The sequence below is a fragment of the Chryseobacterium sp. TB1-D10 genome, assembly GCF_059803555.1.
Map to the genome: position 1 here is coordinate 57,672 of NZ_JAPFHB010000006.1, position 115,343 is coordinate 173,014.

Here is a 115,343-nt window from a genome sequence, read left to right on the forward strand (position 1 = left end):
AATTCTGGTGAATATGGCGGTGAAAAGTAGGATCAATAAGGGAATTAAAGTAAAATAAAAAATTTTAGAGAACATCTTGACCCAAGATTTGGCTGAGTTTTCTTTCAAAGGGTGAACGAGCAATATTGCTAAAATCCCAACAATAGAGTAGGCGAGGACGAGATACGAAACCCAACCTCTCGGCAATTCCCAATTGATCAGTATTTTCGCAGAGTAGAAATATAAAATTACAACGTATATAATAAGGAGTGGAATCAGAATGTATTGTGTAAAGAATTTCAGGACCACTGGATAATTGCCTTCTTTTTCAAGGTATTCCAAACCTTTTTCATTGAACAAAAGAAAGATAAAACTACTTCCAAATATTGCCAAAAGATAAAAAACGCGAAGGTAAATTTTATCATTAAAATTAAAATCGAAAAGCTTGTCAACCGCCACAATAGCCAATTCTACACCGCCGGTCAAAACGCCTGTGAAAATGGCAGTCAGAAAAATATTGATGAAGAGATTCTTGTTGTATAGCCAAAAATCCATCTCTGTCTTCTTCCTAAAAAATGCAGCAAATGAGACAAAAAGATGCGACAAAACGAAAGTAGGAACAATCAAAAATGCGTAAACTTCTGTGAAGTCTTTTTCCAATTTTGGCAAAAGAAAATAGAATCCAACTAAGAATAGAATGCCGCCAAGTTCCAGCAAAATCTGTTTCCCGATCCTCTGCGAAAGGACTTTTAAACCAAACATTAATGAAATTCCTAAACCGAAAACTAAGGTCAATTTGGTCAAAGTAAAAACTTTTTCGCTGGAGCGGAAATTTTCTTCAGCGATGAACATCAGACAGACAGAAGCGGAAAAAGCCATCAATAAAACCAAAGGAAACTGCCGAATGGCAAAACCCGCTTTCCCGAATATTTCGTTTATTTTTTGATTCATAATGGTTGTGTTTGGCTTGTCAATGGAGATATAAAGTTATTTCTTTTTACCTTTCTTCTTTTCCTTTTTTTCTTTTTTCTTAGATTTTTTCTCGCCTGTAATCTCTTTAATAAACTCCTGAATATGATTGTTTTCCATTTTTTCCTTCAATGTAATTTTTCTGGTTTTTCCTACAGAAAACTGTTCAAAGTCTTGTGCTGAAAGATATTTTTCATCCACCAAAACTTTCAGCAACTCATTTCCGGAGTTATCAAAATAGTTTTCCAAGAATCGTTTCAATACAAATTTTTTATAGTCATCAAAACTAATCGACGGCGAGTAAAGATAGATTCTGCCTTGCTTTTCTGTCGTCAGATAATGTTTTTCAACCAAGATTTTCAGGAAAGTTGAAACGGTATTTTGATGAGGTTTTGGTTCAGGATAAATGTCCATCAATTCTCGAAAGTAGATTTTACCTTTTTGCCAGATCAGTTGCATTATTTCTTCTTCAGAAGGCGTTAACGTTTGTAATATCATAAAAAAAATATTTTTAGAAAATAATGGCGTTAACCATTGTCAGATAAATTAAAGATACAAATACGGCGATTGCGCCACCGGACAAAACTTCTTTTGGCGTGTGTCTTTTCAGAATAACTCTTGTAATTCCAATTAATATTGATAAGAAAAACCAGAAAATTCCAATCACTGGTTCTATCGTAAAAAACAATGCTGAAACGTAAATGTTAAGACTTGTATGCATCGAACTTTTTATGAAAAAATTACTTATCTGCATTAATATTAATAAAATACAAAGCATAAAGATTGCCCAGTCCATTTCCTTGTGAAGGTAAAAATCCACGGCTAAAAAGATGACCGTTGCAATAATGATAAATATATAAAGTGAATATCGCTGCTTGCGATTCGAGACATCCATATTGGTGTAGTTTCCATTCTTCACGTTTCTGTAGATCCAAAGTGCAACAGGAATTATCAGTAAAAGTAAAATTGGCAAAAACTTTTTAGACGCTTCTTCCCAAGTGTAATTCTTATAACTATAATAAAAGAAGTAAATCACCAGAGAAACCAACGGATTGAAAAAGTTCGAAATGACTTTCGACAGATTGAGAATAAGAGGGTTTTTGATTTCCATTCAGAATAATTTCGAGTTCAATATACAACATTTATCATTTTCTGCAAACCCGCTAATTTGAATTGGATTCAGTGATAATGCAATCGATTGCGCAATTTTGAATATTGATTTAGAGTAAAGGATTCTATTCCACAAAAAAATATGATAATATGCATACAATAAAGAAAGATTTTTTTCTTATTTTTGCTACATATTTCGAAATTACAATGAAAGAATTTTCTAAAGAAGTCTACCTTAAATGGTATGAAGAAATGACGATGTGGAGAAGGTTTGAAGACAAATGCCGCTCTCTTTATCTTAAACAAAAAATCAGAGGTTTTTTACATCTTTATAATGGTCAGGAGGCTATTCCTGCAGGTTTTACCCACGCAATGGATCTTTCCAAAGACAGTATGATCACAGCATACAGATGTCACATCCACCCAATGGCGATGGGCGTTGACCCAAAAAGAATTATGGCAGAACTTTGTGGAAAAGCTACAGGAACATCTCAGGGAATGGGAGGTTCTATGCACATTTTCAGCAAGGAGCACCGTTTTTATGGTGGTCACGGTATTGTTGGAGGTCAGATTCCTTTAGGAGCTGGTATTGCTTTCGGTGACAAATATTTTGACAGAAAAGCGGTAAACATCTGTTTTATGGGAGATGGTGCTGTACGTCAGGGTGCACTTCACGAGACTTTCAATATGGCGATGAACTGGAAACTTCCTGTGGTATTCGTTTGTGAAAACAACGGTTACGCAATGGGAACTTCTGTGAAAAGAACTGCCAACCACGAAGATATTTATAAATTAGGATTAGGATATGAGATGCCTTGTCTTCCTATAGATGCGATGGATCCTGAGAAAGTGGCTGAAGCTGCTTACGAAGCGATCGAAAGAGCAAGAAGAGGAGACGGACCAACTTTCATCGAGGCCAGAACTTACCGTTACAGAGGTCACTCTATGTCAGATGCTGAACCATACAGATCCAAGGACGAAGTAGCACAATACAAATTGGAAGATCCAATCGAAATTGTGAAACACAGACTTTTGGAAAACAAATGGGCAACTCAGGAAGAGTTGGACGCTTTGGAAGAAAAATCAAGAACTTTCGTAGAAGAGTGTGTTGAGTTTATGGAGGAATCTCCATATCCGGATGCTTCTAAACTTTACGATTATGTATATTCCACTCCGGATTATCCATTCATCAACAAATTAGAAAATAATTAATTTTATAAAAAAAATTATGGCAGAAGTAATTACGATGCCCCGCTTGTCGGATACGATGACGGAAGGCAAAGTTTCAAAATGGCACAAAAAAGTTGGTGACACTGTAAAAGAAGGTGATATTCTTGCAGAGATCGAAACAGATAAAGCAGTTCAGGATTTTGAATCCGAAATCAACGGTACACTTTTATTCGTGGGCGTAGAGGAAGGTTCTGCTGCACCGGTAGATTCTATTTTGGCAATCATCGGTAAAGAAGGAGAAGATATTTCTTCACTAACTAATGGCGGTGGTGCAAAACCAAAAGCGGCTGCTGAAAGCAAATCTGAAGAAGAATCCAAAACTCAGGGCGAATCTACAGATGTAGAACCTGCTGATGAAGGTTCATCTTCTGCAGATATTCCAGAAGGTGTAGAGGTGATCACAATGCCTCGTCTTTCTGATACAATGACCGAAGGGAAAGTTGCCAAATGGCAAAAGAACGTTGGTGACACTGTAAAAGAAGGTGATATCCTTGCAGAAATTGAAACTGACAAAGCTGTTCAGGATTTCGAATCTGAAGTGAACGGAACATTATTATACCAAGGTGTTGCTGAAGGTGACGCTGCGGAAGTGGATAAAATATTAGCAATCATTGGCCCTGCAGGAACAAATGTTTCCAGCGTGGTTTCCGGTGGCGGTAAAAAAGCAGCTGCTCCAAAAGCAGAAGCAAAATCCGAAACCAAAACTGAAGATAAAAAAGAAGAGGCTCCAGTAGCTGCATCTTCTACAGGTGAAAGAATCGCAATCTCTCCTTTGGCTAAAAAAATTGCTGAAGATAAAGGTGTAGATTTCTCAGGCATCAAAGGTTCTGGTGAGAACGGAAGAATCGTGAAGAAAGATGTTGAAAATTATCAGCCGTCTGCTCAACCGGCAGCAGCTTCAGCTCCGAAAGCGGTTTCTGCTCAGCCAAGTGTAGCATTCACGCCAGGAGAAGATTCTGAAACGGTTAATTCTCAAATGAGAAACATCATCGCTAAGAGATTGGGTGAGAGTAAATTCACTGCGCCTCATTATTATCTGACTGTTGAGATCAACATGGATAAGGCGATTGAAGCGAGAAAAGAAATGAATGCTGTACCAGACACCAAAGTATCTTTCAACGATATGGTAATCAAAGCGGTTGCAGTGGCACTTAGAAAACATCCACAAGTGAACTCCTCTTGGGCAGGTGACAAGATCATCCACCACGGGAATATCAACGTTGGGGTAGCAGTAGCTGTTCCGGACGGATTGGTAGTTCCGGTACTGAAGAATACAGACTTTATGTCTTACAATGACATCTCTGCATCTGTAAAAGATATGGCTGGAAGAGCGAAAACAAAAGCTCTGAAAGCTAACGAAATGGAAGGTTCCACTTTCTCTGTTTCAAATCTTGGAATGTTCGGGATCGAGACGTTTACATCGATCATCAATCAACCGAATTCTGCAATTTTATCTGTAGGAGCAATTGTTGAGAAACCAATCGTGAAAAACGGACAGATTGTTGTTGGAAATACAATGAAATTGTCTCTAGCTTGTGACCACAGAGTAATTGATGGTGCAACAGGAGCTCAGTTCTTGCAAACATTAAGAACTTACCTGGAAAGCCCATTGACGCTTTTACTAGGATAAAATTTTATTCGAAATATTTTATAAAAACCTTTCAATTCTGTTGAAAGGTTTTTTATTTTGTTACGGAAATTGAGTTTTTGGGAAGTAATATTAGTCTATATTTTGATCTAATGTTTTGAATTAAATTAAAACTTGTTTTGGTTAAAACAGGTTGTTTAGACAAAAACACAATTTGTATTTGGTTTAACTGGTTTGTTTAGAGAAAAACACAACTTGTATTTGGTTTAATTGGGTTGTTTAGAGAAAAAAACAATTTGTATTTGGTTTAATTGGGTTGCTTAGAGAAAAACACAACTTGTATTTGGTTTAAATGGGTTGTTTGGAGAAAAACACAATTTTGTATTTTCTTTAAATATAAATATCTGAAAGAAAATATAATTTATGTTGACAGTTTCTACTGAAAACCCAAGATGCGTAAGGGATGGAAGTGGTTATCCTTTTTGTCTTGGACTTAATGTCAATTTGGAAGGCAAATGTTCCGGACAAAAAGATAGTAACGGACAGCCCGGCCCGCTTGTTTTTTGCTGAACTGAAACTTTAATTAAAAGATCAAAACGTCTGAGCAAAAACAAAGGGATACGCCCAAATAATTATCATTTGAATTTGAGATTTGATTATATTTGTGCCGTGAAAAAGCTTGTGTTTTTATTCGTTTTTGCAGGGAGTTTTGTCTTTGCACAAGATCATCTTTCTGGATTCAATATGATGTCTTTTACGTACAAGGCAAGTCCAAAATTGATGGCTTATGTAGAACTGCAAACCAGAGCCAGACGGGATTATACGATCATCGACTATTACGAAACGAAAGGTGGAGTTGGTTATAATATTACCAAAAACAATCAGGTTTTTGTTGGTCTCGGCCGTTATGGAACTTACGAAAAAATGAAAATCTCTCAGGAAGAATTCCGGATGTGGCTTCAATATACTTTCACGCAGCGACTTGGAAAATTGAAACTGGATCACAGGGGTAGGGCAGAGCAGCGCTATTTCTACGCCAGCCAAACGGGCGAACATACCAAAGCGAACCGTTTCCGATACCGACTGAGTGCGACTTTGCCAATTAATAAAGATAAAGTGCAGGAAGAGACATTCTTTGTGAATGCTTTTGAGGAAATTTTTCTTGGACCTGTGGATCCAAACTTTAAGCGAAACAGAACTTTTGCCGGTTTTGGATATCAGTTTAATAACAGCTTATCCGTGACTTCGGGTTATATGTTCCAAAGAGAGTTTGCTGCGAAAGGGAATGATAATTTTCACTTCCTGTATTTCGCTCTCAATTTCACCATTGATGGAACAGATGAGGAGAAAGATATTGTGATTCCGATGGTGGATTAATTCAATAAAAAATAATTAAAAAGGTCAAATAGAACATCATCTATTTGACCTTTTTAATTTCTAATATTTTTCTATCAAATAAAGATAAGCTTTCAGATATTTATTGAAACGTTTCAGATCTTTTTCTTCCAGCAATGTTGTGCATCTTGTGAGATCCATATTGTCTCTCAGATCATTTAGTTTTACGGCAACTGCTAAAGGGCTTTTTTCGATTCTTGCAACGAAAGCATCATAATCGATGTGTTCTTCTTCGCGTTTTGTGAGACATTCCACCGCTTCCAGGATATGTTCGGGGAAACCTTTTTCTCGCAGAAATTCTAATGGAAATTCAGGATTATCTTCCACCACATCGTGCAGAACACCGACAATCTTTTCATCGATGGTTTTTCCGGCGTTCATCACTCGGAAAACGTGTCCCAGATATGGTGCATCGTATTTGTCGGTTTGTTTTTTGTGTGCTTTGGTAGCTATTTTTATGGCTTTGTAGAGTAGTTCGTGTGTGGACATTTATTTGTTCTTTTCTTTTTTATTGAGGTCGGTCGAATCTTTATTTTGAGGTAATTCCGAATATTGCTGGCTTGGTTTTTTGTTCAGCATCCTGTATTGGGAAGCTTTCGCAGAGTCTACATTTTTGTAAAATGCAGCACTGTTGTTCTCTCTTTTGATTTCATTAGTTTTTGTAGAATCCGCTTTATTATAAGGATTTGCTGGAATCTTATTCTCGCGTTTTTCGCTTGGTTTTTGTTCTTTTAATTTTTGTGAAAATACCAATCCGAATGATAGCGTAGTTAGGAGTAAAATTACTTTTTTCATCGTTTTAAATTTTAGATGAATTTATAAAAAAAACCTTAACTAATTGTGTTAAGGTTTTATTAAAGTATAGTCTAATTTACCTCCCTTTCAATTCATCAAACAACCGTTCCAAAGACCCAAGATCCGAGATCAAAACCTCTCTTGCCTTCGCACCGTTGAAACCGCCAACTACGCCTGCCGCCTCCAACTGATCCATAATTCTTCCGGCTCTGTTGTATCCCAATTTAAGTTGTCTTTGAAGCATTGATGTCGATCCTTGTTGCGTAGAAATGACGATTCTAGCTGCATCTTCAAAAAGCTGATCTTTCTCGTTCGGATCAAAGGCACCAACTGTAGAACTTCCTTCCTCGCTCGAGTATTCTGGCAGAAGATAAGCGTCCGGATAACCTTTTTGCTCGCCTACAAATTCCGCAATTCTCTCTACTTCCGGCGTATCTACAAATGCACATTGCAAACGTGTCAGATCATTTCCGTTGAAGTAAAGCATATCACCTCGTCCTACCAATTGCTCCGCTCCAGGCGAATCCAAAATAGTTTTGGAATCAACTCCCGAAATTACACGGAACGCAATTCTCGCAGGGAAATTCGCTTTGATCATACCGGTAATTACGTTTACGGATGGTCTTTGTGTCGCAACAATCAAGTGAATTCCAATCGCTCTTGCCAGCTGAGCCAGCCGTGCAATTGGATGTTCAACTTCTTTTCCGGCAGTCATAATCAAGTCTGCAAACTCGTCAACTACCAAAACGATGTATGGTAAATATCGGTGCCCGTTTTCCGGATTCAGTTTTCTTTGGGCAAATTTGGCATTGTATTCCTTGATGTTTTTACAGAATGCATTTTTCAAAAGGTCATAACGCTGATCCATTTCGATACAAAGTGAATTCAAAGTATTGATTACTTTCGCATTGTCTGTGATGATCGCATCTTCCGTATCAGGCAGTTTTGCGAGATAATGTCTTTCAATTTTTGAATATAAAGAAAGCTCAACTTTCTTAGGATCAACCATGACGAATTTCAGTTCGCTCGGGTGTTTCTTATATATTAAAGAAGTAAGGATGGCATTAATCCCAACAGATTTTCCTTGTCCCGTTGCTCCGGCCATCAAAAGGTGAGGCATTTTTGCAAGATCGGCAACGAAAACTTCATTAGAAATAGTCTTTCCAAAAACGATTGGAAGATCCATATCAGCCGTTTGGAATTTCGGCGATGCGATCACAGATTTCATAGAAACCATGGTCGGGTTTTTTCTTGGAACTTCGATTCCGATGGTTCCTTTTCCTGGCATAGGCGCGATGATACGGATTCCTAATGCGGAAAGATTTAATGCAATATCGTCTTGTAATTTTTTGATTGCAGAAACTCGAATTCCTGCTTCCGGTACGATTTCGTAAAGTGTAACAGTCGGTCCTATCGTCGCTTTAATCTCAGAAATTCCGACATTAAAGGTTTTTAATAAACCAACAATTCTGTTTTTATTTTCTTCGAGTTCGTCGTGGTTGATTGTGATCTCTTCGTTGCCGTAATCTTTCAACAGATCTACTGAAGGCATTTGGAATTTGGCAAGATCCAGTTTATGATCATACAATCCGTGTTTGCTTACGAGGTCGTCAGATTTTTGCTGCTCGGCATTTGGAACATATACTTCCTCTTTTTTAACTTCAATGTTTAATGTGATATCATCAGCAGGTTTAGTAACTGGAATATCTGTAATCGGCTTTTCAACAACTGGTTTGTGAACAGGAGTTTCAGTAGATAAAACAATTTGTTCTGGCTGAGTTTCTTTAATATCTTCAACAAAAGTCGTTTTATTTGGCGTTTTGATTGGTTCAAAATCCTGAGTCACTTTGATATTACTGAAATCATTGTCTGTCTTCGAAACTGATTCGTTGATAGACAATTTTTCAGTTTTAATGTCGTTTTCCAACTCTTCATCCGCTTCAAATTCCTCATCAGAATCCGGCATCAGACCTTTCAGTTTTCCGAAAGTATTATCATTAATATCATTCAGTTTGTTTTTAATAGAACTTGGTCTCAGATTGAATTCCAAAACAAAATACAAAGCAAAACTTACCAAAAGTACCATCCAAAGACCAACTGAACCGATATAAGATTTCAGGTAATCCATAATCTGATAACCGTAAACACCACCCAAAACGCCTTCACCATTGGTAACGGCTCCAAAGAAAATCGGAACCCAGCAAATGAAAAATAAACTGTGAGAAATCGTCTTCCAGGGCTTGAAATAAGTCTTTTTGAAGATCAAAGTTCCAAAGACTAAAAGCAAAAATGCTACGATAAAAGCCGCAACACCAATACTTTCGAAGATGAAAAGATTGCCAAGCCAATCGCCGATTTTTCCGAATAGATTGGAAGATACAACCGTTTTGTCAGCCATAGTACCTGCCTGGCTCTGGTCGGACTTCCAGTTCATCAGATAGGAAACAAAAGAAAGCGTAAGAACAACCGATAATATGATAAATGTAATACCGGAAATGATTCGTGGCTTTGATATGATTTTGCTTGCAGCAGTGGGATTATTTAGTTCTTTACTCATTTTGAAAATCGACAATAGTTGCAAATTTAATGTTTTTTATCAGTCATATAAATTGTTAAGAGATATTTTTAAATTATTTAAAATGATAAAGATTTTACCCATCTAATTTCCAATGAAAAAAGCCTTATTAAGAATGTTTAAAAATAAGCTTAACACCTTTTAAAATGACAAAAAACAGTTTTTTTTGATGCCGTTATAGTTTATCATCCTTATTTTTGTAAACTTATAAATTTCAGAATGAAAGCGCTAGAAATTAAGCTGACAATAAATATTGATGAGCATTTGGCGACGACATCTGACAAACAAAAACAATAGATATCTAACTATGAAAAAGATTCAGGATATTCTTATTTCTACGCGGACAATGGCGCTTCTCTTGCTGGTTTTCGCAATTTCTATGGCTGTTGCCACTTTTATTGAAAACGATTACGGAACACCAACTGCAAAAGCTCTTATTTATGAAGCAAAATGGTTTGAAGCCGTTATGTTTTTATTAATATTAAATTTCATTGGCAACATCGGACGTTACAGACTTTTCCGAAGAGAGAAGTGGCCGATTTTGGTTTTTCACTTGGCTTTTATTTTAATATTCATTGGTGGAGCCATCACACGTTACATCAGTTTCGAAGGGACAATGCACATCCGTGAAGGCGAAACCAATAACGAAATCGTAACCGACAAACATTTCTTCAAAATAAAAATCGAGGAAAAAGGAGAACAGCAGAATTACCACGATGTCCCCTATCTGATGTCACCACTTCACCATGATTTTCAGGCGACGTATGATTTCTTAGGAAAAGAAAAAATCGTTGTGAAAGCTTTGGATTATATTCAGAGAAAAAAAGACAGTCTGGTTGTTGGATCTGGTAAAGAATATCTGCATCTGGTTTCTACAAGTGATATGGGTGGTCGTCAGAATATTTATCTTGGCGAAGGCGATGTTCAGAATATCAACGGAACTTTGGTAAGTTACAATAGAACGGCAATCGACGGTGCGGTTGAATTCCAAAAGAAAGACGGACAACTTTACATCAAAACACCTGTGGACGCAGCTTTTATGACGATGGCAACTCAGGCAACCGGAACTACTAAGAAAGATGAATTCCAGCCTTTGGTTTTAAGAAGTCTTTACACCATCGATCAATTGAAATTGGTAATTCCGGAGGGTACTAAACGAGGAAAATTGGTGTCTTATGAAGGCGACAAACAAAAAGACAAAGACGTTCCGGATCTATTGAGAGTAGAAGTGGCAGGACCGAAAACAAAACAATTGGTTGATTTGGTAGTAGAAAAAGGAAATCCAAATAATTACAAACAGATCAAAGTGGATGGACTAGACATTATGCTTGGATTCGGACCAAAGATTTATTTTACGCAGCCTTTTGCACTTAAATTGGAAAAATTCGTGATGGAAACATATCCGGGAAGTTCTTCACCGTCTGCTTACGAATCTCATGTAAAAATTGTGGACGAAGGCAAGGAAACGCCTTACAATATTTATATGAATCACGTTCTTGATTACAAAGGTTACAAATTTTTCCAGGCCAGTTTTGATCCGGACAGAAAGGGAACTGTTCTTTCTGTAAACCACGATTTCTGGGGAACTCTCATCAGTTATATTGGTTATGCATTCTTATTTACCGGGATGTTTGTGACGATGTTCTGGAAAGGTTCCAGATTCTGGAGTCTTAATCAAATGTTGAAGACCATCAGCAAGAAAAAAGCAACAGCTGTTCTTTTACTATTATTAAGTTTCGGGCTCAATGCTCAGAAAATTGATATGCACGGAACAGACGGTAGCCACGAAGGTCATTCCCATTCAACTGAAGCAAAACCAACGTCTCCAAACAAAAATCCGGCAGTCATTGATGCGGATGCAATGGTCAAAAATATCGAAATCAGTAAAGAACACGCGGACAAGTTTGCTTACTTATTGGTTCAGAATTACGAAGGTCGTATTGTCCCGTCAAACACGCAAGCCATTGATATTCTTCATAAATTGACAAGCAGAGACAAGTTTCAGAATTTAGATGCCAATCAGTGGTTCCTGGCTGCGACAATAGACCCAATGTTCTGGGCACAGGTAAACATCATCAAAATTGAGACTGCAGGTAAAGTTGGAAAAGACCTTAAAGCAAAAACAAAAGCTACAGAAGAAGGTTTTACAAGTTTGATCAAATTATTCCCAGCCGATAAAAACGGAAATCTTCGTTTCGTATTAGAAGATGATTTTAATGAAGCATTCCGCAAAAAATCGTCTGAAAGAACAAGATATGACGAAGCTGTAATCAAACTGAACGACAAAGTTCAGGTTCTAAATGGGATTATGTCTTATCAATATTTCCGAACAGTTCCGGTTAAAAACGACTCAAATCACACCTGGAGTTCTGTAATGACGCCGAATTTTGAACCGGATGAAAATGCACAGGCAGTTTTAGGTCCATATCTGTCAAGTGTCCTTTTGGCAACACAAGGTGGAAGTTGGGCAAAAGCGGATGCTGAACTATTGAAAGTAGAAGCGTATCAGCAGAAATGGGGCAAAAATGTAGTGCCTTCCGAAAATAAAGTAAAGCTTGAAGTCCTAATCAATAAACTGGATATCAACTTCAAATTGTTGATTTTCTATACAATCATTGGAAGCATATTATTGGTTTTAGGTTTTATTGAATTATTTAAAACCAGCAAAATAATTAATAAAGTAATTAAAGTTTTTATTTATATTGGAGTAGTTGGCTATATTTTCCATTTCCTAGGATTGGCTGCAAGATGGTATATATCCGGTCACGCACCTTGGAGCAATGGTTACGAGGCGATTATCTTCATCTCATGGGTAGGTATTTCGGCGGGATTAATGTTCTACTTTGGAGTTGGAAAACCTTCCTTAGCACAAAGAGCTGCAACAGCTACAATGAAATTAGTTGGGAACAATGCTAATGCTTTGATTCCTGCAGCCGGCTTTATGGTAGCAGTTATTATGATGGGATTTGCGCATGGTGGTTCTGCACTAGATCCGCAAATCACACCATTGGTTCCGGTTCTGAAATCTTACTGGCTGGTGGTCCACGTGGCGATCATTACATCCAGCTACGGATTCTTCTCTTTATCAATGCTGATTGCAATGATTTCATTGATTTTCTACATCATCGCCAACAAAGAAACTTTCAAAAGACACAACGATACAACGCTTAAAGAATTGGCCATCGTCAGCGAAATGTCTCTTAATATTGGACTATTAGCTTTAACTATCGGAAACTTCTTAGGAGGAATCTGGGCAAACGAATCCTGGGGACGTTACTGGAGCTGGGACCCGAAAGAAACCTGGGCTTTCATCTCGATTATGATTTACTCTTTTGTAATTCACATGAGATTAGTTCCGGGATTGAGAGGAAGATACACATTCCACGTCGTAACGATGTTTGCATTCTGCTCAATGGTAATGACGTATTTCGGCGTGAATTATTATCTATCCGGACTGCATTCCTACGCCAAAGGAGATCCTATTCCGCTTCCGCTGTGGGTTTACATCGGTATCGGATATATGATTGCACTTTCTGTTGCCGCTTGGTTTAAATACAAAAAACTGCACAACGATCTTCATATCAAAGGTGATGAAAGAACGCAGGTTGAACCTTAATTTGTAAGATAATTTGCCGAACTATAAATTCTCCTCCATTGGAGGTGCATTTCAAAATTTATTTCGAAATACGGGGTGGCACATAAGCAAAATCATAAAAATAAATTTATAATTTAATCAAAAAGATCAGTCTGACTATCAGTCTGATCTTTTTGATTCATATTCTCCTTCTAATCCCAGTATCATCATAAATCTTACTTTATAATAAAACATTATCAAAACCGCAGAGCGGTAACCTAATAATAGAAAACAACAAACATTAAAAGCCTAGCTCCATAGGAGCGACCTGTAATTTACCTTAATTACTGACAAAACTACCAATGTAGGTTATACTTTTAGCATTGGCGGTTTCAAAACTACCGATGGCGTTTATACTTTTGCCGTTGGCGTTGACAAAACTACCAATGGCGGTTATACTTTTACCGTTGGCGTTGACAAAACTACCGATGGCGGTTATACTTTTAGCATTGTCTTTGACAAAACTACCGATGGCGGACATACTTTTAGCATCGGCGGTTTCAAAGTTACCAGTGTCATTTGTATAGTAACAGATGTCGAAAATAATTTAAAAAACATATAATTAGCAATTTCTGAAAGCTAAAGCTATTTCAAAAACTTCTTAATGTAAGCTTCCCGCTGCAATTCAGAAATTCCCAAAGCCTGATGAATATAATTATAGAATGATCCATACTTTTTATCAATCTCATCAAAAGCAGCCTGCAGATAATCTCGCTCTATCCAGCTTGTCTTTTCGATGACGCCAATGTCCAGTTTAGGAAACACGAAATGCAGATTATCAGCGAGATTCAATCGTTTATTGATGACGTTTTTTCGAAGATCATTCGAAACCAGATATTCCTCAAAAATAACATCATTATCGAATTTCAGGATCTTCAAAATCAAAGCCGTGATCATTCCCGTTCTGTCTTTTCCTGCAGTACAATGGTAGAGTATAGGCTGATCAAAATTCAGGATTTCTGTGATGATTGTCTTAATAACCTCAGGATTTTCCGAAACATAATCTGTATAAAATTTCAGCATTCTTTTTTCAGCATCAGCTTTTCTTATTTTTCCCTTTAACGCCAATTTTTTCGCATCCTTCATTTCATCATTTTTATCTTCAAAGGCCGGATAGTTTTTATAAATAATCTTGCTGGGAAGATTGTCAGTTTCTTTAGCGATTTCCTGTTTGGTGCGAAGATCAATCACTTTATTAATTCTAAGCTTTTCGAAGTCATCAAAAGAATTTGATCTTAATTGATGAAGATTTCCGCCTCTGTAAATCAGACTATCTTTCAAAATTTTCCCTTCCTGATTCTTAATTCCGCCCAGAAACCTGAAATTATTCACTTTCTTAATTTCGATTTGATTCTTATCAGCAAGATCAGAAAATTCGGGTTGAGACGCAATGTGAGCTTTGCAAGAGAATACAATAAAGCCAATCACTAAAAATCCAAAATACTTCATTACATCAAAACGTTTATTCATAAGGCATGTTTTCCGGGAACAAAAATTCCCGCTTATTTCTAAGCAGGAATTTAGTTATTATTAATGATAAACTTACTGTTTCACAATTTTCTGTGTCGATGATTTTCCATCAGCAAAGTCAATCTTCATCAGGTAAACTCCGGCTGGCAGTTTGGAAATATTGATTTTAGAAGTAGAATCTTCCAACAATTGTTTTCCGTCTGTCCCGAAAACTGTGACTTTGGACACTTTAGAACTGGTGTTGATATTCACAAAGTCTCTCGTAGGATTTGGAAAAACTGATACTTTTGAAATAGAAGTTTCTTCCGTTCCTAATGCTTTGATTATTGTTGAAAAAACTGGTCCATGCCAAACGCTGTTAGTTCCATTTGTGCATTTAGATTTTACAAATATTTCGTAAGTCCAGTTTAATGTAAGATCGTTACGTGAATCTACCGGTTCATTTTCTATTTGACGATATACTTCAAAAGTTGAAGGATAAGTAGCTCTTCTGCCCCAAAGTGCTTCCCATTGAGTTGCGTTCCCATTTTCTTTCCAGTCGATATCGATTTTTGGTCCGTTTTGACTTACAATTCTAAGATCCGTAGGAGTTGCGCAGATTAATTGTCCACTTTTTTGATTCTGAATATACATCGATATTGGGAAATAACCTTGCCCGTCTTTGAAAACTGCATCCGGAACATTTAGTTTGATCGTATGTTCGCCCGCAGAGAGATTTCCGAGCTTTACCTCTCTATTAGGGATTGCATCTCCCGGACACCAATTGTTCCAGGACATCCAGTTTCTCAAGGGTTTTGCAACTGTTCCGTAGATGCCGTTGCTTTGCGTATTAAACTGTCTGTAATCTTCGCAGGTTTTACCGCCCGGTTTGTATTGATGAACCAACTGATTGTCCAGATAAACATAATGTTCTCTTCTGATGTATTCTTCACCACCAGAATTGGATCCATGATTAGAAGTTGTGAGATACAAAACAGCATTTTGAATCGGTTGATCCAATGTGAAAGTTACCAATCTGGTTGTTTGTCCCGGAACATCCGTTGCGTTATAATTGTTCAGGTCTTTACGATAGGAAAGTGGTAAAAGGAAATTTTGAGAGGGCGTTGCTGTGCCGCTTGTGATAAATTCCAGATTTCCGCGGAAAACATCTGTTCTGTCTGCGCAGCCGACAACCTGTGTGTTTGCCGCCGCAGAATAACCGTCTGCACGGAACTCAATCCAGAAATCATAACTCGCAGATAAAGCTGTGTCGTGAAGAATATTAGAAATATTATCAACCTGATAAGTGTAAGGAACTTCTGTCGGAGAAACGTTCTTATTCATGAAAGGCGTGATGAAACGTCCTATTTCGATACGTTTGATATTGGCTTGATTAAAAGTGTAAGTCGTACTTCCTTTCGGGACAAGAACCAGATTGACTCCAGCAATCCTGTCGTAGTTATCACAGGCAGCTTTCAAAGTAATTTTCATCGTCACACTGCTTCCCATGGATGCAATTTCAGTATCTGTCAATTTTCTTGAAATAATATCCTGCTCATAAGCGTGCAGTCTGATGGCTCCGGCTGGGATTTGAGAGAAGGCTTCCGGCGGCATCGTTTGACCTTCGCCCAGATAATGATACATACTGTAAAACGGAACATCATTGAAAACTGTCACATTCTGAGCCAGGAAAATGGAGTTTGTAAAAATTCCGGCAATTGCAAAAAATAGTTTTTTCTTCATATTAGATTTATTATTCTCACAAATTTATCAAAATGTTTATTAATAATGGTATTTAAATAAGTTATATGTAAGATTTTGTTTTATCAAATAATGATTCTTTAATATTGATTTTGAGTTGCTAGAGTTCGATAAAAAGGCTATCTTTAAGAAAAATAACAAATTATGTATTTAGTAGGAATATTAATCTTTTTTGGACTTATTGTCCTTTTTGCTTCTTTTTTCACCGTTAAGCAGGAAACAGCAGCTCTTGTGGAGCGTTTGGGAAAATTCCATTCTGCGAGACATGCTGGTTTACACCTAAAAATTCCGTTCATCGATCAGATTTCCAAAAGAATGAATCTTCGTATTCAACAATTGGATGTGATGATTGATACCAAAACGCTTGATAACGTTTTTGTTAAGATGAAAATTTCTGTACAGTTTCAAGTGATTAGAAATCAAGTGGCAGATGCTTTTTATAGATTGGAAAGTCCGCACGATCAGATCACTTCTTACGTTTTTGATGTTGTAAGAGCAGAAGTTCCAAAACTGAAATTAGATGATGTTTTCCTTAAAAAAGATGATATTGCAGTTGCAGTAAAAGCTGAACTTCAGGAAGCGATGCAAAGTTATGGTTATGATATCATCAAAGCTTTGGTAACAGACATTGATCCCGATGATCAGGTAAAACATGCAATGAACAGAATCAACGCTGCCGAACGTGAAAAAACCGCAGCCGAATATGAATCTGAAGCACAAAGAATCAGAATTGTAGCCGTTGCAAAAGCAGAAGCTGAATCCAAAAAATTACAAGGGCAGGGTATTGCAGACCAGAGACGAGAAATTGCAAAAGGTCTGGAAGAATCAGTAAAAATGCTGAATGCAGCTGGAATTAGCGCTCACGAAGCTTCAGCCCTGATTGTTGTGACGCAACATTATGATACTTTACATTCCATCGGTGCAAATAATAGATCCAACTTAGTTTTGTTGCCTAATTCGCCAACAGCGGCGAGTTCACTACTGAATGATTTGGTAACATCTATGGCAGTGTCCAAAAAAATTGAGGATACAAATTAAAATTTAAGATCAAATAATTTTTATAAATCAAAGCCTGAAAATTTTTCAGGCTTTTTTTATTCACCGTTGGTATGAAATCCAATTGTTCTGACAGGATCTTCTTTCGCTTTGTAGGTTTCTAGTTCGTGTTTCAGATCATTTATTCTTACGATAAAACGATCATAAGAATTGTTTTCTGCTTCGGATAAAAATTCCAGAACATTGTTAAGGTATTCGCCAGTTAACTTGGATGCAGATTCCTTCAAAGATGCTTCTATAATGCCGTCTGCAATCTTTATATTTTCTGTTTTGTTTTTCAAGTACAGGCTTCTGATTCGTTTTTTAAGACTCTGAGTGAAATCCGTAATCATGGTATTGGAGAAAACTTTCATTTTTTCTGCCGTTTCCTGCCAGAAGGGGAGTTGGTCTGCATTGTTGTGTTTTAATATTTTAAGCAGAGTTGCATTTTTATTCAGATTTTTTGTCATATTAAAAAGAAGCATTTCCGCTCGTTCCTGTTTATTGGCAGGAAAAATCGGAATCAGAACATCGAATCTTCCCGGAGCAAGAATTTCAGATTCTATTCCTCGTAATTCTTTCGCAGAACCGATCATCAGAATGTTTTCTTTTTCGAATTTCTCGATGTAATGGAGTGTACTTTCTTTTACTTCCTCATAATCCGTATTTGAGACTTGATTCTCCGTTCTTTGCATCATTATTTCATCAAAATTTTCAACAAATAAAATGATCTTATCTCTTTTAAGCATTTGAGAAAGATATTCATCAAAATTTGCTTTTTTATCATTAATTAAAATCGATTTTAACTGAGATTGTCTTACTTCAAAAAAATCGAAATTAATCATTTCAGAAATTTTCTTCGCCCAGAAAAATTTACCACTTCCAGGCGGACCATAAATAATAATTCCAGCTGCTTTCTGGATGCCCCAATTCTCGGACTGTTCAGGATTCACAAATGGTTCCAGCATATCAGAAATATAGAAAAATAAGTCTCTGTAACCAATAAAATCTCTTTGCTTGAGTTCTGTTTTGTCCCCGAAATAATTATAAATAAACTTATAATTCCCACCAAGTTGATGATCTATTCCGAAAGTTGAAATAGATGATTTGAAAAGGCCGTTATCATAAATATTCGGTAATTTATTTTGTATAACCTGTTCAACTTTTTCTTTTGGCTGATGGATTTTTTTTGCGATTTCGTCGGCGGTTTTTTCTTCATTCAGATCCTTTTCATAGTTTTTTAAAAATTTCTGATTTTCTACTGCGAATTTTTCGAAATTTTGGGTAATATTGAGAGTTGGAGAGAGGCAATCCGAAATTTCAAGATCAAAATCCTGAATAAACTGTTTGATGCTTTCTTCAGAAACATCCAGTTTTTTGGAAAATTCTGTTATATTTTGAATCATTTTTTAAATCTTTTCAGGAAATTAACAAAAACTATACAAACGGTGTAACGTTTCTATCAAAAATAAGACTTTTAAATAAATATTTTATGGAGAAAATTCTGGAAGTCAAAAACCTGACCAAGAAATTTAAACAAATCGCCGTCAATAACATTTCCTTCGATGTAGAAAAAGGGAATGTTTATGGCCTTTTGGGACCAAACGGAAGCGGAAAATCCACGACATTCGGAATGTTGCTTTCTACAATCAATCCAACTTCCGGAAACTGGAAATGGTTTGGAAAAGAAGGAACAGATACAGATACGCTCAAAAAGATTGGTGCAATCATCGAACAACCGAATTTTTATCCTTATTTAAGTGCCGAAAAAAATCTGGAGATTGTCGCAACAATCAAAGGTGTTCCGTATCAAAGAATCGATCAGGTCTTGGAAACGGTCAATCTTTTGGCAAGGAAAAAAGATGCTTTCTCCACTTATTCTTTAGGGATGAAACAACGTCTGGCAATTGCTTCAGCATTGTTAGCCAATCCGGAAGTTTTGATCCTGGATGAGCCTACAAACGGTCTGGATCCTGAAGGAATTATTCAGATCAGAGATATTATCAATGCAATTGCGAAGTCCGGAACTACTATTATAGTTGCAAGTCACCTTTTGGACGAGATCGAGAAAATCTGTAGTCACGTAATCGTTTTGAAACACGGGACAGCGATCTATTCCGGTTCTGTAGATGCAATGAGCAATACAAAAGGCTTTTTCGAATTGAAATCTGATGATGCAAATGCGTTGGTTTCTGCATTAAACAGTTTGAATATTTTCTCAAGTGTAAAAGAAAAAGAGAACCTGATAATTGCTCAGATTTCAGAAGATATTTCGGCATCAGAACTTAATAAAAAACTGTTTGAAAAAGGAATTTTCCTATCTCATTTAATGAAGAAAAAAGAAAGTCTCGAAACTCAATTCCTAGAACTTGTAAAACAATCCAACTCATGATAAGATTATTAAAATTAGAATATCTCAAAAATCTGAATTACAAACCTTTCAAGATTTTTGCAGGATTGTACTTCATCGTTTTGGTGGCATTGTTATTTATTGGATTGGTTGATTTCGATCTCTTTGGAAATAAAATAAACCTGAAAGAGCAGGGAATGTATAATTTCCCGGGCGTTTGGAACTTTACAACTTACATTGTCGGGTTACTGAAAATTTTTCTTGGTTGCATCATTGTTTTTTCGATTTGTCAGGAGTTTAGCAACAGGATGTTCAAGCAAAATTTAATTGACGGATTGAGCAGGGAAGAGTTTATATTTTCAAAACTTTTGACGATTTTGCTTTTGACAGGATTTTCAACTTTATTTGTTTTTATTGTGGCATTTATCTTAGGTAAAAGTTATTCTACGACACAAGACAGTGATTTGATTTTTAAGGAGATCTATTTCATTTTCAATTATTTCCTGAAGCTGTTTACATTCTTTTCATTTTTGATGTTTTTATCAATTCTTTTCAGAAAATCGATTTTTGTATTTCTTGGGTTTTTTATGTTTTGGTTTGTTGAGAAAATCCTGATTGGCGTAGAATCATTTGGTGTTATGCGAAATATCAACGAGTTACAACGAGCTAAAATTTTGAATACAAAGGTTTTCTACACAGATTATTTGCCTTTGGAAAGTATGTCCAACCTGATTCCCAATCCATTGGTAAGAACCAATATGGCACAACTTTTAGGAATGCAGTTCAAGTTTGAATATCCAGTAGGAAGTGTCATAGCCTGTTTGATTTGGGCAACTGTTTTTATAACTGGAAGTTATTACATTCTTAAGAGAAAAGATTGGTAAATAACCTAATATAAGCATGTTTATTTACTTAATTAGAATGTTTAGTATTTTATTACTTAAAGTTAAACTGATATAAAATCAACAGCGTAAATTTTAAATTTAAACCATTGAAATTATTTTCAATGGTTTTTATTATGTTAAATAGGTTTCGAAACTGTTAAAAAATGCTTTATTTAAAGGGTTTTTCTGACCTGCTTTTTTAACCCAACTTTAACTTTTAAACTGTTGATTTTAACATTAAAACAGATAATTTTGTATCAATGAATTTTAAGTTTACTTTAGTCCTGATTTGTATGATAATTTCCTCGCAATTCCTTATTGCGCAGAAGAGTTATAATGCATTGGTTTACGAAGGTAATAAGAAATTTGATGCCAAGGAATACGATGCTTCATCCAGCAAATATCTCGAAGCTATTGCCGAAAAGAACAGCAATTATACAGCCCATTACAATCTTGGGAATGCGCTTTATAAAAGCAAAAAATATGAAGAGGCAACCGATGAATACGAGAAAGCTTCAAAATATACCAAAAGCAAGTACGAGAAAGCTGCTGCGCTTTACAATATTGGCAACGTCTCAATCCAATCCAATAATCCTGAAAAAGCTGCTGAATATTACAAACAGGCTTTGAAACAAGATCCTTACAATGAAGCTATCCGTAAAAATTATGAGATTGCAATGCTGAAAGACAAGGAGAAAAAAGAAAAGCAAAAGCAGAATAAAGGAAAAGGCGGCGATAAAGATCAGAAAGGAAAAGATGATTCTGATAAAGGCGATCAAAAAAAGAATCAGAAAGACGGCAAAGGTGACAATCAAAATGGGAATGACCAAGGAAAGCCAAACCAGCCTAAGAAAGAAGAAAATAAAATACCGGAAGAAGCAGAAAGACAAATCCTGAAGGATATAGAAAATCGGGAAAAAGAAACTGCAAGAAGAATTTTAAACAAAAAATCCAACTCCATGCCGCAAAGCAACGAGAAGGATTGGTAAATGATAAGAAAAAATTTATACATATTATTCCTTTTAGCATCGGGTTTTTCCCTTGCTCAGGTTAATCTTTATTCAGAGGTTAACACGCAGGATTCCCGTGTCAATACGCCTATTACATTCACAGTTGTACTGGAGATTTTTGGTGAGGATCTTGTGCAGGAAACACCTGTGAAACTACCGGATCTTACAAAGTTTGATTATGCTATTTCTTCGGAACAGAATACGGTAATTGATCCTGTCAAAAAGATTAGAATCAACCAGATGGTTTATCAGTTTTTGCTCAACCCGAAACAGACCGGAAATATCAAAATAGGATCTGCTCTTGTGAAGATCAATGGGAAAATGTACAAGACAGAGCCTATTGACATTTTCGTAAAAGAGGCGGAGAAAAAACCTTTGGCAACTACCAATCCTGCAAAAAATATGTATCTCAATATGCAGCTGGAGGAGAGAGAAGTCTATAAGGATGAGCCTGCAGTGGTAGTTTTGAAAGCGTTTTCCCGGAACATTTCCAATTTCCGACATCTGGAGCCGGCTAAGTTTGAATCTGCCAGAAACCTCTCCATACGTTCTATTGCAAACTTTGATGAGTCAATAGAAGATTCGGAAAATAATTATTCTGCACAGATTATCGGAATGTTTGTGATTGTGCCAAAAGTAGCTGGTGTAATGGATGTTCCGGCGATGGAAGTCCCGTTTACAAATCACAAAAATGTTTTGGTTTCTAATAAAGCAAGGCTTAATGTAAAGAGATTACCTGAAGGCGCGCCAGAAAATTTCAAGAATGCAGTCGGAAAATATGATGTAAAAATCGAAATGATCGATAAAGGCAAAGAAAATTTTGAGATCAACAAGGCTTTTAATATTTCTGTAAAAGTTACCGGAAACGGAAATCTTTCGCCATCAATCGTTCCAAAAATATTGCCTTCTCCAGATTATGAGGTTTTTGAACCAAAGATCATCAATAATTCCATAGCGACGTTCAAAGGCATAGAAGGTGAAGTGGAAGCGCAATATGTCATTATTCCTAAGAAAAGGGGCGATCTGAAAATCACGACAGAAGATTTTTCTTACTTTGATCCTAAAGAAGAGAAATATGTGGAAGTCGGATCTAAATTTCTGGCTCTAAATGCGGTAAACGCGCAAGATATTGCCAACGCCAAAACGACTTTGCAAAAAGTAAATGAGTACACCAACAATGTTCTGGAAAAGGTAGATTCGCCTGTAATGAGTACCCAGAAGCTGAAAGTAAAAGAACATAAAACTATAAATTGGTTTGTAATCTTCGGAAATCTTTTCATTGTGGGAATTGGTGCTTTAATTTTTCTTTATTTTAATAAAAAATTCAAAGACAGAAAAAAAGAAAATCTCGAAAAGAAAAAGATTGAATCACAACCAATTATTACGATTGCTGATACAGAAGCAATGTTGAAAAATAATGTTTCATTTGATGCAGATTCTCATTTCAATTATCTTAGAAAAAGGATTGATCAAGGAGAAACTGCACAGTTTTTTAAAGGTTTTGAAGATCTGAAATCAGATGCTGATCAATATTGCAGAACGAAATATTCATCAGATTTTAAAGATTATTTGAAGCATAATTTTGGGCAACTTGAATCTGAAAATTACAATCAGTTGATTACCAAAATCAATATCGAAAAATATTCTCCATACTCAACCAAAGAGAATCAAACTGAAATTTTAAAAGAAATAGAAGAAGTCTATAATAAGCTTTAAGAAATTGTCAAAAATAATTCATATTTTTGCGAAATCTTTAAAATCAAAGTTATGGAGTTTTTAGGAGAATTTTCTATTAAAGAAACAATGACCACTTTTATGGTTTTGTTTGCAGTAATCGATATTTTGGGTTCTGTACCCATCATCGTTTCATTACGCCAAAAATTCGGAAAAATCGAGTCTGAGAAGGCGGCGATTGTTGCAGGATTACTGATGATTTCATTTCTGTTTATCGGGAATAACATTCTGAAATTCATTGGAGTAGATGTCAATTCTTTTGCGATTGCCGGAGCTTTTGTCATCTTCATTATTGCTATAGAAATGATCTTAGGAATTGAAATTCATAAAACCAATCAACCGCAAGCTGCATCCATTGTTCCGATTGCATTTCCATTGATTGCCGGAGCCGGAACTTTGACTACAACACTTTCATTACGAGCGGAATACCACGATATTAATATCATTTGTGGAATTGTATTAAATACGATTTTGGTCTATGTTGTTTTGAGATTGGCGCCTTGGATTGAGAAAAAATTAGGTGAAGGATCTTTGCAGGTTCTGCAAAAAGTTTTCGGAATTATACTTTTAGCCATCTCTATTAAATTATTTACTGCTAACTTTGCACAGTTATTTCAGAACTATATTCATTTTTAAATTTCATCAGAATGAAAACATTTTATAAAATATTCCTGGGCGTTTTTATCTTCTCAATTGCAGTTAGTTTTTACGCGCTGGATTGGCAAGCAGGATTTATGGACGATGAGAATACGAAATTCATATTTTCTATTGCATCCGGGATCTTAGGCATCATTGTCGTTTACATTCTCCATTTGTGGAGTAAACTGGCAGAGAAAAAATAAATCAAAAACGTCCCAAGTATTATTTGGGACGTTTTTTATCAATCAATTTTCAAAAGGTTGTCTCTCAAAAATTCAATACTCCTTTTATTTATTTTATGTTGCGTATGCACATTGTCCCATTGAGAAAGGATTTCTTCCACAATTTCGTTCTCACATTCATATTTATCCTCATCATCAAACATTACTGAAGTTGCAAAATGGATCATTTCCTCTTTGCTGATTTTATCTTCAAGAAATCTGTCGCAGATTTTTATTAATTCTTGTCGGGTTATATTCATATTTTAGATTCAAAAACGGATTCAAAGGTAAAGGTTTTAAATTTTAATCAAACTTCAACAAATATTTCAGCTTCAAATCATAATCAAATAAAATTTCGATATACTTAACGTTTTCATTTTCAATCTTATAAAAGAATATGTAATCAATGCCTTTCATTTCAAACGGAATATATTCCTGCTTATCAAATGCTTTTTGATTGAAGATTCTTTCTCCCTTTTTATTAGTAAAATAGAATTTAGGATTACGCTTCAAATTGGTATTGATTTGAAGCTTTTTAATTCCCTTCGAATATGTGAACTTGAAAACAATAGAATCATTTAACTTTGCTTTAATGATACCTTCTTTTGGACTTTCTAACTCTATATAAGGTATAATGATGTTTTCTATGTAAGGTTGGTTTTTATAATCGTCTTTGCGAATATCAAAATTTAAAACTTTCTCAGGATTTTTCGGGAAATGGTCGATTGTAAATTTTTCAGTTGGCGTAATCCAGTAGAAATCATTTTTCTTCTTAATAAAATTTATGAGCTTTTTATTCTTATCACTTTCACAATATCCTGATGCCCAGGTAGGATCAATAAAATAAGTTTGACCACCAATGATAACTGCATTCCAAGCGTGATCCAGAATTCCCGTATTTCCTACGTGACTGGATTTGGTCTTTACGTAACCATCGATATTTAAACAAGTTATTTTTGCAATGTCGCACATTCTTTTGAAAAGCGTAGAGTAGCCAGAACAAACGCCTTTTTTCTTTCGTAAAACTTTTTCAACAAGTTTAGTTTCGAATTCTTTCCGTTTTATGGCGCAATCATCTTTGCTTTTACATTTGAAATTAACTTTCTTTTTTCCCTTATTGAATAATTTGTAATCGTAACTAATATTTTCTGTAATCCAGGAATAAATGGCTCTCGTTTTATCAAGATCATTTTTCTGATTATTTGTTAAATCAAAAACTAAGTGATTTAAATCGCCCTTGTATTTTGTTTTAATTGCAATGCTATCAATTATTTGAAAACTGTTCTGTCCAAATGAGATTGCGAAAAAGAATAATAATATTAATTGGAAGATTTTCTTACCTGTCATAAAGCTTCTCATACAACTCATTAAAACGCTCTTTCACAACTTTCCTTTTCAATTTCAAAGTTGGAGTCAGTAATCCGTTATTTTCCGTCCATATTTCCGGCGTCAGTTCAATTTTTTTGACTTGTTCCCATTTGCCAAGATGGGCATTTATTTTTTCAATTTCTTTTTGGATTTCATCTTTCAGTTCTTTGGAATTGGCAATTTCTTCAGGTGATGTTCCGATGTTGATTTTGTTTTTCGAAGCCCAGCTTTTTGCAAATTCAAAATCGGGCTGAACAAGAGCTGTAGGCATTTTTTCGCCGTCGCCAACCACCATTATTTGCTCAATGAATTGTGAAGCTTTCGCCAGATTTTCAATCACTTGAGGCGCAACATATTTTCCTCCCGAAGTTTTGAAAATTTCCTTCTTTCTGTCTGTAATGAAAAGGAAATTATCTTTATCCAACATCCCAATATCACCCGTTTTGAAATAACCATCGTCGGTAAAAGCTTCTTTGGTTTTTTCTTCGTCTTTATAATAACCTTGCGTCACAGTCGGACCTTTAACGGTAATTTCTCCATCTTCCTGGATCTTAACATCAATGTTTTCAATTGGTCTTCCAACCGAACCAATTTTTGTATGTCCAAAGCTGTTAACTGCAATCACTGGTGAAGTTTCCGTCAAACCATAACCTTCCAGAATCGGAATTCCTGCAGCGTGAAACATCGTGTTCAATCGTTTGGACAAAGCAGCAGAACCTGAAACCAAAGTAATCAGATTACCGCCCAGACCTTCTCTCCATTTGCTAAAAACCAATTTGTCCGCAATGATATGTGAAAGCGATTTTGAAGTTCCTAATTTATATTTTTCAGCTACTTTAAGTGACCAAAGAAATATTTTAGATTTGATTCCGCCGGATTCTGTTCCTTTTTTATTGATCGCATCAAAAACTTTTTCAACCATTCTCGGAACAACGGTCATATATTGAGGTTGCACTTCCTTCAGATTTTCGCTTAGCTTATCATTGCTTTCCGCAAAATAGATGGAAATTCCGTTGGTTGTAAAAAGATAAAGAATCATTCTTTCGTAAACGTGACAAAGCGGAAGGAAACTCAAAGCCCGGTTTTTGGAGTCTTTGTGTGGAACTCTGTCTTCACAACCAAGAACGTCAGAAACGATATTTTTGTGCGTCAACATCACGCCTTTTGGTCTGCCAGTCGTTCCGGAAGTATAAATGATGGAAGCTAATTCATCATCAGAAATCGAGTTTTTAATGTCATCAACTTCATTTTGATTGTCATTTTCTTTCCCAAGATCAAAGAGTTCTTTCCAGTTTTTGGCATTTGAAACTTTATCAAACGTAAATATTTCCTTTAGATCCGGAAGCTGATCTTTAATAGAATTGATTTTTTCAAACAATTTTTCATCAGAAACAATACAAATTTTAGAATCAGAATTTTCAAGATTATAAACACAATCTTCACTTGAAATGGATGGATAAATCGGCACTGTAACCAGTCCAATTTGCAAAGCAGCCTGGTCAAAAAAGCACCATTCTACTCGGTTGGTAGAAGTAATGAGCGCAATTTTGTCACCTTTTTTAAGTCCGTATTTCAGAAGCGCTCGGGAAAGCTGATTTGTGATGTCGATATATTGATCTGTTGAGACTTTTTCCCATTTCCCATTTCTCTTGTCACATAGATAGTCATCCTTCGTGTATTTTGCTTTCGAATAATAAATAATGTCGAAAATTCTTTTTACTTCCATTAATAATTGTTTTAAACTATCGTCTAAAGCAAATATAAATAAATAAGAATCTATCGACTGTTAATAATTGTATAAAAAAAGCTATCCGTTGGATAGCTTTCAATTATTGGTACATTCTGTCGTAAAGATCCTGGAATTCTGCCTTGATTGCTTTTCTTTTCAGTTTAAGCGTTGGTGTCAGAAGTCCGTCGTCTATTGTCCAGACTTTCGGCGTCAGTTCAATTTTTTTGATTTGTTCCCATTTACCCAGATGTTGGTTCATTTTTTCAATTTCCTGTTCTATTCTGGATTTTATGGCAGGATCTGCAGCAATCGCTTTATGAGATTCAGCCACTTTTACATTGTGAAGTTCTGCCCAGTTTTTGGCAAAAACAAAATCAGGCTGTACCAATGCGCAGGCCATTTTTTCCCCATCACCAACTACCATAATCTGTTCAATAAATTTGGAAGCTTTGGCCAGATTTTCAATCACCTGAGGTGCAATGAATTTTCCACCGGAAGTTTTGAACATTTCTTTTTTTCTGTCAGTAATGAACAGGAAATTATCCTCATCCAAAATACCAATGTCACCGGTTTTGAAGTAACCATCATCTGTAAAAGCTTCTTTGGTTTTTTCTTCGTCTTTGTAATAACCTTCGAAGACAGATGGTCCTTTTACCACGATTTCGCCGTCAGATTCTATTCTCACTTTTACATTTTCTAGTGGAATCCCAACAGATCCTGCTTTCACTTTCCCGAAGCTGTTTACTGAAATCACGGGAGAAGTTTCCGTTAATCCATAACCTTCCAAAATCGGAATTCCGGCGGCGTGGAACATCACGTTCAATCGTTTTGACAAAGCCGCAGATCCTGAAACTAAAGTTATTAAATTTCCGCCCAAACCTTCTCTCCACTTTTTGAAGACCAATTTGTCGGCGATGGTGTGCATAAAAGTTTTTGGTTTTTCAATCTCATATTTTTCAGCAATACCTAATGACCAAAGGAAAATTTTAGACTTCAGTCCACCGGCAGCTGTTCCTTTATTATAAATAGAATCGTAAACTTTTTCTACTAATCTTGGAACAACAGTCATATAATGCGGTTTCACTTCTTTTACATTTTCCCCGATCTTTTCGATGCTTTCTGCAAAATACAATGATATTCCATTACTCATATAAATATAAAAAATCATCCTTTCGAAAACGTGACAGATTGGAAGAAAACTTAATGCTCTTAATTCTTTATAATCAAGGCTTTTATCTTTCGGAACTCTGGGATTGCTTGCTATAACATTTGAAACCAAATTATTGTGTGTCAAAGGAACGCCTTTCGGTTTTCCTGTAGTTCCGGATGTGTAGATGATAGTTGCAATATCTTCAGGATTAATAGCTTTTGCAAGATCATCCACTTCGTCCTGTGTCAAATCGTTTTCGCCAAGATCCAGGATCTCTTTCCAATTCGGAGCGCCATCAATATCATCAAATGTAAAAACGCCTACTAATGATGGAATCTGAGGTTTTGCATTCGTGAGTTTTTTATAGAGGTCTTTATCAGAAACAAAACAATATTTGATCTCAGAATTATTAAAAATATAAATATAGTCTTCTTCAGAAATCGTCGGGTAAACCGGAACAGTCACAACACCAATCTGTGAAATTCCCAAATCCATAATCGCCCATTCTGTTCTGTTGTTAGAAGTTACAAGTCCGATTTTGTCGCCAGGTTTTATGCCCAATTTCAAAAGTCCGCGAGAGATTTTGTTCCCTTGATTGACAAATTCCAAAGTGGAAGTTTTCATCCAGTTTCCGTTCTTTTTCGTCACGAAACAATCATCTTTGTGGAATTTTTCTAACGCCAGCGCAGAAAAATCAAATATTCTTTTAACGTTCATAGGATATGTTTGTTAATATATTATTAAAATTGAGTTTACATTATCGTAAATATAATTTTTTTTTCTCAAACAACAAAATGCAGCATTTTCCTTTGATTTTTTGTCAAAAAGTTTATATTTACGAACGAAAAATATAATAAAAAGACTTATGGATTTCAATCTTACAGAAGAGCAACAAATGATTCAACAGGCCGCAAGAGATTTTGCTCACGCAGAACTTTTGCAAGGCGTTATCGAAAGAGATAATGAACAGAAGTTTCCTTACGATGCCGTGAAAAAGATGGGCGAAATGGGATTTTTGGGGATGATGGTGGATCCGAAATACGGTGGTGCCGGCCTGGATAGTATCTCTTACGTTCTGGCAATGGAAGAAATTGCAAAAATTGATGCGTCGGCAGCTGTTGTCATGTCAGTTAATAATTCTTTGGTTTGTGCAGGAATAGAAAAATTTGCCAGCGAGGAACAAAAAATGAAATACCTGAAACCGCTTGCAAGTGGAGAAGTAATTGGTGCCTTTGCATTGTCTGAACCGGAAGCTGGTTCTGATGCAACATCTCAATCTACAACAGCAGAAGACAAAGGTGATTATTATCTATTAAACGGCACCAAAAACTGGATCACAAACGGTGGAAATGCGACTTACTATGTTGTCATTGCACAAACGCATCCAGATAAAAAACATAAAGGAATCAACGCATTTATTGTAGAAAGAAGTTGGGAAGGTTTCCAGGTTGGTAAGAAAGAAGATAAATTAGGAATCCGAGGAAGTGATACACATTCATTGATGTTTACTGATGTGAAAGTTCCGAAAGAAAACAGAATTGGAGAAGACGGTTTCGGATTTGCATTTGCGATGGCTGTTCTGAATGGCGGTAGAATCGGGATTGCTTCTCAGGCACTGGGAATTGCTTCCGGAGCTTATGAACTGTCTTTGAAATATGCTAAAGAAAGAAAATCTTTCGGGACAGAAATCATTAATCATCAGGCAATTGCTTTCAAATTGGCGGATATGCACGTCAATATTATGGCTGCCAGAATGCTAATTTACAAAGCAGCTGCTGAAAAAGACGAAGGAAAAGACATCTCAGAAAGTGGTGCAATGGCGAAATTGTATGCATCTCAAGTGGCAATGGACACGACGATAGAAGCTGTTCAGATCCATGGTGGTTATGGTTATGTGAAAGAATATCACGTGGAAAGGATGATGCGTGATGCCAAAATCACCCAGATTTACGAGGGAACTTCTGAGATTCAAAAGATTGTAATTTCGAGAGCTATCTCAAAAAAATAACTAACTTTGATCAACTAAAACGCAGTATATGAAATATCTTTGGATCACTTTAGGCGTAATTTTCTTATTTCTTGGCGTTTTCGTCTGGTGGAAATGTTACTTTGTATTTGGAGAAGGCGTGAAATCCGGATATCTCAATTATGCTGTAAACAAAGGAAATGTTTTCAAAACTTACGAAGGAAAATTGATTCAGGAAGGATTTGGAGCCGCGAAACCTGGCGCACCAATTGGCAGCAACCAGTTCGAATTTTCTATCGAAAATGAAGCAGTCTTCAAACAATTGGAAATGAACAGCGGAAAATATTTCGATTTGCATTACAAAGAATATTACGGCACTTTGCCTTGGCGCGGAAACACTGTTTATGTTGTTGATAAAGTTCTCAATATGAAATAAATAATTAAACCTTTCTTTTTAGAGAGGTTTTTTTATAATTAATAAAATGAAATATTAAATTTGCTTTTGTTTATTTTTATAGATGTCAGAATTAAAAAAAATCAGAGAAGAGCGGAATTTAACTCAGGAAGAATTGGCAGAAAAGTCAGGTCTTTCCGTACGAACCATCCAACGCATCGAAGCCGGAACAGAGCCGAAAGGGTACACACTGAAAACCTTAGCTTCAACACTTGAAATTCCTGAAAGAGAGATATTAATTCCTAAAATTGTAGCTGATAAAACCGAAATTGAAGAACCAATTTTGACAACGGAAAAAGAAGTAATTTTCAACTCAAGATTAATCAAAATCATTAATCTTTCTTCACTTCCTTTTGCGTGGTTTCCGATCGCTAATTTTTTACCGCCTTTGTTGATTATGCTTTTCACAAAAGAAAAATCAGCTGTTGTAAAACAGATTATTTCTCTTCAAGTATTTTTAGCGATTATCTTCCCCATTATTTTTCTGATTGTTGCTTTATTAAAACTTGGCTCCGCAGTAGTCATGATCACAATGGTTGGTTTGACACTCGCAAATATTTTCATTATTCTGAGAAACGCTTACGAAATAGACAAAAAACAAAAACTTCATTATAGGTTGAATTTCAATATTATATAAATCTGTCAGGGAATTGTCGGGTTTTTGTCAGGTGTTTTTTTTGAATCAAAATTGAGAAATCTGAATCTTTGTCAAAAATTAATCAATGACAAATAAACTCAGCTTAGGTATTTTTATTCTCTTCCTTTTCATCGGAAACTTACAAGCACAAATCGATAAAACTTCTCCGTTATTTTTAGAACTAAAGAAACAGGACAGTCTATTTTTTGACCGTGGTTTTAATAATTGCGACTTCGCTTATCTTGAAAAAACGATGGACGATAATCTGAAATTCTATCACGACAATGGCGGTTTTCAGGACAAAAAATTGTTCATGGAAAGAACGAAACAAAACATCTGCGGAAACCCAAACCAAAAACCAATTCGCAAAGTGATTGAAAACAGTCTGGAAGTTTTTCCTTTGTACAATAATGGCGAATTGTACGGAGCTATTCAAACCGGAGAACATCAGTTTTTTATTCGCGAAAAAAATAAAGAAGATGTTTTGGGCGGACAGGCAAAATTCACCTCAGTTTGGACAAAAAGAGACGGAAATTGGTTGATGAGCGATGTCCTTAGCTACGATCACGGCGACCCAGGCAAAACGAAAATAACAGATAATTTAGAAAAATTATTGAAAGACAACAATATTCCGACTTTAGGATTAGGTACTATCGAAGATGGGAAATTGACACAGATAAAGGTTTATGGAACACTTAATGGCAAAACAACCGCTCCGTATAACAGTCTTTTCAATGTGGCTTCTTTAACCAAACCAGTGACTGCAATGACAGTTTTACGTTTGGTAAGTCTTGGGAAATGGAATCTCGACGAGCCTCTTTACAAATACTTCACAGATCCTGATATTGCAAATGATCCCCGAAATAAAAAATTAACCACAAGATTGGTTTTGAGCCATCAAACTGGTTTACCAAATTGGCGTTGGATGAATAGGGACAACAAACTCAAGTTTGAATTTGATCCTGGAACCAAATATCAATATTCTGGTGAAGGCTTTGAATATTTAAGGAAAGCGATTGAGAAAAAATTTAATAAAAACTTAGAACAATTAGCCAAAGAATATGTATTTCAACCTTTGAATATGAACGATACGAGCTACATTTGGAATGAGAAGAAACAAGCTGACAGAATCGTGGTGGGTTATGATAAATACGGAAATCCGTACGATATTGTGAAAAATAAAACAGCCAGCTCAGCAGATGATTTGATGACGTCGGTAGAAGATTATAGTAAATTTTTGATTGGCTTGATGAACAAAGAATTGCTTTCACCCGAAGTTTTTGAGGCGATGAAAACCAAACAAGTTGAAACCAAAAAGAACAAATATTTCGGACTCGGTTTTGAGATCTATGACTTGGGAAATAACGAGATAGCCTTATCTCATGGCGGTTCGGATAAAGGTGTCAACACGATTGCTTTTATTTTACCCAAAACAAAACAAGGTCTTGTTATCTTTACCAATGTGGATGATGGTTATAAAATCTATGAACCGATCATCAATCTATACTTTGGTGAGATAGGGAAGAAGATTGTTGAAATTGAAACGAAATAGTTATAAATCTAAAATTAACAACGACGCATAATGTTAAGAAAAATTCTTTCTGCAACGATATATTTATTGGTCATTCAATTAGGATTTGTACAATCATTTGATAAAACTAAGCTTAACGATTATTTGAATGAATTAGCGGAAAACAATAAGTTTATGGGAAGTGTAGCAATTGTACATAATGATAAAATCACCTATGCTAATTCTACAGGATTTTCAAATGTGGAAAAACAGCAAAAACCTAACAAGAGAACAACCTATGGAATTGGTTCGATATCCAAAGTTTTTACAAGTGTTTTGATTTTAAAAGCTGTTGAGGAAAACAAATTGACCTTGTCAAAAAAGCTTAGTGAGTTTTTCCCTTCTGTCAAAAATTCGGATAAAATAACAATTGGTAATTTATTGAATCATAGAAGCGGTATCCATAATTTCACCACTGACAAAACTTTTCTTGAATGGAATACTCAAAAAAAATCTGAATCAGAGATGATTCAAATTATTACAAAAGGAGGTAGTGATTTTGAACCTGACAGTAAAGCCGAGTATAGTAATTCCAATTATATTTTACTGAGTTATATTTTGGAAAAAATTTATAAAGAATCTTATTCTGATATTTTGCAGGGAAAAATTGTAAAGAAACTCGGTTTAAGAAATACCTATTTCGGAAATAAAATGAATGAAGATAATGTGAGTTATTCTTACAAATTTAATGGAAATTGGGTAAAACAATCGCAAACAAATCCGTCTATACCCTTAGGAGCGGGAGCAATTTTTTCAACGCCAACAGATTTAACAAAATTTGTAAGCAGATTATTCAGCGGGAAAATCATTTCAAAAGAGAGCTTAAAATCGATGATTATAATGAATGATAATTTTGGATACGGAATCTTTGAAATACCTTATAAAGAAAAGATTGGCTATGGTCATAGAGGAGGAATAGATGGATTTAATTCAGTTGTTACTTATTTTACTAAGGACAAAGTTTCAATTGCCATATTATCTAATGGTAATAATTATGATATTGATAAAGTGTTATTTGCTGTTGAAAATTTTGTTTTCGAATAATCTCTTATTTCTAACTAAAAACAAAAATTTCATTATAAAATAATTACGGTTAAGAAAAATTTAACTGTAATTATTTTTGTTACATTTGAAATTATTTATAAATTTGCACCATTATGAGCAATACAAGATTTGCAACCGCGATTCATATCATGACACTTCTGGCGAAAGATCCGCAGGAATGGTTGACATCTGATTGGCTGGCAGGAAGCATTAATGTAAATCCGGTGATTGTTCGGAAAGAATTGGGGAATTTGAAAAAATCTGGTCTTGTAGAAAGCCGGCAGGGGAAAGATGGAGGCGTGAAAATTGGTAAAAATCCTGAGGAAATAAATGTTGCTGAGATTTACGAAGCGATAAAAAATTCAGAAGTTCTCGGAAAGAAAAATCAAAATCCGAATCCACTTTGCAGTATTGGAAGAGATATTAATAAAAATCTGAATCTGTTATTTACAGAGACTGACGATTTGGTTTTTCAATTTTTGAAGAACAAAAAGTTATCAGATTTTACCAATCAATTCGATTAAAAAATTTTAATACAAAATGTAACAAAAAATATTACAATTAACATAAAAAATTATGAGCAAAAAAGTAGCAGTAATCGGAGCAACTGGCTTCGTAGGAAAACAAGTCGTAAACGAATTGGCGAACAGAGGTTATGAAGTGAATGCCATTGCAAGAGACAGTTCGAAAGTAGAGGAGAAAGACAACGTAAATGCCATCAGCGCAGATGTGAACAATGTAGAAGAATTTGCAAAAGTTCTGAAAGGCAATGATGCGGTAATCAACACATTCAATCCGGGATGGACGAATCCCAATCTTTATGATGATTTTTTAAATGGTTCTAAAAATATAGAACAGGCAGTTGAAAAATCTGGCATTAAAAGATTTATTACCGTTGGAGGTGCAGGAAGTTTGTTCATCGATGGAAAACAATTGGTGGATGGACCGGATTTCCCTGCAGATATTAAACCTGGTGCGACTGCAGCAAGAGATTATCTGAATGAAATTAAGAAAAACGAGACATTGGATTGGACATTTTTTTCTCCTGCTATCGAGATGCATCCGGGAACCGCTGGCGTGAGAAAGGGAACTTACAGAACGGCTTTGGAGAATCCAGTTTTTGATGCTGACGGAAGAAGTATTCTTTCTGTGGAAGATGTTGCTGTAGCTTTGGTAGACGAGCTAGAGCAGAATAACTTTGTGAAACAGCGTTTTACAGCGGCATATTAAGTTTATTAAAAGAAAAAATCCGTTTTCACTTTAGAAAATAAAAGTAAAAACGGATTTTGTTATATAAGGACTTTTAGTTTTAGTTAAGGTTTATAACCATCCTTCAAAGTCACAGTTCTATTGAAAACCAGAGTATTATCGGAAGAATCTCTGTCTTTTTTATAATAACCGATTCTTTGGAACTGGAAATGATCGTCCAATGTTGCATCTTTCAGGCTTGGCTCAGCAAATCCGTGCGTTACATTTAAAGATTCCGGATTAATAAATTCGATGAAATCAACCTCTTTCTCTGCATCGGGTTGTTCTGTTGTGAAAAGTCTTTCATAAGTTCTGATCTCAATCGGCAATGCATGTTTTGCAGAAACCCAATGTAGCGTTCCTTTCACTTTTCTCAGGCTTGCCTCGGTTCCGCTTCCAGATTTAGAATCTTCATCGTAAGTTGCAAAAATAGTGGTGATTTCGCCATTAGCATCTTTCTCCACACGATTAGCTTTGATGATGTATCCGGCTTTCAGGCGCACTTCTCCATCCAGCTTCAAACGGAAAAATTTCTTGTCGGCTTCTTCCTTGAAATCCTCTCTTTCAATGTAGATTTCTCTGGAGAAAGGCACTTGTCTTGTTCCCGCATTTTCATCTTCAGGATTATTTTCCGTCTCCAGCCATTCTTCCTTATCCTCAGGATAGTTCTCGATGATCAGTTTTACTGGATTTACAACCGCCATTACACGAGTTGCCACTTTGTTAAGATCTTCTCTCACACAAAATTCAAGCAATTGAATATCAATTAGGTTTTCACGTTTTGCAACGCCTACTTTTTCAATGAAATTTTTGATGGCGGTTGGTGTGTAACCTTTTCTTCTCAATCCGGAAATAGTGGGCATTCTAGGATCGTCCCAACCTGTTGTGATGCCCTCTTCAACCAATCTTTGAAGTTTTCTTTTGGATGTTACCATATAAGAAACATTCATCCTGGCGAATTCTCTCTGTTTTGGAGCAACACTTTGGTTATCATAGACTTGGTCAAGATACCATTCGTAAAGTGGACGGTGATTTTCGAATTCTAATGAACATAAAGAGTGCGAAATCTGTTCTATATAGTCAGATTCTCCGTGCGCCCAATCGTACATCGGATAGATTTTCCATTTTTCACCTGTTCTGTGATGCGGTTTTTTCAGGATTCTGTACATCACAGGATCACGCATATTCATGTTCGGAGAAGTCATATCTATTTTGGCACGCAGACTCATTGCGCCTTCTTCGAATTCACCGTTCTTCATTTTCTCGAAAAGCTCAAGACTTTCCTCTGTTGGACGGTTTCTAAAAGGTGAATCTATGCCAGCTTCGAATGGTGTTTTTCTTTGAGCTGTGATATCTTCCGAAGATTGTTCATCTACATAAGCTTTGCCTTGTTTAATCAATTCTACAGCCCAATTATATAGCTGTTCAAAATAATCTGAAGTATATAATTCCTGATCATATTTGAAACCCAACCAATCGATGTCTGCTTTAATGGAATCTACAAATTCCTGCTCTTCTTTGGCAGGATTGGTATCATCAAAACGAAGGTTGACAGGCGCGCTATATTTCTGTCCCAAACCGAAGTTGATACAGATTGCTTTTGTATGACCAATGTGAAGATAACCGTTTGGTTCCGGCGGAAATCTAAAACGCAGCTTAGATGCATCCAGACCTGCTTCCAGATCATCTTCTATAATTTGTTCTATAAAATTGAGTGATTTTTTTTCTTCTTCTTCCATAATCTGAAACGTGAGGTGCAAATTTAACTTAATTTCCGCTAAAAATAAAATGAATAGAGTTTATAAATACCATCAATTTCTGATATAAAAAAACCTTCTGTAAAGCGACTTTATTGGCATTTAAATGTTAAATTTGTGTGAACTTTAAACATTTGGTCATATAGAGTTCAAATTTTTTTAATTTTGACATATTAATAAATCGAAATGAATCGTAAAAAAATCCTATTAATTGATGATGAACAGGACATTCTGGAAATCATCTCTTATAATTTGGAAAAAGAAGGCTATCAGGTTTTCACAGCCGCAAACGGAAATGAGGGAATCGCAAAAGCAAAAGAGATTTTGCCTGATTTAATTTTATTAGACGTAATGATGCCGGAGAAAGACGGCATAGAAACCTGTCAGGACCTCAGAAAGATTAAAGAACTGCAAAAAACATTAATCGTATTCTTGTCTGCAAGAAGCGAAGAGTTTTCTCAGTTGGCTGGTTATCAGGCTGGTGCAAATGATTACATCGTAAAACTAATCAAGCCAAAAGTTTTGATTTCCAAAGTGGCGGCACTTTTACAATTAGGCGCCAACTCCAATGAAAATTCTAATTATATCGAAATTGGTGATCTAATCATTGATAAAGATAACTTTAAAGTGACGAAGGCGAAAGAAGAATTTCTACTTCCGAAAAAGGAATTTGATTTGCTTTATCTTTTGGCTTCAAACACGGAAAAAGTTTTCAAAAGAGAAGAAATATTGGAGAGAGTTTGGGGCAATGATGTCATAGTTGGCGAAAGAACAATTGATGTCCACATCCGTAGATTACGAGAAAAGCTGGGCATCAACACAATCCAGACACTCAAAGGTATAGGTTATAAATTAGTAGTTTAAGATTTTCTAAAAAAGAAAATCTTTTTTTTGAAATGAGATTGAGAAATTCGGTGAAAATAAATTGGATATCTGTCGCAGCATCATTTTTATTGGTGTCTGTTGTCGGCGTTGTGGTTTTACTTTTTGAGTTTTATACGGATGATATCTATTTTAAAACCAGAGATTTCAATCTTTTTCTGGCTTTTACACTTTGGTTTCTGTTTGTTCTCAATTATTTTGTGCTGGAATTTCTTTTCAGTTTTTACAGTAGGAATCAGATCCGAAGAATTACGAATATTCTTCCGGAAGATATCATCCACGATTACGACACAGATCTTGGCTTCAAAGAATTGGGAGAGAAGATGCATGAGATGAATCAGAGAAATGCTGAAATGGATCTGATGAAGGAAATGGAAGATTACCGAAAAGAATATATCGGAAATGTTTCCCACGAACTCAAAACGCCTTTATTTTCCATTCAGGGTTATATAGAAACACTACGTGATGGCGGTGTGGAAGACCTCAGCATCCGCGATAAATATCTTCAAAGAATTGATAGTTCCGTAGAACGTTTACTCAATATCGTGAAAGATCTGGATATGATCAACCGTTTCGAATCCGGACAGATCAATTTGAAATTCAGCACATTTGATATCAATCATTTGATTCAGGAGATTTTTGATCTTCTGGAAATGGAAGCCGAACGGCAGTCGATGACGATGCAATTGCAAACGACTCAATCTCAGTTATTTGTTTTTGCAGATAAGCAGAAAATATCGCAGGTTTTGATTAATTTAATTTCAAATGCTGTCAAATACGCTAACCGTGAGGAAGCGCAGATCATCGTTTCTACAAGAGAAGGTACCAAAAGTATTCATATCTCTGTAGAAGATAACGGAATGGGGATCAAGCCGGAAAATCTACCAAGAATCTTTGAGCGTTTCTATCGTGTGGAAAGCAGCCGAAACAGAAAAGAAGGTGGCTCCGGTCTTGGGCTTGCCATCGTAAAGCACATCCTCGAGGCTCATAAACAGACAATAATAGTGGAAAGTGTCTATCTATCCGGGACTAAGTTCAAATTCAAACTCGCGAAATCTTCTCTGGAAAAAATCAGAAAACCGAAACCAGTCTTATAGATTTTTTTTCAAATCCAAAACCGCTGAATTTATAAAAATATTTTTTGAAAAAAAATTTACCAGAAATTTTTATGGGATTTCAATTGTTTTATATTTGCATCATTAATCAAGCTAATAAAAGTTAAAGTAAAAACAACAATGGTTTATAAGATAAGAGTAATTCTAGACGCCAAGGATACGATCTTCCGGGACGTAGAAGTCAAAGCGAAACAGACACTTTGGAATCTGCATCTGGGAATCAAGAGTGCGTTCAGCTTACCAGGTGAAGAGTTGTCTTCTTTTTATTTTTCTGATGATGAATGGAATGAAGGTCGCGCTGTTCCTTTGGAAGATCTGAGTGATGATGGTGATGGCGAGATAATGTCGGATGTCTATCTGCCGGAAGGTTTCCCTGCGGTGGGTGAGAAAATGAGATTCCAGTATGGTTTTATAGATCTTTGGGATTTCTATTGCGAGCTTTTGGAAATTATTGATGAAAAGCCGGCGGTCAACTATCCGATTACGGTTTACAGATTCGGAAATGTGCCTTTGAAAGCGCCGAGCAAATCTGGTCTTTCCAATGGAAAAAGCAAGAATGGCGCAATGCCTTTAATTGATGATTTTGATGATTTCGAGTCAGAGTTCAAGGCGACAAGTTTTGAAGATGAAGATGATGACTTCAATGATGATGAAGAGGAAGAAGGGTACAACGACGTTTTCGAGGAAGACGATGAGGATTAATAATCTTTTCTAAAAATATATTTAAAAGCCTGAGTTTTCTCAGGCTTTTTTTTTTGCTGTCAAAACTCGGGACAGTTAACATCAGCTTTTTTATATTTATTTTTTATCAGCAAATCAAAGCTCTTTTGTAACTCTGCAATCGAACAATTCTTCATCTTTTTATTCGGAATATTTTCAGATTTTGAATTATTGGTTGAATTGGATTTTATAGTATATTTTTTCTCAAGACATTGGACAGATTTATTTTTAATAATGTAAAAACGCTGTTCCGTCACATCGTCTTTTGTAATAGGTTTTTCCGGTGTTCCGCCATCAAAACTCCATAACGTTTCGTTTTTGAAAATAAAATAAGGCTTACCGTCATTCACAAAATAACTCTCTGTCGATGAAAAATGACTGTCTGCCTGAAAGTGCTTAATCATTTTCAAATTACCATTTTCGGAATAATAAATCACATTTCCAGTTCTCTCCTCACATTCGTATCCAAAACGTACAGAGTCCAATTTCTTGGCAACCAATTGAGAATTGACTAGGTTATATTCTTTTCTGATTTTATCAACGGAATTTAGATTATTCTTCAAATTGATAGAATCTTTGGCTTCTGGAATTTTATTAATAACATAATTATCAGGATTTGTTTTATCATTGTCCTTCTTGCATGAAGCGATAAAAAATAAGGTTAAAAGGAAAAATACTTTTTGCATAAAGCGGTTTTTTTAGGTTTTATAATAAACAAGAATAATGCTAAAGCGTCCGCTTTATACTCTGATTAAATGTCTTTTACGTATTTTTAATATAGGTAATAATAATTTAAGATGATTGACTTTTTTAAAATTTTAAAACGATAATATTATTTGAATTATTTTTAATAAATAAATAATATTATTTTATATTTTATATTAAAATAACTAAATTTATTATTGATAAAATAATGATAATTAATTTATGGTATGGTTTTAGTAAGAACGTATTAATATAAAATTATTAAAATTCATTATTTAAATTTGTTTTTATGAAAAAACTTTTACACATGGTAGTTATGTCTACCTCGATTTTATTTTCATCCCACGCATTAGCCCAAGCTCCGGTTTTGGGAACCACTGCGAATTTTGCGCTATTCTCCTCCAATGGAGCAGTCAGTAACACAGGATTGTCGCAGATTACAGGTAATGTAGGTACAAATGTTGGCGCAAGTACAAACTTTGGAAACGTAGACGGCGTGATGACTGACTCAAATGCCTCTAGCGCAACTGCTGCAGCCGATTTGATTATTGCTTACAATCAGCTAAACGCTGCGACTCCTAATTTTTTCCCTGCACCACTTTTGGGTAATGGTCAAACACTTACCGCAGGAACTTATTCTATCGGACAAAGTGCAACGCTAGACAACACTTTGACACTTGATGGCGGCGGAAACCCGAATGCAGTCTTTATTTTTAAAATACAAGGCGCTTTCTCTTCTACTTCCGGATCAAAAGTAGTACTTACAAATGGTGCTGTAGCTTGTAATGTTTTCTGGAAAATTGAAGGTCTTGTAGATCTTGCAACAAACACAGAAATGAAAGGAACCGTGGTTGCCAACAACGCAGCTATCGTTTTGAACAGTGGCGCTTCTATTGAAGGACGTGCACTTTCTACAACTGGCGCCATTACAGTATCAGGCGTTACAGTAAGAAAACCAGTAGGTTGTGGATCTCCAGTTTTAACTGGTCCAGCAGCACCAGTTCTAAGATCTGTCGCTTGTTTTTCGATTTTCACAGGTAGTGGAACAGTTACCAACACAGGCATTTCTAAGGTTGTGGGTGATATTGGTTCTAATGTAGGATTGACTACTGGCTATAATGCTCTAGACGTAACTGGAACCATCCATAGTAATCCGGACAATGCAACCGCTATTTGTGCATTAGATCTTGGAAACGTTTACACTTACCTAAACACTTTACCAGTAGATATCGAATTGCTTTATCCAGCAGCTTTTGGTCAAAACTTGGTACTTACGCCGCACACTTACCTCTTGAATGCAGCTACAGTTTTGAACGGAACCGTAACTCTAAATGCACAAGGAAATCCTGACGCCGTATTCGTAATCAAAATCGTTGGTGCATTGTCTACAAGCACTTATGCTAATGTTGTATTGGTAAATCAAGCACAAGCTAAGAATGTTTTCTGGAAAGTTGACGGTGCAGTAAGTCTTAATGATTATGCAAACTTCAAAGGAACTGTAATTGGCAATAACGGTGCAATTAATTTGAATACAGGTGTTGTAATAGAAGGACGTGTTCTTAGTACGACTGGCGCTGTTGCTACTGCAAGTGTCAATGTTACATCCACTGGAGGTTGCGATCCGGCAACCTTAGCAACTGGTGCTACTAAGACTAAGCCAGCAAGCTTCTATCCAAATCCGTTCTCTTCTGTTCTTAATATAACTCTGGATGACTCAGATAAAGGATCTAATCTTACGATTTTCACCGCAGCTGGATCTAAAGTTCTTGACAAAAATTTGTCTGATAAAAATACCAAATTGCAGATGAAACTTCCGGTAGGAACTTATTTCTATCAGTTGAAAAACAAAGATGGTAAGCAACAAAGTGGTAAACTTATCTCGAAACCATAGGAAACTATATAGATAATAAATCATGATAGTTCAAATATTAGCTGTAGATTTTATATTATTTATCACTGCAATAATTTTTATATTTTATTATGGGTACAAAATAAATAAAACCAAATAATTGAACGGCTTCTAAAAACTATTAATAGGTCACAGATTTTTATCTGTGGCCTTTTTATTTTTATAATTTCTAATAATCACTTACAGAAATGAATCTGTTACATCCGCCATATTATATGATTATCAATCTCACCAAACTATTTTTATAAAAACATTAACAAGTACACATTTTTCGGGCTTTCTTATTTTTATTACATTTACAGAATAGACAAAAAATTCGCAAGCTCAACAGAAATTATTGTTAGAATGAAATGCTCGCAAGAAAGTGTTCCATCTGACCAAAAATTAAAATTAACAGATGAAAAAGCTGATTCTTATTCCGGCAATCGCCGCTTTATTATTATCCTGTAAAACCCAGACTCAAACTATGGAAAACCCGCAAGATTGGAAACGAACCACGAATATATATGAAGTCAACGTAAGACAATACACACCGGAGGGCACCTTCGCTGCCTTCGAAAAAGAACTTCCAAGACTGAAAAAAATGGGTGTGAAAACACTTTGGTTTATGCCAATCACGCCAATTGCACAGCTCAACAAGAAAGGAACTTTGGGAAGTCAGTATGCCGCTTATGATTATACAACCATCAATCCGGAATTCGGGACTTTGGAAAACTTCAAACATCTCGTAGACGAGGCTCACAAAATGGGATTCAAAGTCATCATAGATTGGGTGGCGAATCACACTGGTTGGGACCACGTCTGGACAAAATCCCACCCCGCATATTACCTGAAAGATGCCGACGGAAGTTTCCACAAAGCCAGCGGAATGGATGATATCATTGAGCTTGATTATTCTAATAAAGAAATGCGCCTCGCAATGATAGAAGCGATGAAATATTGGGTCAAAGAAACAAACATAGACGGTTTCCGGTGCGACCTTGCAAGCTGGGTAGAAGTTGATTTCTGGCAACAGGCAAGACCGGAAGTGGAAAAACTGAAGCCGCTTTTCTTCTTAGGTGAATTTGATGAGTTGGAAGCGCCTGAGTACGGAAAAGTTTTCGATGCGAGCTACAGTTGGAAATGGATGCATTTATCGCAAGATTTTTATCAAAAACATCTGCCACTTTCTGACCTGAAGAATCTTCTGGAACAATATTCAAAAATCGGAGATAACTCAATGAGAGCATGGTTTACCAGCAATCACGACGAAAACTCATGGAACGGCACCGAATATGAAAAATATGGTGATTTTGCTCCTGCATTAGCTGTTTTTTCAGCGACTTGGAATGGCGTTCCATTGCTGTACAACGGTCAGGAATTACCAATGAAAACCAAGCGTCTGGAGTTCTTCGAGAAAGATCCGATTCCTTGGACAGGAAAATATGAGTTGGAAGATTTCTACAAAACTTTATTTGATTTAAAATCAGAAAATCCTGCACTTAGAGGCGGAGATTCTGCGGTAACAACTTTTTGGGTCAATACCACAGCCAATGACAAAATTCTTGCTTATCTTAGAAAAAATGGAGATCGTGAGGTTTTGGTTTTAATTAATACCACCAAAGATGCAGTTAATTTCAAATTAGAAGATGACAACTCAGTGGGAAGTTTCAAGAATATATTTACAAAATCTAAGAATGAATTCATCAAAGGTTCTGATGTGAGTCTGGATGCATTTGGCTATTTGGTTTTTGAGAAATAATTTTTTTTCATAATTAATATAAAATTAAATATTGAAAATCAGGCAATTGCCTGATTTTTTTTGTTTGTATGTAATAGAGTCGTTCTTTGATTTGTCTAATCTCAAGAATAACCTTTACTATGAAAACCAAATTTTGTCTTCTCGCATTAATTCTTTTTTTTGGACAGATTTCTGCACAAAAAACAATTGCATCTGATAGCATTTCGAGAAAAAAACAGCAAGCAGTTAAAAAGAATCAAACACTAAAAATAGATGGAATTCTGGATGATGAGATATGGAAGAGTGTTCCCATAGCTACCAACTTTATAGAGCGCCAGCCTAACAACGGAAAACCTCAGGCGGATAGTTTGAAAACCGAAGTCAAATTTCTGTATGATGACACCGGACTTTATATTGCAGCGCAAATGTATGATCCGGAACCTTCAAAAATTTTAAAGGAATTAACAGAAAGAGATAACATTGCGAATGACGATATTTTTGGTGTGATCATTAATGGATATAATGACAAGCAGCAGAGTATGGAGTTTGTTGTTACTGCTGCCGGTGTACAGTTTGATGCAAAACTTACTGATAATGAAGATGTCTCCTGGAATGGCGTTTGGTACAGCGCAGTTCAGATTAATGAAAAAGGCTGGGCTGTAGAGATGAAAATTCCTTTTTTCGAGCTTAGATTTCCTAAAAAAGATGTTCAGGAATTTGGACTTAATATGATTAGAAGAATCAAAAGAACCAATACAATGTACGATTGGAATTACGTCAATAATCAAAAAGGAAATTATACACTTTACGACGGAATTCTCAACGGAATCGAAAATGTACAAACACCGACCAGACTTTCATTCACGCCTTATTTTTCAACTTACGTCAATAATTATGATGGTAAAACCGAAATGAATGTCAATGGCGGAATGGATTTGAAATATGGAATTAATGATGCTTTCACATTCGATATGACTTTGGTTCCGGACTTCGGTCAGGCTAATTTTGATAATTCAATTTTAAATTTAACACCATTCGAACAGCAGTTTTCCGAGCAGCGCTCATTTTTTATGGAAGGCACGGAACTCTTCAGCAAAGGCGATATGTTCTATTCCAGAAGAGTAGGAGGTGAGCCATCTATTTATCCAACGATTGACGAAAATGAAACTTTGACGGAATATCCTGGAAAAGTGAAATTATTCAATGCCTTCAAAATTTCAGGAAGAACAAAAAAAGGTCTTGGAATCGGGATCTTCAATGGCATTACAGAAAAAATGCAAGCCACAATTCAAAATAATGAAACCGGCGCAACCAGAAAAGAAACGGTAGAACCTTGGACAAATTACAATGTTTTAGTTTTCGATCAGAGATTTGGCGGGAATTCATCTGTCACTTTTGTCAATACAAGCACAATGAGAATGGGCGATTTCCGTGATGCAAATGCAACAGGATTGCTCTGGAATATTGCCAATAAAAAGAATACCTACAATTATTTCGGGAATTTCAAAGGAAGTTGGGTGAGAGAAGGTAATACCAAATTTGGAAACCGAGGAAATCTTGGAATTGGAAAATATTCAGGTAAAAACCGCTTCGAAGTCATTGGAAATTACGTCAATAAAAATTGGGATATCAATGATCTTGGATTTTCCACAAAGACCAATTATGCGTCATATTCCACTTGGTATGGATACAGAATTTTGCAGCCTACGAAGAAATTCAATAATATCTTTCTGAATTTCAATATGAACTATGATCACCGTTTGGAACCATTTCTTTATAGCACAGTGAGATTCAATCATAACAATCAGTTCACAACCAAGAATTTCCAGAATTTTGGAGGCGGAATCGAGTTCACGCCGCTTGGCGAAAATGACATTTACGAACCAAGAACATTCGGCCGGCATTTGAAAGTTCCGGGCTATTTTGACAGCTGGATCTGGTTTGAAAGTGACAGCCGGAAAAAGCTTCAGTATAACATCAATATAGATTATTATGCATACGATGAAAAAGGCAGAAACAAAGTTATTCCGACATTATACCTGCGTTATAGAGCTTCCGATAAACTGAATTTAGTTTGGCAGTTCAATCCGGTTTTCAGTAATAATGAGATTGGATTTGCAGGAAAAGACGGCGATCAGATCTATATGGGAAGACGTCAGCGAAATACCTATGAAAATGCAGTTACAGGACAATATACCTTCAATAACAAAATGTCTTTGTCATTGGCTTTCCGTCATTATTTTTCCGATGTTACCTACAAACAGTTTTACAGCCTGAACAACGATGGAAGCCTGAACCAAAATACAGCTTACAACCCGAATCTTGCCGGAACTTACAACTCCTGGAATGTCGATTTGCGCTATTCGTGGTGGTTTGCGCCCGGCAGTCAGTTGACTTTACTTTACAGAAATGCAACCAGCAATTATCTGGAAGTTTCAAGAATGCGATTCAAAAATAATTTTAATCAGCTTTTTGATGCCCCAATGATCAATAATTTTTCTTTGAGAATTACTTACTTCCTGGATTATAACAGGGTCAAGAATTGGTTTTAATATAGATTTAAAAATAGTTTGGGCAGCTTTATCCGCCTTCCACTCCCAAACCTAGCGAAGTGGTTCGACGAAGTCAATCTTTTTGCCTTCGCTTTTCCAGCCGCAAAAAAGGATTTCCGTTCAAGTCGGGCTGCAGACAACATAAAAACCCATTTCAGCAATTTGAAATGGGTTTTGTATGTGGATGATAATTAATAATTAATAATTCACCATTTATAATTATAAAACGTCTCTGATCTCCTCATTCTTTTTAAAAGTTGCAGCAGCAAAAGGACAAAGCGGAATGATTTTCAGATTATTTTCTCTTGCAAATTCCACAGCCTGATAAACCAATTCTTTTCCAACTCCTTTCCCATTGAATTCAGGTTCTACTTCCGTATGATCGATGATGAATTTGTCTGCTCCAGCCCACGAATAAGTCATTAGTCCAGCTTGCTTTCCATCGAAGAATGCTATGAATTCGCCTTTTGTTTCTCCATTATTTTGTTTTATCTCTATCATTTTTATTAGATTTTAGTTAAGATTTCAATATTATTTGTAAGGATTTTATGCACAGGACACGCATCAGCAATTTTGCAAAGTTTGTCTTTGATTTCTTCGGAAACTTCTGTTGATCCAAAATCGATAATTCTGCAAAACTGAGCCGTTTTTGTCTGAGGGAAATTTTCCAGATCTACTTCTACATTGATGATAGGAATATCCCAGCCTTTCCTGTCGATGTACATTCTCAGTGTTGCAGCAGTACAGCTTGCCAGCGATGTTGCCAGAATCTCAAAAGGATTGAAACCTTTGTTTCCGCCACCTTTATCAACAGGTTCGTCTGTGATGAGTTTGTTTTCACCGGCAATGACTTCTGTATAATATTTTTCGGTTCCAAGTGTTGCTTTTACTTTTACACTCATTTTTTTATGAATTTAATTTATAGCTTAGTGCTCCGGAAGGACATTGTGTGATCTGTGTTTTCAGTTCTTCAGCAGTTGCGTTTTCTGTTTTTATCCAAGGTCTTTCTTTTGGATTGTAAACTTTTGGTAGCATTTTTACACAAACACCAGCGTGGATACAAACTTTTGGTTTCCACAGAACGGTAATTTCTCCGGCATTATATTCGTGAGTTTCCATTAGATTTGATTTTTAAAGTTTTCAATTTTGGAATTGATTGTTTTTAATAATTCAGGTTCTACAATTCCGTTTTCCAAATCAAAATTCTCGTAAAATTTTGGAAGAGAAAAAGTTTCTTTAATATCTGCTCCGAATTGCGGAAAGAATTTAGACGCTTCTGCCATTACATTTCCGCCGCCATATCCGCCAGGTGAAGTGGTCATCAGAAACATGGGCTTGTCCTGAAAAACTTTCACATTGATTCTGGAAGCCCAATCAAAAATATTCTTGAAAGCTGCACTGTAAGAGCGGTTATTTTCTGCCAAAGAACAAATGATAATGTCCGATTCTTCTATGTTTTTCAGGAATTTGTGTGCTTCTTCCGGAAATCCTTTTTTCTCAAGGTCCACAGAGAAAACAGGCATCAGATAATCATTAAGATCGATGAGGTTGATGTCTTCATTAGGAAAACTTTTCAGAACAAATTTTACCAATTCCTTATTGATAGAAGTGGAAGAGTTGCTTCCTGCAAATGCAAATATTTTCATAAATGATGTTTTTATAGTTTATTGTAAGAACCAAATTTTTCATCTACAATCGTTTTCCATTCCGGATGTTTCTTGATAAATGCAAAAACGTAAGGACAGAATGGTAACAGTTTTTTACCACTTTCTTTGATGAACTGCAAAGTTTTTTCAACCACCGCGGCGGCAGCTCTTGTTCCTGCTAATTCAGGTTCGGCTTCTGTGTGTACCAAAGCAATTTGATCATCAGTTTCACCGTAATTGATGAACGCAAAATGACCATCAATTTCAATCTCAAAACGTTTTCTGGATTCATTTTTTACAAGCGGAATAACTTCGAATTCTGTTTTCATAGTTTTTATTTTTAAAGTTAGTAATATTTATTTTTCAAAATTAGAAAAACTGAGATCAGTGGAAATTGATGTAGGATATTTAATTTGGTATTGGATTTTCAAATAAAACTCCCATAAAATTAAATTTATGGGAGCAATGTATTCATTTAATAAATATATTTTAAAAACTATTTTTCAAACTAGTTTGTTTCTCGATATATGAAGTTTTCACCATATCAATTGTATTAGTAAATTTATCAAATTGACTTTCTGGCAGTTGTCCAATTCTGTAGTAGAAATTTCTAATGCCTCTTTTGGTATTGATACTGATGATCAATATATAATTTATAAAACCTTTTTCTGTTTTTATGGAGATCACTTTACGCAAAGGTACTTCCAAAGCCGCATGCCGTGAGCGAAATAATGGATGGCTGTATTTCACAGAAAAAATATGTTCGGAAACTTCCAATGCAAAAGTTTTCAAAGTAAAAATTTTCCAAACAGAAAATATTAAAATAACCAAAAAGATCACATAGACTGTTGATTGATCAATATTCAGAAATTTTTCAGCAAAGATTACGAAAGGGAGATCAAGTATTATTAGAAGTAGGAAGCCGTACATCGCGAAAGCGATTTCTTTTTCATTGTTGATTTTCATTGCTCATTTGTGTTTCAATAAATTTAAAAAAAAATAAAATGAATTATGATCAATCGATCAATTTATTTTTTAATTATTTTAAATTTTATCTTTAAAGAAATCCATCTAAAAAATAAATGCATATAAAAGAACATTCTACCTGAAAAAATCATAATTACAGAATCTAATTGAATCTGTAATTATGACAGTGGAATTTCATTTGTGTCTTTAAGGTTTTTTTTGTGTTTTTGCCCTTTTTCTGATGTCTTATATAGTAACTATGTTCGACACCTGATTCCATCATTTGTATTTTTAGAATCTTTGATATTGTACTTTCATCATTTGTGTTTTCAGAATCCAGCTTTAAATGTATTTTCTTTGTGTTTTATATTCGATTACCTTGATACAAAAATACTAACATCTCTAATATGATTTTGCTAAATGCTTTAGATATATATCGCTAATCTTGTAGATATTTATCTACAAAAAAGGCCGATTTTTTTCAGAAAATCAGCCCCAGTTATTAGAATTGTTTTTTTATAATGATTAAGAATGATCTTTCATCAACTCAATCAGTTCAACAATGTTTTCAATATCCAATTTGTCAAATATTCTTTTTTTAATCGTACTCACAGTATTTTGTTTGACATCAAGTTTATTGGCAATTTCGAGATTTCCAAAACCTCCTGCATACATTTCTGCAATTTGCAATTCTCTCTCTGTCAATGAGTAGAGCGGATTTATCAGTTTTCGGTTTCGGAAAGAATTTACCAATAGAGCCTGCGTTGCGGGAGAAATATATTCTCCTTCATCTATCATTTTCAAAATAGCTTTTTTCACATCATCTTCTTCGCTCAGTTTGCTCAGAAAACCGTTGGCACCAGCGTTGATGAATTTGAGAGCCTGCGCATTTTCATCAATTCCGGAAAATATAAGAATCTTGGTCTCCGGCCGGATATTCTTGATTTCAGATAGAATAGATAAACTGTTTCCATCGGGGAAATGTGCATCTATGATTGCAATGTCTATTGGATTTGATTTTAAAGATTCCAAAATCTTATTCAGTGAAGAAGCGTGGAAGATTTCGCAATCCAGTTCCATCTCTTCCAAAAGAAATGCAACGCCTTGTCTTATCAGACTATGGTCATCTGCAAGTAAAAAATTGATTGGTTTATCTAATTGGCTCATTTATTAATATTCAGATTAATAGAGAAATTTACCGTAGTTCCTTCGTTCAGTTCACTATCTACGGATATTTTTCCGGAATATAATTCTACAATTTCTTTACAGAGGCTAAGTCCAAGACCTGCACCTAGATTTTCTACATCCTCGGATAAAACACCTTGATAGTACGGTTCGAAGATTTTTTCCAAATCGGATTTTGAAATTCCAGCACCTGTATCACTTATTTCTGTAAAAAGAGTCACTGTGTTTTCATCCACATATTTTGCGGAAGTATTCACGGTGATTTGCCCGTTTTCTGTAAACTTATTGGCATTCCCAAGAATATTCATAAAGATCTGATTGATTTTTTTACAATCTGAATAAACAACAATATTTGGATCTATATTTTTATTAATGACAAACTTATTATCCCTGGTTTCTATATAAGGTTCGATCGCTGTTAAGATAGACGTAATTTCATTATCAAGATTGAAAACAGCTGGAATCAGTTTATTTTCAACCTGTTGATTTTTGGTATATTCCAGGATTTGATTAGCCTGCATCAACAAAGTATCATTGGTAAAACTGATTGATTTCAAATATTCTTTTATGCTTTCATCAGTCGTTTTTTTATTTATTCTTTTGATGAAAATCCCGATAATCTTCAGTGGTGATCTTAGTTCGTGACTCAGCATTCCGAGAATTCTGTTTCTGAAATTAAGATTTTCGTGGATCTGTTTGTTGGCAGCATTTAATCTTTTTTCATAAATAAAGGCGATTCTGGTAAAATACATGATCAAAATAGAAACGATGAACATCAGAATCATTGCACCCAAAATAAGATATGTTCTGATTTTATTGCTTTCCGAATTTTGTTCTGCAAGTTCTTTCTCCAGTTCGGATTTAGAATCTTTGACTGCAAATTCATAGATGTTCATCAGGTCATTACTGTAAGTCAGCAGATTATTAAATGTTTTATAGAACTTCTCACCGTGATTTTGATTTTTTGTAATATTAACTTCTATTTTCTGAACCTCCTTAGAATAATGATTGTTGATGGTTTTTACAATGCTGTCCATATCAGATTTGATCCTGTCTACTTTGGTAATTCCTCCGTTTTTAACTGTTACAACAGTGCTTTCTTTTTGCACTTCCACCTTTCCCGCAATTGCATCGCCAAGCCTTCCAAAAAGACCTTTCTTCTTTACAGTATCTGCAACGGTTTTGGTCTGGATGTCAAATTTATCGTAATTGTAATTGTTGAAATTATATTTTTTTAACTTCGGCAGATCCTCACGAATTTTGAAACTGGATTTGGTAGAAAACTGATAGGTAGAATCTGCCAGCATTTTCAGTTTTTTGAATTCCGAAGAATCTTTTTTCTGGGGCAGAAGAAGACTACTCAGTTTTGGGTTTTTATAACTATTGATGCTGTCCAGATTTTTGGTCAGCTGGTTTACAGACTGGAAGTAAGAATCAAGAAATTTCTTGTCATTCGTTATCAGAAATTTTTGAAAATAATCCTGAGAAGCCAATAGTTGCTCTTTGGAATCATCCGTCAGATTTTCCAAAGAATGGATTTCTTTCAGCTGATTTTCTATAAATTTTACATTCTTCCGATTTACAAATTCATTATAAAAAAATGCAGCAATAATTAATTGGATTAATAGAATACAGATGATAAGAAAGTAATGTACACTCTTTCTCAATCTGAAACTCAAAGAGCGTGGAAGCTTGTTTTTTGATTTCATCTTATGTGGTTTTTAGTTTTTTTTGAAGCTTTGTATTGAATAATTGCTAATCATAAAACACAAATTTAATAGTCTCTTAAAACTATTGATTTATCAACGTTGATTTTCAATATGTATTGTAGTCACGAGATATTAGTTTATAAGATTCACTATAAAAATAGGAAAAAAAATCCTGTGAATTGCTTTTTCACAGGATTTTAATATTTTTAATCTGAAAATGATTACAAACTCTTGAACTGTTCCAGCATTCTCTTGTCATTTTCAAAGAACATACGGATGTCACTCATTTGGTAAAGCAGCATTACAATTCTCTCGATTCCCATCCCAAAAGCATATCCGGAGAATTTATCCGGGTCAATATTCACGTTTTTGAGAACCGCAGGATCTACCATTCCGCAACCCATAATTTCCAGCCAGCCAGTTCCCTTTGTGATTCTGTAATCGGTTTCGGAATTCAAGCCCCAATAAACATCAACTTCTGCACTTGGCTCAGTAAAAGGGAAATAGGAAGGTCTCATTCTGATTTTTGACTTTCCGAAAAGTTCCGTCGTAAAGAATTGAATGGTTTGTTTAAGGTCTGCAAAACTTACATTTTCATCAATATAAAGTCCTTCAATCTGATGGAAAATACAGTGCGAACGCGAAGAAACAGCCTCATTACGGAAAACTCTTCCCGGCGCCAAAATCCTCATTGGCGGTTCGTTCTCTTCCATATAACGGATTTGAACGGACGAAGTGTGCGTTCTCAAAAGCACATCCGGATTTTGCTCAATGAAAAATGTGTCCTGCATATCTCTCGCCGGATGGTATTCCGGAAGATTCAGTGCTGTAAAGTTATGCCAGTCGTCCTCAATCTCAGGTCCGTCTGCAACTGCAAAACCGATTGATTTGAAGATTTCAATGATTCTGTTTTTAACCAGATTGATTGGATGACGAGAGCCCAGTTCCAAAGGAAAACCAGGTCGTGAAAGGTCTTCTTTTTCAAGTATGATTTTACTTTCCGAAGATGATTTTAAATCCTCAAGTTTCTCATTCACAGCATTTCTCAAGATATTGATCTTCTGTCCAAAATCTTTTTTCTGCTCGTTGGGGATTTGCTTCAAAGAATCGTAGAAATCATTCATAATTCCTTTCTTTCCGTTGAATTTGAGACGAAATTGTTCTATCTCATCTTTCGCAGAAGATTGGAAATTTTGTACTTCTAATAGCAGGTCATCAATTTTCTCTAGCATTGGTTATAATAAATTATAGGGTGCAAAAATACGATTTTAAAATAAAAAAATCTGCCTTTTCGCAAAGCAGATTTTAATTTTTAATCTTGGGTCCTAAGTTGTCTCTTGTTTCTTCAAGTTATTTCTTTTCAATTGCTTTCACTTTCATCTGAACGTTGATTTCATTCTTAATCAAACCTTCCGCAGCGGGCATTTGAAATTTGATTCCAAACTCATCTCTGTTGATGTCTTTGGGCTCTGTTGCAATGGTTAATTCGCCATCTTTAACTTTTACGTTAGCATTAAAATTGAAAGGTTTTGTAATGCCTTTAAGTGTCAGATTTCCATCCAGAACGGTGTTGTAGTCACTTCCTGCTAGGCCTTCTGATACTTTTGTAATTTCGTAAGATGCGGTTGGGAATTTTGCTGTGTCAAAAAAATCTTCACCTTTCAAATGACCTAATAATTTAGAATTGGATTCTGCATCTTTCAGATCGTCATTGCTGATAGACGTCATATCTATCACAAATTGTCCGCTTTCCAGTTTGTTGTCTTTCACGGTCACTTCACCGCTTTCAAATTTTAAACCGCCGATATGGCTTGTATTATCAGATTTTACAACTTTGAAACCTTTCCATTCCGCTTTGCTGTTCAATGTATCTACAACATAAATCTGTCCGTCAGATGTTGTCAAAACTTCGTTGGATTCGCTGGTTACAGGTTTGTCTTTTCCACAAGAAATGATGAGAACCGAAGCGGAGATCAATAAAATTGCGGAGATTAAAGTTGTCTTTTTCATAATGAAAATTTTAAATAATGTCTAAATTTGTGTTTTTGCTAAAATAATAAAATTATTACGATTTCAAACACTAATTTTACAAGATGTTGTTAGAAGTTAAAAACCTGTATTTCAATTATCAGACCGATAAGCCATTGTTTCAAAATCTTAATCTTAATGTGGATGAAGGTCAAATCATTGCATTGGTTGGCGAAAGTGGCTGCGGAAAATCAACTTTGCTGAGTTTGATCTACGGTTTGATAGATTGGCAAAGTGGCGAAATTTTGTTTGAAGGCAAAAAACTTTTCGGGCCAAAAGGCAATCTGGTTCCAGGCGAATCTCAGATGAAATTTGTAGCGCAAAACTACGATCTGATGCCTTACGGAACAGTCTATGACAACGTTGGCAAATTCATCTCCAATATCAATCTCAAATCTAAAAAAGAAAAAGTAGAAGAGTTGTTGGATGTAGTGGGGTTGACGGAATTTGCAAAAGTAATTCCGAAAAATCTAAGTGGCGGACAACAGCAGAGAGTTGCTATTGCAAGGGCTTTGGCGGTTCTTCCAAAAATGCTTTTGCTGGATGAGCCTTTCAGTAACCTGGATTTTTCCAGAAAGTTTGAACTCAGAGAAAAGCTTTTTAATTATGTGAGAGAAAATAATCTCAGTTTAATAATTTCCACGCACAATTTGGAAGAGGTTTTGCCTTGGGCAGATAAGATTGTGGTTCTTCAACAAGGAAGATTAATTCAAAATGATTCGCCAAAGGAAACTTATGAAAATCCTTACAATGATTACGTTGCAAAACTTTTGGGCGAAGTCAATATTTTCTCGGAAGAAGAAAGGTCTCAATTAAATTTAAAGAAAACCAATTACTTTCCGCATCAAATCAAAATTGCTGAAAGTGGAGTAGAAGCAACTGTTTCTGACAGCCGATTTGCAGGCTCACACTACAGAAATAGATTGTTGATTAATAATAAACCGATCATCATATATACCGATGCATTTTTAGAAGGAAAAGTCAATCTTCAATTTTAGGAATTTTCCAATTTCAGAATTGTGGATAAAATATGGATAACTTATAGATTTTCAGTTTGTTGAATTAAAAATAATTTCTAATTTTGCTAAACGAAAATACATCAGGAAATTTTTGGTTAATTCTCTTTCTGCCCCTAAGGACTGAAATTAGCGTAAGCAATCAAAGTCTTTGAAAGTCGACCCTGCCAAATTTTTCCTTTTTTTATTTTGCTGATAGCCAATAGCTATTTGCTTATAGCTTTCAAATGCTTTTTAGCCATTTGCTAATCGCCATCAGCCAAAGCCAACTAAGCTTTTCTCACAAACTCAGACTTCAAAGCCATTGATCCGAAACCATCAATTTTACAATCAATATTGTGGTCGCTTTCTGGTCTTAATCTGATATTTTTAACCTTCGTTCCAGCTTTGATATCTTTAGGAGCACCTTTCACAGGAAGATCTTTGATCACGATTACAGAATCTCCGTTTTGCAGTTCCTTCCCAAGAGAATCGAAAATTTTGCCTTCCGTGGAAACTTCCGCCGGATCCCATTCGTAGAAACATTGCGAACAAACCTGCAGATTGTCTTGTTCGTAAGTAAATTCGGATTGGCATTTCGGGCAAAGAATCGTGTCGCTCATAGCTTTTTAATTTTTGCAAATTTATGAACTTTAATTTGTCTTAAAAATAATTACTTTTGAAAAAAAAGATTATGACTGTTACAAGACGTATCATTTCTATCATTTCATTTTTATTAATAGGGTGGCTGTTTATGATTAATTTTCCAGAATTTGATCTCGCGCGTATTAAATATCCTGCATTTTATCAAGAACAAATTTTAGAAATAGAAAAGTCAAACTCAATTTCCGATATTAAAAATATTGCCAAATCCAAAGTTATTGAGATGCAAAGAATTAATACAAATAAAGACAAAGAAAATGAAAAGGAATTTTATATTATATTAATTCTCATCGGCGCAAATTCATTTTTATATTTCACTAAAAAAGGTCTGGATACTGATAATTCATAACTCAAAACTAATTCATAGATTTGCGTGCAACAAAAATAAATCGTCAATAAAAATGAAAAAGACCGCTTTATACGATAAACACGTTTCTTTAGGAGCTAAGATTGTTCCTTTTGCAGGTTTCGAAATGCCTGTTCAATATGCCGGAATCAATGAAGAACATTTTGCTGTCCGCGAAAAAGCGGGATTGTTTGATGTGTCTCATATGGGACAGTTCTTCATCGAAGGTCCGACTGCGAAAGATCTTTTGCAATTTGTCACTTCCAATAACGTAGATGCGCTTGAAAACGGAAAAGCTCAATATTCTTGTTTGCCAAACGAGACAGGCGGAATTGTGGACGATTTGATTGTTTACAAAATGGAAGACGAAAAATATTTTGTAGTGGTAAATGCTTCAAATATCGATATAGACTGGAATCACATTGCAAAATACAACGAGAAATTCGGAGCGAAGATGACCAACGTTTCAGACGAAATGTCTTTGATTGCCATCCAAGGTCCAAAAGCAACTGAAATTCTACAGAAACTAACTGAAACTGACTTGTCGGCAATTCCATATTATCATTTCACAGTTGGTTCTGTGGCTGGTTTTTCTGATGTAATCATTTCCAATACAGGTTATACGGGAAGTGGCGGTTTCGAGATTTATTTTAATAATGACAATGCGGAACAAATCTGGGACGCGCTAACAGAAGCTGGAAAAGATTTCGGATTGATTCCTTGCGGATTGGCTTCCAGAGATACTTTAAGATTGGAAAAAGGATTCTGTCTTTACGGAAATGATATTAATGATACAACGTCTCCACTGGAGGCTGGATTAGGCTGGATTACGAAATTTGATAAAAATTTTGTGAATAAAGCATTTCTTGAAAATCAAAAAGCTGAAGGAATTACCAAAAAATTAGTCGGCTTCGAAATGTTGGAAAAAGCAATTCCAAGACACGATTATGAAGTAGTAGATGCAGAAGGAAAAATCATCGGAAAAGTAACTTCCGGAACAATGTCTCCGATGAAAAAAGTAGGAATAGGATTGGCTTACGTGGATAAACTGAACTTTAAATTAGATTCAGAAATTTTCATCAGAATCAGGAATAAGGACATTCCTGCGAAAGTGGTGAAGTTACCTTTTGTTTAAATGAATTTAATTCTGGATTAAATATAAGCGACTATTTTTGGTCGCTTTTTTGATGCAGATATTTTAGAAAATTCGAAAAAATAATCTATTATGAAATTAAATAAGCTAAGTTGTATTTTAATGTTCTCTGGAACAATGTTATTTCAAGCTGCTGAGAAAAAAGAAATTACTTTCAAAACAGAAATCAATTCTGAAGAAGTTTCTTCTCCTTTCCAGCAAATGCCTGCAAATATTAAAAGTTTTCTTGCGAAATATTATCCAAAAGCAACAGTTGCAAAATACGAATCAAAAACAACGGTTGCCGGTAAAAAGTATGAATTTAAATTAAATAACGGTGCTGAAATCGACTTTGACAAAAACGGAAATTGTGAAGAAATAAGCGATAAGCAAGGTGTGCCTTCCGCGTTGATTCCCGCAACTATAAATGCGTATCTCTCTAAAAATTATAAAGGTGTAAAAGTAGAATCAATTGATAAGGAAAGTAATAAGATCAAGGTTGACCTCATCAATGACATCGATCTGGAATTTGATAAAAACGGAAAGTTTTTAAGAATAGATAAATAGAAAAATAAAAAGCGTTCAACATCTGAACGCTTTTTATTTTTGGTGATCTGATTTTCTAAATTCTACTTCAGATATTTAGTTATGCTATCGCTTGTAGGATTTGTGGAGCTGATAAAACTGTCAATTACTTTACCATTTTCATCAAGCAAGATTTTTGTGAAATTCCAAAGGATTTTTGTGTTTTTTACACCGTTTTCTTTCTTGTCTGTCAGAAATTTGTAGATTGGTGCGATGTCATCTCCTTTTACGGAAACTTTAGCTGCCATTGGGAATTGTACGCCATAATTTCTTTGGCAGAATGTTGCAATCTCGTGGTTTGCTCCAGGCTCTTGCCCTCCAAAGTTATTGGCCGGGAAACCTACGACAACCAATTTGTTTTTGTATTTTTCATACAGTTTTTCAAGATCCGCATACTGAGGTGTAAACCCACACTCTGAAGCTGTGTTTACAACCAGTATCTTTTTGCCTTTAAACTTTGAAAAATCAATTGTAGAACCATCCAATGCTTCTACTTTGAAGCTGTGAATCGATTTTGCCTGTGCTTTGTTTTTTGAAAATCCGAAAAGTGAAAACATAATAATGAGTAAGTATTTCATAAAATTAATTTAATTTTTTTTAAAGACAATTTAAAAAACAAATTTAATACAAGTTTGGGGATTTGTAATGTGCTTTTTTATAAATCTGTCTATCAGGCTGATTTTAGTATCAGAATTATTGATGATTAATATCCGAAAAATATAAATATCTTTAATCAAATTTAAAATCGATAATGAACAGAAAAGATTTTATCACCTTATCTTCGTTGGGATTTTTAGGATTATACGCTTGTGGCACTTCAAATATGATGAACAGTAGAAAACCTTTAGCCATCCAATTGTACACGGTTCGGGATGCGATTTCTGAGAACTTGGAAAAAGCATTGGAAAAGTTAGCCGAAATGGGATTTAATCAAGTTGAAATTTACGGCTACGACGGAAAATTCTTCGGGAAAACCAGAACGGAATTTCAAAATATTCTGAGAAATGTTGGCTTGCAGGTCATTAGTTCGCACCATACGACAGGAATTGTTCATAGCACCAAAGGAACTTTGCTCAACGATTGGGAAAAATCTGTTGAAGATTTGCACTTCATTGGTGCAAAATATATGGTTTGTTCCTATCTTTTCGAAGAAGAAAGGACTTTAGAGCACTACAAAAAACTTCCCGAATTGCTCAATAAATCTGGCGAGGTTACAAAGAAAGCAGAAATAGATTTCGCATATCATAACCATGATTTTGAATTTGAACAATTTGATAGAACAAAAACTGTCTATGATTTCATTTTAGATAATACGTCTTCGGACCTTGTAAAGATGGAACTGGATCTCTACTGGATTGCCAAAGCGGGCTTCGATCCTTTGTCATACTTTGAAAAATATCCGGGAAGATTTCCGCTGTGGCACGTGAAGGATATGAAAGCCATAACCAAAGACTTCGCAGAAATTGGAAAAGGAACCATCGATTTCGAAACTATTTTTGAAGCGAATGAAAAAGCTGGACTGAAACATTGGTTTGTAGAACAGGATTCCAGCGATAAAGATATGTTTGAAAGCCTGAAAATCAGTGCAGATTATATCAATAATAATCAATTCTTCAAATAAACTTTAACTGAGCAACAGTGCCATTGGGAAAGTAAAAATGTTTTCAATAACGATAAAAATCTGAGCGCCCTAAGGTTTTGAACTTATTATTTTAACAAAATTTTATGATTTATGAAATAAAAGCATTTTCTTTGCCGTTCATTTCTTACGAACCAATTTTATGAGTGTTTACAGTAAGCTTGCTGAGAATTTACAATATATTTCGCCTACCTTCTACAAAAGCAGATTTTTCAAAAAACTGAAAGGTTTGGATGCTCATAATTTATTGGAGAGAAAAGTAGAACCGGAATTTCTCTGGATCAAAAATATTCTTCCGAAAGATGCTGTTTTTATGGATGTTGGGGCCAATGTCGGCGCTTATCTCTTTGTTTTGGAAAATCATCTGAAGCCGGAAAATATTTTTGCCTTTGAACCGAATCAGCAATTATTTAAAAGACTCGGGAGATTGTTTCCAAAAGTCAATTTATCTTCTGTTGCATTATCTGATATTGCGACAACTGCTGAATTCAAAATTCCTGTGATCAATGGTGAAAAAATACATACAAGAGGAACTTTGCAGACTTCTATCAAGGAAAAAAATGAAGAAAGAACGATACTTCAAAAAGTAGAAGTCAAACCTTTAGACGAATTGAATCTAAATTTTCTGAAGCTCAATTTCATCAAAATAGACGTAGAAGGAAACGAAATGCAGACTTTACGTGGCGCAAAAAATACAATATTGAAATACCAACCAATCCTGATGGTAGAAATGGAGCAACGTCACCACGAAGAAAATCTCTGGACTTTGATCTCTGAAATTGCAGATTGGGGATTTTCCGTCAATTACCTTGACAGAGAAACTTTACAACCAAAACTTCTTACGGAAGAATTTTTGAATCAGCAAAACCCTGACAATGTAAAGAATTACAAAGATTACATCAACAACATCATATTTCTTCCAACAACCAAAAACTAAGCTATGAGTGTCGTTGCAAGGCAAGGAATAAAATATTCGATTATTGGTTATCTCGGCTTTTTGCTGGGAACTTTTGCGTCTGTTTTTATTTTCCCTTACGATATGGAGTTTTACGGAAAGCTCCGTTATATCTTGCCGACAGCAGAGATTTTGGTTCCGATTGTAGTTTTTGGATTGAGCTTTTCCAATGTCAAATTTTTCTCAAAAGTAAAAGAAGATGGCAAACATCATAATATGTTGTCGTTGTCGTTGCTGGCGATTTGTATTAATTTTTTGATATTTCTTGGCGGATATTTCCTCATCAATTATCTTTTTCCCGACCTTCAAAAATCCAAGCTTTGGGAAATGAAACGCCTGATTCTTCCTTTGGTTTTGGTATTAGCGTTGTCATCGGTTTTTAATAAATTTTTGACCAATTATAACAGAATCGTTGTACCGAATATCTTTGAAAATTTCATTCCGAAGATTGCAAACATCGGAGCGTTCTGTCTGTTTTTCTTTGTGGGATTTGGAGAGAAAACCGCTTATGGATTTTTCTTTTTGATGTTCCTCATGTCGCTTTTAGGCTATGGATTTTACACCAACCGACTGGAGAGAATCAGACCGGATTTTGATCTCAATTATTTCAAAAAAGACAATTTCTACCGAGAAATATTAACTTACAGTTTGTTCGGATTTCTAGGGAATATAGGAAATTACATCGCCATTAATATTGATAATCTGATGATCGGCGAATTTATCAGTTTTGAAGAAAACGGGATTTACAGTAATATTTATTCTATTATTTCTCTGATAACCGTTCCGCAAATGGGATTGTTCAATCTTTCTGCACCGATTATTAATAAAGTTATGGCATCCGGAGATTATGATGAGTTGGACAGGTTTCATAAAAAAATGTCACTTAGTTTGTTTTTCCTGGGCTTGGTTCTGTTTTGTTGCATTGTTGTAGGATTCCCGTATTTGGCAGATTTTATGAAGAATGGCGAAGATCTCCGTTCGTCAGAACCTGTTCTCTGGATTCTTGGTTTTGCCATGTTGTTCGATCTGGCGACAGGATTCAACGGACATATTATTTCATTGTCCAGATTTTATAAATTCAATATCGTTGTGATGCTTATCTTAGCAGTTCTTACCATAAGTCTCAACATGATTTTCCTGAAATATACAGATATGGGAATTCTCGGAATTGCCGTTGCTTACGCTATTTCCTTGTCTTTATTCAATATCATCAAAATAACTTTCAATTACATCAAGTTCAAGGTTTTCCCATTAGGAATAGAGATGATTTATGCACTGATTTTAGGGTTTTTATCGATCAATGTGGCGATACTTTTACCGGATTTTAAACTCAATATTCTGAATCTTTTCTACAAACCAACTGTCGTTCTAATCTTGCTTTTCATTGGGAATCATTTCCTGAAGATCTATCCGCTGGACAAATTTCTCAACAAAACGTTCATCAGAAGTCTGTTCAGGTTCTAAATAATTTGGGCGTGCCCCTTTTCTGCTATCAAGCTTAGACTTTTAAAGGATATTTTCAGACAGCAGAAAACGGTCGCGCTGTCCGTTGCAATCTTTTTGTCCGGGAAGTTTTCCATCAGTTAGAACATTAGACCAGGACAAAAAGGATTTCCACTACCATCGCTCACGCGCTGACGCTTCTTTCAACGTTTGTCGTTCTTTGAGAGAATAAGAAAAATCATTAATATTTAACACCAAACCAATTCTTTTTATTAATAAATCTTTAACAAAATGTTTTTTGTTATGTAACGATTAATATTGCTATCTTGGTAAAGGTATTATAATTGATAAGAGATCGTCATTTATAATTTATCATTCATAATTTATCATCTATGACCGTCACGCCTTATTCTCTATTTTCCGACTTCGATATTTATCTTTTCCGCTCGGGAAAACACACCAGGCTTTACGAAAAGTTTGGTTCTCACAAAGTTGAAGTGGATGGCGTTTCCGGTGTTTATTTTTCAGTTTGGGCTCCTACTGCAACAGAGGTTTCCGTGATTGGGAATTTCAACCAATGGAATTCATTTTCACACAAGTTGGCAGGAAGATGGGATCAGTCTGGGATTTGGGAAGGTTTTATTCCCGGTCTTGATTTAGGGGAAGTTTACAAATACGGTATCCGGACAAATACCGGTGTATTATTGGAAAAGGCAGATCCTTATGCACTTTGTTTTGAAGATGCATTACAGGCAGGATCAATAGTTTGCACAACTTGGTATGAATGGCAGGATGAGGATTGGATGAAAAACCGCTCCAAGTACAACAGCCTGGAATCTCCAATGTCCGTTTACGAAGTACATCTTGGCTCATGGATGCGAGATCCGGGAAATCCCGAAAGATATTTGAGTTACGGCGAAATCGCGGATAAATTAGTTCCATATCTAAAAGCTATGAATTTTACACACGTAGAATTTATGCCCGTGATGGAATATCCTTACGATCCAAGCTGGGGTTATCAGATCACCGGATTCTATGCGGCTACAAACAGATTTGGTTCTCCGCAGGAATTGATGTATCTCATTTCCGAACTTCATAAAAATAATATCGGCGTTTTTCTGGATTGGGTGCCTTCCCATTTTCCGGGCGATGCGAATGGTTTACACTTTTTTGATGGTTCATTTTTATACGAACATGAAGATCCGAGAAAAGGTTTTCATCCGGATTGGAAGTCTTATATTTTCAATTATGGAAGACCGGAAGTCAAATCTTTTTTAATATCAAATGCTATTTTTTGGCTGGATCGTTATCACGCCGATGGACTTCGGGTAGACGCTGTAACATCTATGCTTCATCTCGATTATTCCAGAAACGAAGGCGAATGGGAACCGAATATCTATGGGACAAACGTCAATCTGGAAGCAAAAGAATTTCTACAGGATTTTAATATTGCTGTTTACGGCGAATTTCCGGATGTGCAGACCATTGCAGAAGAAAGCTCTGACTTTCCAAGACTCACAAAACCTGTCCATGAAGACGGAATTGGTTTCGGAATGAAATGGATGATGGGCTGGATGCACGATACTCTGGATTATTTTAAAGAAGATCCAATTGCCAGAAAATACCATCATAATAAAATAACTTTTACCAGCGTGTACATGTATAATGAGAATTATATGATGCCGCTGTCCCACGATGAAGTGGTTCACGGAAAAAGCAGTCTGATTTACAAAATGCCAGGCGACGAATGGCAGAAGTTTGCTAATCTCCGTGCTATGTATGTCTATATGTTTACAAATCCGGGAGCAAAATTACTGTTTATGGGTGACGAAATTGCCCAAACCAACGAATGGAATTTCACAACGTCTCTCGATTGGCATCTGCTGGAATATCCGATTCATAAAAACCTTCAGGAGTTTGTGAGAGATCTTAATTTGCTTTACAAATCAAACCCTGCTTTGTATGAGCAACAGTTTTCTCCAAACGGTTATGAATGGATCAACGCAGACGATACGGATAATTCGATTTTTATCTACTTAAGAAAAAGTAAAGAAGAGAAAGAGGTTCTAATGACAGTACTTAATCTTACGCCAAATAGTTTTGACTACAGAATTGGTGTTGAAAAAGATACGAAATGGGAAGTAATCCTTAATTCTGATGATCCAAAATACAGCGGAAGCGGAGTAGAAGCTGTCATCTCTCAACAGTTGGATGAAGGTTGGGATAACCGCGAAAATTCGATCATTGTAAGGTTACCACCTTTATCTGGTTTGGTTTTGAAACAAAGTAAAATTGTAAAACCAAAACCCGCAACCAAAGATGTTATTAAAAGAAAAAATAAATAATCAAGAAGATTAATATGAAAATATTTCATCTATCTATGGAATGTTATCCTGTTGCAAAAGTCGGTGGACTGGCAGATGTGGTAGGAGCTTTGCCAAAATATCAGAATCAAATGGGTTTGGATGCCAGCGTCATAATGCCCTGGTACAACAAGCCGTTTTTCTATAATCACGACTTCGAAGTTGTGTTTGATGGTTTTATCCATCAGTCATTTCATATGTATCAGGTTCAGGTTTTCAAAGAGAAAAGTAATGCATTGGGTTTTGACCTTTATCTGGTTAAAATTCCGGGATTGCTGGATCGTGAAAGTGTATATGGCTATTGGGACGAGAGTCAGCAGTTTATTGCCTTTCAGCACGGTGTTTTGCATTGGCTGAGTGCGATGCAGATTCGGCCTGATGTTTTTCATTGCCATGATTATCATACCGGTTTGGTTCCTTTTATGATTGATAATTGTTATGAGTTTAGCTTTCTCAAAGGCGTGAAAACCATCGGAACTATTCATAACGGAGAATATCAGGGAAGTATGGATTGGAAAATGTCCAGTTTTCTCCCACATTTTGACGGCTGGAAATCCGGGCTTCTTGATTGGAACGGACGAATCAATCCTATGGCAGCGATGATCAAAACTTCAAATGCTTTCAACGCGGTTTCCGGTGGTTATCTTGAGGAATTATTTTACAGCTTTCAAGGCTTGGAACCGTTAATGAATCAGGAGCGTCAAAAAGCTTTCGGAATTATCAACGGAATTGATACCGAAGTCTGGGATCCGCAAACCGACGATATGCTGAAATTTAATTATAACAAAGATTACGCAGAAGAAGGCAAATGGGAAAACAAAAAAGTAATCTGTGCAGAATACGGACTCAATCCTAATCTTCCGCTTTTTGGATTCATTGGCAGATTTGCTGGTGAAAAAGGTGCAGATCTTCTGCCGGAAATTGTAGAGAGAAGCATTCAGGAAACCAATGGCGCTTTGAACATTATCGTTTTAGGTTCAGGAAATCAGGAAATTGAAAATAAACTGAAAGAATTGCAACATAAATTTAATGTCAATTTTGCAATTGATTTGGGTTATAAAGAATATCTTTCGCATCAGATTTATGCGTCATCAGATTTCCTGTTGATGCCAAGCAGAGTAGAGCCTTGCGGACTCAACCAAATGTATTCTATGAGATACGGAACTATTCCAATTGTAAGATATACAGGCGGTTTGCGGGATACAGTTCAGGATATTTCAACTGGTGGAAGTGGACTTAATTTCACAAATGCAGGTGCGGAAGATGCAGCTCACGCCATCAAAAGAGCTTTGCATATTTACAGCCAGAAAGATCTGATGAAAGGATTAATATATAATAATATGTCATTCGATTTCTCTTGGGAAAAGTCAGCAAAGAATTATGAAAATCTTTATAATTATTAATAAATTTCTATTCACATTGGCTTAATATTGGTAAAGAATCATTAACTTTAATAAAATAACAAAATCATAAAATAACCGAAACGCATTTATGAAAGAAAGTGTAATCTCCATTGTTTTAGGAGGCGGAAGAGGTAGCAGACTATTCCCATTGACCAATACAAGATCAAAACCGGCAGTTCCGATTGCAGGAAAATACCGCTTGGTAGATATTCCAATTTCAAATTGTCTTAACTCTGGACTGAATAGAATCTTGGTTCTAACTCAGTTCAACTCGGCATCACTTAACTCCCATATCAAAAATTCTTATCACTTTGATATTTTCAGCAAAGGATTCGTAGATATTTTGGCAGCAGAGCAGAATGTTGAAAACGAAAATTGGTATCAGGGAACCGCAGATGCTGTCCGCCAGACGATGAAGCATCTGGAAAAATACGAATACGAGTATATCTTGATTCTTTCGGGAGACCAGCTTTACCAGATGGATTTCAAGGAAATGATCAATTTCCATAAGAAAAATGGGGGCGACATCACCATTGCAACCATTCCGGTGAATGCAAAAGATGCAACAGGATTCGGAATTATGAAAGCCGATGAAGACAGCAACATCACTTCCTTTACAGAAAAGCCTAACTATGATGTCTTAAACGATTGGAAATCTGAGGTTAGCGACGAAAGCCGATCCCAAGGGAAAGAATATCTGGCTTCTATGGGAATCTATGTTTTCAGTAAGAATGTTCTTAGAAAATTATTTGATGAGCACGAGGGCGATGATTTCGGGAAAGATTTCATTCCTGCTGCTATCGGAAACTACAGTGTTTTGAGTTACCAATACGATGGCTACTGGACGGATATTGGTACAATAGAATCTTTCTACGAAGCCAATTTGGATCTTGCTCAGGATTTACCACAATTCAATTTGTTTAGCTCAAATCCAATTTATACCAGAGCAAGGATGCTTCCTCCTTCAAAAATAAATGGCTCTTATGTGAGCAAAACAATCATTGGAGACGGTTGTATTATTTTGGCGGATAAAATAGAAAACTGCATTATCGGAAACAGAACCAGAATCGATCGTGGTTCTACGATTGTCAATTCTTATGTGATGGGAGCAGATTATTATCAGACGGCTCAGCAAGTTGCTCAGAACGAAGCAGATGGAATTACAAGTATGGGAATTGGAAAATATTGTTACATTGATAAAGCTATTCTTGACAAAAACTGCTACATCGGAAATAATGTGAGAATCATTGGTGGAAAACACCATCCGGATGGCGATTATGATACACATTCTGTAAAAGAAGGAATTGTAGTTGTGAAGAAAAATGCAGTCATACCAGACGGAACGAATATTATGTAATATTAATATATATTTACAAAACCCTTCTTTGCGAAGGGTTTTGTTTTTTTAATTTTGGCAAATAATTTGTCATTACATATTTACAAACAACAATTAATGAAGAATATTTTTTTATTAGTCGGGATTTTTATCTTTTCTGCGCTTTCGGCTCAGTTTGATAATATCAATGCAGGAGAAACAATAAGCTTTAGAATCCATTACGGATTTATTACAGCTGGTAATGCAACTTTGTCCACAACCAAAACTTCGTACAACGGTCAGCCGGCTTTCTATGTCAGAGGTGTTGGTAAAACCAGTGGTGCCGCGAAGGCATTTTTTAAGGTTGAAGATGTTTATGAAAGCTACATCAGCGCGAAGCAGGAGCCGCTTTTTTATGTGCGAAATGTCTCCGAGGGAAGTTATACTCAGCATCTGCAAAGTACATTTAATACCAACAACAACACATTGGTTTTAGTTGATAAAAAACATACTGACAGACCTGCAAAAACGGTCAAAGTTCCCAATGATGTACAGGATATATTGTCGTGTTTCTATTATTTGAGAAGTGCTGATAATTTAAAAGTTGGAAATGTGTTGAAAATGAGCGTCTGGATTGATGATGAATTATTCCCATTTCAATTAAGAGTAGTGGGAACCGAGAAAATTTCTACAAAATTTGGTAAGGTTAATTGCCTCAAAATTATTCCTTCGGTAGTAAGTGGTAGGGTTTTTAAAGATAAGGAAGGCGTCACGATGTGGGTCACAAATGATCAAAATCGCGTTCCGGTCCTGATAAAAGCAGAACTCGCAGTTGGGTCACTCAAAGCAAGTATAGACAATTATACCAATGTCAAGTATCCGATAAAATTTGAAAAATAAATCAACTGAAAATCACTCTTTTAAGAGTGATTTTTTGTTTCAAATAAAGATATTGCCTTATGGCAAGTTGCAGTTTCCGGAAGAATTTTAACTTTGAAATAAATCATAAGTATGAAACAAGTTACAATACAAACAGAAATTAACAAACCAATCAATCAAGTGTGGGATTTTTTTAATAATCCCAAACACATCGTCAATTGGAACTTTGCACACGAAAGCTGGGAATGTCCTTCGGCTAGTAATGATTTGAAAGTCGGTGGTAAATTAGACGTAAGAATGCAGGCAAGAGACGGAAGTTTCGGTTTTGATTTGATAGGCATTTACGATGATGTTATAGAAAATAAACTTATTAAATATCATTTCGAAGATGACAGAAACATCGAAGTGATCTTTGAAAAATTATCGGATGATAAAACCAAAGTCACAGAAAACTTCGATCCTGAAAATCAAAATCCGGTTGAGTTTCAAAAAGACGGTTGGCAGGCTATTTTGGATAATTTCAAAAAATATTCTGAAAGTCTTTAACAAAGATTATTGATTAAGGAATTTCATTTAATCTAAAATCTAAAGTCTAATTTCTAATATTCCAATTATGAACAACGATATTTTTCCCTGCATTTGGTTCAACCAAAATGGGAGCGAGGCTGCTAAATTTTACACATCAATTTTCAAAAATTCAAAGATAACGATTGATACTTCAATGGTTATTAATCTAGAAATTGAAGGTCAAAAATTAATGTTTCTGAGTGTAGGTCCACAATTCAGACCAAATCAAACATTGTCTCTAATGATGATGTGCGATTCTCACGAGGAAGTGGAGAATCACTACCAAAAGCTTTCCGAAAATGGAAAAGTAATGATGGAACTGAACACTTACCCCTGGAGCGAAAAATATGCCTGGGTGGAAGATCAGTACGGAATCTCATGGCAACTATATTACGCTTCGGAAAAAGCCAAACAGAAATTTTCTCCTACAATGATGTTCACTGGAACCAATGCCGGAAAATGCAGAGAAGCAATCAGTTTTTATACAGATATCTTTCCAAATTCCAATGTTGAAGGCATTATGGATTATCCCGAAGGTCAAGGCGAACCAGCAGGAAATATTGCCCATTCACAGTTTCAAATCAATCATTATACGATGATGGCGATGGACAGTTCTCACGATCATAAAGTTCAGTTTTCGGAAGGAACCTCAATGGTTGTTATGACCAATTCTCAGGAAGAAACTGATTATTACTGGAACAAATTGACAGAAGGCGGCGAAGAAAGTATGTGCGGGTGGCTGAAGGATCAATATGGATTCAGCTGGCAGATCACACCGAAACGGCTGATCGAATTAACAAATAATGACAATCCCGAAGTTTCTAAAAAAGCATTCGATGCTATGTTGAAAATGAAAAAAATCATCATCAAAGATATTGAAGATGCCGTAAATTCTTAAAATTAAAGTTATGGAAACATTAAAGTATCAAACAGAAATTAATGCATCTGCAGAAAAAGTCTGGGATGTTTTGTGGAATAAAAATACTTATTCCAAATGGACTTACTTTTTCAGTCCGGATTCTAATATGGTAACCGATTGGCAAGTTGGTGGGAAAACTTATTTTACCGATGGCAGCAAAAAGAATGGAATGGTAAGTACAATCGACAAAATCGAAGAAAATAAACAACTGGTATTCAAGCATTTGGGTGAAATGGTCAATGGCGTTGAAGACACAGAGAGTGAAAAAGTAAAAGCCTGGAACGGTAGTTTGGAAGGGTACTATCTTGAAGAAAAGGACGGAAAAACAACTTTGAAAATTGAAGTAGATTCTAATGAGGAATTCAAAGATATGTTTGACAATGGCTTCAAAAAAGGCTTGGAGATCATCAAAGAATTATCAGAAAAAAATTAAAAATACAAATGATGGACAAACCAAAATCAAGCAAGATGGATATTATCATTCCTGCATTTCGTGGTCATTCTCAAAACTTCTTACTGGTTTTAGATGGCATTTCAGAAGATGATGCCAAGAAAAGAATCGAAGGAAAAACAAATCATATTGTTTGGATGGCTGGTAATTTTCTGGACATGCGTTATGCACTAGGAAATGTCCTCGGATTGGATGAGAAAAATCCCCAAGGCGAGTTATTCTTTCAGGGAAAAGCGTTGGACGAGAATTTCGTTTATCCGACTCTGGAAGAACTAAAAGATAGTTTTCACAAAATTTCGCCTTTAGTTTATCAAAAACTTCTGGAAACTTCTGATGAAGAATTAGACAAAGCCTTTCCAATGGGAATGAACATCGATTTCTTTCCGGAAAACGTTCTCAATTTCGTAGGAATGTGTATCGGAAGAGAAGATTACCTCTGCGGACAGATCGGATTGATGAGAAGAATTCTCGGTTACGAAGGAATGAAATACGACTTCGACAACAATATGAAATATTAATGAAAACAAATTCAAAAGGCTTCAAAAATGCAAACGGAATCAAACTTTACTATGAAATATATGGCGAAGGAAAACCCTTGGTTTTGATTCACGGAGGCGGTTCTTCCGGCTTTTTTGACTTCGAAGAAACGATTAAAAGAATGTCTGATGATTTCAAATTGATTCTCATCGATCTTCAAAATCACGGACGATCCGAGCACCGCGACATTCCGGAAACTTTCGATCAGGATGCAAGCGACATTATGGTTGTTTTGGATCAATTAAATATTGACAAAGCCATGTTTTTTGGCTCTAGCAACGGCGCTACAACTGCGATGAAAATTGCCCATCAATTTCCGGAAAGGGTAGAAAAATTAATTTTTGCTTCCGGCAATACCAGTAAAAATGGACTCATTGATGGATTCTTTGACAATATGCTGGCTTCAACTGTAAATGATATGCCTGAATATCTGAAGTCAAATTTTCTAAAACTAAATCCTGATCTGGAAAAATTTCAGAATATGTTTGAAAAAGACAGTCAGAGAATGGTTCATTTCCAAGATTTTGAAGACGGTATTTTAGAGAATATCAATAGTCCGGTCTTCCTCATTGCCGGCGACAGAGATATCGTAAAAGCAGAACATTTTGTAGAGATGAATCACAAAATTCCAGATTCCCGACTGATGATTCTGCCTGCAACACACGGCAATTATCTGATAGCGGACGAAAACGGAAAAACAGAGACCGAACTTATAGATTTTACAATCAATCAAATCAAAAATTTTTTAACTTCATAAACCAAACTATAAAACAACAAAACTATGGCAACAGTAAACCCTTACCTTACTTTTCACGGACAGTGCGAAGAAGCTTTTAAATTTTATGAATCCGCATTTGGCACCAAAGTTCCTTTCTGGGGAAGATTTGGTGAGATGCCACCGATGGAAGGAATGCCACCATTGGCAGATGAATACAAAAACCAAATTATGCACGTTTCACTTCCGATTTCCAAGGAAACAACTCTGATGGGCAGCGATTCACTTCTAGGAATGGGTGAATACAAAAACGGAAATGACTTTTCGGTTTCCATCAACACCGATTCCAGAGAAGAAGCTTTGGATCTTTTCACAAAACTTTCCGAAGGCGGCAAAGTGACCATGGAACTCCAGGATACATTTTGGGGCGCTTATTTCGGGATGTGGGAAGACAAATTCGGAATCCAGTGGATGGTAAATTATGACGATCCGGCGAAGGCTCAGGCGCATTAAAATTATTTGGGCAACTTTTCCGCCTTTCACTCCCAAACCTAACGAAGTGGTTCGACGAAGTCAATCTTTTTTGCAGACGATTTCAGTTTAAATAGAAGTCGAATACCCGCAAAAAAGGATTTCCGTTCAAGTCGGGCTGCAGCAATTCAGCGTTAATAAGTTTCAAAACAAACATCTAAAAACATAAAAATGCCAAAATTAAATTCATATCTCAATTTTGATGGAAAGGCTGAAGAAGCTTTTACATTTTACCAATCTGTTTTCGGCGGAGAATTCGTCGGCGGCGTGATGAAAATGGGAAATGCACCTGGAACAGAAACCCTTTCCGAAGATGAGAAAAACCGTGTGATGCACATCGCCTTACCAATCGGAAAAGATTTGCTAATGGCGTCTGACATAGTTCCGTCTATGGGACACAAACTAAATCAGGGAAACGGAAATTACATTTCAATATTTCCGGAAAGTAGGGAAGAAGCGGACAGAATTTTTAACGCCTTATCAGCAGACGGCGAAATAGAGATGCCTATGGAAGACCAATTCTGGGGCGACTATTTCGGAAGTTTCAAAGATAAATTTGGAGTTTGCTGGATGATCAATTTCAGTAAAGATTCCGGTTACGAAGGATAAAATTATTTATGGAAAAACTAACGGCAAAAGCAACTATCGGAATTCAGAAACCAGTTTCTGAAATTTTTGAAGCCATTGTGAATCCGGAAATAATGCAGAATTATTTCATTTCCAAAGGTTCCGGAAAAATGGAAGCTGATAAAGAAATTTTCTGGTCTTTCCCTGAGTTCGAAGGTTCTTATCCTTTAACAACAAAAGAAATAATACTGAATGAAAAGATTGTTTTTGTCTGGGACCCAAAATCTGTGGTCACGATAGAATTACAGAAAATTTCCGAAGATGAAACGGTTGTAAAGGTGTCCGAAGAAGGTCACGAGATGGATGAGAAAGGCGTCAAATGGGCAATAGGACAAACCGAAGGCTGGGCGAATTTTCTCTCTTGTATGAAAGCCTGGCTGGAATACGGCATCCATCTGCGGAAAGGTGCTTTCGACTTTATGAAAACGAACTAGAAAAAAAGCTTTGCGATTGCAAAACTTTTTGGTTTTTGTATGGAGTTAATTTTACATTTTCCACAGACTCCATTTTGATTTGATGGCTGAAGGATTTATAGCTTTCAGCTTTTCATAAAAGAGGAGGAAATTCTTGTTCCAGATGGTATAATTATTTGCGAACTTGAAAATTAATTCTTCTTCTTTATGATTGATTTTGACTTGCCAGATTGTGCTGTTATTAATTCTGATGGAAGTTCTGCTTAGTTCTGTAATGCTATTCAGATTAAATTTCGCAGTTTCGTTATTACCATTTACAACATAAAAATTTTCATCATCAAAATAAAACTCATCGTCTGAAATTATTTTCTTTTCGAGACCAAACAAAAAGGGTTTTTGCGAAATCTTATTGAGATTTTCAACATTTGAGTTGATGTATTCTAAGTTATAATTTTTAGGTTTCGAACCAACAATGTATTTTTTATAAACCTCGAATACGATTAAGATTCCGAATCCTAAACCTGAAATAACAATTGCCAAAATAAAAAATGTTTCCATTTCAGACAATGTAAAAACAATTGCGATGAGAAGTACAGCGTAGATTATTATATAAATTATAATTCTTTTAATCATAAAAAAGGTTTTGATTTTTGTTATTTAAGCTATCGGCTAAAAATTTCAGTACCAAATTTACATAAAACTTAAATGGTAATTGATTGACAAAAGTTCAATCCTGCGAAACGCGTCCCGGCTAGAACGGAGCTCTTTTTCTATTATTGCGATTGACAAAAGTTTCAACAGATTGTTTCACTTCCCTCGCAATGGCAGAAAAAAGCGGGAGTGAAAGACGGAGAAAGGCGCCCAAAAAATTATTTTAAAGTAAACAAAGTCACATTGCGTCTTCCTAAATGTAAAACGTAAAATTTAAAATAATGAAAAAAGGAATTTTAGCGATCGCAGGTTTAGCCGCCATCGCCATCATCGCAAAAAAAGCACAGAAAACAAAAGAATTCGTAAAAGGAATTTTTGACGAATATGATGTGAAAGAAAGAACACCATTCGGATTCGCAGACAGAATCAGAACGATGAATGACGAAGAGTACAACTCGCTGAAAGAGAAAGTGAGAACGCAATTCGGAAGAGGATGCTGCCAGCGCAGAACTGCGGAAGCGGAGTAATTTTCAAGAAATTAAATTAAATTGTTAGAAAAAACGGGAAGTTATGCTTTCCGTTTTTGTTTTTGAACGGGCGAAATCGTTAAATTTGTTTTGTGAAGGATTATTATTACTTTCTCGGGATTCCTCAAAATGCTTCTGCGGAAGACATCAAAAAAGCCTATCGGAAATTGTCTTTGAAGTACCATCCGGACAAGAATGAGAACGATGACTATTTCTCCGACCGTTTCAAGGAAGTGAAGGAAGCATACGAAATGCTCACAAATCCTGAGAGAAAAAGGATCTACGACCAGAATCTTGGCAGCCAGCAACGGAATGTCAAAAGTATTTTGCCTCCGAAAATCAAGAACTTCTCGGCGAGTAAAATTCGTGCTCAAAAGGATGAAGAGATCACGATCTATTGGAATACTTACGATGCGGATCTTGTAAAAATTGTTCCTTTCGGATTGGAAAAACCGAATGGAGAACGAACAATTAGAATTAAAGAATTCGATTCTCAGGGAAAATTTCAAATCTTGCTCCACGCGACGAACACGATTCTTCACAAAACAATTGTTCAGGGAATTACAATTACAGAATTGGCAGAGAATGAATCCCTTTCTGACCAGAAAGATTCACTGAATAATCCTTCTGAAACTTTCCAAAAACCACAAAAAAAAGAAACCAAATCCAAAAGACTGGTTTCCTTAATAATATTTTTAGCATTAGCCCTTATGATTGTATGGCTGATGTTTAACTGATTTTTTCGCGGCCAGGACATTTTTTGCAACGTTTTCCTTTTTTGAATTTCTTACAGCAATTTTTTTTGCCGCAATACATTTCTTCTGTATTTCCAAATGCTGGTGCGAGAGGTGCAATTCTAAATGCGATAACTGGCTGATTCATATCGCAAATATATAGTAATTTAGACTAATTACAAATAGAAACTGAAATAAATCATATTATTTTAAATACGGCGCCATTACTTTTGTCCAAAGCTGATAGCCTTCCAATTTCATGTGGAGCATATCATCCAGGAAAATATCAGTTCTTACTTTACCATTGGCATCGTTCATCACTTTTGTAATGTCAATATAATCGGTTCTTTTTTGAGTTTTAAGATAAGATTCGATCATTTGATTGACTTCTTTTACAACTGGCCAGAACTTCTCACGGCTTGGAGAATATTTAATCGAAACATAGGCAACTGGAACTTTCGGATATTTGGCTCTAATCTTTCCAAAGAATGTTTTGAACCGTTCAAAAACTTCAGCTGCTGTTGGATTATCCATCGCAACATCATTCTCTCCGCAGTAGATGATGATCTGTTTTGGTTTGTAGGGATTTAGTAATTCGTGTGCATAATTATTGAGATCCAATAATCTGGATCCGCCAAATGCACGATTCACGATTGTCTTTCCGGGGAAATAATCATTCACGTCTGTCCATTTTGTAAAAGAAGAACTTCCAACTAAGAGGATTGGTTTCTTAGGAATTCCGTTTTGCTGATCTAGTTTTTTGAATTCCTGAATCTCTTTCCAATATGGTTTGTCCTGACCAAAGAATAGGAGTGAGTTCAGAATAAATGCAAAGAATAAAAATTTGAATAATCGATGATGTCTCATTATATAAAAGTTTTGAGATTTCAAGGTACAAAAAAACAGTTGCCAATGACAACTGTTTTCTGAGTTTTATAATTTATTAAGACTATTAATCTACTATAAATTTCGTGTTCAATTCTCCGGTTTTCAGGATATAAATTCCTTTTGGTAAATTGTTTAAGGTGATTGTATTTCCGTTTTGGAAAGGATTTTCAATCGTCTGAACGTTTTGTCCAACCATATTGTAAATCATCGCTTTGTTGAATTTCTTCAAATCTTTGTCACCGGTTACTGCAATTACATTTCCTTTTACAGGATTTGGAGCAATCGTCAGGTTTTTAGAAAAAGAAGCATCATCTACTGCAAGCGGAGCAGCACCCCAGATTGCTGTGATCCATTCCGGATGATCGATGTAAGGATTTCTGTTTCCTTGGTAAGCATAAACAGCATTGTTTCTATCAATCTCTTTCTGAGAAATCGGATCCTGCTGATTCCATTTTAATAGCATTGCTAAAAAAGGTTCTGCAAAAACTTTGGTTTTGGAACCGTCATACATATCGTAAACAAAACTTTGAATGTTGTTTTCGTAACGAGTTGCGAAGTAGAAGTATATTCTAGCAATATCGCCTTTGAACTCGTTGATTGGTTCGAAAACTGTTCCACCGTAACCATTAAGCTTGCTTGAGCCTAACTTTGATCCGTTTTTAGAAGTCCAGCTCGCCGTACCAACTTCACCATAAGGCCAGTTGCTTCTTTTTCCATTCACATAACCGTCCGTCGGCAACAGGTGATGATAATCATTATGCATTGGTGTATTATCGTTGAAAGTAGATTTAGGAATGCTGTGCTCTCTGTTGTAGCAAGATGCTTCGCCACTGTAATTGCCGCATTGGTTGGTTCCTATCGTGTATTTGTAAGGATCTGCTCCTGTTGGATTTTCGGAATAAACATCCAAAACACTGTTATCATTCTCGTAATACTTGTCTCTGTCGGAAGTGGTAAAAACAGCCCAGTTGTAACCTTTGTCCTGATGACCACTTGTAATGATCTGGCTTACCTTAGTTTTTAGTGCAAAACCAGTAAGTCCGGTAGTTCCATTGTAGTAGCCTGTTGGGATCTGAGCCAGTCCTAAGCCAAAAAGACCTACAGACAGAAAAGAAATTATTTTTTTCATTAATTTTAATTAGGGCGGCTAAGGTATAAAATTATTTAAATATTAAAGTATTAAGTTGTTAACATTGGAGATTATGAAATAGCGTTAAATAAATAATTTTGATTGATTATAAAACGTATGTAGTTCATTACTGTTGTAAAATAAAAAAAGACAGAAATTATTTTCTGTCTTTTTGGTAATAAAATTTATTATTAATTACTCAATAATGAACTTAGTGTTTAATTCTCCTGTTTTCAGAATATAAACGCCTTTTGGTAAATTATTAAGTGTAATTGTACTTCCGTTTTGGAAAGGATTTTCAATAGTTTGAACATTTTGTCCAACCATATTGTAAATCATTGCTTTATTGAATTTCTTCAAATCTTTGTCTCCACTTACATTGATGACATTTCCTTTTACGGGATTTGGAGCAATAGAAAGGTTTTTGGAAAAGGAAGCGTCATCTACAGCTAAAGGAGAATTCCCCCAGATTGCACTTACCCATTCCGGATGATCTACAAACGGATTTCTGTTTTTCTGATGCACATATGCCGCGTTGTTTCTTACAATTTCTCTCTGAGAAACGGGATCCTGCTGATGCCAAAGTAAAAGCAGATTCAATTCCCAGGTTTGCAATCCTTGATTTACATTACTCGTGTTTAGAATATTTCCAGAAGAGAAACTTGACAATCTTGTTTGATATCTTGTTACAAAATACAATAGACATCTTGCGATATCTCCTTTGAACTCATTGATGGGTTCAAAAACGGTTCCTGAATAGTTTCCTACAGTATTGCTTCCAACCTTAGATCCATTCTTGGAAGTCCAGGATGGATTGGTCACTTTTCCAAAAGGGTAGTTGCTTCTCATTCCATTCACTTTACCGTCAGTTGGTAAAATATGGAGTACGTCAGAAACCATTGGACTAGCCTCGTTGAAAAGACTCTGAGGAACGGTGTGCTCTCTGTTATAGCAATCACCCTCGTTTGAGTAATTTCCACATTTTTTTACACCGTGCTGGTAATTGTAAGGATCTGCTCCTGTAGGATTTTCCGAATAGATGTCCAGAACAGAACCATCATTTTCATAAAAATTATCGCTGTCCGTAGTCGGATACGCAGTATAAAGTGCATCATAACTTTTGGTTTGATAACCGGCGGTAATGATTTCGCCAAGTTTTGTTTTCAATGCATATCCGGTAAGTCCGGTAGCAGTGCTGTAATAGCCTGTTGGTTCCTGAGCGTTCGCAAACCCAAAAATTCCAACAAATAAAATTAGGATAGATTTTTTCATTTCAAAAAATTAGGTCGTAAAGTTATACCTAAATTTTAAAACTTGTATCGCTAATCTTACTTTTTAAGTAAAATTTAAGTACGATTAATTTTGAGTTAATTGTTATTTCTCAACAAGATACCTTTTGTTGATTTTCGAGAATAAAAAAGAAATAATAAGTCCGAAAAACAATGCAACGGCAGAAACCACAATGTAATTAAAAGATTCTATCCGCACCGGAAAGGCTAGGTTCTCACTCGCTTTGAAAAAACCTGTCTGGATCTGCATAAAACAAATGGCAGAACCGATCAGAAGTCCGGAGATCAGTCCGAAAAAGACAATCAGTAATCCGGTGAAAAAGTAGGTAAGTCGCAGATCTGTTCTGGTGAATCCTAATGCAATCAATGCTTTTGCCTGTTCCTTTTTGTCAAGCTGAAGAATGGTAATAGCCCCAGCCAAATTAAATGTGGTAATGAAAATCACCAATCCGAAGATCAGATAGATCATCAGCTTTTCGGTATTAATCATTTTCCAGAACGCTGCATTCTCCTCAGATTTTGTATTGACTATGATCTTATCTCCAAATTCCTTGGTAAGATTAGATTTTATCAATTCAGAATTTGCGGAATTTTTAAGTTTGATAACAATCTGATAACAAGCAGATTTCGGAAGTCCCAAAAGTTCCTGAGCCAGTTCTATCGGTGCAATGATGTAATTGTCCAGTTGCTCATTTCCCGGAAAAATCCCACTGACGTAAATATCTTTTTTATTGAAAATATCATTCTCTTGTTGTATGATTCCTTTCCCCGGTTTCGGCATCAGAATCGTTGCAAAATCCTGGCTGGAGTTCACAGGAAGGGAAAGCCTGTTGTCCAAACCATTTTCCATAATGACTTCATTATTATATTTGAAGTCGGGATATTTGCCGTAGAAAATACTTTCATTAATAGGATTCACGTGGACGTACGCAGAATCTACACCTCTCAGATAAGCAATTTCCCCATTGTCTTTATATCCAAGATATGCTTTCTCCTCAATTACTTTAGAAAAATGAGCAACATCAGAATTACTTCGCAGTGCTTTTTCTATTTTATCAATATCGGGAAGTACTTTTCCGGTTTTACTTTTTATCGTTAGATCCGCGTGCAGATTGGCAATCATATCTTTATTCAGTTCCTCCAAGCCGGAAAAAACCGAAATAATAATAAACATCGCAGCCACAGCAGCCACCATAGCAAATGCCGCCAGCCAAGTGATAAACGTCACTGCGGTGCTACCTTTTTTTGAAATCAGGTATCGGGATGCTATGTAAAAAGCATTTCTCAATCGTGCGTAAAATTAAAGAATTGGGTTGTCGCCTTCGCCTTTCAGCTCTCTTTCGATGCGTTCTACATCATCCAGACTTGTGTCTATATAAAATGCCAGTTGCGGAATGATGCGCACTTGCTTAGACATTTTTTGGCCGATATAATTTCTGTAAAAAGAATTATTGGTATTGATTTCCTTCATAATTGGCTTGCGCAATTCTGCTGGAAAAATGCTGAGATATATTTTTGCGATGCTGAGATCCGGCGTCACTTTCACATCAGAAACCGAAACCATAAAGCTCTGTTTGCTTTCTGATGCCTGTTTGCGGAAGATTTCCGCCATATCTTCCTGAATGATCTGTGCTACTTTTCGTTGTCTGTTACTTTCCATAAATGCTGCAAATTTAGTGTTTTTGTTTTACTTTGTGTAGAGTAATTTAGCCTTCTTCGACAGCTTCGGTATTAATTTATAATTTGGGCAGCTATATCCGTCTTCCGCTCCCAATCTTTTTGCCTTAGCTTTTCATCCGCAAAAAAGGATTTCCGCTCAAGCCGGGCTGCAAAAATTCGGTGCTTCAAAAGTTATTTCAACAGCCAGATCAAACTTGCCTTCAATTCGCGTTTCCAGTAAGCCTCCGTATGTGTTCCGTCTTCATCTACTTTTACCACGATATTCTTTTCCGGAACCGATTTCTTTAATAATAATTTCTCAATGTTTTCTATTTCCGGTGCCATTGTTTCATCCTCGTTTTTGCCTGCTACAAAATAGAATTTAGAATTTTTAAGATTGCTTTTATTGATATTCAGATATTTATTTAAATCCTTAGAAACAAACCAAAACGCCGGGCTGAAGATTCCTGCTTTACCAAAAATATTAGGATATTTTGCAGAAGCATAAAGCGAAATCAAGCCACCCATAGAACTTCCCAGAATAATGGTTTTAGAAGCTTGTTTTTCAGTTCTGTAAGTTTTATCTATGTAAGGTTTCAGAGTTTTTGCTAAAAAATCAACATAAAGATCACCTTCGCCTGTGGTCTTGTATTTTTCATTATTCCACGGCGAATATTCTGCTAATCTTTTGTCTCCTCCGTTATCAATTCCAATGACAATTGCAGATTTCCCTGATTCCTGAAAGATTTGATTCAATGTTTCATCTACGCTCCATTCGCCTGAAAAACTCGTGAAATCATCAAAGAGATTTTGCCCGTCGTGCATATAGATGACAGGATATTTTTTCTTAGAAGTTTCATAATCGGGTGGGAGATAGATCCAGATTTTTCTGGTGGTGTTGAGTTGCGGAATCATAAAATTCTCGCTTAATACTTTGACATTAGAAGTCAATGTATGTTTCTTTTCTTTGGGCGAACCCCAGCTTTTAATCTGTAATTCCACAATTTGAGATTGGCCGGGATTTTCTAAAATTCGGTTAGAAATTCCATTACCGTTTTCATCTGTTTCCGAGAAATCCCAACTTCCCTTTGTGATTTTATATTCTATTTTTTCTTTCTGAGAAGGAATTTTCAAAGTATAAAAGCCGTCTGCACTTTTATTAAATTCAAATTGAGAATCATCTGCTTTCCATCCATTCAGATTGGAAGCTAAATATATTTTTGCATTTTTGTCTGTATTGGAAGGTAGTTTGGTAATTCGGAAAATGGTTTGTGACGGCATCGTAATAAATGTCAATGTAAAAAATAGAATCATTGTTTTCATAAAAGTAAATTTAAGAATTTGTTCGGTTTACGCAGATTTATAATTTATGAAAAATTTAAGGCTGGGATTTTAATTTAATCTTTTTAGGTTTTGTAAATTTGGAACGCTTTAAAATTTAATTCAATATTTTTTAAAGTTTAATCAAACATCTATTTTAAATGACTACAAAATACGAACAGATTCCAAGTTCATTATTCGTAAAAAACAGAAAGAAATTTGCTGATTCTTTATTACCAAAATCTTTAGCCGTTTTCAATTCAAACGATATATATCCCATCAGTGCAGATTCTACAATGCCTTTTCAGCAGCACCGTGATATTTTCTATCTCAGCGGCGTAGATCAGGAAGAAAGCATTTTGGTGATTTTTCCTGATGCTTATCTTGAGGAGAATCGTGAAATTTTATTTTTAAGAGAGACTAATGATCATATTGCCATTTGGGAAGGCGAAAAACTCAATAAAGATCAGGCTTTTGAAACTTCGGGGATCAAAACTGTGTATTGGCTAAGCGATTTTGATAAGATCTTCAAAACATTGATGTACGAAGCAGAAAATGTCTACCTCAACAAAAATGAACATTACAGAAGCGCTGTAGAAACCGAAATCCGTGAAGATCGATTTATTAAAAAAATAAAATCTGATTTTCCGATGCACAATTACAAAAGAAGCAATCCAATCCTGCAGCGTTTGCGCAGCATCAAAGAGCCGGAAGAATTAGCCCTGATCCAGAACGCTTGTAATATCACGGAAAAAGGAATCAGAAGATTGCTAAGTTTCATCAAACCAAATGTTTGGGAATACGAAATTGAAGCTGAATTGATTCACGAATTTGTAAAAAACAGAAGCAAAGGATTTGCCTATACGCCGATCATCGCTAGTGGAAACAATGCGAATGTCCTTCATTATATTGCTAATAATCAGCAATGTAAAGATGGTGATGTGATTCTTTTGGATGTTGGTGCAGAATACGCAAACTATTCTTCAGATCTAACTCGTACAATTCCTGTAAACGGAAGATATTCTGACAGGCAAAAAGAAATCTACAATGCCGTTTTGAGGTGCAAAGTAGAGGCGGAACAACGTTTGGTTGCCGGAAATAACTGGCACAGATTCCATAAAGAAATGGGCGAAGTTTACACTTCGGAACTGCTTCAATTAGGATTAATTGACAAAGCAGATGTTCAAAACGAAGATCCAAAATGGCCGGCTTACAAGAAATTTATGATGCACGGAACGTCTCATCACATGGGATTGGACACGCACGATTACGGAATCCTGACCGATGATTTTGTGGAAAATATGGTTTTCACAAATGAGCCTGGATTTTATATTCCGGCAGAAGGTTTCGGTGTTAGGATTGAGGACGATTATGTGATTCAGGCTTCCGGAACGCCTTTCAATATGATGGCAAATATTCCGATTACGGTTGAAGAAATTGAAGACCTGATGAATTCACAAAGAAATTAGAATTTAGAATAATTCGACTTTAAATAGTTCACATAAAAAAATCCCGATCATTAATAAAATGGTCGGGATTTTTTACGCAATGTGCCAAAAGCAAGAAACCAAAAGCAATTTATTTCTTGAAAAATTCCATCAGATCCATATAGTTTTTTTGGTTTACGCCGTGTCCTGCCATATATTCTCTGAACGAAAAATATGCGCTGAGATCGTACAACAATTCCGCACCTTTTTTTGCCCATTCCAATGGAATCGCTGCATCATCTGTCCCGTGAGAAATGAAAAATCTCAAATGCTCCAGTTTTTTCTTGTCTGTCACAATGTTTTTCAACATTCTATCCTCTGGAAATGTACTGAGGCAGGCTATGTTCGAGAATAATTCAGGATAATGTAAAGCCAACGAATAAACAATCATTCCACCTTGACTGAAACCACAAAGATGGGTTTTGTTAGTCGTTAATCCATAATGATTTGAGACTTTCATGATGTTTTCTAAAACCACTTTCACAGCTTCTTCCGCCTGAGGCTCATCAAGAAAGTTTTCTTCATTCATAAAATCAATGTCAAACCATGCGTATCCACCATTGTCTGAATTTCTTGGCGCACGGAAACTTACGACCAACCAATCTTCCGGCAAAGTCGGAACGAAGCTGAAGAGATCCTGCTCATTGCTTCCGTAACCGTGAATCAGAAACAAAATTGGTGTTTCCGGTGTGATATTTTGAGGCTCTCTTACGAGGTATTGTAAGTCCATATTTTATTTATTTAAGTACACTTGTAAAAAGTACACTGTATTTTAATTAACAGAAACGATGAAATAATTCTTTTTCCCTTTTTGAATGAGTAAGAATTTTCCATCAATCAAGTCGTTTTCTGAAACTGAATAGTCTTCGCCCACCTTAGTTTTATTAATAGAAATTGAATTACCTGCAAGCTCTCTTTTTGCTTCACCTTTAGATTTAAGGAATCCTGTTTTTTCGGAAATCAAATCAATGATATTGCTTCCAATTACTTCTGATTGTGATAATTCTTTCTGAGGAACACCATCAAAAATCTGCAGGAATAATTCTTGGTCAAGACTTACAAGATCTTCTGCTGTAGATTGTCCAAAAAGTATGTTGGAAGCTTTTACGGCTTTTTCGTATTCTTCTTTTCCGTGAACCCAAATCGTTACTTCTTCCGCTAATTTTTTCTGAAGTTTTCTTTCGTGAGGAGCAGTTTTATGTCCTTCTACTAAAGTTTCAATCTCTTGTTTTGGAAGGAAAGTATAGAATTTGATAAATCTTTCTGCGTCTGTATCCGTTGCATTCAGCCAGAACTGGTAGAATCTGTAAGGAGATGTTTTCTTAGCATCAAGCCAATAATTCTCGCCACTTTCCGACTTTCCGAATTTGGAACCGTCTGCTTTTGTAATCAATGGAACAGTTAAAGCAAAAGCTTCGCCTCTGGCTTTTCTTCTTATTAATTCTGTGCCGGTTGTGATATTTCCCCATTGGTCAGATCCACCCATTTGAAGTTTTACACCTTCGTTTTGGTAAAGATGGAGGTAGTCATAACCTTGCAAAAGCTGGTAGGTAAATTCTGTAAAGCTCATTCCGTCCACACCTTCTTTTCCGGATAATCTGTTTTTTACAGAATCTTTCGCCATCATATAATTGACAGTGATGTGCTTTCCGATATTCTTTGCAAAATCCAGAAACGTGAAGTTCTTCATCCAATCGTAATTGTTGACTAGAATGGCTTTATTGTCGCCATCACCATCAAACTCCAAGAATCTGGACAATTGGTTTTTAAGACAATCTACATAATGGAGTAGTGTTTCTTCGCTAAGGAGATTGCGTTCCGCGGATTTTCCTGAAGGATCGCCAATCATTCCTGTTGCGCCCCCAACCAAAGCAATCGGCTGATGACCGTGCTGCTGAAAGTGAGCCAGGATTTTGATCTGAATAAGACTTCCGATATGCAAAGAATCTGCTGTCGGGTCAAATCCGATGTAGGCTTTCGTCAATTCCTTATCCAGTTGTTCTTCCGTTCCCGGCGTCATATCAGAAAAAAGTCCGCGCCATTTCAGTTCTTCTATAAATGCATTCATTGTCTTAAAAAATTTCGTGCAAAGATAAGGATTACAACTTGTAATTGACTGTTGGTTTTTTGAAATTAATCCTTTAATTAAATTTTATAATTTCTGTATTAATATTATTTTATGATTGTAAAAAAATGATAAATATCATTATATTATTGATTTTAACTATCATTAATTAATTGTTTGTTTGGTTTTTATTATTTTTGCAAAAAACACAGGACTATAATGAATGTTATTGTAAAATTAAATATGGATAATGAAAAAGATTTTGAATACAAATGTGTTTTTTTTAATTAGTTTTTTATCAGGTTGTTTCTGTTACTCTCAATTAAGGCCCACCGCAATTTTCGGAGATTACAACAATTACTGGACTTCTCAGAATAATACTTCTACTTATGTTACTGCTCAGGACACTAATAATCTGATTGGGCTTACAGTTGGTGGCATTACTTATTCTACAGGTGTGAATAATGCTAGATTGACATCAAATGGAATCAGTTATGTGAATGAAAGTTATAAGGCTTTTCCCACTTCTTTTAATACAACCAGTACAAATCAGAATTTTCTTATTGGAATTCCCAGATATGTAAATGGTGTACTGCAGAACCAAACCAATACGCCTTCTCTTAGTTGTGATATTTCTTTAGGATATTATTTAAGAGATGGGATCAACGGTCTGGATCTGGGTACTGCGGTTTTTAATATTCCGAAACAAGATTTAGTATTTTTTGTAAATGTACTCGCAGATATAAATCCAAATTGCATTAATGATGATATTCCGGATATTATTGTGACTCAGGTAGGAGAGCCAAGTACTACATTTGATATATTTAAATTTACAGATCTTTCCGGGAACACAATTGGTGTTCAGAAGGACGTTAATTTTTCCACCGTGTCACCTTCTGGTAAGGCGCTTTGGAGTTTTTATTATGCAGGCAACTGTCCTCATAATTATAACAGCGGAACAGGATTTTCCGGTACCACGCGTGATGTAAGAATACTGACTTTTAAATTAAGTGATTTTGGGCTTACGTCTTCCAATTATATGAATGCTGTAAAATTTGTACAGGTTCTATCGGGTGATAGTGACGTTGCTTTTTCTGCATACAGTACCAACTCTCTTTCACTTTATTGTCTGGAAAATGCAGTTACGTCCGGAACTGCTTTGGATACCAAAATCGGGATCACATCTTTGGGTCGTGCCGGTAATCAGACAAGTAACAACAATTGGCCAATGGTAAGAAAAGGCGGACATATTGCGCTGGAATCCAATAAAAAACCTTTTGTAGTTACCAGAACCTCAACTGCAAATCTTGCTAATATTACAAATCCTGTAGAGGGAATGATGGTTTATGATACCACAGAAAATTGTTTAAAAATTTATGTTGATTCCGTAACTGGATGGAAATGTTATAATAAAAAAACTTGTCCATAATGAAGAAGATATTTTTAGTTTTAATAGTATTTATTTTTAAATCGAGCTTATTGGCTCAGGTGATTTTTGGGGATGATGTAGGTACAGCTACAAACAAAACTTCTGTTCTGATGGAGTTCGCAAACACTGGAGATAAGGGATTGATTGTTCCTTATGTAACAGATAAATCAGCCATTACGACACCGGGAAGCATTATTCTGGATGCAACTACACCTACTGCCGCTAAGGTAAAGTACTACACAGGAACAGTATGGGTGGATCTTAATGTTCAGCCAAGCAATGTATCTTCTTATTTAACGATACAGCCTGTAGCAAAAGAAAATAGCAGTGCAAAAGTGATAATTGGAAGTGAGACGTCCACAGCAGATGGCGTATTGGTGTTAGAATCCAGCACAAAAGCAATGGTTCTTCCAATTACCTCTTCTTATCAGAAGATCATTAATCCTGCTCCGGGAACAATGACTTTTATTAATAATGGCGGTATAAAAACATTAGCTGTCTTTAACGGTGAACAGTGGAGTTTTTGGGGTTTCTAATTCAACTTCACAATTTATTTTTTTCAAAATATAGAAATCAGGTTTCCAGTAAATCTGATTTTTTTTTGCATTGATATTTTCAATCTGATTCTAAAAAATACTCCTTTTGGCGTATTGTAACCGTGATATTACTGAACTAAATTTGAGTAAAATAAATCAAGTTGTTATGAGATCTTATATTACATTCATCATTTTAACAGTGTTTACTGGTTTTCTATCTGCACAGGTGGAAAAATTTACGATTGCCGGCAATAGTTACTATGGAACCAAGGCAATCCCAACAGAAATAGTGGGAAAATATTTGTACGAAAAAGACAAAGAGCCTATCGTAGAGATCCGAAGTGACGGATCTGGTTATTTTCAGGTTCATGATGTGAAAGCCTATCCTGTAGAATATTGGATTGAGACGGATGCCAACGGCAATATTCAAAAAAGAAAAAGCGAAACCAATAGCAATTATCAGGTAGTTCTTATTCTCAAATATGGAAGCAACGGAGAAAGTGGATGGAAGGGAGCAAATGCCGGAAAATATGACAGGATAGATGTTACGATGGCTTTTGATCAGGGATATGCGATCGTAATGGGAGAACGTTTCCGGAAATTATAATCTTAAAATGAAATTAAAAACTAAACTACCTTTCTATAACTAAAGTCCGCTATTTCTTGGCGGATTTTTTTGGCATTAATTATATGCTAGAAATATTTAAAATTCAATTCAAAAGAAATCGGCATTCACATCTTTCTTCAAAATTTCAAAAATTAAAATTGTTTCTTAGCCTGCTAAATTTCCGTAATTTTGTACGATGAATCAGGACACAATCTGTGCTTTGGCCACGGCAAACGGAATAGGCGCAATCGGAATTATAAGAATTTCCGGAGAACAATCTTTTGAAATCGTAAACAGAATCTTTGAAGGCAAGAATTTGGAAAAAGTAGATTCCCATACGATCCATTACGGTTTTATCAAAGAAGAAAATGAAGTGATAGATGAAGTAATGCTTTCAGTTTTCCACGCTCCAAGGACGTTTACAACGGAGAATTCGGTAGAAATTTCTTTTCACGGTTCGCCATACATCGCAAAACGAATTCTGGAGGTTTTGATAAAAAATGGTGCGAGAATGGCGAATGCGGGAGAATTTACAACGCGTGCTTTTATGAACGGAAGGATCGATCTAAGTCAAGCAGAATCTATTGCGGATCTCATTGCATCTGATAATGAAGCATCCAGAAAAGTGGCTCTAAATCAATTAAAAGGAGGTGTTTCAAAAGAGATTTCGATTCTTAGAAATGATCTTTTGAATTTTACTTCGTTGATCGAATTGGAATTGGATTTTGCTGAAGAAGATGTGGAATTTGCTGACAGAACGGCATTGAATCAATTACTTAATAAAATTGAAGTTAAGTTGAGTTCCCTGATTGAAAGTTTCCAATATGGAAATGCGATCAAAAACGGAACTGCAGTTGCGATTATCGGAAAACCAAACGCCGGAAAATCCACGCTTTTGAATGCGCTTTTGAAAGAAGAAAGGGCGATCGTGAGCAATATTGCGGGAACTACAAGGGATACGATTGAGGAAATCCTGCACATCAAAGGCAATGCTTTCCGACTGATTGATACAGCAGGTTTGCGCGAAACTGTGGACGAAATAGAGGCAATCGGCGTAAAAAAAGCCAAGGAAAAGGTAGATTCTGCGGATGTTTTGGTTTATTTGGCAGACGCATCAACGGAGGATTTTTCTGAGGATTTTGAAATCTTAAAACCGTTGCTAAGAGAAGATCTCAAACTCATCATCTGTGCTACAAAGATTGACGAAGTTCTGCCAACAAAATATGAGCTGGTAGAAGAAGCCTTCCGAAAAGAAATCGATTCTGATTTTGATTTTATCAAGATTTCAGCGGTTGAAAACCAAAATATTCAGGACCTTAAAAATGAATTATCATCATTTGTAGAGCTTTTGAGATCTGAAGAAAATAATGTAGTCATTACAAATCAGCGCCACTACGAAGCTTTGAAGAAATCTCTGGATTCTGTGAAAAAAGTAGAAGAAGCTGTTACGTCCCGGATTACAACTGAGCTTTTGGCTTATGAGCTTAGAAATGCATTGGAATATCTTGGTGAAATTTCCGGAGAGTTTAGTAACGATGAAGTTTTGGGTAATATTTTTAGTAAGTTTTGTATCGGGAAATAAATTAGCTTTTCTTTGATTTCTTTTTCTTTCTTTTGTTTGACTATCAGATAGTTATATAAATTTTATTTTCTCTTATTAGACTATATTTGTATATTTGTACCACTTTTGTACTACTTCATACCTCGAAAATAGTGAAAAGTAGTACAAAGTAGTACAAAACAGAATTTATGAAAATATCACTTAGTCAAAGAAAATTAAAGGACGGAAGGATCAGTCTGTCAATCGAGTTTTACCGTGGTTCTGAAATTACTGATGACGGAAAAAGAAAGCATCTGAGAAATTTTGAGAATTTAGACACCTATCTAATTATAGATCCAAAAACTGCCAAAGAAAAAAAAGAAAATAAAGAAGCTTTGGAATTTGCAGAAAATGTTATTGCAATTCGAAAGGCTGAATATGCTCAAGGAAGATTTGAGTTGAAAAATACTGCGAAAGCTAAACGGGTATTTTTAAATTTCTTCGCTGATCTTGCTGAGGAAAAACGAACGCTCGATTCGTCAAATAATTATGGTAATTGGTTCTCTACTTACCAGCATTTAAAAAAAGTAGTTCCAAAGAATTTAACTTTTGAGGAAATTGATGAATATTTCATTAAAAAAGTTCGGAGATACTTTGAAAAGGATGCAATTAGTAAAAGTGATTTACCTCTTTCTCAGAACTCAAAGTATTCTTATTTCAACAAGTTTAAAGCCGCACTTCGAAATGCTTTCGATAATGGATATTTGACGATAAATTATGCTTCAAAAATAAAATCGTTTGAACAAGCTGAAAGCCAAAGAGAATATCTGATTTTTGATGAACTACAACGATTAGCAAAAGCGGAATGTAAATATCCGGTTTTGAAAAAAGCTTTTCTTTTTTCGTGTTTATCAGGATTGCGATGGTCGGATATTAATACTTTGATTTGGAAAGAAGTCCGTGATGAAGGTGATATTTCTAGAGTCAATTTCCGACAAGAAAAAACAGAGGGTGTAGAATATCTTTATATTTCAAAACAAGCCAGAGAACTGTTGGGCGAAAGACAAGATCCCCAAGAAAGAGTTTTCAAAGGCTTAAAATATGGTATGACCTACAATACTGAAATTATCCGCTGGTGCAATCGTGCTGCGGTTCCGAAACATATTACTTTTCATTCAGCTCGACATACAAATGCTGTCTTACTTCTGGAAAATGGTGCAGATATTTACACCGTTTCCAAAAGATTGGGACATCGAGAATTGAGAACTACACAGATTTATGCTAAAATCGTGGATAGCAAAATGAAAGAAGCTGCTGAGATTATCCCGGAATTGAATATCGAACTGTAAAAAATATATTTTTAGGTAGAGTAATATTTAGTTAGTAAAATTGTACTGAATCTATTTTAATCCAGATTATTCTTTTTTAGACTTTTGACATTCCAGATTAATCCACATCATTCTTATTTCATCTTTAAGTGTCTGACTCTATTGTTTTTAAGGTTTTCTATGGTGACTTTTGCTTCATTAAATTTGTTAAACGAAAACAATGGAAAATAACGAAATCATTCTGCACAAACTCAACCGAATTGAAAAACATATTTTCGGTCTAAAGGAAATTCTCAACGTCGAAGAACTTGCAGATTATACGGGATTCAAGAAATCGTACATCTACAAATTAGTTCATTCGCACAGTATTCCTTTTTCTAAACCCAACGGGAAAGTTCTATTTTTTGAACGAAAAAAAATTGACGAGTGGTTGTTAAAAAACAGCCATAAATCAAATGATGAAATTCAACAAGAAGCGATAGAATTTTCTTTACGCAAAAAATAAAGCCTAACTATAGCAGTAGTTAGGCTTAAAATCTTTGTTTTACTTGGAAGTAAAGTACAAATATAATAATTATTTGTTTCTGTTTCCACAATACCCAGATGTTTTTATGGAAGAGAAAAATACTCTGTATCAAAATGGTACAGAAGGAAAAACTATTTTTGATCGCACTCTAAACTATCTCAATTCGAAATATTCATTAAGATTTAACACCATCTCTCTGGAGTTTGAAATCAAACTGATACAAGATAAAAAATGGACTGATCTGAATTTAAACTCATTGTTTATAGAGCTCATTCAATCTGGAATTAATATACCGATTAATAAGTTGGAAATCTTGGTCAGAAGCCATTTGATAGAACAGTATAATCCTATTTCAGAATATATTGAAAGTTTGGAGGATTGGGATGGCGAAGATCATATCGCAAAATTATGCAGTTATGTGAAGACTAACGACGATAAAAAATTTTTGTATCACGTTGAGAAATGGTTCACCAGAGCGGTCTTTTGTGCTTTAGAAAAAGAGAAAATCAATAAACATTGTTTGGTTTTGGCAAATACCATTCAGAATAGTGGAAAGTCAACATTCTTAAGATTTTTTATTCCTAAAAAACTAACGAATTACCTCTCGGAAGATATTGGTTTGGATAAAGATAGCAGAATCAAATTGTGCAAAAATTTGATTATCAATTTAGATGAACTTTCGGTTTTGGCAAAGGCTGACATCAACTCTTTGAAAGCGATGATCTCAAAAACGCATATCAACGAAAGATTGCCTTATGCAAGGAAAGCCGAATATCTGGAAAGAATTTGCAGTTTCGTGGGTTCTACCAACAAAACAGACTTTCTAACAGACGAATCCGGAAGTGTTCGTTGGATTATTTTTGAAGTCATCGAGAAAATCAACTTTAATTATTCATCTGAAATTGAAATTGATAAGGTTTGGGCTCAAGCTTATTTTAATGCTTACAAACGAGAAAACTATAATCCCGAACTCACTTTAGCAGATATTTCCGAAAACGAAAAACGCAATGAGCGCTTCACACAAATGACTTTAGAACAGGAAATGGTGAGTAAATTCTATGAAGCATCTGACAATCTGGAAGAATTTAAAACCGCAACAGAAGTAATGATTGATCTTAATTCTCACGGAATTCGCCTAAATCATTTGAAAATTGGAAGGGCTTTATCGTCTTTTAAATTTCCCAGAGTTAAGCACCCGCAAAGACAGATTTATGGCTATCTCATCCGGTCAAAAATCGCAAATTAATTTTAATACTATATGATCATTTACCTACTTACCTAAATCTCTTAAGTATTTGAAAACCAATTTATTATTAAGGTATGTCCAATTATTTAAATCTACCTGAACTTACCTATAAAAGAAAATTCTGGTAAGTAGGTGATTAAAGGTAGCTAAATAATTGAAATTAATATTTTGATTATCAGGATTTTGGTAATTAGGTAAGTCTTTTAAACAAAATCACAGAAAAATTTAAAAATGAACTGCAAACAATTTAATACAATCCCGTTGGAAGAAATCCTCTTTTCTCTCGGACACCTTCCAACGAAACAAAATGAAAAAGAAGCTTGGTATCTCAACCCCTTTGCCAGCGAATCCCAAGCCTCTTTTAAAATCAATAAAAGTATAAACAAATGGTACTTATTTTCACAAGGAATCGGCGGAAACAATACTGACTTTATGAAGAAGTATCTGAATATTTCAATAAATGGAGTTTTAATTTGGGCAGAAGATCAGAACTTTTCTTCTTTTCTAAATCAAAATATTCCTGATCAGAAGTTCGAAAACCCGAGTAAAAATTATGAGATACTTGACGTGAATGAAATCCAGCATCCTGCACTTTTGGAATATTTAAAAAATAGGAAAGTTGGAGATCAAACCAAATTTTTAAAAGAGATTCATTATCGAATGAATAATAAAAATAATTTCGGAATTGGATTTAAAAACGATTCCGATGGTTATGAAATTCGCAATAAATATTCAAAAATTTGTTTGGGCAAAAAAGATGTTTCTACCATAAAAAATGGATCAGAATCACTTCGGGTTTTCGAGGGGTTTTTCGATTTTCTTTCATTTAAAAATGTGGAGAATTTTTTAGAAAAAGAACCTGCCGATTATCTCATTTTAAATTCTGTGTCGATGATTTCAAAGATTAAAAAATCACTCGAAGTTTATGATAATATTGAGCTTTATTTTGACAATGATGAAGCTGGAAATCGTGCGGTTGAAATTATTAGAAATGAAAATCAAGATGTGGAAGATTGTCGGATTTTTTATTCAGATTTTAAAGACTTAAATGATTGGATGATTCACAAAAATCCATCACCTGAAAGACAAGTGAAACACAAGCGAAGGTGAGTAAAATAAACACAGGTAAAATATGGTGGTATGTTAGTGCAAAAAGTACCCAAAGTTTACAATAAGCGTATCCGCTGATTGCAAAATTGGGATTTTTGATTTCTTCCTATCGTCAGAAATGTTTTGAAACACAAAAAATTAATGCGATGGAAAAAGACTTTTTAGAAGAATTGATCATTGGAATTACAAATGAAAATGAGACGAAGATTGCTCAGGAAAAAAGAAAAAAATATTTCAAGGAATTAGGTCGGAAAGGTGGATTGAAGACTAAAGAAAATAAAAAGCTGGATAAGGTTATTTCGGTCAGAATGACCAATTCCGAATATGAAATTCTAATCAAAAAACAAAAAGAATATCCGCTAAAATTGTCTACTTATATCCGGAATATTTTGTTCGAAAAGGAACTTAAAATTAATGAATTTCAAACCGATGAAGTCTTACTTCATTATGGAACTAATTTTAAAAAAATAAGCAATCTTTTACGAAATAGAGAATGGAATGTTTTTGAAAATAAGAAAGAAATTTTAGTAAGAATTGAAAATCTGATCGAAATGATGCATCAATATTTATATTCTAAAACTCAGAAAAATGAATAATTCGGCAAGCACAAGAGCTATCACAAAGATTGCTTTGGAATACAATGGCAATGATAAAGGAACAGCGGAAATGATTTCGTCAAATTGTCTTTTAAGTTCAAATTCGGAAGGTCAGTATTTAGAAATGAAAACAGTAGCCGACCGAAATCCCAAAGTAAATAAATGGGCACTGACGGGCTACATTTCTCAACCGGACGAAATTGGTAGAAAATTGAAGAATGAAGAATTTTTAGAAATCGCAATCAAAGCTTTGGAAAAAATTGGAGTGACAAACAAAAATCAGTACCGATTAAATATTCACAACAGCACAAAGCATAAGCACATTCATTTTATCGTGAACAGGATTAATATTTCGGGAAAGTGCACCGTGAAAGCGCACGATATCGGAAAGAGATTTGGTGAAGCTGTTAGAGAAGTATGCAAAGAAAAAGGATTATTGACTGATATAGAGATTGGTATTCAGAAAAAAGCTGAGATGCTGAAAAGCTTGACCGAGGTTATTAGGTCAGAAGATAATTTTGATGATCTGATCTCAGAAATGAAAAAAAAAGGTTTTGACATTCAATTGTCTTCAAATGTGAAGAACGGGATTTCGGGAATGCGGATTGTGATGGAAAAGGACAAAAATCATCAAACCGAAAGGATTTATAAAGCTGGTTACAAATTATCTGAAATCTCAAATCAGCTGAAAATTTCTGAAATAAAATCTGTATTTGAAATAAAAAGAGTCGTCAGGGAAGCACAAAAAAACGCTGACAACTTAAAAAAGTTTAGGGAAAATCTCCAACAAAAGGGATTTTCTGTAAAGATTCAATATACCGGAGAACTTAAAGCCAATCGAAAAAATGAAATTCAGGATATATGGATAAATAAAATTGGCAGTAGTGAAGAGAAAAACGGCTTGTTTTTTCGGAAAAATGTCGGGTTCTCTCTTACTGCAATAGATTCTGATCTTGGTTCTCTTGTAATATTATTAAGTCAAAGTAGTATAAAAAATGATGTAATTGATTATTTGAAATCAGAAACAAATGAAAGCTTAATAGAAATTGCAGGTGGATTGCTAGGTGACTTCCTTAAACCAACCTATGTTTCTCAAGACGAAGATGAACTCTGGAAAAAGAAACGAAAATTAAGACGATAATTAAAAATTTAAAAAATAAATATGGAAAATGAAAATAAAGAATCTAAAAGTAATGGAATGGAACTTTTAGAAAATGTTGTAAAATCTAATGAAAGAAATATTGCTTCAAATTTGGAGAATAAGGAATCTAATGCTGAAGTGAAAGCAGATATTAAAGATCTGCTATTGGCAATTAGTCAACTGCAATTAGACTTTGAAGCCGTAAAAGAAATTCCCACCAAAATAGAAATAGTCCTTTCACAAGAAACTAAAGGTTTTTATGCGGATTTTTATAAGAAAATGAAAATGAATGAGAGGTTTAATTGGAGCGGATTAGGAATTATTATATTAGGGATTTTCACTTTTTTGCTTTCCAGCACTTTCGCAACCAATTGGTACAAAGAAAGCATCAAAGCCAAAAGTGAACTACGCCAAGATATTTTAAATGAAATTGCTGATGAAGGGAAAAAAATCTACGATGAAAATGAAATAAAAGTTTTGAGTGAAAACACTCAAGTAATGCAATTATGGATCAAGAATAATCCTAAAAAAGCGGAAGATTTTCTGAGGTTTAAAGATGGATTTGAGGCGAGTAAAAAAAGTAGATAGCAAAAAATTGTCAATACTTCTCCATCTTTAAATGCAGTTATTCTCGGTTATTATTTTGTAATCTTAGACATTAGTCACAGTGGTCATTTTTTTAACATCATAATAGATTGTGTATTATAATAGATTATTTAAATAAAATTCAAGTAGGCCTTTTTAATATATCAATTCATTACAGCATTTAGAAAAATATGAGAAGAAACAAAAGACCAGCAGCTAAAAGGAATTGTCAAAGATGTGCTGAAGGGCTTCAATTAGAAACTTTGTCCAGTTCAGTATTTCATTCTTCGATTGAGCTTTTTGCTATAAATACCCGCCCTCGATAATACCCAAACCCGCTCTACAAAGCCCTATTTTAAATGCATAAAAATGACTAAAAAGTAGCAATCAAATTTGTATAGTTCGAAATGACAACTTATATTTGACAAATTGTGTCAAGTAAAATTTTTCATATGGAAACAGTGGGACAAATAATAAGAGCAAAACGAGAAAATTTGGGGTTGCTAATTCGCCAAGTAGCATCATACTTAGATATTGACCAAGCGATTTTGAGCAAGATTGAGCGTAACGAACGTAAACCGACTAAAGATAATATTTTAAAACTTGCGGAAATTCTTAAATTGGACAAAGAATATTTATTAGTTCAATTTATAAGCGAAAAGATTGCTTATGAAATTGCAGGTGAAGATTGTGCAAGCAAAGTTTTGAAAGTTGCGGAGCAAAAAGTGAAATACCTAAAGTCTAACCTTGTAAAAAATTAACTTATGCGTGCTGAAACTTTAGAGACAGAATTAAATATTGTTCGAGAACCACAATTAGATATTTTATACTATCCAAAATCATCCTTAAAATCAACTAATGATAATAAAAAAGAAACACTTAATGTTCTTTCACTTTTTTCAGGGTGTGGTGGAATGGACTTAGGTTTTGAAGGTGGTTTTTCGGTATTACAAAAATCAATCAACGAAATTTTAACACCGCATTTCATTGATAAAAAAGAAAAAAATGGTTTTGTTCAACTAAAAAGAACAAAATTCAAAACCGTTTTTGCAAACGATATTTTAACTGATGCAAGAAATGCTTGGATTAATTATTTTTCAAAAAAGGGACACAATGCCGAAGATTTCTACAAAGAGAGTATTGTAGATTTAGTGAAAATGTATCGAAATGGTGTGAATGTTTTTCCAGAAGAAGTTGACGTAGTAACGGGAGGATTTCCGTGTCAAGATTTTAGTATTGCTGGCAAAAGAAATGGTTTCAATTCTCATAAAAATCATGAAGGACAACTGATTAAAAAAGAAACCGCTTCTGCTGAAACTCGCGGACAACTTTATATGTGGATGAAAGAAGTGATCGAAATTACTCAACCAAAAATTTTCATCGCAGAAAATGTAAAAGGACTTGTAAATCTTGGCGATGTAAAATCTATTATTCAGAATGATTTTTCATCTGCTAACGGAAACGGCTACATTGTACTTGACCCACAAGTTTTACATTCGGCAAATTTTGGAGTTCCTCAATCGAGAGAAAGAGTAATTTTTATTGGTATCAAAAAATCTGCTTTGAAAAAATCTGCTTTGGCAGAATTAGAAAAAGAAACGATTTCGGAGCAATATAATCCTTATCCAACTCCAACTCATTCTTACACAGTTAAAGGCGAAAATTTGAAGCATTTTGTTCAATTAAAAGATTTGTTTAAAAATCTAAAAGAACCAGAAAATACAGAAGATTTGTCGCAGAAATTTTACTCAAAGGCAAAATTTATGGGTAAACATTGTCAAGGACAGACTGAAATAAAATTAGAAGGAATCGCACCAACAATTCGTTCTGAACATCACGGAAATATTGAATTCAGAAGACTTTCATCAGTAAATGGTGGAAAAATAGAAAGGGAATTAAATGAAGGATTAACAGAAAGGAGATTAACACCTAGAGAATGCGCATTAATCCAAACTTTTCCGCCAGATTATGATTTTGTAATAGAAAATAAAAACGGTAGAAAAGGATCCTATTTGGTTAGCCCTTCGCAAGCGTACAAAATAATTGGTAATGCAGTTCCACCACTTTTGGCTTATAATTTAGCCAAGAGAATTGAAGAAGTTTGGGACTTATATTTTAAGGGATACAAATGATAGTTTCAGTAAACTCAGACCCAAATAGAAGTGAATTTGATACGTTACTCTGCTCAACAATTGAGGAGCTTAATGTTCACGCAAAAAATTCATCAAAGAAAGTTGCAACACTTTTAGGCAGAAATCTTGAGCCTTATGTTAGAGACGTAATGACAGATTTAGCCGTTGGAACTGTTTTTGAAAATTCAATTGAATTAATTGGTGGACAAAAATTTCCAGATATTGTTGCTAAAAAATATTACGGAATTGAAGTAAAAACAACCACACAAAACCATTGGAAAACAACTGGAAATAGTGTTTTGGAGGGAACAAGAGTTGATGATGTCGAACGTATTTTTATGTTGTTTGCAAAATTAGCAAGCCCAATAGAATTTCGTTGTCGTCCTTATGAAGAAGTCCTTTCAGAAGTTGTAGTAACGCATTCACCTCGTTATTTGATTGATATGAATTTGGAGCAAGGCAAAACTATCTTTGACAAAATAAAAATGCCTTATGACACTTTGCGTAAAAAAGAAAGTCCGATAAAACCAATTGTTGATTACTATAAAAGCAAACTAAAACCAGGCGAAGAACTTTGGTGGATGGATGCGGAAAACAACAGTAAACCAAGTAGCATTGTCATAAAAATTTGGAATAACTTATCTGCTAAAGAAAAACAAGAACTGAAAAATAGTTCAATGGTTTATTTCCCTGAACTTTTCGGAAATAGTAATGACAAATTTGGGAGATTAGCCATTTGGTTGGTCACTCGTGAAGCAGTTGTTTGCCCAAACGTTCGAGATTTGTTTACTGCTGGAGGAAAAAGAGATTATATAATTGGCAAAAATGTATATCAAAAAGTACCAAGAATATTTTTGAACTTGTTTGATAATATTCCAAATATCGTTGATACTATAATGCAAACATCAGCTTTTGAACTGTCGGAATATTGGGAAACTAAAACGACAGACAAAACGAAATTGTTTGACTGGATTAATTTGGTTGCTATACACGCCAAAAAAATTCAAGATGCAAAACATCTGAACATCAAACAAATTTTGGCCGAGCTAACAATAAAATAAAAGACTAAACTCAAAAAAAAATTGCATACTAAGGTTTAGTTGCGACATTGGACAATACTACAAATTCAACATTTGTTCATCAATTCGACTTTTGTACAAAACGTAAGATTAGCACATCTATTGTACTACTATCTAAAAGCCTCTAGACGTTAATATAATACTTAATATCAATCGCTTTCATGGATTTTAAAAAATTACCTACTATTGAAGAAATAAGAAATATAATTGAAGAATTAAAATCTTATGACCTTACAAAAATTTCAAATGATGAATTATTTAATAAGATTAGAGCGCTGTCATTTATACCATTCCCGACTGCAATTTTAAAAAACAATTTTTACGTCGACAGGTTAAGAATAAACCAAGAAAATAAATTATTTTATTCTATTGATGATATTAGTTATAGAAAGGACACTGAAAATATTCGCTCTTACGGGAGAGCGAATTATCCAAATCAATCTATGTTTTATGGTGCTTTCGAGTCTGAAAATATAAAACTTCCACGTTTTGTGAGTCTTATTGAAACAAGCGAAATTTTTCGTGATATTGAAAAAAATAGCGATCTTGATAAAAAATTCTATGCAACACTTGGAAGATGGAAACTTAAAAAAGAAACAGAAGTTTTAGAGATTATCTTTTCAGAAGATTATTTAAAATCAGAAGAAAATAAAAAAGCATTCAATTATCATTGGAGTAATTTAAAAAATCAATTTCCGGACTATGAAGAAAGATTTAAATTAATTTTAGAATTTTTCACTTCAGAGTTTGCAAAAAAAATAATTAATGATCACCAATTGTATAAAATTTCATCATCATATTTTAATCTTTCTCTAAGTTCTTCACCATATATTGGTGGAGTCAAATATCCTAGTGTAAAAAGTGAATATCTGGGATATAATTTAGCTTTATTGCCTGAATTTCTTGATGAAAATTTTGAATTGGCAAGTGTTTCTTTACTTGAAATAGACAAAAGAGGAAAACAAACAACTGTAGAAATTGTCAATAATGTTGTTGATTTTGGTGAAAATTTAAAAAAGTTCACTTGGGAAAATAAAGACTTCGGCTAGTGTAAATTTTTTCTTCTTAATAATCCGTAATTTTTATCCAATGAAATTCAGTAGTTTATTCAGCAATTTTCTTCTTTACTCCTTGGGTTATTTTTCTTTTCTTACCCTGTCTTTGAGGTAAGAAAAAGAGCCCACGCCGTTGTATATACTCTTGAGTATTTAGTGAGTGTTCACGACCTCACCCTGCGGGTTTACAAGCACCCTCGTTATTTTTTCACCTATCCGATGATCAATTCTATACCTGCCTTTTCAGCTTTGTATTTTATTTTGGTCTGCAATTCATAATAACTCCAGTTGCGAAGCACAAATTCCTGTTCTTTAGCGATTCCTATCTTGTCTTCCTGATTATTAAGAATAAGTGTGCCCGCATGTTGTTGGATGCAAAAATCGATAAGTTTCCGGCTATACATGTGAAGCCGATGACTTACATATCTGCTTTCCAGATTCTCCGTTTTATATAATGCCTTTTGTTTCCGCTTGGCTCCATTTCCTGAACGGGCATATTCGATACCGGTTTGAATCCTTTTTTGACTTGCCTGAATTGCAAGCCTGCGATATAAAAACTCCTCTTTTGAGCCAATATTGATCCGAACATTGTTGGCTTTTACCACAATAGGATGTTCCAAAGACAGTGAAGCTTCTGCGGTGATTTCTGGTTTTAAAAGATGCTCTTCTTTTTCAAATTCAAATACTGCAAGCCAAAAGATTTTTCCGGCTTTCAGCTGGATCTGTGATGTACAAAGCTTTATCTCTCCCCTTAAAAGACGTTCCATTATCAATCGCTTGTCAGTAAAATCTTTCCCTAAATACGTTTTAACAGGAATAGCAAAAATATTGAAACAAAACGCTTTCTTTTCTGGATCATATCTCATTTTAGTAGTGCATTTAATAGGAAGCGGTATTGGAATATCTTTTTTAAAGTTCCTCAATGACTTTGTCCCCTGCCAGTAATCTGCTTTGTTTTTGGAAAAAGTTGATTGAATCGTATGGTTGAGGCTTCCCAGAATATCGGTCGTGATCTCTCCTTTGAAACGATCGAAGACCATCCGTGCAGTTGTGTGTGTCTTTGATCTAGTAAATATTCCCATTTCATCTTTATTTACATCCGCCAGCTTGTACTGTATTTCTTCTGTAAGGTAAAAGAAATCCTTGATCATTTCCTGAACATACAGATGGGAAACAATTAAATTAGCCGCCCTGTAACAGCGATTCTGATAGCGATAGAGTTTGTCCCACATCTCTTTTTGTTCATTTGCAGGAACATCGATCAGCAGCTGAATTCTTCGAGTAAGTGTAATGGTAGATTTTTCCATTTCAAATCTGTTTTAAAAATTTGTTTTTTTCTGTAAAAATTGATGCGCATAGAGAAATTCCCGATGTACTTCCTTTTCAGATAATTTGAGGTCTCGGGCAATAACTGCAAATGAAGATTTCTGCTCAAACCTTCTTTTCAAAATATCGAGTTGTTGACTACTGAGTTTTTCTGACTGCTCTTTATTATCAAAAGGTTTTTCCTGAGGCTGTTCAAAAGATCTTCTATTCAGAATTTTCCGAAGATCAACTATGGCTCTGCTCACCTCATTGCTGATGTCTTTCACACTGCTTCCCATTGCTTCTGCGATTGGTTTGTGCTGAAAGCCATATTCCAGACAAAGCTCAATCAGGTGTTTTCTTTTAGGATCCATGACGGGTAAAACCTTTTTGACTTCATCGAAATTTTTCTGATCGGATTCCTGACTGAGAAGATACTCTTTATCTTTTAGCGGGTCATAACCTGCTAGATAATCCTGATAATTCTCAAAACTATCAAGAGAAGCCATTAAGCGGTTGAATTTATTTCTTGGAGCAGTAACATACGATATACAATCCCTTTTCATAACAAACCGTAAAAAGCCAGTAATATGATCAGGCGTTTCAATTGTGTCACGGTGCAACCACAATTTAAGGAAGGTGTCCTGAACAATAGTTTCCACTACAAAATCATCCTTAAGCACCTGCCATCCAACCCAGAAAAGAAGTCTTTTGTAGCGTAAATGAATATGTTCCAGAGCGGTCGGATCGCCTTTTTTCAGAAGTTCGTACAGCTGAAGATCGGTTAACTTCCGGGGTAAAGAGTTTGTCCTTTTCATAAGCAGCGTATTTTAGCTAAATTATTGCTGGAAGGAACTGCTTAAATCTCTAAGAAGAATACTCTGCATCAAAACGCTAACTCACTACATATTGCCCAAAAGAAAAAGCGTGGAACTCAACTTATTGACTAGAGGTACTGGTATACCCGTGTACGATAAGTGAGCCCACGCCGAGGTCGTGGGCACATTTACTTATCTTCTCGTACACATAAAAATTACCAGTTTTCTAGTCGAGAATCTAAGCAATAGCTTCGATTATTTTTGAAGTATTGCAAAGTTACCTTTATTGTAACTTATTTAGCAAATATAAAACATTTTTCTTTATGTAGGTTAATTCGACTACAATATTTTATTAAAATCTCATCATTTTGTCTATTCAAAGTTAATCGAAATGGATAAATTAGAATTTAGAATAGCATTTGGTAAGAGAGTTGAGATGTTCAGGAAAAAGCTGAATTTAAGTTATAGAGAGTTGGCTCAAAAATGTGATGTAGATCATAGTAATATCAGTAAAATAGAAAAAGGGGAAGTAGACCTAAGAATTTCTACTATTCAAGAGTTAGCCAAGGGGCTAGATGTTCATCCACATGAACTATTTGATTTTAAATTATAGTAAGTAAATTACCCTTGAACAATTTTTTAAACTTAATAAATGAATAGAATACCAACGAGAGTTGGTATTTTTTTTTAGAGGAACAATATAAACTCCTCGAAATTCAGTGAAAATACTGAGTTTTTATTTTGAAGTTGTTTTTACTTTTACCTTTTGCTAAAATCCGTAAATATATAAATAATGGATTGATCAAAGTTGAGGGGTATCAAATTGTGTAAAGAGCAAAATTTCAAAAGAGATAATTTCATCTATGCAGCTCTATGTACTCAATAATATAATCAAGAGATAGCTACGAATTCAATAACTTTACCTTTTAATGATTAACCTTAATAGAGGACTTTTTAAATGTGATGGCCTCTTTGGCTGATATGAAAGATAGTTAATAAGAAAGAGAAAGATGCAGGATTGCAATCTGCAAGATCAACAGAACGAGCCTTGTGAAGGCCAAAAGGATTAATTATGCAATCTTTTTAAAAAGATTTAAATGGATTTGTATTGAGTAGAGCAACACGCACGCTAAAATTCTTGATCAACATACGGATGAAGAAAATGGGAATTAAAAAGTAATATACTCATCTCGTAATTTTAGATTTACGGAACGCAGCTATCATCTGTCAGCATAAATAAGACGGAAAATATTGTAAGCATTTAACAATCAAATCATAAAAATAAATTTTATATTAGTATCATAATACTTTTGAAATTAGATTAAAATGTATAAACTTAAAATACTAGACTGCAAAACACTAGATGATAGGCAATGGATGCTTTGCAAAGGCAACCTTGCTGAATATTTGGAGAGTTTAAAAAAGGAATTCTACACTTTTTCAATACAAAGAAAGATTGTGAAAAATCAATATCTTGATACACTTATTACAACAATAAAACAGGGTGACCCAATTCCATTGATTACATTAACTTACAATGAAATAGGCCTACAACCAGTTGTTGGAGATGATGTAAATGTCGACATGAACAATGTTGAGATTTTGGATGGTCTTCAAAGGACATTTCGATTGTGGGCTCATGATGTTTTAATCAAAGAATTTGAGAAACGTAAAATCAAAGAACCAACTGTTTTTGCCAAAGAAATCAAAAGTGAATATCCTATTTTCTTTGATACTGGCATTTTATCACTAACTAAGGTTAAGAATTTCTATGCTCATAATGAGTTTGAACAAATTAAAAGTGCCATTAGAGACTTTGATGTTTACTTCGTAATTTGGGTAAATCTACCACCTAAAAAAGTTATACACAAAATGCTTGTGCTTAATGCTGGTCAGCGTAGCGTTAGCAAAACACATCAATTTGAACTGCTATTTCTCTATCTATGGGAAGATTTACAAAAGGAGCAACTTGGCATTAATCTATTCAGAGAAAAAGATGAATTTGCCAATAAAGTGAAAAGCGGGGAAAGAAATGCTGGTGATTACATGTTTACTTCTATAATTGTAGGAATTCGCTCCTATTTAGAGAAAAAACCTCTACGGGTTTCAATAGCTGATTTAGATGTATCAGAGCTTAGTCAAGATGAAAGCTCTAGCGATATAAATGAGGATGTTTTTAGTGCGGACTTCATTCGCTCCTTCCTTAAGCACATAAAGGAAATTGACAATGCTGTCATTACCAAGGAAGGCGATGAGGGTAAAAAGTGGTTTGTAAAAGACACTACCCTTTCAGGAATGTTAGCAGGTTTAGGTGAATATTTGCAATTAAATGATAATTCAAGTCTGGATTATTTGACTCAAGTTACCGACAAAGGTTTTGCCGAACTTCTTGATAAATCAAAATCCGTTGGGTTTAATTTAACGGAGTTCAAAGAGCAATACAACATTCTTTCTAGCAGGTCTGTGAACATTGGGAACTTCATTAGAAAAGTTGTGATGAACTATACTGTTTCATTACTGAAAAACGAAAAGCCATCCTGGCAAAACATATTCAACTCAAATCTTAAAAAGGATGTGCTATGACAGGAAGAGAAACTCTTAAAAATCTTTACAAACTCGTTCATCAGCACTATATATTGGGTATTGCTGATTTTGATTTACAAGTAGATGACGATTTTTGGACTAATGATGAAACTATAGATGAACTAAAGGGACACGCTTCAATCATTGCATTACCAAAAATTCTTGAATTATTGGATGCATTTAAGGAAGTTAAAACCGGAGAAGCTTTTTTAGCAGATGAATATGTTCCATTAAACAATGTTGAACTGTTAGATTTTTCTCAACCTGATTTCAGAAAGCGAAATCGTGCTTTTAGTTATTCAGACTTGCAATTTGGTTACTTATCATTGAAAAAATTGCACAAAATAAATCCGCTTTCCACCATTGACCCAGCTTCACAGGATTACCGAACTCTAATAGATTTTATTGCCACAGCAATTAGTGATGCGGAAACTTTTAAGATTACTAATCTGCTTAATCATATTCAAAATTCTCACGAAGATTGGGGAATTTTAGTTCACAAATTCGCTCATGGTCACAGTTCCTTGAGTATTTACAGTTATATCTATTACAAAGAACTTTTGCAAGGTGGTAAAATAGATTTAGACCAAAGATTATCTTACACATTAGCACATGGTGCAACTACTACATTTTCAGGTACAATTAGATATCAACAATATTTTGAAGTATTTGACATTATCAATGAACTAAATCATGCTAATGAAACTATTACTCGATTTTTAAAACTTTATCACATTTTAGAGTACTTAGTTTACAGAACCGAATTAGTGAAATTAGAAGTCAAAGCAAGGGTCAATAGGACTTTTATTAGGGAAATTCATGGGTTTACAGGAAAAGGACAATCTGATCGAGAATTTGAAGTTTTTAAAAGAAGTTTTAAAGAAATTTTCCAAGCCGAACTTGCCGCAGATGCTTTTGAACTCAATCCTTTAACTCCACAGGAAGGAACATTTTTAAAGTTGTACTGGGGTCTTAATATTACACCTACAAATCGTCTAAATCACAATGATGGAAATCAGATTGCACAATTAATTTATCGAATAAGAAATAGTATCGTCCATAATAAGGAAAGTGAGTTTCATATTACAACTACTAATCCAGACGATTATATGGATGTGATTGATTTGATGAAAAGATTTATACAAATATTGGAAAGACAGGTTTTTTATAAAATTTCTAGTGATGCAGCTTCAATCAGTTATCAAAACCAACATATTGAGCTTTATTAATATGAGTAAACTTTTAAACTAACGTTACAATAGGAAAGAGGCCAGCTTGTAACAGCTGTTTGGCTGACGTGCTTAAATTCAAGTGAGGTGCTGCTATTGGTCTTAGGTGGTATGTTGAAAGTGAAGTGCTCCGAAATCTCCCAACGAACGCCAATCGGTAAAACGTTAAACTCTATAAACAAGTGTCAAAAACTATACAAATGAGAAAAAAAAGTGGTATTCAAAAAAACTCAAGTAAGTAAATAAACAGGGTAGTAATTTAATTTTGGGTTTTGTAAAGGAATTTTGGAATATTTACAGAGATAGAAATAGTATGCTTGTATATTCTAATTTGTTTAAGTGTAGCTTATTCTAATGTAATGGTAATATAAAATTAAAAGATGGAAAATAATTTTGGAAAAATGCAGAGAAATATAGGAGTTAGTGCGAAATGGAATCAATTATCTAAACTCACTTATTCCTTAAGTCCGCTTCAAGAAAAGGTTAATAAAATGATTGAAATAAAAAATAGGTTATCATATATACCTACATTTGATTTTCCAAAATTTGCTTTTAATATCCCAGAAGTACCAAGTTTTATTTTACCTAAGATTGATATTCCGAAGTTTGGCAATTTACGTAATAATGAACTGCTTGAAAAACTAAAACGAATTGGCAATATCAGAGAAAAATTAAAAAATAATCCGGAACTACAATTTGTATTCATTAGTGATTTACAGATATTAAACTTAACATCAGCAGGAGAATTAAAAGATTCTTTAATATCTGATTTAACAGATACAGATATTAAAGAAAAAGAGGATATTCTATACAATAATTTAATTCCATATTTAGAAAATCATAACCTTCAAGATTTATGGATAGGAGCAACACAAGTTCTAGAATCTGAAAATAATCCTGATAAATTAAGACAATGTTTAATTTCTCTACGAACTATACTAGAATATTTGATTGACGAAAAACTTGCACCAATAGAAGAATTGAAAAATTCTGATATGTTTAAAAATGATTTCAAAAAGTTTCGTTCAGGAAAACAAAGAATTGACTTTGTGAAAATCAGAAGAATGGATAAAATTGAATACTTCATATCTAAATTTGAACAAGGAACATTAGAAGAGTTTACAAAAAATGAAATTCAATATGTTTGTAATTGTTATTCTATTTTATGTAATGTTCATCAGCCAAATATAGGATTATCAGAAAATCAAGTTAGAAGTTTAAAAGTGAAAACAGGAATTACAATTTGGTTACTAGTATATTTATACGACATTGTACAACCAAATTTCAAACATAAAAACTTTAAGATCAAATAATTTCAAAAAAACTAATATAAATATGTCAATAACTTCTATTGTTCGAATTAGGGAACTTCGCGATGAAATTAGAGAAGAAATTAAAAATGTAGATTTAAAATCATTTAAGGATCAAACTTTTGGTTCTGAGAACGAGTATACTTATAAAGGAATAATAGCTGGCGTTGAGGCACTACTGACTGATGTATCAGCACTAACAAAAAATGAAAACCGATTTATAAAGTTTTCGACCTATAAAGAAAGAAATTCATTATCAGGAACCTTGCAAAATATTAAATCATATATTCACTCGCCTGGAAATCTTTATGCGCAGGTAGACGAATTGAAAGTTAATTTACGTCCTTTTAATATAAGATATTTTGAAGACCGATTCATTGAGTTTGATAAAGAAATGGAGGAAGCAAGCAGGATTAAGATCAATATTCAAGAGGATAAATTTGAAATACAAAAAGAAATTGAGGAAATAAAAAAAGAAGCAGATGAGATAATAAAAAGGCAGGAAGAAAGTAAAGAACAATTGGCAAATTTAGATTTACACATTGAGGGGCTTCAAAAGAAAAAGGAAGAGTTAGCAGTAGAAATATTGTCGTTAGAAAGTAAAAATGAAGAAATTGAAAAGCTGAAAAACTCTTCTGTTGATTTTAGTGAAACAATTAAAACTTCGCTTAGCGAGGTGAGTTCGAATGAAAAAGTAATTAAAAATTTTGCTACAAACATCCAAAAGTCGGAAGATAGACTAACTAATCTTGCTGCAAAAATGGATGACAATGAAGACCAGCTAAAAATTTTCACCAAAGAAAGAGAAAATTTACTCGCAAACGCAGAAGAAATGTTAAACTCCGCTCGTCAAGCTCTCAATTATTCTACAGCGCAAGGAATAAGTGAAGCTTTTGATACACAACATACTAATTCTCAGGGGTTTTTTAAAGTTGGAGTTTGGCTGCTGGCAGCTTCAATATTTATGTTTCTTATAATTGGAATTAGTTACTGGATTCTTTCTGGACAAAGGATTGAAACCAATGTATTGATTGGAAGGATTTTAATGATACCTATTTTATCAATTGGTTTATATTTTTGTATAAGTCAGTATAATAAACAAAAAACTATTATAGAGGATTATGCTTATAAGACTGTAATTGCTAAGGCAATTGTTGGATTTTCAGAACAAATTAAGAAAAATCAAAATGAAAATACAGATGAATATGTTACTTATATGAAAACTGCTCTAGCGGAAATTCATCAAGATCCTTTAAGAAAAAGATCAAAAAACGATTCAATCAATCTACAAAGTGATGATGTAGATCCTAACAAGATGTTTGAATTATTTCAAAAATTTTCAGACATTTTTAAACCTAAGTCTTAAATTAAAATCTCAAATAATGATAGACATTTGTGCTTCTTTTAAGTATAAACTAATAAATAATAATTGGTGCTTCAGTGAAAGATGATTGTCTATAATATGCACACTTTAACGTAGTTGGCACAATATTAAAATACAATACTATGAACCTAAGCCTACTTTTTGAAGAAGTTAAATTGATAATTGATGAAATTAAGAACCAAGGAAATTATAAAAAGGAGAATGATTTCATCGATTATAAAAAAGAATTAAATCATTTTGGGCTTAACGACGAGACTGAAATATTTCTCAAGAACTTTGTTAAAGATATTCTGTCTTTTACAAATAATAAGGGTGGAGTTATTTTAATTGGTTTTACAGAAGATAAGTCATCTGGTCAAATTGATGATACAGGGTTGCATCAAATTGACCTAGACTTATTATGTAAAATTGATCTTAATAGAATTCATCAAAAATTAGATTCGATAACAAAATGCAATTTTGGTCTTGACTTGCAACAATTTCAAATTTCTTCACGTAAATTCTTTTATTTACTAATTGAAAAAAATAATGACATTACAATTCCCTTAAAAGATTTTCCTGATTATAAACTAAATAAAGGAGAAATCATTCATAGGATTTCCGGAAAAAATGAGACAGCTAATGAAAATTCTCAAAAAATCAATAGATTTCTACAAATTAAAGCCAATGAAAAAAGTAAAGAATTTATGGAAATTTGGTCAAAATTATTACCAGAAATTTTTGACATAAATCCGAAAGAAATTTTAATGATTAATCCAAAAACCAATATGATTTACGGCTACAATCAAAAAGATAACAATCTTTCGGGAAGTGAAATTGATGTTGACAAATCAGAAGAAGGTGCTTTTAATATAATTTTAAATGCCATATCAGCTGGAGATATTGGAAAGATTTCAGATACAGAAGGCAAACCGTTATATAAGATTGTTGGACAAATTAAAACATCAACCCCACGAGATTATATAAGTTTATCAACTTTACAAGGTGAAGTGAAAAAGAATGCTGAATTTAATTTTTCAAATCCTCAAATAAAAATGGTTTTTCAATTTTTAGGATGGACAAATTCTTCTAGTTTCCAGATAGATAAGCCAACTGAAAATTTGCTGAATGCAGATTTCAAAGAGTTTATATGGGTTGAAAATTTAGATACAATTAAAGAAATGAAAAAAATAGTTTTTTCCAAAGATGCTATTGAGCCAATTCTTAATGTAATCAATGACAAAAAATTACATCAAAAAGCATTTAATAAGCAATTGTCATTGAAAAAATAATGCTATAGATAATAAACAAGTTTGTGTTGAGTTTAGAAAACTATATCAAAGGGAAGAAGTTGGAGGTTAAAAATCTTATTTAATATTTGTACAGACAAATATGCATTGATATATTTCTTTTAATAAAAGAAATTAAATATTGATTATGTAAAAAAATGCGTTTTTTACAATCATTACAACGGCAATTCACGAGTGTAGTTCCTATAATTTTTTTGCACAATCATATTTTGGTTTCTATGAGTTAGGAGAGTATTTTAAAATTCCTCACTGTTTTCGTAACATTTACAATTAAAGTGAGAAAAACTGCAGCTATTCGTCTGGTAAGATTACGGTAAGATCACGTGTAAATTTTGTAGAAAATTTTATCTTTAGCAGAAAGTAATCGATTGCTTAGCTCGCAGCGTCGACACGCACTAAAACCTATATGCAACTTTTCTTCTTAAAATGAACTTTAACTATAAAAATAAAACCACGGGTAATCTTTACACTTCAAAAAATAAAAAAAACTTTACCTTTTTGTATAGTTTTCAACAAAAATATTTAGAAGAGCACGCCGGTAATGTTTTAATTTTTGAAATTTGGGAGAAAGGGAAAGAAGAACTTGACAAGTTTAGTTTTTTACTCAGGATAATGGAAAATGGCACTGATTTGAAAGTAGTTGATTTGTTTCCAGATAATAATAATTATTATTTAGGAAAAGGAATTTCGAGAGCATTAATTTTACATTGTAAAAAGTTGTTTGGGAAATGTATTATTTCAGAACAAGGAAAAAACAATTGGGAAGAAGCTAGGATGAAAGTCTGGGAACAAATGAAATCTAACGAGGAAGTCGTTTATTGTGAATCTAAAGATTATTATTTTACAACATAATAAACAGGCTATAAGAGAGGCTTGACGTTACAGCTACTTTTGTAATCTACCATGAAATTCGTAATGTATTCCAAAACTTCATTTCAAGCCAAAATTTTTGTAAATTATCTTTACCGCCTCGAACCCGGAAAAGTTAGATACGTGACTTTTATTTTCAGTAAACTATATTTTTTTCAAATGTTGCGAAATTATATATAAATTAAAATAGCATCTAAACTAGCACCCAAAAATAAAAAACCCTGTAAATCAATAATTTACAGGGTTTTAAGTGGAGTTGGAGGAATTAGAACTGGATTATGATAGTGGTTTAAAATATATAGTTTAAAATTATTCTCCAATAGTACCACGTTTTTCCAACTGCGAATAAAGTATATTCGTAATTAAGTTCTTAGTAGTATAAAATCTTTCAAGGTTTATTATTGCTATACGCAAGGGAAATATTATTTATATATACTCATAGATCTGATTATTTAGTATTTGATTATATGTTTTATTTTTGCACTATCCATATTTAAAAACTTCCCATATTTGTAATACAATAATATTATTTATAACTATCTTTTTACATTAAATAATACTATTATGTTATTTGATGATGTACTAAAATCAGGGGGAAAATCAATTAAAAAACGAGGAGGTAGAAAACGAAAATTAGGAAGAAGAGAAAGAATAAAGGATTGAGTTAGTTCTTGAATTTAACCTCTTCCGTGTTTGACAATACGTAATTGGTTAAAACATTTTAGTAGAAAATTTCAGCTATATTTGTTAGAATTCATACATTATTTTTCGTCCTAAAATTAGCTGAAAACTAATGTGTACAGGCGAAATGTATCAATTATCACCTCGCATTCGGGAAATGTTAATTATCTAATTTACAGTAGTTTATAAGGTTGAAGGTGTACAAAAGTAGTACAAATGAATTTTTAAATTTGTCGTAAAATATTGTAAAACACTGTCTTGCAAGTATTTAACGTGACGAGATTCGTGCGGAAAAGTAGAAAAAAAAGATGTTGCAGCATCTTAATCGTGTACTACTTTTGTACACCTCATATTGTGTAAATCACCATCAACAAACACTTCTATAGATACTGTATCGGAATAAATACACTTTCTTAAAGATTCTCTTAGTTTTTTATAATCTCATCTTTTTGCTTTTACGGTTAATTATAATTATATTTCGTTATCGATTTGACTAAAAGATGAAATTATTTCTGAAAATAATCCCAATAATTGTACTTTTCATTCTGCCTTCCACAATATTTGGGCAGTCGGAAAAAGATTGCGAAGTCATCATAGATTCTGCCATCCAGAAGATGTTCCGAAAAGAGCATACAAAATCGTTGGAGATGCTTATCCGTGTAAAAACGGTTTCTGAGCAGAAGAAATGGGCCAAGCAAAACTTCCGCGCCACAAATAACATCGGACTGAATTATTATCTGATGACAGACTTTGGCGAAGCTTTGAAATATTATCTGGAAGCTTACGACATCGCCACAAATATGCCGGACAAGAAGCACGTGATGACGGTTGTGAACAATATTGCAATTCTTTATTTCCAGGAAAAAAACAACAAAAAAGCCTACGAATATTTCCTGAAAGCTTATCAAACCGCAAAAGAAAACAACCGAAATGACAAAGCCGGCGCTTATGCAGTAAATCTGGGCTTGGTTTTGAACAAATTGAATAAAGCAAATGAGGCTTATAAATACATTCAGGAAGCTGAAATACTGACGAAAGACGACCCAAAAGTCAACATAATGAACAAGATGGCTTTGGCAGAAAATCTTTACATTAAGAAAAAATATAAAGAATCCGAAGCTATTATTGACAATTTAATTCCAAAACTCGAAGCAGATAATCAAACTGAAAATCTGGTTTTTATCCTTTTGATAAAAGCGCAAATCAATGAGAAAAAAGGAGATTATGCTCTGGCAAAATCTTTGGCTTTGCAGGCGAGAAAACTCTCTCCAAATATTAATAATCGAGAAGAAGTTTACAATTATCTTTCTAAAATCAATGCAGAAACCAAGAATTATGACGAGTCGTTGAAATATAAAGATTCTGTGATTGTCGTCAATGATTCGATTTCAAAAATCAATAATTCGGCGTTGTTCAATAATGGTAAAATAAAGTTCGAGATGCAGAATTACCAGTTCGAACTCAAAGAAAGCCATCAGCGTCTGAAAGATGAGAGGAAAATCTATTATATCATCATTGCATCGGCAATCATCATCATTTTGTTGGTTTTACTTTTTCTTTATAGTAATTTGATAAAATACAAACAGCAGAAACAAATCACACAGTTGGAATTTGAGAAAAAACAAAGCGATAATCTGATTCTGATGCAACAACTGAAAGAACAGGAAACTCTATCCTTACTGGAAAAAGAACGTCTCAAAAACGAAATAGAGCAACAAAATCGGCAATTGACTTCGCAGGCTTTGACAATCTCCAGCAGGAATGATGTGGTTGAGGAAATCATTGAAGCGATTGTGAATCAACCTGAGATTTCCAATAATTCCAACTTGGTAAAATCCATTAAAGATTTAAAAATTCAATTAAAAAATAACAATCAGTGGGAAAGTTTCTTCAAACATTTTGAAGGTGTAAATCAGAATTTCATTACAACATTGAAAGAAAGGCATCCGGATTTAAGTTCTTCGGAAATCAGATTCATCTGTTATGTTTATATGAATCTGAGCCATAAAGAAATTGCCTCTATTCTCAACATCAGTCCGGAATCCTGCAGAAAAAGAAAGGAAAGAATCAGCAAAAAACTGAACTTACCTGAAAAAATAAATCTATTCGATTATATATCAACGATTTAAATAAAACCCTGTCACGAATAAAAACAACGAGTGTCACAATATGTCACGCCCTAATTAATATGAATCTTTGTCTTTTTCATCAATTTTACACAAATAAATTTTTGAATATGAAGAAAATATTGACTCTATTTTTACTGGCCATCTGTTTCAGTTTCACTACAAAACTGACCGCACAGATTTCATTTTTAACTTCGCCGGATTACGGGCAGGTTTTTGATGTGACTTACGACCCAAGCAAGCCCAATGTTTTATACGCTACTACGGTGACCAATCACATCGTGAAAAGTTCCGACAATGGAAAGAATTGGGAAGTTCTGTATTCTTTCCCGCTGGATCTTAGTTTTGCAACCGTCAAAGATTTGAGATGGACTGCGGATCAGAGATACCTTAGCTTTATCGTGACGGCAGAAGGTACGGTTTACAATCAGTTGATAATCATCGACCCGGCTAATGGAACCGTCATCAAAAGAATCGATTCTCCTAATGGAAATATGCCAGGAAATTTGATAATGTCTTATTCCATTACCGGAAATAATTATGAGAATATTCTTCTGCACACCACTTATATGTACAACTTTGGACTTGTAACGGATGTTTTTTACACTAAAAATGGCGGAAGCGAATGGGAAAAAGTCTACACAAGTCCCAATAACGAAGGGGTTAACCTGAACAACGTTGCGATACATCCAGGCAATCCTAATAAATTATTCTTGGCCAGAGGTTTTTCTGCGGGAACAAAGTACGGTGGATTATTTGTGTCTGAAGATTCCGGAAATACCTGGACCGAAAAACTTGCCGGAACCAATTATTCAGCGATTACATTTGACCCTGCTGATTCTCAAAAAATGTTTCTGGGAACGTTCTATCTTGCAGAAAATCAGGTTGAGAATCTTTATAAATCTACGGATGGTGGTGACAATTGGAGCATAGTCCCAATCACCTGGACCGAACTTTCCACGAACAGCATTCAGAAAATTGTCATCAATCCAAAAAATTCCAACGAAGTGATGGTCTTGGAAGAAAATGAAATCGTGATTTCAAAAGACGGCGGAAACAGTTGGACGAATTATGTTTATCCACACAACGATTTGGAAAACAAATATTATTACGGACTGAACGCCACTTACAATCCATCGAACAGCAATGAAGTGATTATAAGTTCCAACTATTATCCTTTTCATTCTTTGGACGGCGGAATCACTTTATCAAGATTCAAAAATCCATTTGCGAACAATACCGATAAAGTCAGCTTTCACAAAAGCACAGAAAAACATCTGTATTACGGATTGAGAAGAGGTTTTATTCATCAGAATTTCCAAACCGGGGAAGAAACGCCCATCAATCTTCAGGCAATCAATTTCTTCCCGAATTTTACTAATAATGGACTTTTTGCGGACCCATTAGTTGCCGGAAGAGTTTATATCAGCACGAGCGGTTTTATGGGTTCTACCTTTGCGGTCAGTGCAAATCACGGCGCAGATTATTCCACAGGATATAGTGATTATGGATTGAATATTATGAAAATCGCTACATCAAAATCGAATACCAATCATTCCTGGGTAGCTTTCAGCGAGACGGTAAGGAAATTTGATTTCACCGATATGAGCGGAATTACAAGTGAAGAAGTGGTGCTGCCTGATTTCGGAGTTGTCTTCGGAATCAGTATCGATGAAAACAATGAAAATAATGTTCTTCTTTCCCAGAACAATGAAGTTTATAAAACGACTGACGGCGGACAGAACTGGTCACCTTCAGAAAGTGGATTGGAAGTTTTGGAAAAGGATGTGGATTATATTTACGACATAACCAAAAATCCTTTTAACAAAGACCAATTGCTTTTGTCCACAACTCAGGGAATTTTTATTTCCAATGATGCTGGCGTAAAATGGACCCAAATCTACAGCGGCAATGTCATCAACAAAGCAGAATTTTCTTCCTATAAAAATGGCGTTATTGTAGCGACTTCCAATTTTATGAACGGAAGTGGTGACGGCTATGCCTATCCGCCTTCACAGGTGAGAATTGTTTATTCTAAAGATTTTGGACAGACCTGGAAGGAAGTTTCTCCTGGTAAATTAGGTTATTTATTTTCAGAATCGGCAGCGATTGATTTTTTGGATGATGAGAAAGCGGATATCTATTTCAGCACTTCCGATTTAGGTTTGATAAAATACCAAATCAACCTGGAAA

109 protein-coding genes (2 of these 109 cut by a window edge) are annotated in these 115,343 nt (G+C 34.9%); 70 read left to right on the top strand and 39 right to left on the bottom strand.

The genetic code is table 11. The annotated features are described in order from the left end of the window. The 3 genes in view from OPU68_RS09445 to OPU68_RS09455 are tightly spaced (at most 36 nt apart) and all read right to left on the bottom strand, a layout consistent with a single transcriptional unit that may run on beyond the window. A protein-coding gene (locus OPU68_RS09445; protein WP_498473735.1) for a DUF4153 domain-containing protein crosses the window boundary here: on the bottom strand, nt 1-930 show its 5' portion. Its footprint begins 870 nt before the window's first position; the window shows 930 of its 1,800 coding nt (coding positions 1-930); it begins with the start codon at nt 928-930; its stop codon lies off the left edge, out of view. A 36-nt stretch (nt 931-966) separates the two neighbouring features. Continuing rightward, nucleotides 967-1,446: a BlaI/MecI/CopY family transcriptional regulator gene (locus tag OPU68_RS09450; protein ID WP_498473736.1), complete on the bottom strand. Its 480-nt coding sequence runs from the start codon at nt 1,444-1,446 to the stop codon at nt 967-969. 13 nt (nt 1,447-1,459) lie between these two features. After that, nucleotides 1,460-2,059: a phosphatase PAP2 family protein gene (locus OPU68_RS09455; RefSeq protein ID WP_498473737.1), complete on the bottom strand. Its 600-nt coding sequence runs from the start codon at nt 2,057-2,059 to the stop codon at nt 1,460-1,462. 206 nt (nt 2,060-2,265) lie between these two features. On the opposite strand from OPU68_RS09455, the gene pdhA reads away from it, so the two are divergent. From pdhA to OPU68_RS09470, 3 genes are all read left to right on the top strand, one after another. Continuing rightward, complete coding sequence (gene pdhA, locus OPU68_RS09460) at nt 2,266-3,270, top strand: pyruvate dehydrogenase (acetyl-transferring) E1 component subunit alpha (RefSeq protein ID WP_498473738.1); 1,005 nt, start codon at nt 2,266-2,268, stop codon at nt 3,268-3,270. 16 nt (nt 3,271-3,286) lie between these two features. Next, the gene (locus tag OPU68_RS09465) at nt 3,287-4,918 is read left to right on the top strand and encodes a dihydrolipoamide acetyltransferase family protein (RefSeq protein ID WP_498473739.1); all 1,632 of its coding nucleotides are present in this window, start codon (nt 3,287-3,289) and stop codon (nt 4,916-4,918) included. A 597-nt stretch (nt 4,919-5,515) separates the two neighbouring features. Beyond that, on the top strand, nt 5,516-6,253 hold the full coding sequence (locus tag OPU68_RS09470) for a DUF2490 domain-containing protein (protein WP_498473740.1): 738 nt from the start codon (nt 5,516-5,518) through the stop codon (nt 6,251-6,253). A gap of 60 nt (nt 6,254-6,313) precedes the next feature. Here the strand turns inward: OPU68_RS09470 and OPU68_RS09475 are convergent, their stop codons facing one another. From OPU68_RS09475 to OPU68_RS09485, 3 genes are all read right to left on the bottom strand, one after another. Continuing rightward, nucleotides 6,314-6,760 (bottom strand): phosphohydrolase, encoded by a 447-nt coding sequence (locus OPU68_RS09475; RefSeq protein WP_028122411.1) that lies wholly within the window; start codon nt 6,758-6,760, stop codon nt 6,314-6,316. Then, nucleotides 6,761-7,066: a hypothetical protein gene (locus OPU68_RS09480; protein WP_498473741.1), complete on the bottom strand. Its 306-nt coding sequence runs from the start codon at nt 7,064-7,066 to the stop codon at nt 6,761-6,763. A 76-nt stretch (nt 7,067-7,142) separates the two neighbouring features. Next, nucleotides 7,143-9,623: an FtsK/SpoIIIE family DNA translocase gene (locus OPU68_RS09485; RefSeq protein WP_498473742.1), complete on the bottom strand. Its 2,481-nt coding sequence runs from the start codon at nt 9,621-9,623 to the stop codon at nt 7,143-7,145. A gap of 325 nt (nt 9,624-9,948) precedes the next feature. Between OPU68_RS09485 and OPU68_RS09490 the strand changes: the two genes are divergently transcribed. Continuing rightward, nucleotides 9,949-13,257, top strand: coding sequence for a cytochrome c biogenesis protein (locus OPU68_RS09490; RefSeq protein ID WP_498473743.1), 3,309 nt, complete (start codon nt 9,949-9,951; stop codon nt 13,255-13,257). 298 nt (nt 13,258-13,555) lie between these two features. Here the strand turns inward: OPU68_RS09490 and OPU68_RS09495 are convergent, their stop codons facing one another. The 3 genes from OPU68_RS09495 to OPU68_RS09505 form a co-directional block, all read right to left on the bottom strand. Further along, complete coding sequence (locus OPU68_RS09495) at nt 13,556-13,756, bottom strand: hypothetical protein (RefSeq protein WP_498473744.1); 201 nt, start codon at nt 13,754-13,756, stop codon at nt 13,556-13,558. A gap of 104 nt (nt 13,757-13,860) precedes the next feature. Continuing rightward, on the bottom strand, nt 13,861-14,745 hold the full coding sequence (locus OPU68_RS09500) for a tyrosine-protein phosphatase (RefSeq protein WP_498473745.1): 885 nt from the start codon (nt 14,743-14,745) through the stop codon (nt 13,861-13,863). Between the two features lie 72 nt (nt 14,746-14,817). Then, nucleotides 14,818-16,467, bottom strand: a complete 1,650-nt coding sequence (locus OPU68_RS09505) for a peptide-N-glycosidase F-related protein (RefSeq protein WP_498473746.1) — start codon at nt 16,465-16,467, stop codon at nt 14,818-14,820. Nucleotides 16,468-16,629: 162 nt separating this feature from the next. Between OPU68_RS09505 and OPU68_RS09510 the strand changes: the two genes are divergently transcribed. Next, on the top strand, nt 16,630-17,523 hold the full coding sequence (locus OPU68_RS09510; protein WP_498473747.1) for an SPFH domain-containing protein: 894 nt from the start codon (nt 16,630-16,632) through the stop codon (nt 17,521-17,523). Nucleotides 17,524-17,579: 56 nt separating this feature from the next. Here OPU68_RS09510 and OPU68_RS09515 read toward each other — a convergent pair whose 3' ends face one another. Beyond that, nucleotides 17,580-18,926, bottom strand: coding sequence for an AAA family ATPase (locus OPU68_RS09515; RefSeq protein WP_498473748.1), 1,347 nt, complete (start codon nt 18,924-18,926; stop codon nt 17,580-17,582). Nucleotides 18,927-19,012: 86 nt separating this feature from the next. Here OPU68_RS09515 and OPU68_RS09520 point away from each other — a divergent pair, with 86 nt between their 5' ends. The 6 genes from OPU68_RS09520 to OPU68_RS09545 all read left to right on the top strand — a co-directional run bounded on the left by OPU68_RS09520 (nt 19,013) and on the right by OPU68_RS09545 (nt 24,340). Next, nucleotides 19,013-19,912 (top strand): ABC transporter ATP-binding protein, encoded by a 900-nt coding sequence (locus tag OPU68_RS09520; RefSeq protein ID WP_498473749.1) that lies wholly within the window; start codon nt 19,013-19,015, stop codon nt 19,910-19,912. After that, on the top strand, nt 19,909-20,754 hold the full coding sequence (locus tag OPU68_RS09525; protein WP_498473750.1) for an ABC transporter permease: 846 nt from the start codon (nt 19,909-19,911) through the stop codon (nt 20,752-20,754). The genes OPU68_RS09520 and OPU68_RS09525 overlap by 4 nt, the downstream gene beginning before the upstream one ends. 260 nt (nt 20,755-21,014) lie before the next feature. Next, nucleotides 21,015-21,743: a tetratricopeptide repeat protein gene (locus OPU68_RS09530; protein ID WP_498473751.1), complete on the top strand. Its 729-nt coding sequence runs from the start codon at nt 21,015-21,017 to the stop codon at nt 21,741-21,743. Next, entirely contained in the window at nt 21,744-23,480 is a 1,737-nt protein-coding gene (locus tag OPU68_RS09535; RefSeq protein WP_498473752.1) for a BatD family protein, read from the top strand. It abuts the gene before it with no gap. Between the two features lie 51 nt (nt 23,481-23,531). Then, nucleotides 23,532-24,134 (top strand): MarC family protein, encoded by a 603-nt coding sequence (locus OPU68_RS09540; protein ID WP_498473753.1) that lies wholly within the window; start codon nt 23,532-23,534, stop codon nt 24,132-24,134. An 11-nt stretch (nt 24,135-24,145) separates the two neighbouring features. Beyond that, on the top strand, nt 24,146-24,340 hold the full coding sequence (locus tag OPU68_RS09545; protein WP_498473754.1) for a hypothetical protein: 195 nt from the start codon (nt 24,146-24,148) through the stop codon (nt 24,338-24,340). A gap of 38 nt (nt 24,341-24,378) precedes the next feature. On the opposite strand, the gene OPU68_RS09550 is transcribed toward OPU68_RS09545, so the two are convergent. The 4 genes from OPU68_RS09550 to OPU68_RS09565 form a co-directional block, all read right to left on the bottom strand. Beyond that, nucleotides 24,379-24,618 (bottom strand): hypothetical protein, encoded by a 240-nt coding sequence (locus OPU68_RS09550; protein WP_498473755.1) that lies wholly within the window; start codon nt 24,616-24,618, stop codon nt 24,379-24,381. Between the two features lie 43 nt (nt 24,619-24,661). Then, complete coding sequence (locus OPU68_RS09555) at nt 24,662-25,726, bottom strand: transglutaminase domain-containing protein (RefSeq protein WP_498473756.1); 1,065 nt, start codon at nt 25,724-25,726, stop codon at nt 24,662-24,664. Then, the gene (locus OPU68_RS09560) at nt 25,695-27,452 is read right to left on the bottom strand and encodes an AMP-dependent synthetase/ligase (RefSeq protein ID WP_498473757.1); all 1,758 of its coding nucleotides are present in this window, start codon (nt 27,450-27,452) and stop codon (nt 25,695-25,697) included. The genes OPU68_RS09555 and OPU68_RS09560 overlap by 32 nt, the downstream gene beginning before the upstream one ends. A gap of 103 nt (nt 27,453-27,555) precedes the next feature. Further along, nucleotides 27,556-29,322: an AMP-dependent synthetase/ligase gene (locus tag OPU68_RS09565; RefSeq protein ID WP_498473758.1), complete on the bottom strand. Its 1,767-nt coding sequence runs from the start codon at nt 29,320-29,322 to the stop codon at nt 27,556-27,558. Between the two features lie 148 nt (nt 29,323-29,470). Here OPU68_RS09565 and OPU68_RS09570 point away from each other — a divergent pair, with 148 nt between their 5' ends. The 7 genes from OPU68_RS09570 to OPU68_RS09600 all read left to right on the top strand — a co-directional run bounded on the left by OPU68_RS09570 (nt 29,471) and on the right by OPU68_RS09600 (nt 35,506). After that, complete coding sequence (locus OPU68_RS09570; protein ID WP_498473759.1) at nt 29,471-30,613, top strand: acyl-CoA dehydrogenase family protein; 1,143 nt, start codon at nt 29,471-29,473, stop codon at nt 30,611-30,613. A 28-nt stretch (nt 30,614-30,641) separates the two neighbouring features. Then, complete coding sequence (locus OPU68_RS09575) at nt 30,642-31,007, top strand: hypothetical protein (protein ID WP_498473760.1); 366 nt, start codon at nt 30,642-30,644, stop codon at nt 31,005-31,007. An 82-nt stretch (nt 31,008-31,089) separates the two neighbouring features. Then, entirely contained in the window at nt 31,090-31,662 is a 573-nt protein-coding gene (locus OPU68_RS09580; protein ID WP_498473761.1) for a helix-turn-helix domain-containing protein, read from the top strand. A gap of 85 nt (nt 31,663-31,747) precedes the next feature. Further along, nucleotides 31,748-33,214, top strand: coding sequence for a serine hydrolase domain-containing protein (locus tag OPU68_RS09585; protein ID WP_498473762.1), 1,467 nt, complete (start codon nt 31,748-31,750; stop codon nt 33,212-33,214). A 30-nt stretch (nt 33,215-33,244) separates the two neighbouring features. Continuing rightward, complete coding sequence (locus OPU68_RS09590) at nt 33,245-34,276, top strand: serine hydrolase domain-containing protein (RefSeq protein ID WP_498473763.1); 1,032 nt, start codon at nt 33,245-33,247, stop codon at nt 34,274-34,276. Between the two features lie 113 nt (nt 34,277-34,389). After that, the gene (locus OPU68_RS09595; RefSeq protein ID WP_498473764.1) at nt 34,390-34,800 is read left to right on the top strand and encodes an Rrf2 family transcriptional regulator; all 411 of its coding nucleotides are present in this window, start codon (nt 34,390-34,392) and stop codon (nt 34,798-34,800) included. 52 nt (nt 34,801-34,852) lie between these two features. Next, on the top strand, nt 34,853-35,506 hold the full coding sequence (locus tag OPU68_RS09600; protein WP_498473765.1) for an NAD(P)-dependent oxidoreductase: 654 nt from the start codon (nt 34,853-34,855) through the stop codon (nt 35,504-35,506). Nucleotides 35,507-35,589: 83 nt separating this feature from the next. Here OPU68_RS09600 and OPU68_RS09605 read toward each other — a convergent pair whose 3' ends face one another. Next, nucleotides 35,590-37,263: a glutamine--tRNA ligase/YqeY domain fusion protein gene (locus OPU68_RS09605; protein ID WP_498473766.1), complete on the bottom strand. Its 1,674-nt coding sequence runs from the start codon at nt 37,261-37,263 to the stop codon at nt 35,590-35,592. A 204-nt stretch (nt 37,264-37,467) separates the two neighbouring features. On the opposite strand from OPU68_RS09605, the gene OPU68_RS09610 reads away from it, so the two are divergent. From OPU68_RS09610 to OPU68_RS09620, 3 genes are all read left to right on the top strand, one after another. Next, complete coding sequence (locus OPU68_RS09610) at nt 37,468-38,145, top strand: response regulator transcription factor (protein WP_498473767.1); 678 nt, start codon at nt 37,468-37,470, stop codon at nt 38,143-38,145. Between the two features lie 50 nt (nt 38,146-38,195). Continuing rightward, nucleotides 38,196-39,260, top strand: coding sequence for a sensor histidine kinase (locus OPU68_RS09615; RefSeq protein WP_498473920.1), 1,065 nt, complete (start codon nt 38,196-38,198; stop codon nt 39,258-39,260). Between the two features lie 138 nt (nt 39,261-39,398). Continuing rightward, nucleotides 39,399-39,980, top strand: coding sequence for an IS1096 element passenger TnpR family protein (locus tag OPU68_RS09620; protein ID WP_498473768.1), 582 nt, complete (start codon nt 39,399-39,401; stop codon nt 39,978-39,980). Nucleotides 39,981-40,039: 59 nt separating this feature from the next. Here OPU68_RS09620 and OPU68_RS09625 read toward each other — a convergent pair whose 3' ends face one another. Further along, nucleotides 40,040-40,684, bottom strand: a complete 645-nt coding sequence (locus OPU68_RS09625) for a hypothetical protein (RefSeq protein ID WP_498473769.1) — start codon at nt 40,682-40,684, stop codon at nt 40,040-40,042. A gap of 308 nt (nt 40,685-40,992) precedes the next feature. On the opposite strand from OPU68_RS09625, the gene OPU68_RS09630 reads away from it, so the two are divergent. The 3 genes from OPU68_RS09630 to OPU68_RS09640 all read left to right on the top strand — a co-directional run bounded on the left by OPU68_RS09630 (nt 40,993) and on the right by OPU68_RS09640 (nt 46,884). Continuing rightward, on the top strand, nt 40,993-42,594 hold the full coding sequence (locus tag OPU68_RS09630; RefSeq protein WP_498473770.1) for an ice-binding family protein: 1,602 nt from the start codon (nt 40,993-40,995) through the stop codon (nt 42,592-42,594). Between the two features lie 415 nt (nt 42,595-43,009). Then, nucleotides 43,010-44,353: an alpha-amylase family glycosyl hydrolase gene (locus OPU68_RS09635; RefSeq protein ID WP_498473771.1), complete on the top strand. Its 1,344-nt coding sequence runs from the start codon at nt 43,010-43,012 to the stop codon at nt 44,351-44,353. 119 nt (nt 44,354-44,472) lie between these two features. Then, entirely contained in the window at nt 44,473-46,884 is a 2,412-nt protein-coding gene (locus OPU68_RS09640) for a DUF5916 domain-containing protein (protein ID WP_498473772.1), read from the top strand. Between the two features lie 219 nt (nt 46,885-47,103). On the opposite strand, the gene OPU68_RS09645 is transcribed toward OPU68_RS09640, so the two are convergent. From OPU68_RS09645 to OPU68_RS09690, 10 genes are all read right to left on the bottom strand, one after another. After that, on the bottom strand, nt 47,104-47,382 hold the full coding sequence (locus OPU68_RS09645) for a GNAT family N-acetyltransferase (RefSeq protein WP_498473921.1): 279 nt from the start codon (nt 47,380-47,382) through the stop codon (nt 47,104-47,106). 8 nt (nt 47,383-47,390) lie between these two features. Beyond that, a complete protein-coding gene (locus OPU68_RS09650; protein ID WP_498473773.1) occupies nt 47,391-47,786 on the bottom strand; it encodes an OsmC family protein in 396 nt (131 codons plus the stop codon). Nucleotides 47,787-47,790: 4 nt separating this feature from the next. Beyond that, nucleotides 47,791-48,003 carry a (4Fe-4S)-binding protein gene (locus OPU68_RS09655; RefSeq protein ID WP_498473774.1) on the bottom strand — a complete coding sequence of 71 codons (213 nt, stop codon included), beginning with the start codon at nt 48,001-48,003 and terminating at the stop codon, nt 47,791-47,793. Then, on the bottom strand, nt 48,003-48,530 hold the full coding sequence (locus OPU68_RS09660; RefSeq protein WP_498473775.1) for an NADPH-dependent FMN reductase: 528 nt from the start codon (nt 48,528-48,530) through the stop codon (nt 48,003-48,005). The genes OPU68_RS09655 and OPU68_RS09660 overlap by 1 nt, the downstream gene beginning before the upstream one ends. Nucleotides 48,531-48,541: 11 nt before the next feature. Continuing rightward, entirely contained in the window at nt 48,542-48,859 is a 318-nt protein-coding gene (locus OPU68_RS09665; protein WP_498473776.1) for a GNAT family N-acetyltransferase, read from the bottom strand. Nucleotides 48,860-49,019: 160 nt separating this feature from the next. Beyond that, nucleotides 49,020-49,496 (bottom strand): hypothetical protein, encoded by a 477-nt coding sequence (locus OPU68_RS09670; RefSeq protein ID WP_498473777.1) that lies wholly within the window; start codon nt 49,494-49,496, stop codon nt 49,020-49,022. Nucleotides 49,497-50,021: 525 nt separating this feature from the next. Beyond that, the gene (locus OPU68_RS09675) at nt 50,022-50,663 is read right to left on the bottom strand and encodes a response regulator (RefSeq protein ID WP_498473778.1); all 642 of its coding nucleotides are present in this window, start codon (nt 50,661-50,663) and stop codon (nt 50,022-50,024) included. Then, nucleotides 50,660-52,390, bottom strand: a complete 1,731-nt coding sequence (locus OPU68_RS09680; RefSeq protein WP_498473779.1) for a sensor histidine kinase — start codon at nt 52,388-52,390, stop codon at nt 50,660-50,662. The genes OPU68_RS09675 and OPU68_RS09680 overlap by 4 nt, the downstream gene beginning before the upstream one ends. 221 nt (nt 52,391-52,611) lie before the next feature. After that, on the bottom strand, nt 52,612-53,622 hold the full coding sequence (gene pheS / locus OPU68_RS09685; RefSeq protein ID WP_498473780.1) for a phenylalanine--tRNA ligase subunit alpha: 1,011 nt from the start codon (nt 53,620-53,622) through the stop codon (nt 52,612-52,614). 118 nt (nt 53,623-53,740) lie between these two features. After that, nucleotides 53,741-54,400 (bottom strand): YceI family protein, encoded by a 660-nt coding sequence (locus OPU68_RS09690; RefSeq protein ID WP_498473781.1) that lies wholly within the window; start codon nt 54,398-54,400, stop codon nt 53,741-53,743. Between the two features lie 83 nt (nt 54,401-54,483). On the opposite strand from OPU68_RS09690, the gene OPU68_RS09695 reads away from it, so the two are divergent. Then, nucleotides 54,484-55,416: a sulfate/molybdate ABC transporter ATP-binding protein gene (locus OPU68_RS09695; RefSeq protein WP_498473782.1), complete on the top strand. Its 933-nt coding sequence runs from the start codon at nt 54,484-54,486 to the stop codon at nt 55,414-55,416. 287 nt (nt 55,417-55,703) lie between these two features. On the opposite strand, the gene OPU68_RS09700 is transcribed toward OPU68_RS09695, so the two are convergent. After that, nucleotides 55,704-56,036: a zinc ribbon domain-containing protein YjdM gene (locus tag OPU68_RS09700; RefSeq protein ID WP_034965113.1), complete on the bottom strand. Its 333-nt coding sequence runs from the start codon at nt 56,034-56,036 to the stop codon at nt 55,704-55,706. A 56-nt stretch (nt 56,037-56,092) separates the two neighbouring features. Between OPU68_RS09700 and OPU68_RS09705 the strand changes: the two genes are divergently transcribed. The 3 genes from OPU68_RS09705 to OPU68_RS09715 all read left to right on the top strand — a co-directional run bounded on the left by OPU68_RS09705 (nt 56,093) and on the right by OPU68_RS09715 (nt 58,121). Beyond that, the gene (locus OPU68_RS09705; protein ID WP_498473783.1) at nt 56,093-56,425 is read left to right on the top strand and encodes a hypothetical protein; all 333 of its coding nucleotides are present in this window, start codon (nt 56,093-56,095) and stop codon (nt 56,423-56,425) included. 52 nt (nt 56,426-56,477) lie between these two features. Then, a complete protein-coding gene (gene gcvT / locus OPU68_RS09710; protein WP_498473784.1) occupies nt 56,478-57,557 on the top strand; it encodes a glycine cleavage system aminomethyltransferase GcvT in 1,080 nt (359 codons plus the stop codon). Nucleotides 57,558-57,647: 90 nt separating this feature from the next. Beyond that, a complete protein-coding gene (locus tag OPU68_RS09715; protein ID WP_498473785.1) occupies nt 57,648-58,121 on the top strand; it encodes a PepSY-like domain-containing protein in 474 nt (157 codons plus the stop codon). Between the two features lie 62 nt (nt 58,122-58,183). Here OPU68_RS09715 and OPU68_RS09720 read toward each other — a convergent pair whose 3' ends face one another. Next, the gene (locus OPU68_RS09720; RefSeq protein ID WP_498473786.1) at nt 58,184-58,717 is read right to left on the bottom strand and encodes a glutathione peroxidase; all 534 of its coding nucleotides are present in this window, start codon (nt 58,715-58,717) and stop codon (nt 58,184-58,186) included. 173 nt (nt 58,718-58,890) lie between these two features. Here OPU68_RS09720 and OPU68_RS09725 point away from each other — a divergent pair, with 173 nt between their 5' ends. The 15 genes from OPU68_RS09725 (at nt 58,891) to OPU68_RS09795 (ending at nt 72,917) form a co-directional block, all read left to right on the top strand. Further along, nucleotides 58,891-59,760 carry a sugar phosphate isomerase/epimerase family protein gene (locus OPU68_RS09725; RefSeq protein WP_498473787.1) on the top strand — a complete coding sequence of 290 codons (870 nt, stop codon included), beginning with the start codon at nt 58,891-58,893 and terminating at the stop codon, nt 59,758-59,760. Nucleotides 59,761-59,920: 160 nt separating this feature from the next. Next, a complete protein-coding gene (locus tag OPU68_RS09730) occupies nt 59,921-60,715 on the top strand; it encodes an FkbM family methyltransferase (protein WP_498473788.1) in 795 nt (264 codons plus the stop codon). A 3-nt stretch (nt 60,716-60,718) separates the two neighbouring features. After that, entirely contained in the window at nt 60,719-62,197 is a 1,479-nt protein-coding gene (locus tag OPU68_RS09735) for a lipopolysaccharide biosynthesis protein (protein ID WP_498473789.1), read from the top strand. 371 nt (nt 62,198-62,568) lie between these two features. Next, nucleotides 62,569-64,521 (top strand): 1,4-alpha-glucan branching protein GlgB, encoded by a 1,953-nt coding sequence (gene glgB, locus OPU68_RS09740; RefSeq protein ID WP_498473790.1) that lies wholly within the window; start codon nt 62,569-62,571, stop codon nt 64,519-64,521. 14 nt (nt 64,522-64,535) lie between these two features. Beyond that, nucleotides 64,536-65,942, top strand: coding sequence for a glycogen synthase (locus OPU68_RS09745; protein WP_498473791.1), 1,407 nt, complete (start codon nt 64,536-64,538; stop codon nt 65,940-65,942). Between the two features lie 88 nt (nt 65,943-66,030). Next, nucleotides 66,031-67,299: a glucose-1-phosphate adenylyltransferase gene (locus tag OPU68_RS09750; RefSeq protein ID WP_498473792.1), complete on the top strand. Its 1,269-nt coding sequence runs from the start codon at nt 66,031-66,033 to the stop codon at nt 67,297-67,299. 96 nt (nt 67,300-67,395) lie between these two features. Next, entirely contained in the window at nt 67,396-68,157 is a 762-nt protein-coding gene (locus tag OPU68_RS09755; RefSeq protein WP_498473793.1) for a DUF3108 domain-containing protein, read from the top strand. 111 nt (nt 68,158-68,268) lie between these two features. Continuing rightward, nucleotides 68,269-68,682: an SRPBCC domain-containing protein gene (locus tag OPU68_RS09760; protein WP_498473794.1), complete on the top strand. Its 414-nt coding sequence runs from the start codon at nt 68,269-68,271 to the stop codon at nt 68,680-68,682. A 67-nt stretch (nt 68,683-68,749) separates the two neighbouring features. Continuing rightward, on the top strand, nt 68,750-69,601 hold the full coding sequence (locus OPU68_RS09765) for a VOC family protein (protein ID WP_498473795.1): 852 nt from the start codon (nt 68,750-68,752) through the stop codon (nt 69,599-69,601). Between the two features lie 10 nt (nt 69,602-69,611). After that, nucleotides 69,612-70,055, top strand: a complete 444-nt coding sequence (locus OPU68_RS09770; RefSeq protein WP_498473796.1) for an SRPBCC family protein — start codon at nt 69,612-69,614, stop codon at nt 70,053-70,055. A gap of 8 nt (nt 70,056-70,063) precedes the next feature. After that, nucleotides 70,064-70,591: a DinB family protein gene (locus OPU68_RS09775; RefSeq protein ID WP_498473797.1), complete on the top strand. Its 528-nt coding sequence runs from the start codon at nt 70,064-70,066 to the stop codon at nt 70,589-70,591. After that, a complete protein-coding gene (locus tag OPU68_RS09780; protein WP_498473798.1) occupies nt 70,591-71,367 on the top strand; it encodes an alpha/beta fold hydrolase in 777 nt (258 codons plus the stop codon). Before OPU68_RS09775 ends, OPU68_RS09780 begins: the two co-directional genes overlap by 1 nt. Before the next feature lie 24 nt (nt 71,368-71,391). Beyond that, nucleotides 71,392-71,838 carry a VOC family protein gene (locus OPU68_RS09785; protein WP_498473799.1) on the top strand — a complete coding sequence of 149 codons (447 nt, stop codon included), beginning with the start codon at nt 71,392-71,394 and terminating at the stop codon, nt 71,836-71,838. A 189-nt stretch (nt 71,839-72,027) separates the two neighbouring features. Beyond that, nucleotides 72,028-72,465 carry a VOC family protein gene (locus tag OPU68_RS09790; protein ID WP_498473800.1) on the top strand — a complete coding sequence of 146 codons (438 nt, stop codon included), beginning with the start codon at nt 72,028-72,030 and terminating at the stop codon, nt 72,463-72,465. A gap of 8 nt (nt 72,466-72,473) precedes the next feature. After that, the gene (locus OPU68_RS09795) at nt 72,474-72,917 is read left to right on the top strand and encodes an SRPBCC domain-containing protein (protein WP_498473801.1); all 444 of its coding nucleotides are present in this window, start codon (nt 72,474-72,476) and stop codon (nt 72,915-72,917) included. A 51-nt stretch (nt 72,918-72,968) separates the two neighbouring features. Here the strand turns inward: OPU68_RS09795 and OPU68_RS09800 are convergent, their stop codons facing one another. Further along, nucleotides 72,969-73,529: a hypothetical protein gene (locus OPU68_RS09800; RefSeq protein WP_498473802.1), complete on the bottom strand. Its 561-nt coding sequence runs from the start codon at nt 73,527-73,529 to the stop codon at nt 72,969-72,971. A gap of 299 nt (nt 73,530-73,828) precedes the next feature. On the opposite strand from OPU68_RS09800, the gene OPU68_RS09805 reads away from it, so the two are divergent. Beyond that, nucleotides 73,829-74,074, top strand: coding sequence for a hypothetical protein (locus OPU68_RS09805; RefSeq protein ID WP_498473803.1), 246 nt, complete (start codon nt 73,829-73,831; stop codon nt 74,072-74,074). A 92-nt stretch (nt 74,075-74,166) separates the two neighbouring features. Next, entirely contained in the window at nt 74,167-74,811 is a 645-nt protein-coding gene (locus tag OPU68_RS09810) for a DnaJ domain-containing protein (protein ID WP_498473804.1), read from the top strand. Between the two features lie 201 nt (nt 74,812-75,012). On the opposite strand, the gene OPU68_RS09815 is transcribed toward OPU68_RS09810, so the two are convergent. From OPU68_RS09815 to OPU68_RS09840, 6 genes are all read right to left on the bottom strand, one after another. Continuing rightward, nucleotides 75,013-75,675 carry a GDSL-type esterase/lipase family protein gene (locus OPU68_RS09815; RefSeq protein WP_498473805.1) on the bottom strand — a complete coding sequence of 221 codons (663 nt, stop codon included), beginning with the start codon at nt 75,673-75,675 and terminating at the stop codon, nt 75,013-75,015. An 85-nt stretch (nt 75,676-75,760) separates the two neighbouring features. Further along, nucleotides 75,761-76,825, bottom strand: a complete 1,065-nt coding sequence (locus OPU68_RS09820; protein WP_498473806.1) for an endonuclease — start codon at nt 76,823-76,825, stop codon at nt 75,761-75,763. 195 nt (nt 76,826-77,020) lie between these two features. Next, nucleotides 77,021-78,097, bottom strand: a complete 1,077-nt coding sequence (locus OPU68_RS09825; RefSeq protein WP_498473807.1) for an endonuclease — start codon at nt 78,095-78,097, stop codon at nt 77,021-77,023. A gap of 102 nt (nt 78,098-78,199) precedes the next feature. Continuing rightward, nucleotides 78,200-79,402: an ABC transporter permease gene (locus tag OPU68_RS09830; RefSeq protein WP_498473808.1), complete on the bottom strand. Its 1,203-nt coding sequence runs from the start codon at nt 79,400-79,402 to the stop codon at nt 78,200-78,202. A gap of 12 nt (nt 79,403-79,414) precedes the next feature. Next, nucleotides 79,415-79,774, bottom strand: a complete 360-nt coding sequence (rbfA, locus tag OPU68_RS09835; protein ID WP_232705062.1) for a 30S ribosome-binding factor RbfA — start codon at nt 79,772-79,774, stop codon at nt 79,415-79,417. 191 nt (nt 79,775-79,965) lie between these two features. Beyond that, complete coding sequence (locus tag OPU68_RS09840) at nt 79,966-81,096, bottom strand: alpha/beta hydrolase (protein ID WP_498473809.1); 1,131 nt, start codon at nt 81,094-81,096, stop codon at nt 79,966-79,968. A 158-nt stretch (nt 81,097-81,254) separates the two neighbouring features. On the opposite strand from OPU68_RS09840, the gene OPU68_RS09845 reads away from it, so the two are divergent. Next, the gene (locus OPU68_RS09845) at nt 81,255-82,562 is read left to right on the top strand and encodes an aminopeptidase P family protein (RefSeq protein ID WP_498473810.1); all 1,308 of its coding nucleotides are present in this window, start codon (nt 81,255-81,257) and stop codon (nt 82,560-82,562) included. Nucleotides 82,563-82,671: 109 nt separating this feature from the next. Here the strand turns inward: OPU68_RS09845 and OPU68_RS09850 are convergent, their stop codons facing one another. Next, on the bottom strand, nt 82,672-83,310 hold the full coding sequence (locus tag OPU68_RS09850; RefSeq protein WP_498473811.1) for an alpha/beta hydrolase: 639 nt from the start codon (nt 83,308-83,310) through the stop codon (nt 82,672-82,674). A gap of 42 nt (nt 83,311-83,352) precedes the next feature. Further along, nucleotides 83,353-84,648, bottom strand: a complete 1,296-nt coding sequence (gene tyrS, locus OPU68_RS09855; RefSeq protein ID WP_498473812.1) for a tyrosine--tRNA ligase — start codon at nt 84,646-84,648, stop codon at nt 83,353-83,355. 247 nt (nt 84,649-84,895) lie between these two features. Here tyrS and OPU68_RS09860 point away from each other — a divergent pair, with 247 nt between their 5' ends. From OPU68_RS09860 to OPU68_RS09930, 15 genes are all read left to right on the top strand, one after another. Then, nucleotides 84,896-86,074, top strand: a complete 1,179-nt coding sequence (locus OPU68_RS09860; protein ID WP_498473813.1) for a phage tail-like protein — start codon at nt 84,896-84,898, stop codon at nt 86,072-86,074. Further along, on the top strand, nt 86,074-86,610 hold the full coding sequence (locus OPU68_RS09865; protein WP_498473814.1) for a hypothetical protein: 537 nt from the start codon (nt 86,074-86,076) through the stop codon (nt 86,608-86,610). The genes OPU68_RS09860 and OPU68_RS09865 overlap by 1 nt, the downstream gene beginning before the upstream one ends. 166 nt (nt 86,611-86,776) lie before the next feature. Continuing rightward, the gene (locus OPU68_RS09870) at nt 86,777-87,217 is read left to right on the top strand and encodes a hypothetical protein (protein ID WP_498473815.1); all 441 of its coding nucleotides are present in this window, start codon (nt 86,777-86,779) and stop codon (nt 87,215-87,217) included. Nucleotides 87,218-87,413: 196 nt separating this feature from the next. Further along, nucleotides 87,414-88,799, top strand: a complete 1,386-nt coding sequence (gene mnmE / locus OPU68_RS09875; RefSeq protein ID WP_498473816.1) for a tRNA uridine-5-carboxymethylaminomethyl(34) synthesis GTPase MnmE — start codon at nt 87,414-87,416, stop codon at nt 88,797-88,799. A gap of 167 nt (nt 88,800-88,966) precedes the next feature. Continuing rightward, nucleotides 88,967-90,106, top strand: a complete 1,140-nt coding sequence (locus OPU68_RS09880) for a site-specific integrase (protein WP_498473817.1) — start codon at nt 88,967-88,969, stop codon at nt 90,104-90,106. A 199-nt stretch (nt 90,107-90,305) separates the two neighbouring features. After that, complete coding sequence (locus OPU68_RS09885) at nt 90,306-90,590, top strand: helix-turn-helix domain-containing protein (RefSeq protein WP_056222955.1); 285 nt, start codon at nt 90,306-90,308, stop codon at nt 90,588-90,590. A gap of 43 nt (nt 90,591-90,633) precedes the next feature. Further along, nucleotides 90,634-91,857: a VapE domain-containing protein gene (locus OPU68_RS09890; RefSeq protein WP_498473818.1), complete on the top strand. Its 1,224-nt coding sequence runs from the start codon at nt 90,634-90,636 to the stop codon at nt 91,855-91,857. Between the two features lie 231 nt (nt 91,858-92,088). Beyond that, complete coding sequence (locus OPU68_RS09895) at nt 92,089-92,967, top strand: DUF8464 domain-containing protein (RefSeq protein WP_498473819.1); 879 nt, start codon at nt 92,089-92,091, stop codon at nt 92,965-92,967. A gap of 146 nt (nt 92,968-93,113) precedes the next feature. Continuing rightward, complete coding sequence (locus OPU68_RS09900; protein ID WP_498473820.1) at nt 93,114-93,563, top strand: plasmid mobilization protein; 450 nt, start codon at nt 93,114-93,116, stop codon at nt 93,561-93,563. Beyond that, nucleotides 93,556-94,704 (top strand): relaxase/mobilization nuclease domain-containing protein, encoded by a 1,149-nt coding sequence (locus tag OPU68_RS09905; protein ID WP_498473821.1) that lies wholly within the window; start codon nt 93,556-93,558, stop codon nt 94,702-94,704. Before OPU68_RS09900 ends, OPU68_RS09905 begins: the two co-directional genes overlap by 8 nt. Nucleotides 94,705-94,725: 21 nt before the next feature. After that, nucleotides 94,726-95,292: a hypothetical protein gene (locus OPU68_RS09910; protein WP_498473822.1), complete on the top strand. Its 567-nt coding sequence runs from the start codon at nt 94,726-94,728 to the stop codon at nt 95,290-95,292. A gap of 449 nt (nt 95,293-95,741) precedes the next feature. Next, on the top strand, nt 95,742-96,050 hold the full coding sequence (locus tag OPU68_RS09915) for a helix-turn-helix domain-containing protein (protein WP_498473823.1): 309 nt from the start codon (nt 95,742-95,744) through the stop codon (nt 96,048-96,050). A gap of 3 nt (nt 96,051-96,053) precedes the next feature. Further along, nucleotides 96,054-97,421, top strand: coding sequence for a DNA cytosine methyltransferase (locus OPU68_RS09920; protein ID WP_498473824.1), 1,368 nt, complete (start codon nt 96,054-96,056; stop codon nt 97,419-97,421). Further along, complete coding sequence (locus OPU68_RS09925; protein WP_498473825.1) at nt 97,418-98,482, top strand: hypothetical protein; 1,065 nt, start codon at nt 97,418-97,420, stop codon at nt 98,480-98,482. The genes OPU68_RS09920 and OPU68_RS09925 overlap by 4 nt, the downstream gene beginning before the upstream one ends. Nucleotides 98,483-98,661: 179 nt before the next feature. Then, nucleotides 98,662-99,549: a hypothetical protein gene (locus OPU68_RS09930; RefSeq protein WP_498473826.1), complete on the top strand. Its 888-nt coding sequence runs from the start codon at nt 98,662-98,664 to the stop codon at nt 99,547-99,549. A 218-nt stretch (nt 99,550-99,767) separates the two neighbouring features. Here OPU68_RS09930 and OPU68_RS09935 read toward each other — a convergent pair whose 3' ends face one another. Both OPU68_RS09935 and OPU68_RS09940 read right to left on the bottom strand, forming a co-directional pair. After that, the gene (locus tag OPU68_RS09935) at nt 99,768-100,862 is read right to left on the bottom strand and encodes a nuclease/transposase family protein (protein WP_498473827.1); all 1,095 of its coding nucleotides are present in this window, start codon (nt 100,860-100,862) and stop codon (nt 99,768-99,770) included. Between the two features lie 12 nt (nt 100,863-100,874). Then, nucleotides 100,875-101,678 carry an RNA polymerase sigma factor gene (locus OPU68_RS09940; protein WP_498473828.1) on the bottom strand — a complete coding sequence of 268 codons (804 nt, stop codon included), beginning with the start codon at nt 101,676-101,678 and terminating at the stop codon, nt 100,875-100,877. 391 nt (nt 101,679-102,069) lie between these two features. On the opposite strand from OPU68_RS09940, the gene OPU68_RS09945 reads away from it, so the two are divergent. From OPU68_RS09945 to OPU68_RS09985, 9 genes are all read left to right on the top strand, one after another. Next, nucleotides 102,070-102,291 carry a helix-turn-helix domain-containing protein gene (locus OPU68_RS09945; protein WP_498473829.1) on the top strand — a complete coding sequence of 74 codons (222 nt, stop codon included), beginning with the start codon at nt 102,070-102,072 and terminating at the stop codon, nt 102,289-102,291. A gap of 713 nt (nt 102,292-103,004) precedes the next feature. Next, a complete protein-coding gene (locus tag OPU68_RS09950; protein ID WP_498473830.1) occupies nt 103,005-104,261 on the top strand; it encodes a hypothetical protein in 1,257 nt (418 codons plus the stop codon). Next, a complete protein-coding gene (locus OPU68_RS09955) occupies nt 104,258-105,490 on the top strand; it encodes a hypothetical protein (protein WP_498473831.1) in 1,233 nt (410 codons plus the stop codon). Before OPU68_RS09950 ends, OPU68_RS09955 begins: the two co-directional genes overlap by 4 nt. Nucleotides 105,491-105,870: 380 nt before the next feature. Next, nucleotides 105,871-106,803 carry a pPIWI-associating nuclease domain-containing protein gene (locus tag OPU68_RS09960; RefSeq protein ID WP_498473832.1) on the top strand — a complete coding sequence of 311 codons (933 nt, stop codon included), beginning with the start codon at nt 105,871-105,873 and terminating at the stop codon, nt 106,801-106,803. A gap of 22 nt (nt 106,804-106,825) precedes the next feature. Next, nucleotides 106,826-108,166 (top strand): hypothetical protein, encoded by a 1,341-nt coding sequence (locus OPU68_RS09965; RefSeq protein ID WP_498473833.1) that lies wholly within the window; start codon nt 106,826-106,828, stop codon nt 108,164-108,166. Nucleotides 108,167-108,306: 140 nt separating this feature from the next. Further along, a complete protein-coding gene (locus OPU68_RS09970; RefSeq protein WP_498473834.1) occupies nt 108,307-109,455 on the top strand; it encodes an ATP-binding protein in 1,149 nt (382 codons plus the stop codon). Between the two features lie 444 nt (nt 109,456-109,899). After that, complete coding sequence (locus OPU68_RS09975; protein WP_498473835.1) at nt 109,900-110,325, top strand: hypothetical protein; 426 nt, start codon at nt 109,900-109,902, stop codon at nt 110,323-110,325. 1,199 nt (nt 110,326-111,524) lie between these two features. Then, complete coding sequence (locus OPU68_RS09980; protein WP_498473836.1) at nt 111,525-113,153, top strand: tetratricopeptide repeat protein; 1,629 nt, start codon at nt 111,525-111,527, stop codon at nt 113,151-113,153. Nucleotides 113,154-113,260: 107 nt separating this feature from the next. Continuing rightward, a protein-coding gene (locus tag OPU68_RS09985) for a VPS10 domain-containing protein (RefSeq protein ID WP_498473837.1) crosses the window boundary here: on the top strand, nt 113,261-115,343 show its 5' portion. The gene runs 248 nt beyond the window's last position; the window shows 2,083 of its 2,331 coding nt (coding positions 1-2,083); the start codon lies at nt 113,261-113,263; its stop codon lies off the right edge, out of view.

What these genes read in the sequence shown, in the direction of transcription:
- OPU68_RS09760 (WP_498473794.1), top strand. Translation starts at nt 68,269, where the DNA reads ATGAAACAAGTTACAATACAAACAGAAATTAACAAACCAATCAATCAA.
- OPU68_RS09500 (WP_498473745.1), bottom strand. Translation starts at nt 14,745, where the DNA reads ATGAATAAACGTTTTGATGTAATGAAGTATTTTGGATTTTTAGTGATT.
- OPU68_RS09800 (WP_498473802.1), bottom strand. Translation starts at nt 73,529, where the DNA reads ATGATTAAAAGAATTATAATTTATATAATAATCTACGCTGTACTTCTC.
- OPU68_RS09480 (WP_498473741.1), bottom strand. Translation starts at nt 7,066, where the DNA reads ATGAAAAAAGTAATTTTACTCCTAACTACGCTATCATTCGGATTGGTA.
- OPU68_RS09775 (WP_498473797.1), top strand. Translation starts at nt 70,064, where the DNA reads ATGATGGACAAACCAAAATCAAGCAAGATGGATATTATCATTCCTGCA.
- glgB (WP_498473790.1), top strand. Translation starts at nt 62,569, where the DNA reads ATGACCGTCACGCCTTATTCTCTATTTTCCGACTTCGATATTTATCTT.
- mnmE (WP_498473816.1), top strand. Translation starts at nt 87,414, where the DNA reads ATGAATCAGGACACAATCTGTGCTTTGGCCACGGCAAACGGAATAGGC.
- OPU68_RS09570 (WP_498473759.1), top strand. Translation starts at nt 29,471, where the DNA reads ATGGATTTCAATCTTACAGAAGAGCAACAAATGATTCAACAGGCCGCA.
- OPU68_RS09930 (WP_498473826.1), top strand. Translation starts at nt 98,662, where the DNA reads ATGGATTTTAAAAAATTACCTACTATTGAAGAAATAAGAAATATAATT.
- OPU68_RS09620 (WP_498473768.1), top strand. Translation starts at nt 39,399, where the DNA reads ATGGTTTATAAGATAAGAGTAATTCTAGACGCCAAGGATACGATCTTC.
- OPU68_RS09785 (WP_498473799.1), top strand. Translation starts at nt 71,392, where the DNA reads ATGGCAACAGTAAACCCTTACCTTACTTTTCACGGACAGTGCGAAGAA.
- OPU68_RS09680 (WP_498473779.1), bottom strand. Translation starts at nt 52,390, where the DNA reads ATGAAATCAAAAAACAAGCTTCCACGCTCTTTGAGTTTCAGATTGAGA.
- OPU68_RS09815 (WP_498473805.1), bottom strand. Translation starts at nt 75,675, where the DNA reads ATGAGACATCATCGATTATTCAAATTTTTATTCTTTGCATTTATTCTG.
- OPU68_RS09610 (WP_498473767.1), top strand. Translation starts at nt 37,468, where the DNA reads ATGAATCGTAAAAAAATCCTATTAATTGATGATGAACAGGACATTCTG.
- OPU68_RS09530 (WP_498473751.1), top strand. Translation starts at nt 21,015, where the DNA reads ATGAATTTTAAGTTTACTTTAGTCCTGATTTGTATGATAATTTCCTCG.
- OPU68_RS09655 (WP_498473774.1), bottom strand. Translation starts at nt 48,003, where the DNA reads ATGGAAACTCACGAATATAATGCCGGAGAAATTACCGTTCTGTGGAAA.
- OPU68_RS09720 (WP_498473786.1), bottom strand. Translation starts at nt 58,717, where the DNA reads ATGAAATACTTACTCATTATTATGTTTTCACTTTTCGGATTTTCAAAA.
- OPU68_RS09600 (WP_498473765.1), top strand. Translation starts at nt 34,853, where the DNA reads ATGAGCAAAAAAGTAGCAGTAATCGGAGCAACTGGCTTCGTAGGAAAA.
- OPU68_RS09630 (WP_498473770.1), top strand. Translation starts at nt 40,993, where the DNA reads ATGAAAAAACTTTTACACATGGTAGTTATGTCTACCTCGATTTTATTT.
- OPU68_RS09545 (WP_498473754.1), top strand. Translation starts at nt 24,146, where the DNA reads ATGAAAACATTTTATAAAATATTCCTGGGCGTTTTTATCTTCTCAATT.
- OPU68_RS09695 (WP_498473782.1), top strand. Translation starts at nt 54,484, where the DNA reads ATGTTGTTAGAAGTTAAAAACCTGTATTTCAATTATCAGACCGATAAG.
- OPU68_RS09575 (WP_498473760.1), top strand. Translation starts at nt 30,642, where the DNA reads ATGAAATATCTTTGGATCACTTTAGGCGTAATTTTCTTATTTCTTGGC.
- OPU68_RS09820 (WP_498473806.1), bottom strand. Translation starts at nt 76,825, where the DNA reads ATGAAAAAAATAATTTCTTTTCTGTCTGTAGGTCTTTTTGGCTTAGGA.
- OPU68_RS09730 (WP_498473788.1), top strand. Translation starts at nt 59,921, where the DNA reads ATGAGTGTTTACAGTAAGCTTGCTGAGAATTTACAATATATTTCGCCT.
- OPU68_RS09905 (WP_498473821.1), top strand. Translation starts at nt 93,556, where the DNA reads ATGAATAATTCGGCAAGCACAAGAGCTATCACAAAGATTGCTTTGGAA.
- OPU68_RS09585 (WP_498473762.1), top strand. Translation starts at nt 31,748, where the DNA reads ATGACAAATAAACTCAGCTTAGGTATTTTTATTCTCTTCCTTTTCATC.
- OPU68_RS09750 (WP_498473792.1), top strand. Translation starts at nt 66,031, where the DNA reads ATGAAAGAAAGTGTAATCTCCATTGTTTTAGGAGGCGGAAGAGGTAGC.
- OPU68_RS09505 (WP_498473746.1), bottom strand. Translation starts at nt 16,467, where the DNA reads ATGAAGAAAAAACTATTTTTTGCAATTGCCGGAATTTTTACAAACTCC.
- OPU68_RS09870 (WP_498473815.1), top strand. Translation starts at nt 86,777, where the DNA reads ATGAGATCTTATATTACATTCATCATTTTAACAGTGTTTACTGGTTTT.
- OPU68_RS09935 (WP_498473827.1), bottom strand. Translation starts at nt 100,862, where the DNA reads ATGGAAAAATCTACCATTACACTTACTCGAAGAATTCAGCTGCTGATC.
- OPU68_RS09525 (WP_498473750.1), top strand. Translation starts at nt 19,909, where the DNA reads ATGATAAGATTATTAAAATTAGAATATCTCAAAAATCTGAATTACAAA.
- OPU68_RS09925 (WP_498473825.1), top strand. Translation starts at nt 97,418, where the DNA reads ATGATAGTTTCAGTAAACTCAGACCCAAATAGAAGTGAATTTGATACG.
- OPU68_RS09865 (WP_498473814.1), top strand. Translation starts at nt 86,074, where the DNA reads ATGAAGAAGATATTTTTAGTTTTAATAGTATTTATTTTTAAATCGAGC.
- OPU68_RS09895 (WP_498473819.1), top strand. Translation starts at nt 92,089, where the DNA reads ATGAACTGCAAACAATTTAATACAATCCCGTTGGAAGAAATCCTCTTT.
- OPU68_RS09455 (WP_498473737.1), bottom strand. Translation starts at nt 2,059, where the DNA reads ATGGAAATCAAAAACCCTCTTATTCTCAATCTGTCGAAAGTCATTTCG.
- OPU68_RS09965 (WP_498473833.1), top strand. Translation starts at nt 106,826, where the DNA reads ATGTCAATAACTTCTATTGTTCGAATTAGGGAACTTCGCGATGAAATT.
- OPU68_RS09565 (WP_498473758.1), bottom strand. Translation starts at nt 29,322, where the DNA reads ATGAACGTTAAAAGAATATTTGATTTTTCTGCGCTGGCGTTAGAAAAA.
- OPU68_RS09735 (WP_498473789.1), top strand. Translation starts at nt 60,719, where the DNA reads ATGAGTGTCGTTGCAAGGCAAGGAATAAAATATTCGATTATTGGTTAT.
- OPU68_RS09515 (WP_498473748.1), bottom strand. Translation starts at nt 18,926, where the DNA reads ATGATTCAAAATATAACAGAATTTTCCAAAAAACTGGATGTTTCTGAA.
- OPU68_RS09590 (WP_498473763.1), top strand. Translation starts at nt 33,245, where the DNA reads ATGTTAAGAAAAATTCTTTCTGCAACGATATATTTATTGGTCATTCAA.
- OPU68_RS09555 (WP_498473756.1), bottom strand. Translation starts at nt 25,726, where the DNA reads ATGAGTTGTATGAGAAGCTTTATGACAGGTAAGAAAATCTTCCAATTA.
- OPU68_RS09840 (WP_498473809.1), bottom strand. Translation starts at nt 81,096, where the DNA reads ATGAAAACAATGATTCTATTTTTTACATTGACATTTATTACGATGCCG.
- OPU68_RS09940 (WP_498473828.1), bottom strand. Translation starts at nt 101,678, where the DNA reads ATGAAAAGGACAAACTCTTTACCCCGGAAGTTAACCGATCTTCAGCTG.
- gcvT (WP_498473784.1), top strand. Translation starts at nt 56,478, where the DNA reads ATGAAAAAGACCGCTTTATACGATAAACACGTTTCTTTAGGAGCTAAG.
- OPU68_RS09580 (WP_498473761.1), top strand. Translation starts at nt 31,090, where the DNA reads ATGTCAGAATTAAAAAAAATCAGAGAAGAGCGGAATTTAACTCAGGAA.
- OPU68_RS09805 (WP_498473803.1), top strand. Translation starts at nt 73,829, where the DNA reads ATGAAAAAAGGAATTTTAGCGATCGCAGGTTTAGCCGCCATCGCCATC.
- rbfA (WP_232705062.1), bottom strand. Translation starts at nt 79,774, where the DNA reads ATGGAAAGTAACAGACAACGAAAAGTAGCACAGATCATTCAGGAAGAT.
- OPU68_RS09725 (WP_498473787.1), top strand. Translation starts at nt 58,891, where the DNA reads ATGAACAGAAAAGATTTTATCACCTTATCTTCGTTGGGATTTTTAGGA.
- OPU68_RS09550 (WP_498473755.1), bottom strand. Translation starts at nt 24,618, where the DNA reads ATGAATATAACCCGACAAGAATTAATAAAAATCTGCGACAGATTTCTT.
- OPU68_RS09765 (WP_498473795.1), top strand. Translation starts at nt 68,750, where the DNA reads ATGAACAACGATATTTTTCCCTGCATTTGGTTCAACCAAAATGGGAGC.
- OPU68_RS09510 (WP_498473747.1), top strand. Translation starts at nt 16,630, where the DNA reads ATGTATTTAGTAGGAATATTAATCTTTTTTGGACTTATTGTCCTTTTT.
- OPU68_RS09690 (WP_498473781.1), bottom strand. Translation starts at nt 54,400, where the DNA reads ATGAAAAAGACAACTTTAATCTCCGCAATTTTATTGATCTCCGCTTCG.
- OPU68_RS09880 (WP_498473817.1), top strand. Translation starts at nt 88,967, where the DNA reads ATGAAAATATCACTTAGTCAAAGAAAATTAAAGGACGGAAGGATCAGT.
- OPU68_RS09450 (WP_498473736.1), bottom strand. Translation starts at nt 1,446, where the DNA reads ATGATATTACAAACGTTAACGCCTTCTGAAGAAGAAATAATGCAACTG.
- OPU68_RS09650 (WP_498473773.1), bottom strand. Translation starts at nt 47,786, where the DNA reads ATGAGTGTAAAAGTAAAAGCAACACTTGGAACCGAAAAATATTATACA.
- OPU68_RS09640 (WP_498473772.1), top strand. Translation starts at nt 44,473, where the DNA reads ATGAAAACCAAATTTTGTCTTCTCGCATTAATTCTTTTTTTTGGACAG.
- tyrS (WP_498473812.1), bottom strand. Translation starts at nt 84,648, where the DNA reads ATGAATGCATTTATAGAAGAACTGAAATGGCGCGGACTTTTTTCTGAT.
- OPU68_RS09970 (WP_498473834.1), top strand. Translation starts at nt 108,307, where the DNA reads ATGAACCTAAGCCTACTTTTTGAAGAAGTTAAATTGATAATTGATGAA.
- OPU68_RS09920 (WP_498473824.1), top strand. Translation starts at nt 96,054, where the DNA reads ATGCGTGCTGAAACTTTAGAGACAGAATTAAATATTGTTCGAGAACCA.
- OPU68_RS09520 (WP_498473749.1), top strand. Translation starts at nt 19,013, where the DNA reads ATGGAGAAAATTCTGGAAGTCAAAAACCTGACCAAGAAATTTAAACAA.
- OPU68_RS09915 (WP_498473823.1), top strand. Translation starts at nt 95,742, where the DNA reads ATGGAAACAGTGGGACAAATAATAAGAGCAAAACGAGAAAATTTGGGG.
- OPU68_RS09540 (WP_498473753.1), top strand. Translation starts at nt 23,532, where the DNA reads ATGGAGTTTTTAGGAGAATTTTCTATTAAAGAAACAATGACCACTTTT.
- OPU68_RS09780 (WP_498473798.1), top strand. Translation starts at nt 70,591, where the DNA reads ATGAAAACAAATTCAAAAGGCTTCAAAAATGCAAACGGAATCAAACTT.
- OPU68_RS09770 (WP_498473796.1), top strand. Translation starts at nt 69,612, where the DNA reads ATGGAAACATTAAAGTATCAAACAGAAATTAATGCATCTGCAGAAAAA.
- OPU68_RS09495 (WP_498473744.1), bottom strand. Translation starts at nt 13,756, where the DNA reads ATGTCCGCCATCGGTAGTTTTGTCAAAGACAATGCTAAAAGTATAACC.
- OPU68_RS09825 (WP_498473807.1), bottom strand. Translation starts at nt 78,097, where the DNA reads ATGAAAAAATCTATCCTAATTTTATTTGTTGGAATTTTTGGGTTTGCG.
- OPU68_RS09665 (WP_498473776.1), bottom strand. Translation starts at nt 48,859, where the DNA reads ATGAAAACAGAATTCGAAGTTATTCCGCTTGTAAAAAATGAATCCAGA.
- OPU68_RS09975 (WP_498473835.1), top strand. Translation starts at nt 109,900, where the DNA reads ATGAACTTTAACTATAAAAATAAAACCACGGGTAATCTTTACACTTCA.
- OPU68_RS09885 (WP_056222955.1), top strand. Translation starts at nt 90,306, where the DNA reads ATGGAAAATAACGAAATCATTCTGCACAAACTCAACCGAATTGAAAAA.
- OPU68_RS09745 (WP_498473791.1), top strand. Translation starts at nt 64,536, where the DNA reads ATGAAAATATTTCATCTATCTATGGAATGTTATCCTGTTGCAAAAGTC.
- OPU68_RS09790 (WP_498473800.1), top strand. Translation starts at nt 72,028, where the DNA reads ATGCCAAAATTAAATTCATATCTCAATTTTGATGGAAAGGCTGAAGAA.
- OPU68_RS09595 (WP_498473764.1), top strand. Translation starts at nt 34,390, where the DNA reads ATGAGCAATACAAGATTTGCAACCGCGATTCATATCATGACACTTCTG.
- OPU68_RS09560 (WP_498473757.1), bottom strand. Translation starts at nt 27,452, where the DNA reads ATGGAAGTAAAAAGAATTTTCGACATTATTTATTATTCGAAAGCAAAA.
- OPU68_RS09700 (WP_034965113.1), bottom strand. Translation starts at nt 56,036, where the DNA reads ATGAGCGACACGATTCTTTGCCCGAAATGCCAATCCGAATTTACTTAC.
- OPU68_RS09755 (WP_498473793.1), top strand. Translation starts at nt 67,396, where the DNA reads ATGAAGAATATTTTTTTATTAGTCGGGATTTTTATCTTTTCTGCGCTT.
- OPU68_RS09860 (WP_498473813.1), top strand. Translation starts at nt 84,896, where the DNA reads ATGAAAAAGATTTTGAATACAAATGTGTTTTTTTTAATTAGTTTTTTA.
- OPU68_RS09910 (WP_498473822.1), top strand. Translation starts at nt 94,726, where the DNA reads ATGGAAAATGAAAATAAAGAATCTAAAAGTAATGGAATGGAACTTTTA.
- OPU68_RS09625 (WP_498473769.1), bottom strand. Translation starts at nt 40,684, where the DNA reads ATGCAAAAAGTATTTTTCCTTTTAACCTTATTTTTTATCGCTTCATGC.
- OPU68_RS09960 (WP_498473832.1), top strand. Translation starts at nt 105,871, where the DNA reads ATGGAAAATAATTTTGGAAAAATGCAGAGAAATATAGGAGTTAGTGCG.
- pdhA (WP_498473738.1), top strand. Translation starts at nt 2,266, where the DNA reads ATGAAAGAATTTTCTAAAGAAGTCTACCTTAAATGGTATGAAGAAATG.
- OPU68_RS09945 (WP_498473829.1), top strand. Translation starts at nt 102,070, where the DNA reads ATGGATAAATTAGAATTTAGAATAGCATTTGGTAAGAGAGTTGAGATG.
- pheS (WP_498473780.1), bottom strand. Translation starts at nt 53,622, where the DNA reads ATGCTAGAGAAAATTGATGACCTGCTATTAGAAGTACAAAATTTCCAA.
- OPU68_RS09955 (WP_498473831.1), top strand. Translation starts at nt 104,258, where the DNA reads ATGACAGGAAGAGAAACTCTTAAAAATCTTTACAAACTCGTTCATCAG.
- OPU68_RS09900 (WP_498473820.1), top strand. Translation starts at nt 93,114, where the DNA reads ATGGAAAAAGACTTTTTAGAAGAATTGATCATTGGAATTACAAATGAA.
- OPU68_RS09795 (WP_498473801.1), top strand. Translation starts at nt 72,474, where the DNA reads ATGGAAAAACTAACGGCAAAAGCAACTATCGGAATTCAGAAACCAGTT.
- OPU68_RS09485 (WP_498473742.1), bottom strand. Translation starts at nt 9,623, where the DNA reads ATGAGTAAAGAACTAAATAATCCCACTGCTGCAAGCAAAATCATATCA.
- OPU68_RS09475 (WP_028122411.1), bottom strand. Translation starts at nt 6,760, where the DNA reads ATGTCCACACACGAACTACTCTACAAAGCCATAAAAATAGCTACCAAA.
- OPU68_RS09465 (WP_498473739.1), top strand. Translation starts at nt 3,287, where the DNA reads ATGGCAGAAGTAATTACGATGCCCCGCTTGTCGGATACGATGACGGAA.
- OPU68_RS09675 (WP_498473778.1), bottom strand. Translation starts at nt 50,663, where the DNA reads ATGAGCCAATTAGATAAACCAATCAATTTTTTACTTGCAGATGACCAT.
- OPU68_RS09660 (WP_498473775.1), bottom strand. Translation starts at nt 48,530, where the DNA reads ATGAAAATATTTGCATTTGCAGGAAGCAACTCTTCCACTTCTATCAAT.
- OPU68_RS09950 (WP_498473830.1), top strand. Translation starts at nt 103,005, where the DNA reads ATGTATAAACTTAAAATACTAGACTGCAAAACACTAGATGATAGGCAA.
- OPU68_RS09635 (WP_498473771.1), top strand. Translation starts at nt 43,010, where the DNA reads ATGAAAAAGCTGATTCTTATTCCGGCAATCGCCGCTTTATTATTATCC.
- OPU68_RS09670 (WP_498473777.1), bottom strand. Translation starts at nt 49,496, where the DNA reads ATGAAAATCAACAATGAAAAAGAAATCGCTTTCGCGATGTACGGCTTC.
- OPU68_RS09715 (WP_498473785.1), top strand. Translation starts at nt 57,648, where the DNA reads ATGAAATTAAATAAGCTAAGTTGTATTTTAATGTTCTCTGGAACAATG.
- OPU68_RS09980 (WP_498473836.1), top strand. Translation starts at nt 111,525, where the DNA reads ATGAAATTATTTCTGAAAATAATCCCAATAATTGTACTTTTCATTCTG.
- OPU68_RS09845 (WP_498473810.1), top strand. Translation starts at nt 81,255, where the DNA reads ATGACTACAAAATACGAACAGATTCCAAGTTCATTATTCGTAAAAAAC.
- OPU68_RS09490 (WP_498473743.1), top strand. Translation starts at nt 9,949, where the DNA reads ATGAAAAAGATTCAGGATATTCTTATTTCTACGCGGACAATGGCGCTT.
- OPU68_RS09605 (WP_498473766.1), bottom strand. Translation starts at nt 37,263, where the DNA reads ATGGAAGAAGAAGAAAAAAAATCACTCAATTTTATAGAACAAATTATA.
- OPU68_RS09535 (WP_498473752.1), top strand. Translation starts at nt 21,744, where the DNA reads ATGATAAGAAAAAATTTATACATATTATTCCTTTTAGCATCGGGTTTT.
- OPU68_RS09850 (WP_498473811.1), bottom strand. Translation starts at nt 83,310, where the DNA reads ATGGACTTACAATACCTCGTAAGAGAGCCTCAAAATATCACACCGGAA.